This is a genomic window from Streptomyces sp. NPDC007164 (genome assembly GCF_040634135.1).
GTDB classification, from domain to species: Bacteria; Actinomycetota; Actinomycetes; order Streptomycetales; family Streptomycetaceae; genus Streptomyces; species Streptomyces sanglieri.
The window spans coordinates 111,880-214,357 of sequence record NZ_JBEYFB010000010.1; the positions used below are offsets into that span (position 1 = coordinate 111,880).

General features: G+C 70.6%; 86 protein-coding genes, 1 tRNA gene and 1 pseudogene (1 of these 88 cut by a window edge). 37 read left to right on the top strand and 51 right to left on the bottom strand.

Annotated features, from left to right (window positions below; translation table 11 throughout):
* Positions 1 to 496 carry the 5' portion of a DNA polymerase ligase N-terminal domain-containing protein gene (locus ABZ622_RS16125; protein ID WP_360543485.1) on the bottom strand. Its footprint begins 74 nt before the window's first position, so 496 of the gene's 570 nt are visible here — the first part of the coding sequence; its start codon is at positions 494 to 496; its stop codon lies beyond the left edge, outside the window.
* 193 nt (positions 497 to 689) lie between these two features.
* Between ABZ622_RS16125 and ABZ622_RS16130 the strand changes: the two genes are divergently transcribed.
* From ABZ622_RS16130 to ABZ622_RS16140, 3 genes are read left to right on the top strand one after another with little or no spacing between them, the layout of a single operon-like run.
* A complete protein-coding gene (locus ABZ622_RS16130) occupies positions 690 to 2,045 on the top strand; it encodes an MFS transporter (protein WP_360543487.1) in 1,356 nt (451 codons plus the stop codon).
* 43 nt (positions 2,046 to 2,088) lie between these two features.
* Complete coding sequence (locus ABZ622_RS16135) at positions 2,089 to 2,703, top strand: TetR/AcrR family transcriptional regulator (RefSeq protein WP_360543489.1); 615 nt, start codon at positions 2,089 to 2,091, stop codon at positions 2,701 to 2,703.
* Positions 2,700 to 3,737, top strand: coding sequence for an EamA family transporter (locus tag ABZ622_RS16140; protein ID WP_360543491.1), 1,038 nt, complete (start codon positions 2,700 to 2,702; stop codon positions 3,735 to 3,737). The genes ABZ622_RS16135 and ABZ622_RS16140 overlap by 4 nt, the downstream gene beginning before the upstream one ends.
* Positions 3,738 to 3,753: 16 nt before the next feature.
* Here the strand turns inward: ABZ622_RS16140 and ABZ622_RS16145 are convergent, their stop codons facing one another.
* Both ABZ622_RS16145 and ABZ622_RS16150 read right to left on the bottom strand, forming a co-directional pair.
* Entirely contained in the window at positions 3,754 to 4,263 is a 510-nt protein-coding gene (locus ABZ622_RS16145) for a MarR family transcriptional regulator (RefSeq protein WP_360543493.1), read from the bottom strand.
* Between the two features lie 79 nt (positions 4,264 to 4,342).
* Positions 4,343 to 5,848: a CehA/McbA family metallohydrolase gene (locus tag ABZ622_RS16150; RefSeq protein WP_360543638.1), complete on the bottom strand. Its 1,506-nt coding sequence runs from the start codon at positions 5,846 to 5,848 to the stop codon at positions 4,343 to 4,345.
* A 190-nt stretch (positions 5,849 to 6,038) separates the two neighbouring features.
* Between ABZ622_RS16150 and ABZ622_RS16155 the strand changes: the two genes are divergently transcribed.
* Positions 6,039 to 6,884, top strand: coding sequence for an LLM class F420-dependent oxidoreductase (locus ABZ622_RS16155; protein WP_360543495.1), 846 nt, complete (start codon positions 6,039 to 6,041; stop codon positions 6,882 to 6,884).
* A gap of 32 nt (positions 6,885 to 6,916) precedes the next feature.
* Here the strand turns inward: ABZ622_RS16155 and ABZ622_RS16160 are convergent, their stop codons facing one another.
* Positions 6,917 to 7,165, bottom strand: a complete 249-nt coding sequence (locus ABZ622_RS16160) for a hypothetical protein (RefSeq protein WP_360543497.1) — start codon at positions 7,163 to 7,165, stop codon at positions 6,917 to 6,919.
* Between the two features lie 392 nt (positions 7,166 to 7,557).
* Here ABZ622_RS16160 and ABZ622_RS16165 point away from each other — a divergent pair, with 392 nt between their 5' ends.
* From ABZ622_RS16165 to ABZ622_RS16185, 5 genes are all read left to right on the top strand, one after another.
* Entirely contained in the window at positions 7,558 to 9,042 is a 1,485-nt protein-coding gene (locus tag ABZ622_RS16165) for a penicillin-binding protein 2 (protein WP_360543499.1), read from the top strand.
* Positions 9,043 to 9,189: 147 nt separating this feature from the next.
* Positions 9,190 to 12,720, top strand: a complete 3,531-nt coding sequence (locus ABZ622_RS16170) for a hypothetical protein (RefSeq protein WP_360543501.1) — start codon at positions 9,190 to 9,192, stop codon at positions 12,718 to 12,720.
* Positions 12,721 to 13,059: 339 nt separating this feature from the next.
* The gene (locus ABZ622_RS16175) at positions 13,060 to 14,043 is read left to right on the top strand and encodes a helix-turn-helix domain-containing protein (protein ID WP_360543503.1); all 984 of its coding nucleotides are present in this window, start codon (positions 13,060 to 13,062) and stop codon (positions 14,041 to 14,043) included.
* Between the two features lie 154 nt (positions 14,044 to 14,197).
* The gene (locus ABZ622_RS16180) at positions 14,198 to 14,623 is read left to right on the top strand and encodes a hypothetical protein (protein ID WP_360543505.1); all 426 of its coding nucleotides are present in this window, start codon (positions 14,198 to 14,200) and stop codon (positions 14,621 to 14,623) included.
* Positions 14,624 to 14,874: 251 nt separating this feature from the next.
* Positions 14,875 to 15,567, top strand: a complete 693-nt coding sequence (locus tag ABZ622_RS16185) for a hypothetical protein (RefSeq protein WP_360543507.1) — start codon at positions 14,875 to 14,877, stop codon at positions 15,565 to 15,567.
* Between the two features lie 109 nt (positions 15,568 to 15,676).
* On the opposite strand, the gene ABZ622_RS16190 is transcribed toward ABZ622_RS16185, so the two are convergent.
* Entirely contained in the window at positions 15,677 to 16,324 is a 648-nt protein-coding gene (locus ABZ622_RS16190; protein ID WP_360543509.1) for an HAD family hydrolase, read from the bottom strand.
* A 176-nt stretch (positions 16,325 to 16,500) separates the two neighbouring features.
* On the opposite strand from ABZ622_RS16190, the gene ABZ622_RS16195 reads away from it, so the two are divergent.
* On the top strand, positions 16,501 to 17,034 hold the full coding sequence (locus tag ABZ622_RS16195) for a hypothetical protein (protein WP_360543511.1): 534 nt from the start codon (positions 16,501 to 16,503) through the stop codon (positions 17,032 to 17,034).
* Between the two features lie 57 nt (positions 17,035 to 17,091).
* Here the strand turns inward: ABZ622_RS16195 and ABZ622_RS16200 are convergent, their stop codons facing one another.
* From ABZ622_RS16200 to ABZ622_RS16210, 3 genes are all read right to left on the bottom strand, one after another.
* Positions 17,092 to 17,994, bottom strand: coding sequence for a helix-turn-helix domain-containing protein (locus tag ABZ622_RS16200; protein ID WP_360543513.1), 903 nt, complete (start codon positions 17,992 to 17,994; stop codon positions 17,092 to 17,094).
* Between the two features lie 325 nt (positions 17,995 to 18,319).
* A complete protein-coding gene (locus tag ABZ622_RS16205) occupies positions 18,320 to 18,625 on the bottom strand; it encodes a DUF397 domain-containing protein (RefSeq protein ID WP_360543515.1) in 306 nt (101 codons plus the stop codon).
* Positions 18,622 to 19,479, bottom strand: coding sequence for a helix-turn-helix transcriptional regulator (locus ABZ622_RS16210; protein ID WP_360543517.1), 858 nt, complete (start codon positions 19,477 to 19,479; stop codon positions 18,622 to 18,624). Before ABZ622_RS16210 ends, ABZ622_RS16205 begins: the two co-directional genes overlap by 4 nt.
* 134 nt (positions 19,480 to 19,613) lie before the next feature.
* On the opposite strand from ABZ622_RS16210, the gene ABZ622_RS16215 reads away from it, so the two are divergent.
* Entirely contained in the window at positions 19,614 to 20,084 is a 471-nt protein-coding gene (locus tag ABZ622_RS16215; protein ID WP_360543519.1) for an ATP-binding protein, read from the top strand.
* A 354-nt stretch (positions 20,085 to 20,438) separates the two neighbouring features.
* Here the strand turns inward: ABZ622_RS16215 and ABZ622_RS16220 are convergent, their stop codons facing one another.
* The 8 genes and pseudogenes from ABZ622_RS16220 to ABZ622_RS16255 form a co-directional block, all read right to left on the bottom strand.
* Positions 20,439 to 22,325, bottom strand: a complete 1,887-nt coding sequence (locus ABZ622_RS16220; RefSeq protein WP_360543521.1) for an ATP-binding cassette domain-containing protein — start codon at positions 22,323 to 22,325, stop codon at positions 20,439 to 20,441.
* 186 nt (positions 22,326 to 22,511) lie between these two features.
* Positions 22,512 to 22,928 carry a lasso peptide biosynthesis B2 protein gene (locus ABZ622_RS16225; protein WP_360543523.1) on the bottom strand — a complete coding sequence of 139 codons (417 nt, stop codon included), beginning with the start codon at positions 22,926 to 22,928 and terminating at the stop codon, positions 22,512 to 22,514.
* Positions 22,925 to 23,137 carry a hypothetical protein gene (locus ABZ622_RS16230; RefSeq protein WP_360543525.1) on the bottom strand — a complete coding sequence of 71 codons (213 nt, stop codon included), beginning with the start codon at positions 23,135 to 23,137 and terminating at the stop codon, positions 22,925 to 22,927. The genes ABZ622_RS16225 and ABZ622_RS16230 overlap by 4 nt, the downstream gene beginning before the upstream one ends.
* A gap of 77 nt (positions 23,138 to 23,214) precedes the next feature.
* On the bottom strand, positions 23,215 to 24,957 hold the full coding sequence (locus tag ABZ622_RS16235; protein WP_360543527.1) for an asparagine synthase-related protein: 1,743 nt from the start codon (positions 24,955 to 24,957) through the stop codon (positions 23,215 to 23,217).
* 84 nt (positions 24,958 to 25,041) lie between these two features.
* Positions 25,042 to 25,215 carry a hypothetical protein gene (locus ABZ622_RS16240; protein ID WP_360543529.1) on the bottom strand — a complete coding sequence of 58 codons (174 nt, stop codon included), beginning with the start codon at positions 25,213 to 25,215 and terminating at the stop codon, positions 25,042 to 25,044.
* 137 nt (positions 25,216 to 25,352) lie between these two features.
* Positions 25,353 to 26,546 carry a M20/M25/M40 family metallo-hydrolase gene (locus ABZ622_RS16245; RefSeq protein ID WP_360543531.1) on the bottom strand — a complete coding sequence of 398 codons (1,194 nt, stop codon included), beginning with the start codon at positions 26,544 to 26,546 and terminating at the stop codon, positions 25,353 to 25,355.
* Positions 26,547 to 26,562: 16 nt separating this feature from the next.
* Positions 26,563 to 27,330, bottom strand: coding sequence for a helix-turn-helix transcriptional regulator (locus tag ABZ622_RS16250; RefSeq protein ID WP_360543533.1), 768 nt, complete (start codon positions 27,328 to 27,330; stop codon positions 26,563 to 26,565).
* 355 nt (positions 27,331 to 27,685) lie between these two features.
* Positions 27,686 to 28,082 (bottom strand): annotated as a pseudogene (locus tag ABZ622_RS16255) (hypothetical protein); the annotation flags it as partial.
* A gap of 71 nt (positions 28,083 to 28,153) precedes the next feature.
* Here ABZ622_RS16255 and aac(6') point away from each other — a divergent pair.
* The gene (aac(6'), locus tag ABZ622_RS16260) at positions 28,154 to 28,627 is read left to right on the top strand and encodes an aminoglycoside 6'-N-acetyltransferase (protein ID WP_360543535.1); all 474 of its coding nucleotides are present in this window, start codon (positions 28,154 to 28,156) and stop codon (positions 28,625 to 28,627) included.
* A 49-nt stretch (positions 28,628 to 28,676) separates the two neighbouring features.
* Here the strand turns inward: aac(6') and ABZ622_RS16265 are convergent, their stop codons facing one another.
* Together ABZ622_RS16265 and ABZ622_RS16270 are read right to left on the bottom strand one after the other, a co-directional pair.
* Positions 28,677 to 29,480 (bottom strand): MerR family transcriptional regulator, encoded by an 804-nt coding sequence (locus ABZ622_RS16265; RefSeq protein ID WP_360543537.1) that lies wholly within the window; start codon positions 29,478 to 29,480, stop codon positions 28,677 to 28,679.
* Positions 29,473 to 30,009: a VOC family protein gene (locus ABZ622_RS16270; protein WP_360543539.1), complete on the bottom strand. Its 537-nt coding sequence runs from the start codon at positions 30,007 to 30,009 to the stop codon at positions 29,473 to 29,475. The genes ABZ622_RS16265 and ABZ622_RS16270 overlap by 8 nt, the downstream gene beginning before the upstream one ends.
* A gap of 185 nt (positions 30,010 to 30,194) precedes the next feature.
* Here ABZ622_RS16270 and ABZ622_RS16275 point away from each other — a divergent pair, with 185 nt between their 5' ends.
* Complete coding sequence (locus tag ABZ622_RS16275; RefSeq protein WP_360543541.1) at positions 30,195 to 32,777, top strand: bifunctional FO biosynthesis protein CofGH; 2,583 nt, start codon at positions 30,195 to 30,197, stop codon at positions 32,775 to 32,777.
* Between the two features lie 29 nt (positions 32,778 to 32,806).
* Here the strand turns inward: ABZ622_RS16275 and ABZ622_RS16280 are convergent, their stop codons facing one another.
* Positions 32,807 to 33,265, bottom strand: coding sequence for a hypothetical protein (locus ABZ622_RS16280; RefSeq protein ID WP_360543543.1), 459 nt, complete (start codon positions 33,263 to 33,265; stop codon positions 32,807 to 32,809).
* A 212-nt stretch (positions 33,266 to 33,477) separates the two neighbouring features.
* Positions 33,478 to 33,603 carry a hypothetical protein gene (locus ABZ622_RS16285; protein ID WP_360543545.1) on the bottom strand — a complete coding sequence of 42 codons (126 nt, stop codon included), beginning with the start codon at positions 33,601 to 33,603 and terminating at the stop codon, positions 33,478 to 33,480.
* Between the two features lie 101 nt (positions 33,604 to 33,704).
* Between ABZ622_RS16285 and ABZ622_RS16290 the strand changes: the two genes are divergently transcribed.
* On the top strand, positions 33,705 to 34,820 hold the full coding sequence (locus ABZ622_RS16290; RefSeq protein WP_360543547.1) for an ADP-ribosylglycohydrolase family protein: 1,116 nt from the start codon (positions 33,705 to 33,707) through the stop codon (positions 34,818 to 34,820).
* Positions 34,821 to 34,879: 59 nt separating this feature from the next.
* On the opposite strand, the gene ABZ622_RS16295 is transcribed toward ABZ622_RS16290, so the two are convergent.
* Positions 34,880 to 36,475 (bottom strand): sodium:solute symporter family protein, encoded by a 1,596-nt coding sequence (locus tag ABZ622_RS16295; RefSeq protein WP_360543549.1) that lies wholly within the window; start codon positions 36,473 to 36,475, stop codon positions 34,880 to 34,882.
* A 330-nt stretch (positions 36,476 to 36,805) separates the two neighbouring features.
* Positions 36,806 to 37,588, bottom strand: coding sequence for an SDR family oxidoreductase (locus ABZ622_RS16300; RefSeq protein ID WP_360543551.1), 783 nt, complete (start codon positions 37,586 to 37,588; stop codon positions 36,806 to 36,808).
* A gap of 80 nt (positions 37,589 to 37,668) precedes the next feature.
* Here ABZ622_RS16300 and ABZ622_RS16305 point away from each other — a divergent pair, with 80 nt between their 5' ends.
* Positions 37,669 to 38,508: a hypothetical protein gene (locus ABZ622_RS16305; RefSeq protein WP_360543553.1), complete on the top strand. Its 840-nt coding sequence runs from the start codon at positions 37,669 to 37,671 to the stop codon at positions 38,506 to 38,508.
* 165 nt (positions 38,509 to 38,673) lie between these two features.
* On the opposite strand, the gene ABZ622_RS16310 is transcribed toward ABZ622_RS16305, so the two are convergent.
* The 3 genes from ABZ622_RS16310 to ABZ622_RS16320 form a co-directional block, all read right to left on the bottom strand.
* Entirely contained in the window at positions 38,674 to 38,880 is a 207-nt protein-coding gene (locus tag ABZ622_RS16310) for a DUF397 domain-containing protein (RefSeq protein ID WP_259928426.1), read from the bottom strand.
* A gap of 246 nt (positions 38,881 to 39,126) precedes the next feature.
* A complete protein-coding gene (locus tag ABZ622_RS16315) occupies positions 39,127 to 39,996 on the bottom strand; it encodes a helix-turn-helix transcriptional regulator (protein ID WP_360543555.1) in 870 nt (289 codons plus the stop codon).
* A gap of 229 nt (positions 39,997 to 40,225) precedes the next feature.
* Positions 40,226 to 40,948 (bottom strand): GPP34 family phosphoprotein, encoded by a 723-nt coding sequence (locus ABZ622_RS16320; protein WP_124722746.1) that lies wholly within the window; start codon positions 40,946 to 40,948, stop codon positions 40,226 to 40,228.
* A 181-nt stretch (positions 40,949 to 41,129) separates the two neighbouring features.
* On the opposite strand from ABZ622_RS16320, the gene ABZ622_RS16325 reads away from it, so the two are divergent.
* A complete protein-coding gene (locus ABZ622_RS16325) occupies positions 41,130 to 43,637 on the top strand; it encodes a D-alanyl-D-alanine carboxypeptidase (protein WP_360543558.1) in 2,508 nt (835 codons plus the stop codon).
* A 185-nt stretch (positions 43,638 to 43,822) separates the two neighbouring features.
* Positions 43,823 to 45,691 carry an MFS transporter gene (locus tag ABZ622_RS16330; protein ID WP_360543560.1) on the top strand — a complete coding sequence of 623 codons (1,869 nt, stop codon included), beginning with the start codon at positions 43,823 to 43,825 and terminating at the stop codon, positions 45,689 to 45,691.
* A gap of 52 nt (positions 45,692 to 45,743) precedes the next feature.
* Here the strand turns inward: ABZ622_RS16330 and ABZ622_RS16335 are convergent, their stop codons facing one another.
* The 5 genes from ABZ622_RS16335 to ABZ622_RS16355 all read right to left on the bottom strand — a co-directional run bounded on the left by ABZ622_RS16335 (position 45,744) and on the right by ABZ622_RS16355 (position 53,114).
* Positions 45,744 to 46,820 carry an NlpC/P60 family protein gene (locus ABZ622_RS16335; RefSeq protein ID WP_360543562.1) on the bottom strand — a complete coding sequence of 359 codons (1,077 nt, stop codon included), beginning with the start codon at positions 46,818 to 46,820 and terminating at the stop codon, positions 45,744 to 45,746.
* Positions 46,821 to 46,847: 27 nt separating this feature from the next.
* Positions 46,848 to 47,330: a poly-gamma-glutamate biosynthesis protein PgsC/CapC gene (locus ABZ622_RS16340; RefSeq protein ID WP_093540014.1), complete on the bottom strand. Its 483-nt coding sequence runs from the start codon at positions 47,328 to 47,330 to the stop codon at positions 46,848 to 46,850.
* Positions 47,327 to 49,114 carry a poly-gamma-glutamate synthase PgsB gene (pgsB, locus tag ABZ622_RS16345; RefSeq protein WP_360543564.1) on the bottom strand — a complete coding sequence of 596 codons (1,788 nt, stop codon included), beginning with the start codon at positions 49,112 to 49,114 and terminating at the stop codon, positions 47,327 to 47,329. Before pgsB ends, ABZ622_RS16340 begins: the two co-directional genes overlap by 4 nt.
* A gap of 6 nt (positions 49,115 to 49,120) precedes the next feature.
* Positions 49,121 to 51,445: a cache and HAMP domain-containing protein gene (locus ABZ622_RS16350; protein ID WP_360543566.1), complete on the bottom strand. Its 2,325-nt coding sequence runs from the start codon at positions 51,443 to 51,445 to the stop codon at positions 49,121 to 49,123.
* A 463-nt stretch (positions 51,446 to 51,908) separates the two neighbouring features.
* Positions 51,909 to 53,114, bottom strand: coding sequence for a CapA family protein (locus tag ABZ622_RS16355; RefSeq protein WP_360543568.1), 1,206 nt, complete (start codon positions 53,112 to 53,114; stop codon positions 51,909 to 51,911).
* Positions 53,115 to 53,261: 147 nt separating this feature from the next.
* Here ABZ622_RS16355 and ABZ622_RS16360 point away from each other — a divergent pair, with 147 nt between their 5' ends.
* Together ABZ622_RS16360 and ABZ622_RS16365 are read left to right on the top strand one after the other, a co-directional pair.
* On the top strand, positions 53,262 to 54,122 hold the full coding sequence (locus tag ABZ622_RS16360) for a hypothetical protein (RefSeq protein WP_360543569.1): 861 nt from the start codon (positions 53,262 to 53,264) through the stop codon (positions 54,120 to 54,122).
* Positions 54,123 to 54,239: 117 nt separating this feature from the next.
* Positions 54,240 to 54,926, top strand: coding sequence for a hypothetical protein (locus ABZ622_RS16365; RefSeq protein WP_360543571.1), 687 nt, complete (start codon positions 54,240 to 54,242; stop codon positions 54,924 to 54,926).
* Between the two features lie 78 nt (positions 54,927 to 55,004).
* Here ABZ622_RS16365 and ABZ622_RS16370 read toward each other — a convergent pair whose 3' ends face one another.
* Complete coding sequence (locus tag ABZ622_RS16370) at positions 55,005 to 56,090, bottom strand: CocE/NonD family hydrolase (protein WP_360543573.1); 1,086 nt, start codon at positions 56,088 to 56,090, stop codon at positions 55,005 to 55,007.
* Between the two features lie 160 nt (positions 56,091 to 56,250).
* Here ABZ622_RS16370 and ABZ622_RS16375 point away from each other — a divergent pair, with 160 nt between their 5' ends.
* From ABZ622_RS16375 to ABZ622_RS16395, 5 genes are all read left to right on the top strand, one after another.
* A complete protein-coding gene (locus ABZ622_RS16375) occupies positions 56,251 to 56,892 on the top strand; it encodes a GNAT family N-acetyltransferase (RefSeq protein WP_360543640.1) in 642 nt (213 codons plus the stop codon).
* Complete coding sequence (locus ABZ622_RS16380) at positions 56,889 to 57,839, top strand: PaaX family transcriptional regulator C-terminal domain-containing protein (protein ID WP_360543575.1); 951 nt, start codon at positions 56,889 to 56,891, stop codon at positions 57,837 to 57,839. The genes ABZ622_RS16375 and ABZ622_RS16380 overlap by 4 nt, the downstream gene beginning before the upstream one ends.
* A 146-nt stretch (positions 57,840 to 57,985) precedes the next feature.
* Complete coding sequence (locus tag ABZ622_RS16385; RefSeq protein WP_360543577.1) at positions 57,986 to 58,864, top strand: DUF998 domain-containing protein; 879 nt, start codon at positions 57,986 to 57,988, stop codon at positions 58,862 to 58,864.
* Between the two features lie 183 nt (positions 58,865 to 59,047).
* Positions 59,048 to 60,286 carry a HEAT repeat domain-containing protein gene (locus ABZ622_RS16390; RefSeq protein ID WP_360543579.1) on the top strand — a complete coding sequence of 413 codons (1,239 nt, stop codon included), beginning with the start codon at positions 59,048 to 59,050 and terminating at the stop codon, positions 60,284 to 60,286.
* Between the two features lie 41 nt (positions 60,287 to 60,327).
* Positions 60,328 to 61,194 (top strand): hypothetical protein, encoded by an 867-nt coding sequence (locus ABZ622_RS16395; protein WP_360543581.1) that lies wholly within the window; start codon positions 60,328 to 60,330, stop codon positions 61,192 to 61,194.
* Positions 61,195 to 61,246: 52 nt separating this feature from the next.
* Here ABZ622_RS16395 and ABZ622_RS16400 read toward each other — a convergent pair whose 3' ends face one another.
* The 6 genes from ABZ622_RS16400 to ABZ622_RS16425 form a co-directional block, all read right to left on the bottom strand.
* Positions 61,247 to 61,624, bottom strand: coding sequence for a VOC family protein (locus tag ABZ622_RS16400; protein ID WP_360543583.1), 378 nt, complete (start codon positions 61,622 to 61,624; stop codon positions 61,247 to 61,249).
* Between the two features lie 415 nt (positions 61,625 to 62,039).
* Complete coding sequence (locus ABZ622_RS16405; protein WP_360543585.1) at positions 62,040 to 64,118, bottom strand: restriction endonuclease; 2,079 nt, start codon at positions 64,116 to 64,118, stop codon at positions 62,040 to 62,042.
* Between the two features lie 420 nt (positions 64,119 to 64,538).
* Entirely contained in the window at positions 64,539 to 65,882 is a 1,344-nt protein-coding gene (locus ABZ622_RS16410) for a hypothetical protein (protein WP_360543587.1), read from the bottom strand.
* A gap of 81 nt (positions 65,883 to 65,963) precedes the next feature.
* On the bottom strand, positions 65,964 to 66,806 hold the full coding sequence (locus ABZ622_RS16415) for a hypothetical protein (RefSeq protein WP_360543589.1): 843 nt from the start codon (positions 66,804 to 66,806) through the stop codon (positions 65,964 to 65,966).
* Positions 66,803 to 71,680 (bottom strand): AAA domain-containing protein, encoded by a 4,878-nt coding sequence (locus ABZ622_RS16420; protein ID WP_360543591.1) that lies wholly within the window; start codon positions 71,678 to 71,680, stop codon positions 66,803 to 66,805. The genes ABZ622_RS16415 and ABZ622_RS16420 overlap by 4 nt, the downstream gene beginning before the upstream one ends.
* A 290-nt stretch (positions 71,681 to 71,970) precedes the next feature.
* Positions 71,971 to 72,043, bottom strand: a tRNA-Arg gene (locus tag ABZ622_RS16425).
* 647 nt (positions 72,044 to 72,690) lie between these two features.
* Between ABZ622_RS16425 and ABZ622_RS16430 the strand changes: the two genes are divergently transcribed.
* Together ABZ622_RS16430 and ABZ622_RS16435 are read left to right on the top strand one after the other, a co-directional pair.
* Positions 72,691 to 73,266, top strand: coding sequence for a TlpA disulfide reductase family protein (locus ABZ622_RS16430; protein ID WP_360543593.1), 576 nt, complete (start codon positions 72,691 to 72,693; stop codon positions 73,264 to 73,266).
* 149 nt (positions 73,267 to 73,415) lie between these two features.
* Positions 73,416 to 75,107 (top strand): class I adenylate-forming enzyme family protein, encoded by a 1,692-nt coding sequence (locus tag ABZ622_RS16435; RefSeq protein WP_360543642.1) that lies wholly within the window; start codon positions 73,416 to 73,418, stop codon positions 75,105 to 75,107.
* A 77-nt stretch (positions 75,108 to 75,184) separates the two neighbouring features.
* Here ABZ622_RS16435 and ABZ622_RS16440 read toward each other — a convergent pair whose 3' ends face one another.
* A complete protein-coding gene (locus tag ABZ622_RS16440) occupies positions 75,185 to 76,462 on the bottom strand; it encodes a M6 family metalloprotease domain-containing protein (RefSeq protein ID WP_360543595.1) in 1,278 nt (425 codons plus the stop codon).
* A 361-nt stretch (positions 76,463 to 76,823) separates the two neighbouring features.
* Here ABZ622_RS16440 and ABZ622_RS16445 point away from each other — a divergent pair, with 361 nt between their 5' ends.
* Both ABZ622_RS16445 and ABZ622_RS16450 read left to right on the top strand, forming a co-directional pair.
* Positions 76,824 to 77,486 carry a helix-turn-helix domain-containing protein gene (locus ABZ622_RS16445; RefSeq protein ID WP_360543597.1) on the top strand — a complete coding sequence of 221 codons (663 nt, stop codon included), beginning with the start codon at positions 76,824 to 76,826 and terminating at the stop codon, positions 77,484 to 77,486.
* Between the two features lie 178 nt (positions 77,487 to 77,664).
* A complete protein-coding gene (locus tag ABZ622_RS16450) occupies positions 77,665 to 79,197 on the top strand; it encodes an MFS transporter (protein ID WP_360543599.1) in 1,533 nt (510 codons plus the stop codon).
* Between the two features lie 103 nt (positions 79,198 to 79,300).
* On the opposite strand, the gene ABZ622_RS16455 is transcribed toward ABZ622_RS16450, so the two are convergent.
* On the bottom strand, positions 79,301 to 79,813 hold the full coding sequence (locus tag ABZ622_RS16455; RefSeq protein ID WP_360543601.1) for a MarR family transcriptional regulator: 513 nt from the start codon (positions 79,811 to 79,813) through the stop codon (positions 79,301 to 79,303).
* A gap of 163 nt (positions 79,814 to 79,976) precedes the next feature.
* Between ABZ622_RS16455 and ABZ622_RS16460 the strand changes: the two genes are divergently transcribed.
* Positions 79,977 to 80,756, top strand: coding sequence for a class III extradiol ring-cleavage dioxygenase (locus ABZ622_RS16460; RefSeq protein ID WP_360543603.1), 780 nt, complete (start codon positions 79,977 to 79,979; stop codon positions 80,754 to 80,756).
* Between the two features lie 90 nt (positions 80,757 to 80,846).
* Here ABZ622_RS16460 and ABZ622_RS16465 read toward each other — a convergent pair whose 3' ends face one another.
* Positions 80,847 to 81,860 (bottom strand): questin oxidase family protein, encoded by a 1,014-nt coding sequence (locus ABZ622_RS16465; RefSeq protein WP_360543644.1) that lies wholly within the window; start codon positions 81,858 to 81,860, stop codon positions 80,847 to 80,849.
* Positions 81,861 to 82,078: 218 nt separating this feature from the next.
* Positions 82,079 to 82,618 carry an N-acetyltransferase family protein gene (locus ABZ622_RS16470; protein WP_360543605.1) on the bottom strand — a complete coding sequence of 180 codons (540 nt, stop codon included), beginning with the start codon at positions 82,616 to 82,618 and terminating at the stop codon, positions 82,079 to 82,081.
* Positions 82,619 to 82,765: 147 nt separating this feature from the next.
* Between ABZ622_RS16470 and ABZ622_RS16475 the strand changes: the two genes are divergently transcribed.
* Positions 82,766 to 83,764, top strand: a complete 999-nt coding sequence (locus ABZ622_RS16475) for a sigma-70 family RNA polymerase sigma factor (protein ID WP_360543607.1) — start codon at positions 82,766 to 82,768, stop codon at positions 83,762 to 83,764.
* A 144-nt stretch (positions 83,765 to 83,908) separates the two neighbouring features.
* On the opposite strand, the gene ABZ622_RS16480 is transcribed toward ABZ622_RS16475, so the two are convergent.
* Positions 83,909 to 84,871: a transcriptional regulator gene (locus ABZ622_RS16480; protein WP_360543609.1), complete on the bottom strand. Its 963-nt coding sequence runs from the start codon at positions 84,869 to 84,871 to the stop codon at positions 83,909 to 83,911.
* 141 nt (positions 84,872 to 85,012) lie between these two features.
* Here ABZ622_RS16480 and ABZ622_RS16485 point away from each other — a divergent pair, with 141 nt between their 5' ends.
* A complete protein-coding gene (locus tag ABZ622_RS16485; RefSeq protein WP_360543611.1) occupies positions 85,013 to 86,626 on the top strand; it encodes an MFS transporter in 1,614 nt (537 codons plus the stop codon).
* A gap of 166 nt (positions 86,627 to 86,792) precedes the next feature.
* Here ABZ622_RS16485 and ABZ622_RS16490 read toward each other — a convergent pair whose 3' ends face one another.
* The 3 genes from ABZ622_RS16490 to ABZ622_RS16500 form a co-directional block, all read right to left on the bottom strand.
* A complete protein-coding gene (locus tag ABZ622_RS16490) occupies positions 86,793 to 87,563 on the bottom strand; it encodes a DUF6227 family protein (RefSeq protein ID WP_360543613.1) in 771 nt (256 codons plus the stop codon).
* 134 nt (positions 87,564 to 87,697) lie between these two features.
* Entirely contained in the window at positions 87,698 to 88,774 is a 1,077-nt protein-coding gene (locus ABZ622_RS16495; RefSeq protein ID WP_360543646.1) for a P1 family peptidase, read from the bottom strand.
* Between the two features lie 259 nt (positions 88,775 to 89,033).
* Positions 89,034 to 90,191 carry a low temperature requirement protein A gene (locus ABZ622_RS16500; RefSeq protein ID WP_360543615.1) on the bottom strand — a complete coding sequence of 386 codons (1,158 nt, stop codon included), beginning with the start codon at positions 90,189 to 90,191 and terminating at the stop codon, positions 89,034 to 89,036.
* 125 nt (positions 90,192 to 90,316) lie between these two features.
* On the opposite strand from ABZ622_RS16500, the gene ABZ622_RS16505 reads away from it, so the two are divergent.
* From ABZ622_RS16505 to ABZ622_RS16530, 6 genes are read left to right on the top strand one after another with little or no spacing between them, the layout of a single operon-like run.
* Positions 90,317 to 91,576, top strand: a complete 1,260-nt coding sequence (locus tag ABZ622_RS16505) for an MFS transporter (protein WP_360543617.1) — start codon at positions 90,317 to 90,319, stop codon at positions 91,574 to 91,576.
* Complete coding sequence (locus ABZ622_RS16510) at positions 91,573 to 93,897, top strand: molybdopterin oxidoreductase family protein (protein ID WP_360543619.1); 2,325 nt, start codon at positions 91,573 to 91,575, stop codon at positions 93,895 to 93,897. The genes ABZ622_RS16505 and ABZ622_RS16510 overlap by 4 nt, the downstream gene beginning before the upstream one ends.
* A gap of 7 nt (positions 93,898 to 93,904) precedes the next feature.
* Positions 93,905 to 94,507, top strand: a complete 603-nt coding sequence (locus tag ABZ622_RS16515; RefSeq protein WP_266915294.1) for a 4Fe-4S dicluster domain-containing protein — start codon at positions 93,905 to 93,907, stop codon at positions 94,505 to 94,507.
* Complete coding sequence (locus tag ABZ622_RS16520; protein WP_360543621.1) at positions 94,504 to 95,217, top strand: Rieske (2Fe-2S) protein; 714 nt, start codon at positions 94,504 to 94,506, stop codon at positions 95,215 to 95,217. The genes ABZ622_RS16515 and ABZ622_RS16520 overlap by 4 nt, the downstream gene beginning before the upstream one ends.
* Positions 95,214 to 95,591, top strand: coding sequence for a hypothetical protein (locus ABZ622_RS16525; protein WP_360543623.1), 378 nt, complete (start codon positions 95,214 to 95,216; stop codon positions 95,589 to 95,591). The genes ABZ622_RS16520 and ABZ622_RS16525 overlap by 4 nt, the downstream gene beginning before the upstream one ends.
* Positions 95,592 to 95,612: 21 nt before the next feature.
* Positions 95,613 to 95,822 (top strand): hypothetical protein, encoded by a 210-nt coding sequence (locus ABZ622_RS16530; protein WP_266915297.1) that lies wholly within the window; start codon positions 95,613 to 95,615, stop codon positions 95,820 to 95,822.
* Between the two features lie 58 nt (positions 95,823 to 95,880).
* Here the strand turns inward: ABZ622_RS16530 and ABZ622_RS16535 are convergent, their stop codons facing one another.
* From ABZ622_RS16535 to ABZ622_RS16560, 6 genes are all read right to left on the bottom strand, one after another.
* Positions 95,881 to 96,387 (bottom strand): MscL family protein, encoded by a 507-nt coding sequence (locus tag ABZ622_RS16535; RefSeq protein WP_360543625.1) that lies wholly within the window; start codon positions 96,385 to 96,387, stop codon positions 95,881 to 95,883.
* A gap of 123 nt (positions 96,388 to 96,510) precedes the next feature.
* Complete coding sequence (locus tag ABZ622_RS16540; RefSeq protein ID WP_360543627.1) at positions 96,511 to 97,134, bottom strand: RcpC/CpaB family pilus assembly protein; 624 nt, start codon at positions 97,132 to 97,134, stop codon at positions 96,511 to 96,513.
* 235 nt (positions 97,135 to 97,369) lie between these two features.
* Complete coding sequence (locus ABZ622_RS16545) at positions 97,370 to 98,203, bottom strand: S-methyl-5'-thioadenosine phosphorylase (RefSeq protein WP_360543629.1); 834 nt, start codon at positions 98,201 to 98,203, stop codon at positions 97,370 to 97,372.
* A 259-nt stretch (positions 98,204 to 98,462) separates the two neighbouring features.
* Positions 98,463 to 98,825, bottom strand: a complete 363-nt coding sequence (locus ABZ622_RS16550; protein WP_259928473.1) for an FmdB family zinc ribbon protein — start codon at positions 98,823 to 98,825, stop codon at positions 98,463 to 98,465.
* A gap of 66 nt (positions 98,826 to 98,891) precedes the next feature.
* Positions 98,892 to 100,175, bottom strand: coding sequence for an MFS transporter (locus ABZ622_RS16555; protein WP_360543632.1), 1,284 nt, complete (start codon positions 100,173 to 100,175; stop codon positions 98,892 to 98,894).
* A gap of 547 nt (positions 100,176 to 100,722) precedes the next feature.
* Positions 100,723 to 102,318, bottom strand: coding sequence for a potassium/proton antiporter (locus ABZ622_RS16560; RefSeq protein ID WP_360543648.1), 1,596 nt, complete (start codon positions 102,316 to 102,318; stop codon positions 100,723 to 100,725).
* Positions 102,319 to 102,478 lie beyond the last annotated feature (160 nt).

Genomic DNA, 102,478 nt, shown 5'->3' on the forward strand with positions numbered 1-102,478 from the left:
ACGGGTCCGGTGTGTCGGGGCTTTCCCGGGTGGCCCGTCCGTCCTTGGCCTTGATCAGCAGCCACACCTCCTCGCCCGGGGCCTCGCCGCCCTTGAAGCGGGTGAGGGCGAACTCGCCGTGCAGCCTGGTCCCGTCGAGCCAGAACGTCGCGTGCCCGTCCTCCAGGGACTGCTCGAACGGCACGGGCGCGCCCCACCGGTCGTGGCTGAGCGGGCGGTAGGTGCCCTGGTCCCAGACGATCACCGTGCCGCCGCCGTACTCGCCCTTCGCGATGACACCCTCGAAGGTGCGGTACTCCAGCGGATGGTCCTCGGTGGGAACAGCCAGCCGCCGCACGCGCGGATTCTCCGAGGGGCCGCGCGGCACCGCCCATGACTTCAGTACGCCGTCGACCTCCAGCCGGAAGTCGAAGTGCATGCGCCGTGCCTGATGGATCTGTACGACGAAGCAGGGTGCCGGGCCCGTACGTTCGCCGCTGTCGCCGGTCACATCCATCCGGACACCTCCTCCGGCAGCCCCCGCCCGGTACTCCCTTCCACTGTGACGCCCCCGGCTCCGGAGCGCACCGGGACGGGTTCCGGGGCCGGGGTGCGCCAGAGGTATCTCGCCATCAAGTATCTTGACGTCGAGAGTGTTCTTGCGGCAGTCTTCGTCCCGTTCAAGATCTCCTGCCCGAGGGGGGCGCGTGATGCGGCGAGGCGAAACGCGAGGAAAAGAGCGCGGGCCGGGCCTGTCGGCCCAGCTGCGCAATCCACCGGGCGGCCGCAACGCGCGGATCATGCTGCTCGCCCTGGCCGTGGACCGGACCGGCTCGGGGCTCTGGGCCGCGTCCTCGGTCCTCTACCTCACCTTCGTCACGCATCTGAGCGCCGGGCAGATCGGCGTACTGCTGGGCGTGGCCGGAGTCGCGGGCATCGCCGGATCACCGCTGGCCGGGCGGCTGGCCGGCCGCTTCCCGGTGCGCTCGCTGCTGATCGGCTGCCATCTGCTGCGGCTGGTGACGCTCGGACTGGTCCTGGTGTGCACCGGCTTCGACGCGCTGCTCCCGGTCATCGCCGTGACCTACCTGGGCGACCGGGCCGCGAAGACGCTGGAGATGCTCTTCGCCACCCGGGCGGCGGGCGAGCGCCGCGCCGCGTACCAGGCGCTCTCGCGCAGCGCGGCCAACGCGGGCTACGGAGTCGGCGCCGGGATCGCGGCGATCGGCCTGGCGGTGGGGACCACGGGCGCCTATCGCGTCCTGATCCTGGGCAACGCGCTGTCGTTCGCCGTCGCCGCGGTGCTGGTGTGGCGTACGGGCGAGCCGGTGGGAAGCGCCGTCGAGGTGGCGCGTTCCGGGGGGACGGCGCCCGCTGCCCGGGGCGAGGGCGAGGGCGAGGGCGAGCGCGGGGGCGTGAGCGGGCGGGATTCCGTGCGCGGGGGCAGTCCGTGGCGGGACCGGGGCTATCTCGGGTTCGTCCTGCTGGACATCCCGATGAATCTCGACGACTCGATCCTCGCCGTCGGTCTGCCGCTGTGGCTGGTGAACCGCACCTCCGCGCCGCACGCCCTCGTCCCGGCCTTCCTCGTCATCAACACCGTGCTGGTCGTGGTGCTTCAGCTGAGCGTGTCGAAGCGGGCGGAAGGGCCGCGCCGGGCGGTCCGGGCGGTGCTGCTGTACGGAGTGCTGACGCTCGCCTGCTGCGGCTTCCTGGCCGTGGCCACCCGGGGCGGGGCCTGGGCGGCCGGGGCCGTCCTGCTCGCCGCGGCGCTGCTGGTCACGCTGGCGGAGCTGATGCGGTCGGTGAGTTCGTGGGAGCTCGCGGTCCTGCTCGCGCCGCAGGACGCCCGCGCCGCGTATCTGGGGGTGGCCGGGATGTCGCAGTCCATCCAGAAGTCGGCCGGGCCGCCGCTGCTGACCGGTGTGGTGATGGCCGCCGGTCCGGCGGGCTGGCTGGTGCTCGGGGCGGCGGTCGCGGGCCTGGCGGTCGTGCAGAGCCGGAGCTGCGCGCGGCGGCTCGGTCCCGGCCCGGCCCGTGCGGGGGCAGCCCTCGCCACCCAGTGAAAATTAGGTAGACTGGCCTACCTAATTAAGGAGGAGGGCGGTCATGGGCGAGGCAAGGGCCGAGGAGAAGCGGCAGCCGGTGAAGCGACGGCGCGGGGCGGCGCGCGGGCGGATCCTGGACGCCGCCGCGCGCCGGTTCTACGCCGACGGCGTGGCGGCGACCGGCATCGACACGATCACGGCCGAGGCCGGCGTCGCGAAGATGAGCCTGTACAACAACTTCGACTCCAAGGCCGACCTGGTCTGCGCCTACCTCCAGGCCCGGCACGAGGAGTGGCTCGACCTCTACCGGCGACGGCTGGCCGACGCGCGGGGACCGGCGGCGGGCGTGCTGGCGGTCTTCGACGCCTACGCCGACCACGCCGACTTCGCCTACGAGCACGGCTTCCGGGGCTGCGGCCTGCTCAACGCGGCCGCCGAACTGCCCACCGGACACGAGGGCCGGACCGTGGTCCGCCGGCACAAGGAACAGGTCGAGGGCCTGCTCGCCGGCCACCTCCGGGAGCTGCTGCCGGGCCGCGACGAGCAGGCCGGGGCCGTGGCGGAGCACCTGGCGTTCCTGCTCGAAGGGGCCATCGTGCGCGCCGGTCTCGAAGGGGACGGCACCCGCATGCGGCGCGCCCGGGACCTGGCCGCATCCCTGCTGGACACCCTGTGACCGGGCCCGCCCGCGCCGCCGGGCCCGCCGCCGGACCGGGCCTGGGTGCGCTCGCGGTCCTGCTGGCCTCGGTGCTCTGGGGCACCACGGGCACCGCCGCGACCTTCGCGCCCCAGGTGGGCCCCCTGGCGATCGGCGCCGCCGCGATGGGCCTGGGCGGACTGCTCCAGGCCCTGCTGGCCGGGCGCCGGATCGCGAGGGCCCGTACGGAGCTGAGGGCGCAGTGGCGGATCGTGCTCGTCGGGGGAGTGGGTGTGGCGCTGTATCCGCTCGCGTTCTACACCTCCATGCATCTGGCCGGGGTCGCGGTCGGAACGGTCGTCTCCATCGGCTCGGCCCCGCTGGCCTCGGCCCTGATCGAGCGGTTCGCCGACGGCCGGCGCCTGTCCCGGAGATGGCTGGCGGGGGCCGCCCTGGGGCTGGCCGGCACGGTGCTGCTCTGTGCGGCCGAGGCCGCGCAGGCCGGTACCGGAGCGGGCACCGGCTCCGCCCGGGGGACCGTCGTCGGGGTGGCGCTCGGGCTGGTCGCGGGCCTGACCTACGCCGTGTACGCATGGGCGGCGCACCGCCTCATCACCCGCTCGGTCGGCTCGCGGGCGGCCATGGGCGCGGTGTTCGGCCTCGGCGGGCTGATGCTCGTACCGGTGCTGCTGGCCACCGGCGCACCGCTGGCCGCCTCCTGGACGAACGCGGGCGTCGGGCTCTACATGGCGCTGGTGCCGATGTTCACCGGGTACGTCCTGTTCGGCTACGGCCTGTCCCGGATCCCCGTAAGCACCGCGACGACCCTGTCCCTGCTGGAACCCGCCGTGGCGGCGGTCTTCGCGGTGCTGGTCGTGGGCGAACACCTGCCGGCCCTCGGCTGGACCGGCATCGCGCTGGTCATCGCCTGCCTCGGCGTACTGACCGCCCCTTCCCGTCGCCTCCGCACCACGGAAGCACCGAAGCAGGGGCAGGGGCAGAAGCAAGGGCAGGCGCAGCACCGCGACCCGGATGCGCCGGAGCCCCGCGACGGGTTGGCCCTGAATGCCTGACGGCTGCCGCGCGGGGTCAGGCGGTCCCGGCGGTGTGGTGGTCCAGCAGGCGGATGAGCAGCTGCACGAACTGGTCGCGTTCGGCCGGGTCCAGCGGTGCGAGCAGTTCGTCGTGGAGGCCGTCCAGGATCTTGTCGAGGCGGCGCAGTTGAGCGCGGCCCCGGGCGGAGATCGTGATGATGTTGCGGCGCTGGTCGGCGGGGTCCGGTGCCCGCTCGACGAGGTGGCGCCCGGTCAGTTCGTTGAGCACGCCGACCATGTCGCTGCGGTAGATGTCGGTGCGCCTGCTCAGCGTCGCCTGGCTGGCGGGCCCGTGGTCCTGCAGCGAGGCGAGCACGGCGTAGTGCCACTTGCGGGCGTCGGCCTGCGCCAGTCCGTCGGAGACCAGCCGGTCCGAGCGCGTGGACAGCTGCGACAACAGCCGGCTCGCCCGCAGGCGCAGCCTGTCGGGCGTCCTGGACGCGCCGTCGTCGGGCAGGGCTGCGCCTTCGGGTCCGGCTGCTGCCGCGCCTTCGGGTCCGGTCATGGCGCCATTCTATCCATTGCGTTAGCTCAACTAACGATATGTGTCGTCGGCCGAGCGGTTCCAGGGAGGCGCTGAGCGCTCAGCGCCCGTCCAGGAACACCGGATTGGTGAGCGCGGCCGGTGCGCCCGGCAGCCCCGGCGCCGTCGCCGGATGCCGGACCTCGGCCCGTACATACGCGGCGTAGGCCGGCGTCGTACGCCACTGGACCGTCCCCGTGCCCGACTCGGGCAGCCCCGCCGTGAACAGCGTGCCCTGGTCGGTGACGAAGTGCGCCGTGCAGCCGGGCGCCCCGGTCACCTCCAGCCGCACGGTGACGGGGGTGTCGCCCCCGTCCACCCGCAGCCGCTCACCGATCCCGGCGTGCAGCCCGCGCCCGCCGAAGACGCCGAAGGAGAGCGTGACGGCGGACGACTCAGCGATGTACGAGTGCCCGGCCCGGATCCCGGCCACGATCGCCTCGCGCGACAGCTCGTCGGCCAGGACGACGGTCTGCGGCAGCCCCACCTCGTCCGGCTCCCGGTGCGCATCGCTGTTGCCCATCGCCGGAACCCACGGCTTGGACCAACGTGCGGCGGCTACCAGGGAGTTGTCCCACTCGGCGAGGGCGATCTCGTCATCCGGGGTGTACGCCCCGTTCCACACCTCCACCGCGTCCGCCTCGCCGAAACCGAACTTCCAGTGGCAGCCGATGCAGGTGGCGTGCGGATGGGCGGGCACGACCAGGCCGCCGGCCCGGCGCACGGCCTTCGCGTAGTGCCCGAACCGGTTGTCGCGGGCCCGGTAGCGCCAGTCCACGAACGTGCCCGGGTCGGTGGCCACCGCGAGCACATGCCCGTTGCGGGTGGTGATCTCCTCGCCGGTGAGGATCAGCAGGTCGTCGCCCCACAGCCCGCCCCACGCCCCGTGCGCGGAGTACGTGTTGTGCTCGCTGCTGTTGATGAAGTCGAGGCCGGCCGCGCGGGCGGCGGCGGCGATCTCGGCGGGGGTGCGCCTGCCGTCCGAGTGCACGGAGTGCAGATGGCAGTCCCCTCGGTACCAGGCCCGCCCGCGTCCCTTCGCGCGCTCCGGCGGATACACCGGCTCCGGCGTCGGAGCGGCGGGCCCGAACCGCAGGGTGACCGTCACCTCGTACGGCAGCCCCTCGGGGGCGACGGTGTACGGACCGAGCGCGATGTTCCACGTACCGGCCCGGACCGGCCCCGCGATGTAGCCGGGCGTCGCCTCGTCCGCCCGGATGAAGAAGCTCGCGCGTGCCCCGCCGGACCAGCCCCGGAACCCGCGCCCGCCCGGTTCGGTGCCGCGCTCGTCGAAGATGCCGATGTCGAGGGCGTTGCCCGGCGTCCCGGCCGGGACGGGCGTCTTCCTGTACGTGTACGAGACGGCGATCTCCCGTACTCCGCGCGGTACTTCGACCGGCAGGTACACGAAGTCCGGTGACCCGGTCGGCAGGGTGCCGCGCACGGTCCTGGTCCGGTCCGGGCCGCCGTCTGTGCCGCCGGTCGGGGGTGCGGCGTCGGCGAAGCTCACAGTGCCCAACGTTAGAGCGGTGGCGGCCGTCCCGACGAGAAGGCCGCGCCTGGCCATCGGGTGGCCGTGAGCGGAATGCGATACGGACATACGAGTGGCTCCCCGGGTGTCGTGAGCGGCAAGGGGTGTCGCCCCCGAACCCTGACGGCACCCGATGAACTCCGGAAGAACGCCGATGAACCGGACCGCACGGCACGCGACGGCATACGTTGGGGCCCTCACCGGATCACGACGGAGGTGTCCTCGTATGCGGATCGGCACAACGATCTTCCTCACCGACGAAACGATCACGCCGCTGCGGCTCGCCCGCGAGCTCGAACAGCGCGGCTTCGCCGGGCTCTACCTGCCCGAACACACCCACATCCCGGTGAGCAGGGACACCCCCTACCCGATGGGCGGCGAACTCCCGCCCGAGTACGCCCGCACCCTGGATCCCTTCGTCGCGCTCGCCCAGGCCGCCGCCGTCACCGAGCGCCTGACCCTGGGCACCGGCATCACACTCGTCGCCCAGCACGACCCGATCGGCCTGGCCAAGCAGATCGCCACCCTGGACCACCTCTCCGGCGGCCGCTTCACGCTGGGCGTCGGCTACGGCTGGAATGTCGAGGAGGCCGCCGACCACGGCGTGGACTGGCCGGCCCGCCGCGACCTGGTCCGCGACCGGATGGCCCAGATGCGCGCCCTGTGGGCGGACGAACCCACCGCGTACAAGGGCGAGTTCGGCTCGGTCCGGGCCAGCCACGCGTACCCGAAGCCGGTCCAGCGCCCCCGCGGTCCGGTGAACGGCCCCCGCACCCTGATCGGCGGCGCGGCCGGCCCGAAGCTGTTCGCCCACATCGCCCAGTACGCCGACGGCTGGCTCCCCATCGGCGGCCGCGGCCTGACCGAGTCCGTACCGAAGCTCCGCGAGGCATGGAAGGCGGAGGGCCGCGACCCGGAGCACCTCCGGATCGTTCCGTACGCGGTACTCCCGAGCGCGGGCAAGCTGACGCACTACGCGGAGCTGGGCATCGAGGAGGTCGTCCTGCAACTGCCCCCGGCCGGCGAGGCGGAGGTGCTGCGGACGCTGGACGCGTACGCGGACCATCTGTGACGGGCTCCGCCCCGGCCGGGGCCGCCCGAGCCTCAGTAGTCCTTTCCGAGCAGCTCCGACGTCCGGTTTCTCCCCGGGCAGCCGCGCGGGCGGTTCCGGAGCATGCCGATGCCGACAGCGAAGGCCCAGTAGACCAGCAGGGCCGCAGTCAGGGCGGTGTTGCCCCGGCCGACCGCGCTGTAGAAGTCGGCGGCGTCCGTCCCGAAGAACAGTGAGGGGACGAACGCCAGGTTGACGGCCGCAACGGCGTACGAGGTGTGTCCGGTCCAGCGCGGAAGCACCCCGGTGCGCAGGATCGCGTAGGCGGCGGACCGGGGGTTTTCGGTCCAGGGCGAAGTCCCTGTCGGCCGAGCACCTCGACGTCACCGACAACTTCGGCAACGGCCGGGCCACGGTCGCCAAGCTGTACGTCCGCGGCAGCGGAACCGCCGCCTTCACGACCGGCGGGTACAACCTGAGTTACAGCGAGAACAAGTATGTCGAGCTCACGGTCTGCACCTCGTCCTCGGCCAACGCGGTGTTGCGGGACGGAGGCCGGCGGCTCCACCTGAGCCGTTGCACCGGGCTCGCCCACTGCCGCCATCACGTACGGATACGGGTGCAACCTTTTGCCCGTGTTCGGCATCTTTCTCTACTAGGGATCGAATGTTCGTGAGCGCGGGAGTGGATCAGGATGAACAGGCCGTTGCGGCACATAGCCATATTCTGCGGGCTGCTGGTGATGGCGTTGCTGCTGCGGGCGAACTGGATCCAGTTCGTCAAGAGCGAGCCGCTGGCCAATCACGAGAACAACCGCCGGGTGAAGATCGCCCAGTTCGCGACCCCGCGCGGTGACATCATCGTCGGCAGCGACGCGATCACCGGTTCCAAGGCGGTCGAGGGGACGGACTTCAAGTACCGCCGGACCTTCAAGCAGGGCCCGATGTACGCCCCCATCACCGGCTACGCCTCCCAGTCGCAGGGCATGTCCCTGCTGGAGAAGACATACGACAGCATCCTCAGCGGCCAGGACGACCGGTTCGCGTTCCGGCACGCCAAGGACGTCATCACCGGCGAGCCGCGGCGCGGCGGTTCCGTGATCACCACGATCGACCCGAAGGCGCAGAAGGCCGGTTACAAGGGTCTGACCGACCTCAAGGCGCGGGGCGCGGTCGTCGCGCTGGAGCCGAACACGGGGAAGGTCCTGGCCCTGGTCTCCACGCCCTCGTACGATCCGTCCGTCTTCGCGGGGAACTCGTTCAAGGAGGGCGACAAGTTCCAGGCGCTCGTCAAGGACAAGAGCAAGCCGCTGGCCAACCGCCCGCTGCGGGAGACCTTCCCGCCCGGCTCGACGTTCAAGATCCTCACGGCGGCCGCGGCCCTGGAGAACGGCGTGGTCTCCGATGTCGACGCCCGGACCGACGCCGTCTCCCCGTACCCCCTGCCGCTCTCCACGAACAAGATCGGCAGCGAGGCCGGTGACGCGGTCTGCAACAAGGCGTCCATGAAGACCGCGATGCAGTACTCCTGCAACAACGTCTTCCTCGACGCGGCGTCCAAGGTCGGCGACGAGAAGATGCGTGAGACCGCGGAGAAGTTCGGCTTCAACGCCGATGTCTACTCCGAGGAGTTCGGCGACATGCTCGCCACCAAGAGCCTCTACCCGAAGAAGCTGGACAAGCCCGGTACCGCGCTGACGGGCATGGGGCAGGGCAGCCTCACCAGTACGCCGATGCAGATGGCGATGGTGACCGCCGCCCTCGCCAACGACGGCAAGCTGATGCAGCCGTACATCGTCGACGAGCTGCGCGGCCCCGACCTGTCGGTCCTGGAGAAGAACGAGCCGAAGCTCAAGAGCCAGGCCGTGTCCGAGGAGACCGCGAAGAAGGTCCAGGAAATGATGGAGTTCACGGCCAAGGAGGGCAGCGCCAAGCGCGCCCTGATCGACGGCGTCACGGTCGGCGGCAAGACCGGCACGGCGCAGCGCGGCGTCAATGTGAACGACGAGGTGCCGTACGGCTGGTTCGTCTCGTACGGCAAGAACTCCGACGGCCGATCGGTCGCGGTCGCGGTGTTCATCGACCCGACGGACATGGACATCTCCCGTTCCGACATCTCCGGCGGTCGGCTGGGCGCGCCGATCGCGAAGAGCGTGATGAAGGCGGTGCTGAGCAAGTAGCAACCCCGGACGCATGTGCGATCATCGTGTGCGATCTTCTTTACGAGTCGCACACATCTCGCTTGTGTTCCGGGCCGATCCAGCGTGCGTGCGCCGTTCGTGAGAGCCCCGGCAGAAGCACCCACTTCACCGGTCCGGGGGAACGGAATGCCCAGCTACCCACGCACGGCGGCGAGATCGCCGAGATCCGGGAGACCGGCGGCGTACGCCGCGCTGCTGCTCGCACTGTCGGTCCTGCTCCCGCTGCTGATTCCGGCAGGGGCAGCGCAGGCGTACGCCCCCGTGGCGACGGCGGCCGGCACCCCGGCCGGCACCCCGGCCGGCGCCCCGGCCGACGAGGACTGTGCCGTGCTGCCGCTCTCCGGCTTCGGAGAGGCCGCACCGGCGGAGGGCAGGCCGACGATCCCGGGCGACACCACGGCCTGCTTCACGTTCACGGCGAAGGCCGCCGGGCTGCACAAGGTCCTGGTCGTCGGCGGCGCCAACGGCAGCACGTACGCCTCCGTCCTCGACGGCGGCACGGAGATCGACTGCTACGACCCCGAGTGGGGCGCCGGCTGGTGCCGGCTGCCCCGCTCGGGCGAGTTCACGCTCCGGCTGTTCAACGACTGGTCCGAGACGAGCAGGCCCACCGTCGCCGTCGTCCCCCTCGCCACCACCGAGGGCTGCGCACCGGAGACCGGGACCTCCTGGGACACCGCGCCCGTCGTCGGCTCGGCAGCGGGTCCGACCGCCATCCAGTGCCAGCCGTTCGCTGGCCGGCCGGGTGAGCGGATCACCAACACCATCCGGACGACCTCCTACGGCCAGAGCCTGTCCTGGATCACCGACGAGACCGGTGCCCGGATCTGCCCGCACTTCAACGAGGACGACAGCTACGGCTGCGTACTGCCCGGCGACGGCCCCTACCGGGTCCTCTCGCAGGTCAGCGAGGCCGAGCACGGCTTCCCCGCCGAGTACACCCTCGCCGTCCGCCGGATCTCAGACCCGGCCGGCTGCATCCACCCCGCGCTGAACGGATTCAACTCCGGCCCCACGGCCGCCGATCCGGCCCACGGCTGCCGCACCTTCACCGCCCCGGCCGCCGGACGCTACGACGCGTACGCGGTCCACGACGGCGTACGCTCCGCGCTCCGGGTGTACGACCGGGACGGCAGGACCGCCTGCGAGACCTGGAACGTCTGCACCCTCCCGGCCGCCGGTGAGTACACCGTCTACACCGACGCCGCCACCCTCGTCGTCGACCAGTCCGCCACCACCGGCTGCGAGCCGGTTGAACTCGGCGTGCACACGTCGCAGTTCACCTCGGGCGGCGAGATCGACTGCCTGTCCCTGCCGCTGCCCGAGGGCGCCCGGCTGGCGGCGCTGGAGCCCCTCTACGGGCCCGCGCCCCACCCGGACGTGACCGTCGTCGACGCCGACGGCGTCCAGCGCTGCGACCCGTCCCGCCTCACCGACGGCACCTGCGGACTCACCGGCAGGGCCCCCTTCCGGGCGCTGGTCTCCAACACCAGCGATTCGAAGCCGACCGGCCCGTACACGCTCGTCCTGCACCGCACCGACGCGGCGGGCGACTGCCCGGCCTTCCCGGCGGGCGACTTCACCGAGACCGGCCCGACCGCCCGCGTCACCACCGGCGACGGTGTCTTTTCGCGCTGCCTGAGCATTCCGGCGGACGACCACAGCACCCAGGAGAACATCCAGCTCCGGGCCGCACCCGGCACCACGTCGCTCGCCCAGTTCACCGTCCTGGACGTCCAGGGCAAGCAGATCTGCTCGGCCCGCGCCTCCACCTCCTCCTGGACGACCTGCGCACTGACCCCGGGCGTCGCCCACACCGTGCTGGTCACCGGCCGCGACGCCCCCGCCGAATACGTCCTGGCCCGTCGCGACGTCACCACGACCGCCAAGGGCTGCGCCGCGAACCCCGCGACGAAGCCCGGCGGCCCGTCCACCGGCGGCACCATGGGCGCCCCCGGCGAGCTGCGCTGCCGCCAGGTCACCACCGCCGACGCCAAGGACACCCTGCACATCGACGTCCGCGACCCGCTCGGCGCCGCCAACGTCGTCGTGTACGGCGCCGACGGCACCGCCCTGTGCAACAAGAACCAGGCGTGCGCCGTCACCGGCTCCACCCACTACCAGGTCATGGTCACCGTCCCCGCGACGCTGAAGGCCCCCGACTCGTACCGTTTCGACGCCCTGCGCATCGCGGGCCCGGACGGACCGGCCGCCGAGTGCGAGAAGGTCGCGAGCATCGCCTACGGGTACGGCCCGGTCACCGGCACCCTCGACGAGGACCACACCGCCGTCTGCGCCGCGCTGCCCACCGCGTACAGCGACCGCTTCAAGATGGAGATCAGCGACACGACCGGCGCCACCGAAACGGCGGTGCCCGCGCTGTACGACCCGAGCCTCGACAACGGCTGCGTGTACGGCACCCCCGGCGGCTACTCGTGTTCGGTGATCGAGCGGTACTCCAGGGAGCTCACCCCGAGCATCCTGGTCCTCTCCCTGCCGGAGAACGCGTCGAAGACCTCGTACAAGGCCCAGGCGGTCTGCTCGGGGCTCTGCGGCCTGGAGCGGGTCGCCGTCACCAAGGTCGCCCCGACCACCGGCGTCTCCGGCACGAGGACGACGGTCACGGTCACCGGCACCGCCCTGCACCAGGACGACCGCGTCGTGCTGAGCGTCCTCGGCCGGCGGATCGAGGCGACCACCGTCGCGGTCTCGCCCGACCGCCGCACTCTGACCGCCGAGCTCGACCTGACCGGCGAGACCGAGGGCACCTGGGGGCTGAGCGTCATCACGCACGGCGGAACCCAGTACCTCAAGGGTGACTTCACCATCACCCCGGCCCCGCTCCGCAACAGCGCATCGCCGTCGATCGGCACCACCGCCCGCGTCGGCGACCGCCTCACCGCGTCCCCCGGCACCTGGGCCCCCACCTCGACGTCGTACACCTACCAGTGGAACGCCGACGGGCAGCCGATCACCGGCGCGACCGCATCCGCCTACACCGTCCCGCTCTCGCTGCTCGGCAAGAAGATCGGCGTCACCGTCACGGCCCGCCGCACCGGCACGGCGGACGTCCCGGCCGCCTCGGCGGCGCTCACCGTCGCCAAGGGCGCGGCGCCCAGGGTGACGACCGCCCCGAAGATCACCGGCACCGTGAAGGTCGGTGCCAAGCTGACCACCACGAGCGGCAGTTGGACGCCCTCCGCGACCTCCTACGGCTACCAGTGGAAGGCCGACGGCAAGGCGATCAAGGGCGCGACCTCGTCCACGTACACCGTCCCGGCATCGCTGCTCGGCAAGTACGTCACCATCACCGTCACGGCCCACCGCACCGGTCACGCCGACGGTTCCACGACGCCCGCCTCGGTGAAGGTCGCCACGGGCAGTGCGCCCAAGGCCACCAAGCAGCCCACGATCTCCGGCACCGCGAAGGTGGGCCGCACCCTCAAGGCGGCGAAGGGCAGCTGGACGCCCGCCCCGATCTCGTACGCCTACCAGTGGTACGCCAACGGCAAGGCGATCTCCGGCGCGACCAAGTCCTCGCTGACGCTGAAGTCCGCCCAGCGCGGCAAGAAGATCACCGTGAAGGTGACCGCCCGCCGCACGGGTCACGCCAGTGGCTCCGCCACCAGCAAGGCGACCAAGGCGGTCGCCCGCTGACAACGGCGAGCCGAACGCGACGGCCGGGCATCCCCTGACACGGGGACGCCCGGCCGTTCTGTCGTTACGTCGTCCCGCCCGCCCCGTTGTTACGCCGTCGTCCCGTCGTCCCGTCGTCCCGTCCTCCGCTCGTCCGCCCGTCCGCTCGTCCGCTCGTCCGCCCGTCCGCTCGTCCGCTCGTCCGCCCGTTCGGCCGTCCGCCCGTTCGGCCGTCCGGTCGTCCTGTGGGTCTGCTGGTCTGCTCGTCTGCGGGTCTGTCCTTCCGTCGCGCCGCCGTGGACCGGAGTCCCCCGCGTGCCAGGATTTCTGCCGATCGTCGGTGGCCAACGGGGGGAAGCCATGCTGCGTATCCACTTCACGGGCAGAGATCTGGAGAACGTCCGCATCGCGCGCCGCCCCGACCCGCTGTGGGAGATCGTGTGCAGCCTGTGCCGCCTCCAGAACCCCGAGGGGGCCCTCGCCTTCGACCCGTGGCGGCAGGCGGCGCGCGGACTGCTCCGCCGGGGCGGGCCCGCCCGGGAGGCGGCATCGGCGCTGCGCGGCCTGGTGCCGCGCGCCGCCTACTTCCCGGACTTCCTCACCCCGCCCGTGGACGACGGCCCCGACGACCTCCGCTCGGGCATCGACCGGGTGCTCGCCACCCCGAAACACCGGCTCCGCCACGAACTGGCCCTGCTGTCGGCGAGCGGCGTCCGGCCATGGGCGGGCCCGGAGCTGGCCCGGGGCGACCTCGCGGCGCTGACCGCCCTGGGCCGGAACCTGCACACCTACCACCGCGAGTTCATCGCCCCGCTGTGGAACCACATCGGCGCCGCCACGACGGCGGACACGGCCCTGCGCACCCGAGCACTGGTGGACGGCGGGACACGGGCGCTGCTGGAGAGTCTGCGGCCGATGGCGGTGTGGGAGCCGCCCGTGCTGACCGTGAGCTATCCCGTGGAGCGTGATCTGCACCTGGACGGCAGGGGCCTGCTCCTGGTCCCGTCGTTCTTCTGCTGGCGGCAGCCGATCACTCTGGCGGACGACGGGTTGTGTCCGGTGCTCATCCACCCGGTCGACCGGACCACCGCCCCGCCCGACGTCTCCCCGGCCTCGCTGGCCCGATTACTGGGCCCGGCCCGCGCCGCGCTTCTGTACGAGGCCGCCGTGCGCATCTGCGGCACCACTTCCGAACTCGCCGAAGCGACCGGGCTGTCCCTGCCGAGCGTCAGCCAGCAGCTGGCCGTGCTGCGCGAGGGCGGACTCGTCGCGAGCCGCCGGGACGGCAGACGGGTCCGGCACACGGCGACGCCGCTGGGCCGCCGCCTGCTCGACGGCTGCTGACGCCGCTGCCCCGGGCCTCTTCCGTACGGTGCGGACCAACGATTTGGCTGGGCCCAAAACGACGCGCGCACCGTTCTTGCGCCGCCACAGACTGCTGGGGAACCGCACGGGAGCCGGCCGTCGACTCGGCCGCCAACAAGAGGAGTTCACCCAGATGCGCGTCAAATACTCCGCACTCGGCGCAGCCACCGCGCTGGCCTCGGTGATCGCCATGGGCGCTGTCGCCGTGCCCGCCCAGGCCGACACACCGACGAGTCGCATCGCTGCGGTCTCGCCGTCCATCTCGCCGGCCGCGCCGTACAAGTACTACCCCGACGGAACGCCCTCGCAGTGCGCGTACGAGAACCTGTGCCTGAGCGTGTGGGACTACACGAAGAGCCAGTGGAAGGTGTACTCCCTCAAGACCTGCAACAAGTACTCCCTGTCCAACTTCGAGGGCGACGGCTTCTTCGACAACAACCAGACCAAGGGCACGGTCGCCACGTTCTACGGAAGCGGCGGCAACGTGCTGAGGAAGAGCACCGCCCGCGAGCAGAGCGCCATCGGCTGGAGCCCCGTCTGGTCGGTCCGCAACTGCTGACGCCAGGCCCGGGGCCGACAGCCCGCCCGGGGGCCGGAGTGCTCGGCTTCCGGGCAGCGGCGGCGGCTTGACCGGCGGCACGGTCACAACAGCCACAGCCGTATGGATATGCGTTGAACGCCCTCTCCCCACCCGACCGGTCCTGTGGCGTCACGCCCTGGGCCTGTCCGAAATGACAGGTATGTAACCCCTCGGTACGTTCGCCGCAGGTCGGCCGTCCGGTCGGCGTCTCTGAGACGGAGAGAAGTGCCATGCCCTCGCGTACCTTCATCGCGGCCGCCGGCGTAGTCAGTGCTGCGGTCCTTGCCACCGGCATCACCTATGCCTCGGCCGACGGATCCACCCAGGCCGCACCGGCCGCCGGGCGGGCCGAGCAGCCCGTCCACCAGGCCGCCCCGCCCGCCCGGCAGGCCGCTCCCGCACCGTCCCCCCTCAGCAGCGAAAGCGGAACGGAGGCCAAGGGGGACCGGGGGGACGAGGGAGACCGGGGGGACAAGGGCGGCGGTGACGAGGGCTCCGACCGCGGTGAGCGCGGTGACGAGGGTTCCGACCACGGCGGGCGCGGTGACGAGGGCGGCGACGAGGGCTCCGACCGGGGCGGGCGCGGTGACGAGGGCGGCGACCGGGGCGGGCGCGATCGCGGCTACGACCGGAAGAAGGGGGAGCGGATCTACTTCAACGAGCGGTCGTACTCCGGCTTTTCGGAAGGCTGCATCTCAGCGGCCAGCGGGCTGGGCTCCAGCAGCTTCAGCATCTTCAACGACAGCCGGAACGTCGTCGAGGTCTATCGGGGGTTCGCCTGTGACGGCGGTGCCCCGGTCGCCACGGTCGGCCCCCATGGCAGCACGTACGGTGTCGCGGCCCGTACCGTCGAGGGCGGCGGGTTCCTCGACAACGGCGTCGTGGGCAGCTTCCGGGTGATCGGCCACGACGACGAGTGGTGACGGTCCGGAGCGCCGCGCGGCATGGGGAGCGACGGGCCGCGACCGGACGCCTCCAGGCTTCCGGTACGCGGCGCTCCGTACCCCGTACTCCCGGGCGCGGCCGGGACTCTCAGCGCCCGGACAGCAGCGACGGCAGCTTGCGCATGTCGTCGAAGACCACGGTGTCCGGACCTTCCAGCCAGTGCGCCGGAGTCAGGCCGCCCGCGTAGCCGAATGCCCGCATTCCGGCCGAACGGGCGGCCTGCACGCCGTACTTGCTGTCCTCGACGACCACACAGGCGGCGGGGGCGACCCCCATCCGCCGGGCCGCGTGGAGAAAGAGATCGGGGGCGGGCTTTCCGTGTGCGACCTCGGTGGCGCTGAAGATGCGTCCCTCGAAGTGCGCGTATAGCCCGGTGTGGCCCAGGGTGTGGCGCATCTTCTCGTGGCTGCCGCTGGACGCCACGCAGGTGGGGAGCGCGATGGCGGCCAGCGCTTCGTGGATCCCCTCCACCGCGACGAGTTCACGGTCGACCGCCTCGCGGTGGAGGGCCTCGTAGCGCTGCTGCCAGGCGGCGGACTTGCCGGGCAGCCGGGCGTCGACCAGCTCGCCGATGGACTTGTTCGACCGGCCCACGAACTTCTCGATGACTTCGTCCGCCGTCAGCGGCCATCCCAGCTCGGCGCCGATCTGCACCTCGATGCGTACGGCGATCCGTTCGCTGTCGACGAGTACGCCGTCGCAGTCGAATATGACGAGCTCAGGGGTGGTGAACATCCGGTCAGGATACGGAGACCGGCGCAGGCCGCACCCGGTCGGGCCGACGTCACGGTGATCCGGCCCCTTTGGTAGCGTGCCCGGCACTCCGCCCCCCACCACCAGCTCACAGCGGGCCGACGCGAAGTTCTGCTCGCGGACGCTCTCCCGCTGGGAATTCTGATGAAGGAAAAGCCGTGAACACGACTTCCCGCATGATAACCGGCATAGTGGCCGCCACCGCAGTGCTCGGCGGTGCCATGGTGGCCACCGCAGGCCCGGCCGCCGCCGCGAGCTATCACTGCACCACCAGCAAGCACTCCGTCGACAACCCGGCGTACGGCGGCGTCTACGCCGACAACTTCGACTTCAGCGTGCAGCTCTGCGCCAAGCGGTCCAGCGGCAACATCTACACCTACGCCAAGATCAGCTGGGACGGGCCGGCCTGGTTCGTCGACGGCCCCAGCGAGTTCGACGCCGCCCGCTTCCACCTTCAGACCAAGAAGAGTGTGTCCGGCCCCGACAAGGTCGTGAAGTGGGCCAACTACACCGGCATCAAGTCCCGCCTTGAGCACGGTGACTACAAGGGCAACGGCAGTTACACGACCGGTGTCCTCAAGTACGCGGCCGGGTCCGGCCGTTACCTCGCCGATGGTTTCCTCCAGCTGGACTGGGACAAGGACGGCAAGGGCTACCGGAACACGACGTTCTCGGCCTCCCCGACCGTCTGATCCGGACGGCTCGCCCCGCACCGGGTCGTGGATTCCCGCGGCCCGGTGCGGGTGTGTTCAGCCCTGTGCGGAGACCGGTGGAAGTCGGTGACGATCGGCCGCGCACTCCCGGCAGTCGCCCGGCGTGGAGGAGCGGAAGGCCCGGTCGCAGCGGTCGCAGTTCTGGAGTGGGACGGTGGGGTGATCCGGGGTCGGCGGGGGCGGCAGCAGGGCCGTGAGCCGGTGCCGGAGGAGCTTCGCGGGGCGCCTGAGGGGCTGGGGGAGATCGTGGGTGAGGGCGTGCCGGAGGGCGGCGGGCGTGGCACCACGCTCGAACCAGGTCGCGGCGGCGGGGGCGAGCAGGACGACGTCCTTCTCGGTGAGGGTGATCTCGGCCGCGTGCAGGTGGAGATCGGTGAGCAGCGCGGTGGCGGCTCGCAGGTACTGGGGGAGCGGGTTGCGGGGCTGGGGGAGCGGCGGAGGCGGTGGCGCGGGCGTGGGCGTCGACGCGGGGGTTTGCAGCGGCATGGCGGCCATGGGCGCGGGTGCCTGGCGGCACGGCTTGCGGGCCGGGGCCGGGGCCGGGGCCTGGGCCGGGTGCCTTTGTGCGGTGCCGCCCGGCTGGTTGTAGGAGCAAGTACGCGTGACGACACGGCCGTTGGGCAGTCGCTCGCGGGTACGGCTCAGGTAGCCGTGGGCCTCCAGTTCGCGTAACGCGGCGGCGATACGGGCCTCGCTCTCGGGGAAGCGCTCGGCGAGCTTCTTGATGCCGATCCGCGCCCCGGCGGGCAGCGACTGGATGTATGTCGAGAGCCCGATCGCGAGCAGCGACAGCTCGCGGTGCTGGGCGAGGTGGTTGCCGATGATCGTGAACCGGCTGGTCTGGTGGGTGTTGACGTGGCGGATGCCGGACGTCGGCGACCCGCCCTCGCGAACGGAGGGCGCGGAGCGTGCGGGCACGCTAACCTGCTGTGTATCCATCGGGAAGGTTGAGTCTTCCTAGGTGGTCAGGCCCTCGTTCGGGATCTCTAGTCCCGGCCGAGGGCCGACGTACGTGTGGGGTTGTGTTGGCGTGAGCATATGCCCGCAAGCTGCCCCGAAATCCAGCTGAGTTGCCCGATGTCACCCGCGCGAGTGACGGGGGCCCGCAGGTTACAGAGACGGGTCGGGTCGGGTTTTTCGTACGTCCTCAAGACAAAGACTTAAAAGCTTTTACGTCGCGGCCCACCGCGTCCCGGTCAGCCGCGTCGCGGTCCACCGGGTCGCGGCTGTCACGACCCGGCGGACGCCGGTCGCAGCAGGGCGCTCAGCCCTGCTGCGCGTACGAGACGAATGCCGCCCAGGCGCCGGGGGCGACGTCGAGTTGGGGCCCCTGGACGTTCTTGGAGTCACGGACGTGGACGGTGGTGGGGCAGGTTGCGACCTCGACGCAGTTGCCGCCCTCGCCGCTGCTGCGGCTGGACTTGCGCCAGTGGGCAGCGACTTCGACGCACTCGCCGCCCCCGCCGCTGCTGTAGCTGCTCTTGCGCCACTCGTAGGCGACCTCGATGCAGTTGCCCCCACCGCCGCTGCTGTAGCTGCTCTTGAACCAGTTCAGTTGCCCGGTGCTCATCGCTCTCCCAGCATCTTCTCGATCGCGGCCAAGGACTCCCCCGGAGTGAGAGCCACCGACTGCATAATTCCATAGCGGATGGCCAGCACCCGGACTTCTTCCGGCTCGGTGATGAGCCTCGGATATGTATGAATCTCCAGGTACGCGAGCTGCTGCTTCCCTTTGGGGGTGATCAGGGTGAACGGGCCGTCAATGCTGGGCTGTTCGGTGCTATCGAGCGGCACCAGCTGGAGCTCCACCGTCCTGAGACGGCCGATGCGCAGGAGCGTCTGCAACTGCTCCCGATGCACGTCGCGGCCCCCGATGGGGCGCATCAGCACGCTCTCGTCCAGGATGAAGTGGAATGTCGGGGAGGGCCACGGCTCGAAGATCTTCTGCCGGTCGAGCCGGTCGGCGATCCGCTTCTCGATGGTCTCCTCGCTGAGCAGCGGCCGCCACTGCGTGAAGAGTGCTCGGGCGTACGCCTCGGTCTGGAGCAGCCCGGACACAGCCTGGTTGTTGTAGTCGTAGATCTGCGATGCAGTGGCCTCCAGATTCGCGTAGCCGCGATACCACTCCGGATGCCGCGTACGGGCCTTCGTCAGCGCCTCCCGCACCTCCCCGATTGTCGACCGGAGCAGGCCACCCGCGCCGAGCACGCCATCCGCGAGTTCCAGGAACTCCGGCTGAGGCGTCCGTACCCCCCGTTCCATCGCGGAGATCAGGTCCTCCCCGCAGTGCGTGGCGACGGCCAGCTCCCGCTGGCTCATGCCCGCGCGCTCGCGCAGCACCTTGATCATTTTGCCGAGCGCCCTGAAAAGGTGCGCCGTTCCGTCCGATTCGACCGGCCGCTCGGGCCGCACTTCCTTCTCCATGTGTCCCGCACCGCTCTCTGTCCACCCGGTCACGGCCGACGCCCCGTACAGCCGACCGGGCGTGCCCGTACAACTGCTCGGCGTCGTGGTGTCACTCCTGGTCAGCGTACGAGCAACCGGACACGCTGAGTCACATGAACGCCGAAATCACCCTTGCGGGCGCAGAGTTCGTCCAACGCTTCAGCGCCACCCGTCGAGGCGCCCGGCTGGCCCGCCGGCTCGCCGCACATCAACTGGACGAGTGGGGCGTGCCGTACGGGAGCGAGCTGTCCGACGACGCCACGGTGATCGTGTCCGAGCTGGCGGCCAACGCGGTGCTGCACGGGCTCGTGCCGGGGCGGGACTTCGAGCTGCGGCTGATCGCCCTCGCGGACACGCTCCGTATCGAGGTGTCGGACGCGCGGGGCGAACGGGGGCCGGAGGTCCGGCCCTCCCGTCCCGGCGCCGAATCGGGGTTCGGCCTGCACCTGGTCGCGGCGCTGGCGACGTCGTGGGGCGTGAAGGACCGGGTCGTCGGCAAGACAGTCTGGGCGGAGTGCGTCATGGAGGCCCAGCAAGCTCCGCAGGCCCTCGTTCTTTCCGAAACGCGCTCTACTGCCATCTGATGGACGCGAGTTGACTCAAGCCCCAGTCCGCAGCTTCGCTGCTGCGCCGAGGTCGCCCCCGCACGCCCTCCGAGGAAGTGTTGTGGAACGGCACTATGGCCGAGCGGAGAGCGATACTCAGGGCGCGGAAGAGGGAGCGTGCCGTCTCGGCCTGCTGGCTGGCGAATTTCCGGATCGTCCTCCGGGCGGCGGGATCATGGTCTCGCAGGAGGAGGGCGGGCACGGGGAAACAGGCGGTCGTGTCAGAGGCGCATGGCGATGATGGCTTCGGTGCGTACGACTCCGTCGAAGGTGCCGGGGGCGTGGTGATGGGGCGTTGAGGCCCCGCAGCGGGGAAAGCAGCCCGGAGGGTGATCAGTTTCGGTCCTCCTGCAATTTCACCATCTCGAAGAAGCCACCGGCCTGTTCGATCAGCTCCTCGTACGTGCCCATCTCGGAGACGTGGCCCTGGTCGAGGACGATGATGCGGTCGGCGAGTCGGGTGTTGGCCAGACGGTGGGTGATGAAGACCGTGGCCCGGCCGGTGGCCAGGGCCTTGAGCCGGGTGTAAATCCGGTGCTCGGCGCGGGCGTCGAGCGCGGCGGTCGGCTCGTCCATCACCAGTACAGGGGCGTCGCGGTGGAAGGCGCGGGCGACTGCGACGCGCTGCCACTCCCCGCCGGACAGGTCGTGGCCTCCCCACCAGGAGCGGGCCAGGGAGGTGTCCAGCCCATGGGGTAGTGCGGCGATGACGCTGTCGGCGCCGGCCGCCTCGGCGGCGGCGTGCACGGCGGCGTCGCCTTCGGGGCGGGGCCGGCCGAGGGTGATGTTCTCCCGGGCGGCCAGCGGCCAGCGGGTGTAGTCCTGTGGGACGAGCGCCACTTTGGACAGCACGTCGGCCGGGTCGACGTCCGCCAGGTCCACCCCGTCCCACCGGACTGAGCCCGCCGTGGGGAGGAACAGGCCGGTCAGTACCCGGGCAAGGGTGCTCTTGCCTGCGCCGTTCTCGCCCACCAGGGCGATGACCTCACCGCGCTTGAGGTCCAGGTTGATGCCGTCGAGCGCGGGCCGGTCGGCACCCGGGTAAGTGAAGGAGACGCCCGCGGCGGTGATCATCTGCGGCCCGTCCTCGGCGACCGGGGCAGAGCCGCGGCGGGTCGTCCACCGCTTGGCCACGGCCAGGAACCGGGCCCAGTCGTCGAGCGAGAGCGAGGTGCGGAACAGCTGGGCCCCGGCCCGCACCGTGGTGGCCAGAGCCACCCCGGAGGTCCGCACCGCCAGGGCGGCGGTCCCCGCGGCGGCCGGCTCCATGCGACCGGTGGCCACGAGCAGCACGAGCACGGCCCAGGTCGCGGCGGTGCCAAGGGCGGTGAGCGCGTCACCGATGCCCTGGACCACCAGAGCCTGCCGGGTGGCCTTGAGCTGTTCGGCCTCCAGGCGGCCGGAGACGATGCGGTACTGGCGGATGAGGAAGTCGGCCATGGTTCCCGCGCGGACCTCGTCGGCGGTGTTCCGCTCGGTGGTGTACGAGCGGAACACGTTCCGCAGCCGGGAGTCGGCGAGGTTGCGGTGGTGGGCGGCGTGCTCGACCCGCGCGCCCCGTACGGCACCCCAGGCGCACGGGACAACAGAGGCGACGAGCAAGGGCAGCATCATCGGATGCAGCACGGTCACGACCGTCGCCGCGGCGGCCATCTGCGCGGCGGCCGAGGTCAGCAGCTGGGCGTCGAGGATGAGGGCACCGGCCTTCTCCGCGCCGTCGGAGGCGGCGGCGCGGGAGTCCTCGAAGTCCGGGTCCTCGTACGCCACCAGCTCGGCGGCGGTCGCTGCGGTGATGACCTCCAAGTCGGCCTCGCGTACGGCCTTCGGTGCGAGTCGGGCGGCGGACGCGCGGGCCGCGGCGTCCAGTAGGTAGCGGCCGGAGGCGGCGAGCGCGAGCACCATCACGGCGGTCAGGTTCTCGCGCAGCCCAGCGGCGATGTCGGGCCCGGTGAACACGGCGGCCAGCACACGGGTCGTGGCCGCAAGAGCGGTCGCGGTGAGCGCGGCGGCGCCGATCTGGCAGGCCAGCAGGGCCAGGACGGCACGGCGGTCGGTGCGCCGGCCGAGCTGGGCGGCCTGGGCGAGGGTGGACGGCAAGCGGCGCGCAATCGCGGCGGCGGACAGGTTGACGCCTGCCTCGAAGTGTCGGCCGGAGCCGAGACGCATGACCGGCGGCTGGCCGGCCACGACGGCGGGCGGGGAGGACACGGAAGAACTCACGAGCCCCATGAGGGCGCCGAACCAGGCAGCCGGGCAACGGGATTGTTCCGCACATCCCTCGTTGCGCCTGGTCGCCCTCACCCGGCCGTCAGCGATGCCCCCAGGTTTTCACTCGTTCGAGTGAGGCCGTGGTCCGGGACGGGGAGGCTCGGGCCTGGCCCCGGACCACGGCGGGCCGGGGAGCCGTTACGGCACGGCCACGACCGGCATCCAGGGCCGGTCGACGGCGTCGCCGATGTCGCGGCCGACCGCCCCTTCGGGGACCTCCGCCCAGGCGTGCGCGGCGTCGGGGAGGAACCGGGCGCCGAGGACCCAGCGGGAGCGGCGGCCGGTGAGGGCGGTTGCGATGACGGTGGCGAGGCTGATCTCCACGCACGCGATTCGGCCCGGCCACCACGAGGGGGTCACCGCCAGTACCGCCGTGTGGAGCGCCTCCAACCGGGACAGGCGCGCGTCCGGCAGGCCGCGCAGCAGCCGGACGGCCGCGATCTGCACCCGCAGCGGCAGCCGGCTCACGGCCAGGGAGAGCGCGAGGGCGACGACGGCCACCAGCCGCTCGCGGACCGGGGCGGTGGGCCGGGCGGTGGGAACCATGACCGTCATCGACGCCACCACCTTCGCCGCACTCGCCGGGGCCTGTCGGTGTCGACGAGCACGCCGAGGGCCACGAGCTCGTCGATGAACACGGTGATCTGGCCGATGACCTGCTGCGGGTCCTGGCCGGCGGGGACGGCGATCTCGTCGGCGAGCCCGATCGTGCCACCGCGGACGGTGACAGCGTGCCAGATGCGGGAGGCGTCCGCATCGAGCATCAACCACCTCCCGCGCCGAACGTCGAGCACCGCCGTGCCATGAGGGCCAGCGGCGTGGTGGACATGAGGTGCGGGGGTCAGCATGCCGTCTCCGGTGCGGTCTTCTGGCCGGTCAGCCACGAGCACGTCACGATCAGCTGGTGCAGCTCGGCGATCACTGTGCCGCTCTGGCCCCGGGCCGCCTGCGCGAGAGCGGTACGGACGGCCGCGGGGTCGATGAGACCGCTGTTCGCGAGCGCGCTCGATGCGATCAGCTCGTCGAGCCGGTTCCGGTGCCGGGCGAGCCCGGCGATGCGCTGGGCGGTGAACGATCCCTTGGAGCGCCGGGAGGTGAGCCAGTCGGGCAGCTGAGGAAGGGCGGCCCGCAGCAGCGGCTTGTACGTGACCAGCCCGCGTCGGGCAAGGGCCGGGACGGCGAACGCGGCGCGGACGACTTGGTTGTCGAGGTAGGGGTGTACCGGGTTCACGCCGAGTGCGTGGCTGTACGGTGCACACCCGCGGGCGGAGGCGCCCACCGACCGCAGGGCAGCCCACTGGTCGAACTCGTCCGCGTCCTCCGGCTGCTGGTCGCGGGCGGCCTGCCGCAGTAGCGCGGCGACCTGGTGGCGGCCGTCCGCTGTGAGCCAGGACGCCCCGGCGCCGAGGCGGCACCATGACCAGCCGGCCACTGTGGCCTCGGGCGTGATGGGCCCGCATTCCAGAGCCTCGGCGGCACGCTCCAGGGAGCCGCTCCGGCCCAGATCGGCGGCCTGCTTGAGGGCCTTCCAGTGAGGGCCCGGCGCGGCGTTGCGCAGCCGGGCGAACGCCACAACCTGGCGGTGGGCTTCGCGCCGTCGGCCGTCCTGCAGAAGGCGGACCCAGCAGGAGCTGGAGGCGTCCAGGACGATGTCGCCGCCGTGCCCGGTCAGGTGCAGCGGCAGGGAGCGCACCGGCTGGAGGTAGCAGGCGTCCATGGCGTAATTCGCCGCCTCCAGCACCGGTTCGGTCCCGGTCGGCTGCCCGGTGGGGAAGCCGAAGGGCAGCTGCTTGTCGCCTCCGGTGGCCACCGTGTGCGCGATCCTGGTGTGCTCGGCGACGCGGGAGGCGAAGGCCATGTCCTCGCCGCTGGTGTAGCCGTCGGTGTAGGTGACCGCGTGCACGGTTCCGGCTTCGGCGGCGAGGACGACGGCTGCGGAGGAGTCCAGCCCGCCGGACAGGTCCGCCCCTACCACCCCGCCCGTGGTGCGGACCCGGTGCTGGACGGCGTCGGTGAGCACCTGCCCGAACCGGTCGGCGCCCTCGCGGAGCTCGTCCACCGGCTCGATGCCGGCGATGCCGATGAGCTGCGGCGGCGCCCCGGGCGCGAGCAGCACCCCGAACCCACCGGGCACCAGCCGGATACCCTCGTACGGGGTGCGGTGCGGCCACTGGTGTTCACCCGCCGCGAGCCGGGCCGCCAGCCACGGCAAGTCCGGCACGAGCGGGCGCCCCAGCAGGTGGGCTTCGGTTGCCCACGCCGCCTGTTCGCCGCGCAGTGTGCAATAGACGGCCCGCAAACCGGCCAGGTCTCCGCACACGAACCGCTGCCGACCGTCGTCCGCGACCACCCAGTACGAGCCCGGCCAGCGAGTCAGCGCGTCCCACCGCCCTGCCCGTACGGCCGGAAGGGCTGCATGGAGCTCCTTCTCCGTTGCGGGGCAGTCGCCCACGATCGCGAGGGCGATCGGCTCTTCGGCGGCCGCGCGCACCCGTGCGGCCGCCGCCCGGCGGACGCCGTCGAGCCCCTTGATCGTCAATCCATCCACGGCGGCGGTGCCGCCGGTCATCCACTCCTGGTCCATCTGTTCGCCTCCCTTGTGACGCGCCCGGGGGCCGACTGCCGCGCGGTCGGCCCCCGGGGTGCTCGGTCAGGTCCTGCGGGCTTGTCAGCCCTCGAAGTAGTTGGCCTTGTCCGAGTCGTTGAACGTCTGGCGGCCCAGGGTCAGGGTCGCCACCAGGTGGACGCTGATCTGCGGTGCGAAGGTGACGCGCGGCGCCGCGACGGGCTTGTCCTGGGCGGGCTGGATGATGGCGGTGGCGGTGGTGGTCTGCTCGGTCATGACCGGCTCCCTTGTCATCGGTGAATGTGGAGGTGTTGCTGACTCCATGTCACCGCGTTCGAAGATCTTCTCCCAGAGACGAAGATGGGGACTTGCTGGGAGTGGATCTGGGAGAAACCTGGGACGCGCCTGGGATGTCAGCCCGCTCGAAGGAGGCTGAGCACGGCCCGGTGATAGACCGCGTAAACCTGGGGCAGCTCCGCGAGATGGGCGCGCTCGTCGGTGCCGTGCAAACCCTCGTACGGCACGCCGAAGCCGGCGGTGGCCGGGATGCCCTCGGCCGCCAGCAGGTTGCCGATGTTCGACGGCCCCGCGGTCTTCGCCCGTAGCGTCAGCCCCACCTCGGCCGCCGCGCCCAGCAGGGCGGCGGCGGGCTCCTCGCCGTCGGTGAGGCGGAAGGGCGGCCAGGAAGCGACCGGGCTGATCTCGGTCGGCTGAGGAGCGGGCATCTCCGCGTCCAGCTCGGCGACGGCCTTGCGGATGAGGTTCTCCGCGTCGTGCGCGTCGAAGCCAGGGGTGGTGCGGACATCGACGTTGAGGTCGCACCGATCGGGGGTGACGGAGAAGCCCTGGCCGCCGTGCAAGGAGGTCACCGACAGCTTCGGCGGCAACGGGAACGCCGAAGCCCCGTCGACGCCGGGCAGTTCGGCAGCATCAAGCAGCCGCACGAGGTGGGCGGCCCGGGAGATCGCGCCGACCACGGTCTTGCTGGACCCGGAGTGCCCGGAAGGGGCGTACAGGGCGATCGACGCCCGCCACAGGCCCCTCCCCCCGATCACGAGGTCGTCCAGACCCGGGTAGCCGATCATCACCCCGGCCGGGCGGGCCGCGGCCTCATCGGCGAGGTAGGCACGGGCACCGCCGAAGCCGCCGGTGTGCTCATCCACGTCCAACAGCACGGCGAGCCCGCCATGCAGGTCAGCGGCGCGGGGCATCAGGTCGGCGGCGATGTGGCAGAACATGGCCGCGGCGAGCTTGGAGTCGGCGCTGCCACGGCCGAGAAGCCAATCGTCCACAACGTCGCCGGAAGCCGGAGGGAAGGACCAGGCGGACCGGTCGCCGTACGGGGCGGTGTCCACGCACGCATCCAGCGACCACCAGGGGCCGGGCCGGCCACCGGGGATCTCCGCAAGCAGCCCCACCAGGTGCCCGGCGTCGTCGAGTAGACGGCGGTTCGGCACACAGCGGGCGGTGAGCCAGTCTTCCAGCACACCGAGGACAGGTCCATAGTCGTCGATCCCGGCCCGGCTGGGCCGACGGACCAGTTCCTGGGCGAGCTCGACCACGGACGCCGCACGGCCCTGGGCGGCCTGCTGAAGGTTCTCGCTCATGCTTCTCCCCACCACGTCAGTTGCGCCGTACGGGCAGCGCGCGGACGGCGTCGATCGTCTCCACCGGCCGTGCGGACGCGCACGCCTCCCGGCCATGCTGTACCAAGCCCACCGCACCTTCGCGACCGAGTGAGACGCCGCAGTCGAACCCCTCGGCCCCATGGAAGGACGGCAGCGGCACTACCGCCGCGGTCTCGGAAGCGACAAAGAACCGTTCCAGCGCCTCGGTCGGCTCCACCATCCCGATATGCAGCGTCTTGACGCCGTTGCGACGCGCGGACGGGTCGCGCAGCTCCAACAGTCGCAGCAGGTGGTCGGCCAGCACCCGGTGCCGCGGCGGCCCGTAGAGCACGCGGTAGTGGACCAGGTCCGGGTGCTGAGCCACAGCCGTCTCGATCGCCGCCAGATACGCGTTCTCCCGCGACCGGCTGCCGGTGACGACCAGCTGCTCGCGCGCCCCGGCGGCGACATCCACCATCGCCTCGACCAGGTCGGTCCAGCGGGTGAGAACCTTCACGACCACGGCCGTGCCGGTGCTCTCCAGCACGCTGGTGGCCGCGCCATCCTGGTGGACGAACAGCACCTCCGGGCGTTCGCGGTACAGCCGGCACAGGCCGGCCCGGTTCCGCTTGCCCGTACGGCGCCGGCCGGACTCCCACGCGCTCATCAGGCTCGCGTCCGTCGCACCGCCGGTGATCGCGTTCAAGGCGTCGGCGGCCTCCTCCAGCGTCATGTTCAGCGCGAGCCGGGCTCGCCTGAGCGCCGAGTCCGTACTGCTGGCCACGGACACCGCCCCTCCCCATCGACCGGTGTGTACCCGCATTCTTCCCCGCCCCACCGGCGGTACGGCAGGCCCTCGCCAGCCCTTCGCGGAAGGTGCGAGCCGGCAGACGAGGCGTCTGGTCAGGGCGAGGGACGGCCCTGGACCGGAAGTGCCGTGACGTTCTCCCGGAATGTCGCAGCCGTTCGAGGAGACGGTCGTTCTCCGCTGCGCGAGCGAGTCGGTGAACAGCGCGTTGCGCTCGCCATTACGGCCGCGCCGGCTGGGGCCGGGACGGCTGTCGGACAACTCGCCGCGCAGACCGACGTTGCGCCACCGCAAGCGTCCGGTCAGGGCTGCTCGTGGGTGTCGACGTCCAGGAGGCATTCATCGCGGTCCACCACTCCTCGGACAGCTGCGGATCCTCCGCCAACACGGCGCTGCCCACCGGCGACCTGGGCAGCAGCTCCGTCTCGTCCGCCCGCCACATCACCGGCTCCGCCTCGTCCCGCCACGCGACCCCGGAGAACCAGGCCGGCTCGGCGACCCCGCGCAGGGCCCTCCGCGGACGCGATGCCGCCCCCTCCCTGAACCCCGATCCGGTCGAGCCCCCGCCGCTCGACACGCACCCACGTACCGCGGTCCGTACGCGCCCCCACAGACCGACCCTTGCGCACCGCGGTCCTGCGCTCCAGGTGCACGTCCAGCGACCGATCCACATGGTCCAGTACGGCTTCCACAGGCTCTTTACGCAGATCCACCGAACGCAGCGTCATGCGCCCGAACGTGCCGAGCCCCGGTCGCGGCGCACCGAGTCCGACACACCCCCCTCGGGGAGAATGAGGACATGGAGCTGCGTGGGGACAAGATCGTGCTGCGGCCGGTGGCCGACGGCGATGCCGAGATCCTCGAAGGAGTCGTGAGGGAACCGGAAGTCGCGGCGTGGTGGTCGCCCCCGGACGACTACGAGGACATGCTGGCCGTCGTCTTCGACGGTGAGGTCATCGGTGCCGTCCAGTTCGACGAGGAGACCGATCCGGAGTTCCGCCACGCGAGCATCGACATCTTCCTGACGGCGAGGCACCACGGGAAGGGCCTCGGCGCCGATACGGTGCGCACGATGGCCCGCTGGCTGGTGCGGGAACGCGGTCATCACCGGCTGACCATCGATCCCGCCGCGGCCAACTCCGCAGCGATCCGCTGCTACGGCAAGGTCGGGTTCAAGCCTGTGGGAATCATGCGGGCGTACGGGCGCGACCAGCGGACCGGCGCCTGGCAGGACGGCCTGCTGATGGACCTGCTCGCGGATGAGCTGGCTTGAACTCCCCCGTGATCCGGGGCCCATTGGCGGACGCCTCCGGCACCGCGCCCTACTGCCAGGTCGCGGTGTCGGGGTCGATGCCGTGGGCGCGCGCTTCGGCGTCGACGATGTGACGGAACCACGTGGCGAGGCCGGCGCGGATGCCGTCGTAATGGGCGGCGAACGCCGGATCGGCCTCATACATGCGGCCGAGACAGACCTGCATCTGTCTGGTGAGGGGAAAGTACGAGGCAAAGACTTCGCGGTGCCGCTCGACGAGCTGATGCGCTTCCGGGCTGCCAGGTGTGACACCGGCGTCCATCGCATCCCCGAGGGCGCGGTCGAGGGCGGCGACGGCGTCGGCGATGGCCTGCCATTCCTCCGGACCGCGAGCGGCCGAGCGTTCGGCGTACTGCCGCCATTGCGTCGTGTCTCCCCAGCGCTGACGGGCTCGGGCGGGCCCGTCCGGGTCCCACTGCGGGCCGAAGACCGCGGCCTGCTGCTCTGCGGTCAGCAGCAGGCCGCGCTCGTGGGCGTCGATCATCCGGTCCAGTCCGGTGCTGAGCTGCTGGAGGCGTTCGATCCGTTCCGCGACCTGGGTGCGCTGCGCGCGCAGCGCACCGGGTACGTCCGTGGTCGAGTCGTCCAGGACGGCCCGAATCCGGTCCAGGCCGAGACCGATCTCGCGGTAGACGACGATGCGGTGCAGGCGTTCCAGATCACCAGCGGTGTAGAGCCGGTATCCGGCAGCCGTGCGCAGCGACGGTCGCGCGAGACCGATCTCGTCCCAGTGGTGCAGCGCGCGGACCGTCACGCCCAGGCGCGTCGAGACCTGGCCGACGGGCAGACCATCGGCGTCAGTGGCATCAGGCATGCTCCTGATTGTCGCCGCGACCGGTGCTCGGTGGGGTGATGCCGATGGCTTCGAGATTCCGCGCCTCCTGACTGGCCGGATCGAAGGGCTTCGCCGCAGTGAGAACGATCCGTGCGTTCTCCGGGGTGATCACCTCCACATCGCGGGTGTTCCAGGGGGTGTCCCGCGGACCGTCGACCGAGCCGGGGCGCAGCGCACGGCAGGCGTCCACCAGGGAATCGACCTGGCTGAGCACGCACGAGAAACTGAGGCTCATCGCCGGTGCCTGCTCCGGAACGTCCGACGCCGTGACGAGGAGTACGTCCTGGAACGCCCATCGGCGCAGATGCACCAGCGTTCCGGGGATGGAGAACAGCTCGAAGAACCCGAGCCCACGAGTCCAGAAGTCCACCGACGCCGCCAGGTCGGTCGTGGGGATCGTCGCGAAAGCGGGCATTCCATAGATGCCACGGAACAGCTCCGGCGGAACCGCATCCGGGCCGGGAGTGGGTACGGGGCTCATTTCGAACGCGTTGTAGTAGTCGCTCATGCACCTCACCTTCCGGCCTCACGCAACGTGAGGGTCAAGCCGAATTCCGAGGTGCCCGCGTCGGCTCGATTCCCACCGTGCCGCGCCGGCCCCGAAGTGCGAGGGCCCGGACGACGAGCGGGCCGCCGTGCTCCGCCCCAGATGCCCTGGTCCGGGGCGCGGGCCCCGCTCGTATGCTCGGGTTCATGACCGATCCTCAGCGCGGACGTCCGACGACCAATTCCATGCGGCGTGCCCTCAAGCGGGCCCGTGACGGTGTCGCTCTCGATGTGGCCGAGGCCGCCGTACTGCTCCAGGCCCGGGGCGAGGACCTGACCGACCTCGCCGCCTCGGCCGCCCGGGTGCGGGACGCCGGGCTCGAAGCCGCCGGGCGGCCGGGTGTGATCACGTACTCGCGCAAGGTCTTCATCCCGCTGACCCGGCTCTGCCGCGACAAGTGCCACTACTGCACCTTCGTCACCGTCCCCGGCAAGCTCCGGCGGGCCGGGCACGGGATGTTCCTGTCGCCGGACGAGGTGCTGGACATCGCCCGCGAGGGCGCCGCCATGGGGTGCAAGGAGGCGCTGTTCACGCTCGGCGACCGGCCGGAGGACCGGTGGCCCGAGGCGCGGGAGTGGCTGGAGGCCGAGGGGTACGACGACACCCTCGCGTACGTGCGCGCCATGGCGATCCGGGTCCTTGAGGAGACCGGACTGCTGCCCCACCTCAACCCGGGCGTCATGACCTGGACCGACCTTCAGCGGCTCAAGCCCGTCGCCCCGTCCATGGGAATGATGCTGGAGACGACGGCCACCCGCCTGTGGTCCGAGCCGGGCGGCCCGCACCACGGGTCCCCGGACAAGGAGCCGGCCGTGCGGCTGCGGGTGCTGGAGGACGCGGGGCGCTCCAACGTGCCGTTCACGACCGGCATCCTGATCGGCATCGGGGAGTCGTACGAGGAGCGCGCCGACTCGCTCTTCGAGCTGCGCAGGACCGCCCGCGCCTACCACGGCATCCAGGAAGTCATCGTCCAGAACTTCCGCGCCAAGCCGGACACCGCGATGCGCGGCATGCCGGACGCCGAGCTGGAGGAGCTGGCCGCGGCCATCGCCGTGGCCCGGCACGTCCTCGGCCCGTCCGCCCGCATCCAGGCCCCGCCGAACCTCGTCGACGCCGAGTACGCGCTGGTCATCGGCGCCGGGATCGACGACTGGGGCGGGGTCTCGCCGCTCACGCCCGACCATGTGAACCCCGAGCGGCCCTGGCCCCACATCGACGAACTCGCCGCGAAGACCGCCGAGTCGGGCTTCACGCTCCGGGAACGGCTCACCATCTACCCGGAGTTCGTCCGGCGCGGCGAACCGTGGCTCGACCCCCGCCTCCTCCCGCACGTCCGCGCGCTCGCCGACCCGGAGACGGGGCTCGCCCGCGAGGACGCCGTCCCGGCCGGGCTGCCCTGGCAGGAGCCCGACGAGGGGTTCGGCGCCACCGGCCGCACCGATCTGCACCGCACCATCGACACCGAGGGCCGCACCGGCGACCGGCGCGAGGACTTCGACGAGGTGTACGGGGACTGGGAGGCGCTGCGCGAGGCCGCCGCCCCCGGCATGGTGCCGTCGCGCATCGACGGCGATGTGCGCGAGGCGCTGAGCCAGGCCGCCGACGACCCGACGAAGCTCACCGACGAGCAGGCGCTCGCCCTGCTCCACGCGGACGGCCCGGCGCTCGACGAACTGTGCCGGATCGCGGACACCCTGCGCCGCGACGTGGTCGGCGACGACGTCACCTACATCGTCACCAGGAACATCAACTTCACCAACGTCTGCTACACCGGCTGCCGGTTCTGCGCCTTCGCCCAGCGGCGCACCGACGCCGACGCCTACACCCTCTCCCTGGACCAGGTCGCCGACCGGGCCGCGCAGGCGTGGGACGTCGGCGCGGTCGAGGTCTGCATGCAGGGCGGCATCCACCCGGACCTGCCCGGCACGGCGTACTTCGACATCGCGCGGGCGGTACGCGAACGTGTGCCCGGCATGCATGTGCACGCCTTCTCGCCGATGGAGGTCGTCAACGGCGCCACCCGCACCGGCATGTCGATCCGGGACTGGCTGATCGCGGCGAAAGAGGCCGGGCTCGGCTCGATCCCCGGCACGGCGGCCGAGATCCTGGACGACGAGGTCCGCTGGGTCCTCACCAAGGGCAAGCTGCCGACGGCGACCTGGCTCGAAGTCATCAGGACCGCCCACGAGGTGGGCCTGCGCTCGTCGTCCACGATGATGTACGGGCACGTCGACCAGCCGCGCCACTGGCTCGGCCACCTGCGGACGCTGGCCCGGCTCCAGCAGGAGACCGGTGGCTTCACGGAGTTCGTGACGCTGCCGTTCATCCACACCAACGCGCCGGTCTACCTCGCGGGCATCGCCCGCCCCGGCCCGACCGACCGCGACAACCGGGCCGTCACCGCCATGGCCCGGCTGCTGCTCCACCCGCACATCACCAACATCCAGACCAGCTGGGTCAAACTCGGCACGGAGGGCGCGGCCGAGATGCTGCGCTCGGGCGCCAACGACCTGGGCGGCACGCTGATGGAGGAGACCATCTCCCGGATGGCCGGGTCGAGTTACGGCTCGTACCGCTCCATCCAGGACCTCATCGCCATCGCCGAACTCGCGGGGCGCCCGGCGAAGCCGCGCACCACGCTGTACGGGGAGGTCCCCGAGGAGCGGGTGGCGGCGGCGGTGGCGTCCGACGGGCACCTGCCGGAGCTGCTGCCGGTGCTGCCGGACTGAGCGGGGCCTGTACGCCGGGTCGCGGCCGGTCAGGCCTGCGGGAGGGTCTGCCAGCCCCGGGTGATCTCCTCGTGGATCGCTTTCGGGTCCGCTGCGGTGTGTCCGGGGCCCTCGGTGAGCAGGGCGAGCAGGGCGGTGCCGTCGGCGGGGCGGTGGGCGGGGTCGCGGTCAGGGCCCGGTGGACCACGGTGGCGAGGTGGGGGTCGGCCGCCTGGAGGGCGGCGGTCGCGGCAAGGTCCGGGGCGGTCTCGTTGTTGCGGCGGTAGACCGCGCCCAGCGAGGGCAGGACCGGCAGGCCCGGCGGGGGCGGCCGGTGCCCGGTGCCGGAAGCCGGCGGCGAAGGCGGCGGCCTGGAACACCAGGGCTGCCACGACCACCGCCATTGGCACCACCGCGACCAGCAGGACCACGGACCCGGCAGAGCCGATGACCAGCCGCTTACGGGTGTGCGAGGACGTCCACAGCCCCGGTGGCAAGCCGAGCGTCAACAGATTCCGCCGGGTGAGGAACCACAGCAGCAGGCACAGGACCAGACAGACGGAAACCGTGATGCCGACGTCCTGCCGCAGTCGGAGTATGACTCCGCACTCATCTCGACCATCTCGTCGCCGTCCCCCGCTTCCGTCGACACATGGCCGCGTGAGTATGGGGCGGCCGTGCGACGCCCGGGTGGGGAGCGGAGGTTCGTGACCGCCGGGGCTCAGTGGAAACCGAGCATGCCGGGCGAGTCGATCTCCACGGTCAGGATGCCGGGCGGATAGTCGTCCTCGCGACCCGTCCCCGACCAGTCAAAAACGACCTGCGGGACGTCCGCCCACATACCCACGCGTACTCGTTTCCGCTCTCTCTACCGACCGTCCCCGTTCGATTACAGTGCTGCGCAGTTGCAGACGGGCCGGCCTTGCCGGCCGACGGGGGAGGGGCACGGTGAGCACAGGGACCACGGCTGTGTGGGGCCGTGTCGAACAGCAGGACTTCCGGAGCCGGGTGCGTGGCGCGCTGCTGGGCGGGGCCATCGGGGACGCGCTGGGGGCGGGGGTCGACGGGCTCACGCTCGAAGAGATCCGCGAGGCCCATGGCGCCGACGCGGTCACCGACCTCGTACCCGCGTACGGCGGACGCGGCACCGTCACCGCCGTCACCCAGCTCACCCTCTTCACCGTCGACGGGCTGATCCGCGCCCAGGTCCGCCGCGACACCGGGGCATGGCACCCGCCCACCGATGTGCACCGGGCCCATCTGCGGTGGGCGGCCACCCAGCACGACTGGGGGCCCGACGAGCGCCGCGAGGACAACGGCTGGCTGGCCGGGCAGGAGTGGCTGTACGCCCGCCGCGGCCCGGCCCGGGAATGCCTGACGGGGCTCGGCGACACCACCATGGGCACCCTCGACCAGCCCAAGAACCCCCAGGCGCGGGACTCGGCCGCTCTCACCCGGTCCGTGCCGTTCGGGCTGCTCGTCGGCTGGGAGCCCCAGCTCGTCCTCCAGCTCGCCGTCGAGTGCGCCGCCCAGACCCACGGCCACCCCACCGCCCTGCTCTCCGCGGGCGCCCTCGCCGTCATGGTGCACGGCCTGGCCCGGGGCGAGACCCTGGACGGCTCCGTCCAGCACGCGCTCGCCCTGCTCGCGGAACGTCCGGGGCACGAACCGGTCACCGAGGCGCTGAAGCAGGCCCTCGGCACGGTGCGCCAGGGCATCCCGGGGCCCGCCCTGATCGAGTCGCTGGGTGCCGCGGACACGGCTGAGGAGGTCCTCGCCGTCGCCCTGTACTGCGCGCTGGTCGGCGAGGACATACGCCACGGGCTGCGGCTGGCCGTCAACCACGGCGGGCCCTCCAGGGCCACCGGGGCCCTGTGCGGGGCGTTGCTCGGCGCGCTGCACGGCGAGACGGCGCTGCCGCCCGCCTGGCTGGCCGAACTGGAGGGCAGGCCGACGGTGCTGGAGCTCGCGGACGACTTCGCCATGGAGATGACGCAGGGCCCGTCCCTGCACAGCCCGTCGGCCGCCGCGCCGGGCTGGCTGGCCCGCTACCCGCGCGTCTGAGGCGCGGGGAGCGTACGGGCGGGGTGCGGTCCACCCGCCCGTACGGCCTCGCGTGCCGGTCAGTCCTTCGCGTCCTCGGTGAGGCCGGTGTCCACGGGGCCGGGCTGCGCCGGCACACCCGCGCCGGCCGCCGCGCCACCGACGTAACCGCCCCCGCCCCCGTCGCCGTCCGAGTTGATCTGCTCGATGATCGCGTCGCGCTCGGGGGTGTCCTCCGGCTTGACGAAGCCGATCACGATGTAGAGGACCAGCGAGATCGCCAGCGGCAGGGCCACCTGGTACTGGAGCGCGACATCCGTCTTCACCGAACCGTCGAAGTTGTAGTTGGTGAAGTAGAACGCCAGCAGCCCCGCCGCCCAGCTGGTGAGCGCCGCCGTCGGGCCGGACCTGCGGAAGCCGCGCAGCAGGCCGAGCATGAAAGGGATCGCGATCGGGCCCATCAGACCGGCGACCCACTTGATGACGACCGAGATGATGTCCTTGAACGTCGGTGAGTCGATCTGGGTGGCGAGCGCCATCGACAGGGCGAGGAAGCCGAGCGTCGACAGCCGCGCCGCCAGCAGGCCCGCCCGGCTGCCCCACTCGCGTGCCGACTTGGACAGGACCGGGGCGATGTCCCGGGTGAAGACCGCCGAGATGGCGTTGGCGTCCGAGGAGCACATGGCCATCGTGTGCGAGAAGAACCCGACGACGACCAGCCCCAACAGCCCGTGCGGCAGCAGCTGTTCGGTCATCAGGGCGTAGCTGTCCGAGGCGTCCGGCTTCTGCGCGTGCACCAGCAGCGGGGCGCACCACATCGGGAAGAACAGCACCGTCGGCCAGACCAGCCACAGCACGGCGGAGAGCCGGGCCGAACGCTTCGCGGCCGCGGCGGACTCCGTGGCCATGTAGCGCTGCGCCTGGTTCCACATGCCGCCGTTGTACTCGAAGGTCTTGATGAAGAGATACGCCAGCAGGAAGGTCACGGTGTACGGGCCGGCCGTCGGGTCCGTGTGCCCCTCGGGCAGCTTGTCCCAGACCGTCCACAGGGTGCTGAAGCCGTCGAGCTCGCTCATGGCGGTGACGAGCATCGCGACACCGGCGAGGAGCTGGATGATGAACTGGCCCAGTTCCGTGAGCGCGTCCGCCCAGAGGCCGCCGACCGTGCAGTAGACGGCGGTGATGCAGCCGGTGATGAAGATGCCCTGGGTGATCGAGATACCGGTGAAGACGGAGAGCAGGGTGGCGATGGCCGCCCACTTGGCGCCGACGTCCACGATCTTCAGCAGCAGCCCGGACCAGGCGAGCGCCTGCTGCGTCTGGATGTTGTAGCGGTTCTTCAGGTATTCGAGCGGGGACGCGACCTGCAGCCGCGAGCGCAGCCGGTTGAGCCGGGGCGCGAAGAGCTGGGCGCCGATGCCGATGCCGATGGCGATCGGCAGCGACCAGGTGACGAAGGACGTCACGCCGTACTGGTAGGCGATACCGGCATAACCGGTGAACATCACCGCGCTGTAGCCGGACATGTGGTGCGAGATGCCGGAGAGCCACCACGGCATCTTGCCGCCCGCGGTGAAGAAGTCACTGACGTTGTCCACGCGCTTGTGGGACCAGAGCCCGATCGCGACCATCACACCGAAGTAACCGATGAGCACGACCCAGTCGAGACTGTTCATGTGCCCCCTCCTGGGGTCCGCCTTGTGAACGGGGAACGCACTTCGCCAGTACGGCCGTTCAGCGGGGCCCCGTGCGGGAGCGGGGACATCGGGGATTGAACCGTCTGCCCGGTACCCCGGTCAAGGTTTTCGCGGTCAGGGATGTGAACGCAGATCAGCGATTCGAACGATTTTGCTCGCTCTTGACTTACGTGGTCGTTGTCGCCGACGTGACGGCGGACACACGATGAGCGGGCACTTCGTCAGGTTGTGCATTGCGAAGAACGAGGAACGCCGCACGGGATGCGGGTCCCGTGCGGCGGAGAAGGGGAGGCTCATCGCATCAGCCGCCTACCGCATCAGCTCGCCCGCGTTGACCAGGAGCGACTGTCCGGTGATCGCCCGCGCCCGGTCCGAGACCAGGAAGGTGACGGCCTCGGCGACATCGCCGTCGGTGGCCGGTTCCGGGAGCGCCATGCGTTCGGTGAGCCTGCCCAGCACCTCGGCCTCGGGCACCCCCTCGCTGCGCGCCGTGAACCGTACGAACGCCTGCACCGGCGGCCCCCACATCCAGCCCGGCAGCACCGTGTTCACCCTGATCCGGTGCGGGCCCAGCTCCTGCGCCATGGAGTACATGGCCGAGGTGAGCGCCCCCTTCGAGGCCGCGTACGCCGCCTGCTGGACCTGGGTCGGCGCGGCCACCGAGGACTGCGTACCGATGATCACGACCGAGCCGCCACGCTCCTTGAGGGCGGGCAGACAGGCGCGGGTCATCCGCAGTGTGCCGAGCAGGTTGACGTCGATCACCGACTGCCAGGTGGCGAAGTCGGCGTCCTCGATCCCGCCGAAGTGGCTGTCCAGAGCGGCGACATGGACCACCGCGTCGATCTGCCCGAACCGCTCCAGGGCCAGCGCGGCGAGCGCCTCGCACTGTGCCTCGTCGGTGATGTCGGTGGCCAGCCGGGCGGTGTGCCGGCCGTCCGGGTCGATCTCGGCCGCCGACCTGGCGAGATTCGCGGCGGTGCGCGCCCCGAGCACCGCGTTGCCGCCGTCCCGTACGACCGCCGCCGCGACCCGGTGCCCGAGCCCGGGGCCCACCCCGGACACGATGACGGTCTTCCCCGCTGACAACATCGGCGGCCTCCCGGCTCTGGCAGATCCTCTGACGGGGCGTCAGAGTAGGACGCCGCTGCGGAGTACGGAAGGGGAACGGCATGAGCGACGAGACGCGGAGCGACAGCTACGCCGAACTGGCCGCGCTGGGGCCGTACGGCGTCCATCCCGGCCACGCGCTGATCACCATGGTGGAACCGCACCCGGGCCATGAGTACGCGTACAACCGCTGGTACGAGGACGACCACTACTACGCGGGCGCGATGGCGATGCCGTGGATGTTCGCCGGGCGCCGCTGGGTGGCCACCCGGGAGCTCCAGGAACTGCGCTACCCGGAGGAGTCGGCGGTCGCCCGGCCCGTCACGGCGGGCTGCTATCTGTCGACGTACTGGGTGACGGACGGGCGCTACGACGACCACATGAAGTGGACCGTCGGCATCAACAAGCGGCTCAACCGGGACGGCCGGGTCCACCAGGCCCGGACCCATGTGTTCACCGCGTTCCAGGACCACGAGGCGACGGTCTACCGGGACGGTGCCGCGGGGCCCCGTGACTTCCACGCCCTGGACCATCCCTACCGGGGCCTGGTCCTCGAAGTGATCGATGCCGAAGGAGCCGAGGCGCGAGGTGAGTTGCTGGAGTGGCTGCGGTCGCGGCAGCTGCCGAAGCGGCTGGCCGGCTCGCCCGCGGCGATGGTGACCGTCTTCCGGCCCACGCCGCTGCCGGGTGACCGGATGAGCTATGTGAAGCAGGTCGAGGGCGTCGACACCCGGCTGACCCTGCTGTGGTTCCTCCAGGAGGACCCGAGGGAGTGCTGGAACGAGCACTTCACCGGGCTCGACGCGGCGGTCGCGGAATCCGGCCTGGGGCGGGTGGAGCTGGTGGCGCCGTTCATCCCGACGGTGCCGGGGACCGACCTGTACGTGGATCAGCTGCGCTGAGCGGCCTCACCGGACGGCCTCACCGGCGGCCTCAGCGGGCGGTTTCGGTCGCCCGGTCACCCGTTGGACCGGGCATCGAGCCCCCTCGGCCAGGACGGCGGACCAGTCGAGAGGGCTGACGGCAGCGCCGGATCCGGCGCCGCGATGCGAACGGGAATTCATTGGTCAGGCGTCGACCGCATCCTTGCCGACATCACGCACGAATGCGTTCCAGGCGGCGGGGACGAACGTGATCGAGGGGCCCTCGGGAGCCTTCGAGTCACGCACCGCAATTGCCTGGGTGAGGGGGGACTTGACTTCGACGCAGGCGCCGTTGCCCCCGGAATACGAGGACTTCGTCCACTTGTCCGTAGCACCCTGACGAATGGCCATGTTCACTCCGGTTCAAAGAGTCGCGTGAATGACACCAACGGTGTTCCGGTTGGTGTGATCGACGCTACTCGCCAAGCTCCTTGCGCGAAGGGGGCGTTCACTCGACCGAGTGGTATATACCAGATAGATCTTCCACTCGGGGTGGGCGGCGGTGTACCTTGCCGCCGCCCACCCCGTGACATCACTTCATTTTCCGCATTCCAGACCTTACGGGCCGTCCGGTGTCCGACGCCCGGCGGCCGGCGTTCAGTCGACGCTGGGCCGGGTGTAGCCCTTCACGATCTCGGTGATGAAGTGCCGGGTCTGTTCCACATTCAGCGCCTGCGCCCGCAGATGCTCGTACATGACGCTGTACCGCTGAACGTCGTTGGCTTTCTCCAGATAGAGATCGCTGGTGACGCCCTCGATGTAGACGACGCTGGAATCGGCGGTGTCCGGGAATTCCAGAATGGCGTACTGCCCGTTGATACCGGGGTGTGCGCCCATGTCGAACGGCAGCACCTGCACGGTGACATGCGGCAGCTGGGAGAGCTCGATGAGCTGCTCCAGCTGCTCGATCATCACCTGCTTGCTGCCGACCAGCCGGCGCAGCGCGGACTCGTCGATGACCGCCCACAGCCGCAGCGGATGTTCGGGGTCGGTGATCCGGTCCTGGCGGCGGGCCCGGACGCTGACCCGCTTGTCGATGTCGTTCGGCGGGGCCTCCGGCAGCGCTCCGTTGATCAGCGCCTCGGCGTAGCTCCGCGTCTGCAACAGACCCGGGACCACCTGGGGTTCGTACACCCGCAGCGATTCGGCGTCGGTCTCCAGACCGATGTAGACGCTGTACGGGATGTCGCCGAACGCGTGCCACCAGCCCTGCTGGCGCGAATCCTTGGCCATCTGCATGAGCGACTCGACGATCCGCACGTCCTCTACCTCGTACACCCTGCAGAGGTCGCGGACATCGCGCTGGCTGATGGAACGGCGGCCGTTCTCCAGGCGGCTGATCTTCGACTGCGAGACCAGAAGTTGCTCCGCCACCTCCTCGGCCGTCATGCCCTTGAGCTCGCGAAGTCGGCGCAATTCCTGGCCCAACCGGCGCCTTCTGACGGTGGGATTGACGTTGGTCGGCACGGAAACGGCACCTCCGGCTATGTAGCTGTGCGTATCTACTGCTCAGCAGATTGCCACCCCTGGCCCCGGCCGCGCTGGGAAATGGCCACAAGAAAGCGCGCGGGGCAGCCGGAATTCCGGCTGCCCCGCGCTTGGTGCGGCTCCCGAACCGGGTCTTGGGGACGACGGTGCGGCGGTATTCGGTTGGTGCTGCCGTGCGGTGCTCAAGGCGTTGACGCGCCCGGGGCTGCTAGCCCGCCGCGGTGTGCGCCATGCTGCCGCGGCGTGACTGCGACTGCACTTGCGGTTGCAACGGAACTCCGGCCGCCTGGTTGCGGCGCGGCTGTGCGACCGCCCCGTTCTGGACGTCCATGACGGCATGCGCCACGAGTCCGCCCATGGGGTCGTGTCTGATCAGGTCCCGGAGCCTGGAGCGTGATGAACGCCCCTCGTTCCCGGGATACAGGTGCTTGCCGAGTCCGACCGCGTGGGCCAGCGCGGCGAGCGCCGCGGTCCGCGGGTCCGGCGGTACACCGGTGCGGATCGCACTGTCCAGCCTGGCTCTGATGTCCCGGCTGATTGCCGTGTCCGTCGCCTGGTAGCGAGTCGTCGGCAGAACTCCGCACATCTGGCCCGCCACGGCATGCACCATGCCGCATCGCTCCAGATGAGCGAGGTAGATCTGACGCAGCCCCAGCCGGGGCCCGCCAATCCAGTGGACCGCCCGAACCGGGCTGCCGCGTCGCCGCAGCAGTTCCAGTGCGGAGTCCAGAGTCGGATCTCCTGTCGGCCGTGGCATCACCACGGCGATACGATCCCCGTCAGGGGCTATCCGTCCTGCCAGAGCCAGCTCCACTAGCTGCGCCCCGGCGAGGCCGAGGTCGAGCGACTGCGGCTGCGCTGTGGTACCCGTGGTCGGGTCCAGAGCGAGCAGCAGAAGCTCCTCCGGAATTGTTCTGCGGCTCCTGCCCATCCATGCCTCCCCGCGTGGATGAATGACAGGGTGACCCCTCTCACATTGGTCTGTCGAGAGCGCCTGGGTGCTTTGTACGGGAACCAGTAGGTATGTCGTTCTCGTCTAGCAGCCGGGCCGGTGGTTCACACGGGACACTGGTAGATGGTTCGGACAGCGCGGGGGGTGTCCCCCGTGCCGCATGGAGGAGGCATCGGTGGCGGGCGAGTCCCCCGACAAGTCGGAGCAGCAGAAGTCGTCGGGTACGGCTCGGAGCGAAAGCGATCCGCGGCTTGCCGTCTTCCGTGAACCGTCCGCCGATGACACGGCCGCCGGGAACGGAAGCGGAACCGGAAAGACGGACACGGCCACGGCCGTCTTCCGCACGGACGCGGTCGCCGGGGCCGGCGAGGGCGCCGAGGCCGAGTCGGACACGGCTACGGCCGTCTTCCGCTCGATGCCGTCCGAGAGCGCCGAGAGCGCCGGGAGCGCCGACGGGAACGGTGACGGTGCCGATGGCGCGGCCGCCGGTCCGGATTCGGCGGCTGAGGACTCCGAGAGCGCTGACGGCGCTGTGGGCGCCGAGGAGGCCGGAGAGACCTCGGGGGCCGCGAAGCCCGCCGACGCTCCGGAGGAGGCGCCTGGGGCCTCTGAGGGCGTGGATGCGGCCGAGGCGGCGGATGCCCCGGAGACCACGGATGCGGCGGAGACGGCTGAGGCGGCCGAGGCGGCGGATGCCGCTGAGGAGCCCGAGGGTGACTCGGACGACGAGGCGAAGACCTCCGAAGGTGCCGAGGAGGGCGATGCGCGGCTGCGTGCGGCCGTCGCCGCCTGGGTGACGAAGGACGACGACGAGGCCACGGAGGGCGACGACGACGGGAAGGCCGCCACGTCGGAGGGCGAGGGCGAGGACGAGGACGAGGACGACGCGGAGGCCCCGGAGGCGGACGACGTAACCCCGGAAACGGCGACCGCCTCGGCCGATGCCGATGCCGATGCCGATGCCGAGTCCAAGGTCGATGACGACGCGCACGAGCCGTCCGGCGACGAGTCCGGCGACGACAACGCTTCCTCCGACGAGGAGAAGAAGCCCGACGCCAAGGACGCCAAGGACGCCAACGACGCCAACGACGCCGAGGACAAGGGCGGGATCGATCAGCCGACCGCCATCTTCAGGGCGCCCGCCGCACCCAAGGTCGACCAGCCGACGACCGCGCTGAAGATCCTCCCGTCCGGGTCGAAGCCCGGGTCGAAGCCCGAGTCCGCCGCCGAGCGGACCAGCAAGTTCGTACCCCTGCGCGGGGACGACGCGCGACCGACGCCGACGCCCGCGCCCCGCAGGCCGGAGGCGCCCGTCGCCCCCGCCGCGCCGGCGCCCGCCTCGCTGTCCGGCGCCGAGCGGACCACGCAGCAGCCGATGCCGCCGAAGCCGCCGCTCGACCTGCTGGCCGAGCTGACGAACACGCCGCCGCCGCCGGAGACCCCGGTCCGCACCGCCGTCCGCAGGGTCAAGATCTGGACCCCGCTGGTGCTGCTCCTGTTGATCGTCTTTGCGATCGCGCAGACGGTGCGCCCGCTGCCCACGCCCACCCTGGCGCTCTCCGCGGACCCCACGTACACCTTCGACGGCGGGAAGCTGGAGATGCCGTGGCCCGGCGAGGGACAGGGCGCGGCCGAGGTCGAGGGCGTCGGTTCCCTGGGCACGTACGGCAACCAGAAGGCCGCGCCGATCGCGAGCGTCGCGAAGATCATGACCGCGTACGTGATCCTCAAGGACCACCCGATCACCGGTAAGCAGAACGGTGCCCTGATCGAGGTCGACAAGAAGGCGGGCGAGGAAGCCAACCGCCCGGACGAGTCGACCGCACCGATCCAGGAAGGGCAGAAGTACACGGAGCGTCAGATGCTGCAGCTGCTGATGATCCCCTCCGGGAACAACGTGGCGCGGCTGCTCGCCCGCTGGGACGCCAAGACCGAGGAGGCCTTCGTCGAGCGGATGAACGCGGCGGCCAAGGACCTCGGCATGACGGACTCGACGTACACGGACCCCAGCGGTCTGGAGTCCACCACCAGGTCCACGCCCGCCGACCAGCTCAAGCTGGCGAAGGCGGTCATGCAGAACGACGTCTTCCGCGAGATCGTGAACATGCCCCAGGCCGACATCCCGGGCATCGGCAAGACCATCTACAACAACAACGTGATCCTGCTGGAGCCCGGGGTGAGCGGCATCAAGACCGGCTCCTCGACCCCGGCCGGCGGCAACCTGGTCTGGGCGGCCGACACGATCATCGACGGCAAGAGCCGCCGGATCGTCGGCGCGGTGATGGGAGCCGATCTGGACGGCACCCTGGACGCCAAGCTTCAGCGGGCCATACAGAACAGCCTGAAGCTGATCAAGGCCGCTCAGAAGGGCGTCGTCTCCGCCGCCGTCGTCAAGAAGGGCGATGTCGTCGGCTACGTCGACGACGGACTCGGCGGCCGGACCCCCGTGGTCTCCACCAAGGACCTCAAGGCGATCGGCTGGGGCGGGCTCACCGTGAGCCTCAAGATCGGAGCGGGCGACAAGCCGATCCCGCACTCCGCGAAGGCGGGCACCACCATCGGTGAGGTGACGGTCGGCACGGGCACCGGCAAGGTCTCGGCCCCGGTCACGCTCCAGTCGGAGATGACCGAACCCACCTTCGGCGACAAGCTGACCCGGATCGGCTGACCGGCCCGGTGGCCGGAACGGCCCGATGACGGAGGGGGTGCCGATCCCGGCGCCCCCTTTCGTATTGCGTACGTGTTAGCGTCCCGAGGCAACTCGATGACGCCGGGACGGCGTCCTCACAGGTGCACGGGGACGGGGTACGGGGCGCGCAGTCAGGCGGATCCGGGAAGACGGGGAGAGCCGTAGTGACCACCGCGGAGCCGGGACCCGGCCATGGGGCGGCCGAGAGCACAGGCATGAGGGGCAGCGGCAGCGGCGGGAGCACGCGGACGGCCGCGCCCGCCCGGGAGGACGCGACAGCCGCGGACGCCCCCGGGCAGCGCACCGACCCGTCGCGCCGGGCCCGTGCCGAACGACTGCTGCGGCATCCGGTGACGATCGCGACGGCCGCCGCCGCGGTCACCCACCTGCTCTGGTTCTTCTTCTGCGCCAACAGCGGCGGCGACCTCGCGGCACAGGACGCCTGGGCGGAATTCGTCGGCCGGCATCCCGGTACGGCGTACAACCTCGCCTGGTACGGGGGCATGCACCCCGTCTCGTACAGCGTCGTCTCGCCGTATCTGATGTCGGTGCTCGGTGTGCGTACGACGATGATGATCGCCGGGACCGTGTCGGCGGCGCTGACCGCGCTGATCCTGGTCCGGGTGCGGGCCGTCCGCAATCCGCTGGCCTGCTCGCTCGCCGGGGCGTTCGCGTATCTGTGCAACGCGCTGTCGGGGCGGGTGACGTTCGGGCTCGGGATGATGTTCGCGGTGGGTGCGACGGCCGCGGTGTTCTGCTGGCCGTACCGCTGGCGGTACAAAAGGTGGGCGAAGGCGGCCGTGGCCGCGCCGCTCGCCGGGCTCGCGACCGCGAGCAGCCCCGTGGCCGGGCTGTTCCTGGGCGTGATTGCCGCCGCGCTGTTCCTGAACAAACGGCGCCCCGGCGCCTACGCGCTGGGCCTGGCCCCGGTCGCGGTGGTCGCGCTGTCCGCGTGGCTGTTCCCGTTCTCCGGTACGCAGCCGATGTCGGTCGCCACGCTCTCGCTGCCGTTCATCTTCTCGGCGCTCGTCTTCGTCCTCGTACCGCGCGACTGGAAGACGGTCCGCGCCGCCGCCGCCGTGTACGGCGTCGGGACGCTGCTGACCTATTTCATCGACTCGCAGATCGGCTCGAACATCACGCGGATGGCGATGCTCTTCGCCGGAGTGGTGCTCCTCGCCGCGCTGCCGTACACCGCGCCGCGCTCCCGGCGCTGGTACGCGCTGATCATCGCGTTCGCCGGGCTGAACTTCTGGATCGGCTTCAAGAGCGTCGACGACATCGTCCGCACCGCCCCCACCGCCTCCTGGGCGCGCGAACTGGCCCCGCTGGTCAACGAGCTCCAGCAGGTCGGCGCCGAGCGGGGCCGGGTCGAGGTCGTGCCCGCGAGCAGCCACCGGGAGGCGTCCGCGCTCGCGCCGTACGTCAACCTCGCCCGGGGCTGGAACCGGCAGGCGGACATCAAGCGCAACCCGCTCTTCTACGACGACACCCTGAACAGCGCCAACTACCGCCAGTGGCTCGACCGCTGGGCGGTGCACTACGTGGTGCTGCCCACGGGGACGCCGGACTCCAACGGCGCGGTGCAGGAGGCGCAGCTGGTCGACGGCGGGCTGCCGTATCTGAAGCCGGTGTGGTCCGACGCCAACTGGCGGCTCTTCGAGGTGGACGGCCCGGTGCCGCTGGCTGATCCGCCGGCCACGGTGGACCGGGCCGAGGCGGGCGAGCTGACCATCCATGTGAAGACGCCGGGCCGGATCCTGATCCGCGTCCCGTACTCGCGCTGGCTCGCCGTGGTCGACAGCGAGGGCCGGGGCGTGGAGCGGCCGCAGGAGACCGAGGCGTCCAAGCAGCGCACGGACGAGAGCACGCCGCGGACCTTCGTCAACACCAACGGCTGTCTGTTCAAGGTCGAGGAGGACGCGGACGGCGACGAGTGGACGGAACTGCTCGCGCCGCGGCCGGGCGTGTACCGGCTGGCCGCCCCGTACCAGCTGTCACCCGGAACGCCGTGCCCGGAGGAACTGCGCTGACCCCGCGCCGCCGACGGGCGCGGCGCGGGGGTCGTGACACCGACGGGTCCCGCTACAGGCGCTTCGCGCTGCGCAGCGTCGCCGCGTAGTAGCCGTTCCCGTCGAGGCGGGACGTGCCGCCCTTGTCGCCGATGGTCGGGCCGTTGGCCTCCTCGCGGCTGGATATGAAGATCTTGTGGCCCTCGGAGTCGTGCCCGACGTACATGCCGACGTGGTCCAGGCGCTCCTTGGTGCGCTGGTCGAGCTTGAAGAAGACCAGGTCACCGGGTTGCAGGACATCGATGTTCTTCGGGCGGTCGGCAGAAGTGATGCCCTTCAGGTCGATCACGTCGGTGCCGCGGTTGGAACGGGCCATGCCGTTGGCGGTACGCGGCAGGCCGTCGCCGGACTTGTCGGTGGCCATGAGCGGGTAACGGGCCCGGTAGCCGAACACCGTACGGATGAAGCCCGAGCAGTCCATGGAGCGGGCGCGCTCGGTGCGGGGCTGCATCGTCATGCCGTTGCGGAAGGTGTACGGGATGCCGAGGTAGTCGTAGAAGTCGGACTCCTCCAGCCGCAGGTCGTTGCCCTCGCTGCCGTTGGGGTTCAGCGGACCGAAGTTGGCGTCACCGGCGTACGGGACCCCCTCGTCGTCCTTCTTGACCGGGGCCTCGGCGATGTACTGGAAGGCGGTGGCGAAGAGGTCGTCCTCCTCGCTGCCGAAGAACTCCTTGAACCAGTCCTTGAACCACTTCTCGTTCTCGGCGCCCTTCTTCCACTGGTACGGCATCAGCCGCACCCAGTCCTCGGTGACGACCTTGGTCGTGGTCGTGGTGGGCTCGGTGAAGGTACGGCTGGGACCGGTGAGGGTGGCGGTGCGGGCGCCGTCCGTGAAGGTGGCGAGGACCTCGCCATCGGTGCCGCGCAGCAGGGTGCGGTCGGGGTTGCGCAGCCGTTCCCAGCGCTGCTCACCGGACTTCAGGTTCGACGACCGCAGCGCCGGATTGTCGGTGACGGCCTGCACGGCCGGGGCCTTGGCCTGTTCGTCCTTGCGCAGTTCCACGGTGAGGTAGGCACTGCCCGCGAGCAGAGCGGTCACCGTGACGGCGTGCAGCACCTGGCGGGGGCGGCGCTTGGTCTTGGCACTCATGAGTCAGTCAGCTCCGGAAGGTTCGGGTCAGACGGTCGGCAGCGCGCCGAGCAGGATTCCTGCGGTGAGAACGACATAGGCCATGAGCGTCACCGAGCCGGTCGCCAGCAGGGTCGCGCCCTTGGGCTGGCGGACGAGCTGGTACGCGATCAGGCCGGGGACGATGAAGCCCAGGGTCTGGTTGGTGTACATCAGCGGGAACTCGATCGACAGCACGATCATCAGCGTCGCCTGGAAGATGACACCGGTGAGGACGACGGTGGAGAACAGCCGCTTGCCGTAGAGGATCACGACCTTCTGGAGACCGAGCACCGCGACGTACGTCAGCACGGTCACGCCGACCACCATGGCCGCGCGCTGGAGGTCCTCGACGAGGGTGAGCGCCAGCCAGCCCGGGGTGATCATCCCGCCGGGGGAGAGGTTGGTCGTCAGGTAGCAGACCAGCGAGAACATCAGCCCCAGGGCGATGCCTATGGCGGCAATCTCGGGGGTGAGGACGGAGGGGATCAACGGGGCTCTCCTGGGTATTCCTGCTGGGCCGGGTGTTCCTGTCGGGCCGGGTCTTCCTCAGCAGGGGCGGGCGGCAGAACGGGCTCGAACAGACCGCGTACGCGAGGCGCGGCGGGCGGCTGCTCGGCCGGGGTCTCCGGACTCCGGTGCGGTGGCTCGTGCTGGTTCTGCGGGTGGTTCAGCGGGTGGTTCTGCGGGTGACTCTGCGCGTGGCCCTGCGCGTGGCTCTGTGGCTGGTGGTACGGCTGCGGGGACTGCTGGTAGCGGGCCTCGTACGCCTCGGGGTACGGCTGGTACGGGTCGATGTGCGGGGTGTAGCGGGGGAGCGCCAGGGTCTCGTCGTGCCGCGGCTGCTGCGGGTGGGGCGGCTGCTGGGACTGGGAGTGGGGCTGGGGCTGGGGCTGAGGTGACTGCTGCCGCTGGGACGGGACCGGCGGGAAGAGGGCGACGGACGGGGTGCCGGCCGGGTTCCCGGCAGGGGCCTCGGCCGGGTCGGCGGCGTCGGCTGCTTCCGGGACCGGCGCGGTGCCGACGGGTGCGGTACCGGCGGGCCCGGGGGCGGACTGCCGGCCCGGGGCCTCGTCCAGGACCTCGTCCGGGGTCTCGTCGGCCGGCAGCTCGGCGAGGTGTTCGAGCAGCAGCTCGCCCTGGCCGTGGATGTTGCCGATCGCGACCAGCGAGGACTCCGGCCCGAGGTGCCCGAGCAGCTCGTTCATGAACTCTTCGGGGTCGCGCTTGTCGCCGCCGAGGTCGACCGCGGTGTGGCGCCACTCGGAGGGGATCGCGTCGATGGCGCTCTTCGCCGGGTGACCGATCACGAACACCTTCTCCGGCTGGAGATCGGGGATGATCTGCCCCATCTGGCCGTTGCGCTCGACCCGGTCGGGGCGGCAGTTGATCACGACGTTCAGCGGCCGGTCGATCGCGCCCAGGTCGAGCAGCTGGTTGATGTTCATCAGCGTCGACTCGGGGTCGTTGGCCGCGAAGACGTTGGCGAAGCGCAGCCGCTTGTCCTCGTGGGTGCGGTACCGCTCGACCGAGAGGACACCCGGGTCCGGCGGGGCGTCGTACATGCCCTGGAGCGCCGTCTGCCGGTCCACGCCGAGGAGTTCGGCGACGGTCAGCGCGATCGCCACGTTCTCCTTGAACGTGAACCAGCTGAAGCCGCGCAGCTCCTCGTCGCTCACCGTCTCCGGATCCGCGTAGATCAGCTTGCAGTCCCGGGCGTCCGCCTCCTCCTGAAGGATGTGGAAGCGGTCCTGCTCGGCGGTGACACAGATGCCGCCCTCCGGCATGGAGCGGCACAGCGAGCGGGCCACGTCATCGAGCGTGGGGCCCATCTCGGCCAGGTGGTCCTCACGTACGTTGCACAGCACGCCGATCGTCGACCGGATCAGCTTGGACTGGTTGATCTCCTGGAGCGCCGGCATGACCGCCATGCACTCGATGACCAGCGCGTCCGGGCTGTAGGAGGCCGCGCGCCGCACGATGCCGATCTGCTCCACGACGTTGGCGATGCCGAACTTGCGGTAGACCGGCTCCTCGGTGGCGTCCGGGTGGATGAAGCGGGCCGCGGTGCCGGTCGTCTTGGCGACGGTGACCAGGTCGCCGCCGCGCAGGGCGCCCGCGCACAGGCGGGTGATGGAGCTCTTGCCGCGGATGCCGTTGATCAGCACCCGGGTGGGTATCCGCTCCAGATTGGTGAAGTGGCGCCGCTGTTCGACGATGCCGGAGATCAGGAGGATCGCACAGCACACGACGAGCACGCCGTAGAGGAAGAGCACGGCCGTTCAGTTCCTTCCGACCAGGGGAGCGCTGTCTCGTTTGCGCTGCTCCTGGAGCTGCTGCCGGACAATTTCCAGACTGCGGGTGACCGCGCCGACCTCGTCGTGGTGGTGCGGGAAGAGCACGGTGCGGCGGTCGCCGTCGGCCAGCGACTCGGCCTGTCCGGCCAGTTCGCGCAGCGGCCGTACGACCACGATGTACAGCCAGCCGAGGCAGGCCACGGCAGCGGTGACGCCGAGCAGGCCGGCGAGAACGGTGCGGTTCTGCAGGTTGTACTCGGGGATGGCGAGGCCGGACGCGGGCTGCCAGCTGACCACCGTCCAGCGGAGCTGCTTCGCGGCGCCGCCACCGGCGAACGGCGAGGCGGCGGCGACCTGGACGCCGCCGCCGTCGCGGTAGGCGACGGCTCCCGCGGGGGCGTTCATGCCGACCCGCTGGTTGGTGCCGGAGACCAGTTCGTCCAGCCGCTCGGGCAGGGAATCGAAGGCGAGGTAGCCGGAGTTGCCGCCGATGACCCGGTGCTCGCTGTCGACCACCCGGACCTGGCCGAGCCCGGGGCGCTTGAGCAGCGCGTTGATGAAGTCGATCTTGAACTCGCCGATCACCATGGCGCCGTTGCGGCCGGGGATCTCCGCGTACCCGGCGACGGAGGGCTCCTTGCCGGACTCGTTGAGGACGCTGATGGGCTGGGAGAGCGGTTTGCCCTTGGAACCGGCGGGCAGCGCGTGCGGCTTCTCGCCGGCGCGGGCCTGGATGGTGCCGTCTGCGGAGCGTACGTAGATCGAGCGGTAGCGCTGGTGCTCGGTACGGGTGCGCTCCAGGACCTTCTCCATGTCGTCGGGCGAGGTGCGGTTGCCGATCAGCGAGGCGACGGAGACCAGGTCGGCGTGGCCCTCGTTGAGTGCGCGCCGGACCCGGTCGGAGATGGTGTGGGTGCGCTCGCGCTGGTCGCTGACGATCTGCTCCGGTACGGCGACGGTGGAGTCGGCGCGGTTGAAGAGCAGCAGCATCGGTGCGGACCAGGCCAGCAGCAGGACGCCGGAGATGATGATGAGCGCGCGGCTGCCGAGCCGGCTCCGGCGGCCGGGGCGGTTCGGGCCGGAGCCGGTGCGCCCGGCGGCCCCCGCGTCCCCGGCGGCCCCGTCCGCCGGTTCGCCGAGGAGCTGGCGGCGCAGGCGTTCCAGGGCGCGTCCGATGCGCGCCGTCTCGCCGAACCGGGGAACGGAGACCGGCCGGGTCAGATCGCCCCGGGTCAGCCGGCGGCTCTCCAGGAACAGCTTCAGCAGCGGCCGTTGCACGGTGCCGAGCAGCAGTGCCACCGCGAGTGCGCCGATGAGCAGCAGGGCGGCGGCGGAGACCAGGCCGAAGAAGGGGCCGGCGACGCGGGTCGGGTCCTCGGCGACGTCGACCATGGCGACGACGGTGAGCCCGAGCGAGGTGGCGAGGGTGCCCTCGCCGGGCTGCGGGCCGGCGAGCGCGGCGTAACCGGCGACGGCGCGGTCACCGCGGACGGAGTTGCCGCGCAGGCTGCCGCTGACACCGGGGAAGCCGCCGGAGCCGGGCTCCTTGGCCTTCAGCGGGTGCTGCTCGGTCTTGGTGGCGGCCGTCTCGGCGAAGGACGTCAGCTGCTTGGCGGAACGTTTCGCGTCCGCGCGCTGCTTCGCGGTCTTGACCTGCTCCGGCTCCGCGACACCGTCCCGGCTGAGGATGTGGCCCGTGGTGTCGACAACGGCGATCGAGCGGAACTGGCCCTTGCTGACACCGGGGAAGCGGAGGCTGTTGGAGGCGATCAGCAACTGCTGCGGCCGGTCCGGCCAGGACAGCAGGGCGAAGGCGAGCAGCCTGCTCTCGCCGTTCTGCAGCCGCACGATGCGCGGGCTGAGCCCGTCCTTCTCGGCGAGCTTGCCGGTGTCGATGGCGGTGACGGGGACGTTCTCGCCACGTGCGGCGAGCATCCGGCCGGACTCGATCTCGACGACGGCGGTGCCGGTCCACTTCTGGTAGACGCTGCCGATCTTGTCGAGGACGGCGTCGGGAGAGACCGGATCACCCGCACTGAAGAGCCCGGCGGTGCGGGTCAGGTCGGTGACGCTCTCGTCGATCGAGGCACGCATCGTGATGGCGCCGTCCTCGGCGAAGTGCTGCTGCGAGGTCAGCACCGCCTCCGGTACGGAGTCCTGGCTTGCCCGTCCCAGCCCGAGGGCGGTGATGCCGGCGAGGGAGAGCAGCAGCGCGGAGAGCACCGCGATGGGGGGCCGGATGCCACCCAGCAGCGACATATCGGCCCGTCGGCGGACCTTGTGCCGCCGCTTCGAGGACGAAGCGGCCATCGTGTTCCCCTTTGACTGTCTGCTCGGTTCCGGCGTGCTGAACGAGGCACAGCCGTTTGCTGGACATAAATGCTTTGCGGAAGGTTGTGCGGAGAGTAGCGAGTGTGAGATTTACGACGATCGTGGCCGGGATGGAACCGCGGCCGTTCCTGGCAGCGCTTCGCAGGTCGGCGAGTGTGCCGGGTGGGCGGGCGGGGTGGGCCGGTGGGCCGGGTGGGCCGGTGAGCCGGCAGCGCGGATCGGACCGGGCGGGACCAGACCGGATCGGACCGGATTGGACCGGATCGGGACCGGGCCGGTCTACGGGACCTGATCCAGGCTCATCCGGGGCTCAATCCGGGCTCGTCCCGGACCCGCTCCGGGCTCGTCCCGGATTCGCTCAGGACTCACTCCGGACTTGCTCCGAACTCACTCGGGGTTCGTTCCGGGCCCGCTCCGAACTCACTCGGGGTTCGTTCCGGGCTCACTCCGGCAGGTCCTTCAGGGGTCTCAGTCCGTCCTCGACGGCGCCCCGGTTGAGCATCGTGCCCTGGGTCCGCTGGAAGGCCATCCGGTATCTGGCCCGTTCCGCGTCCGGCAGGTCCTTGCCGTTCTGCAGCGCACCGGCCAGATCCACCAGCCGGTGGTCCTTCACCACCGCCGCGTCGGCCTCCTGCGCACCACCGGCATCGGCGTCCGGTGGAATCGTCAGCAGCGTCGGTACGTACCGGGCGTCGACGTCCCAGGTGTCACCGCGCTTGTGGAACTCGAACCAGCCGATGACGCCTTCCTCGGTCAGCCCCGACGGCACGTCGTGCCGCGCCACCTGATTGCCCAGGCCGTACGCGACCCACGTGGAGCCGATCTTCTCCATCGGCTGCACCACATGGGCGTGATGGCCGATCACCAGGTTGATCCCGGTCTCCCGGGCCAGCCTGCGGGCCAGCTTCAGCTGCCCGTTGCTCGGGTCCGGATGGTGCTCGCGGCCCCAGTGGATGCTGAGGATCACCACCTCGGCACCGGCCTTGCGGGCGGCCTTCTCGGCGGCGGCGATCCGCTTGAAGTCGGTCTGGTTGGTCAGCCACGGCTTGTCGGCCGGGACCTCGCGCCCGTTGAAGCCGAAGGCATAGGAGAGCTGGGCGACCTTCACGCCCTTCACGTCCATGATCAGCGGCTTGGCGGCCTCGGCGCTGTCGCGTGCCGACCCGGTGTGCTTGAGCCCGGCCTCGTCGAGCGCGTCGAGGGTGCGCCGTACGCCGGAGGCGCCGTGGTCGAGGGTGTGGTTCGAGGCCGTCGAGCAGGTGTCGTAGCCGACATCCTTGAGCGCCGTGGTGATCTGCGGCGGCACGGTGAAGTCGGGGAAGCCCTCGAACGGGCCGTCGGGCTTGCCCGCGACCGGCTCGAAGTGGCAGATCGCCAGGTCGGCCTTGCTGATCACGGGTTTGACCCCGGCCATCAGCGGACGGAAGTCGATCTTCTCCCCAGTACCCTTGGCGTCCTTGCGGCCCTGCTCGGTCAGCTGGGGGTGGATCAGAACGTCGCCGGCTGCGGCGACGGTGAAGGAAGGTCCCTCCTTCGCGTCCGCGGAGTCGCTGTCACCACCCGGAACCGAACAGCCGGCGAGGGCTGCGAGGAGGAGCACGGGCGCGGTGGCGCGAGCGACGGAGGCGGAAGGCGAGTAGCGGGACACTCCTAATATTTTTATATGTCTATGGTGCGGAATCCGACGAAGAAGGTAACGATCAAGCGAACACTGATCGGTATTGCCGTGACGGTCGTCACTCTGGGGGCCCTTGTGGCCCTTTTCGTACCATTCGGCGGCCGGGGGGCGGATGCCGTGAACGGAGACGGCCGCCAGGGGGGCTCCGCGTCCGGCGACCGTGATCGTGACCACGACCGGGTTGATCTCGCGCGCCGCATCACGGACTTCACCAGGGACACGGTCGCCCGCAGTGACTACCTTCCGCCGCTGCGTGCCCAGCGCCGTACCGCCGCCGAGGCCGTCGGCCTCTTCCTCGACGGCCGGCGGGCCGAGGCGGGCCGCCGCCTCGACGACATCGACTTCGGCATCAGGACGTACACCGACACGGCGACCGGCCGCCGGTTCGCGGAGATCTCCGACCGGGCGGCGGAGGGCCGCCGGGGCTGGGGCCGGGTCTACATCGACCTGAGCGCCACGTCCCGCTGGTCGGTCCAGGTCCCGCACCCGGTCGCCGATTCGGGCAGCGAACAGCTCGGCATCGGAGTCCTGCGGGCCCGGCGGGGCGGCGTACTGGTCATGGCCGGCGCCCACCGCGACGCCGACAAGAAGGGCCGCGCCGACGTGGCCCACCGCAGGGACACCGTGTTCGACGCCGTCTGCGACGAACTGGCCGCACGCCGCTTCCCCGGTCTCCAGGTCCACGGCTTCGCCGACAGCACCGAACCGGACTACGACGTGATCGCCTCCCTCGGCTCGGCGGACAAGGGCCTCCCCACCGCCCGCCGCGCCGCGACGGCACTGCGCCACGAGGGCTTCGCCGTCTGCCGCGCCTGGGCCCGGCGCTGCGCACTGGAAGGCCGCGGCAACGTGCAGGGCCGGGAGGCGGAGGACCAGGGCGTGCCGTTCCTGCACATGGAGTTCAGCCGCACCGTCCGCGACGACGCACCCCGGGTGCGCCGGGCGGCGGCGGCGATGGCGGCGGCCCTGCCTTCCTGAACCGGGGTGCGGTGCGGGGTGGTTCGGGCCGGTCCGGCCCGGGGCGGGTGGGAATGGTGCGGGGCGGGTGGGAATGGTTCGGCGAGTGCCGAAGAGTTGCCGATCTAGCGTCGAGCCATGACGGACACGAAGCACACGAAGCACACACCCGGCACCCCTGATGCCCCCGGTTCCTCTGGCGTACTCGGTACTTCCGACGGCCCCGCCGAGACCCCGGCGACGGATGGTCGCGCTCCCGGCAGTGGCGCCGCCGAGACTCCGGCGACGGACGGTCGCGCTTCCGGTGGTGGCCCCGCCGAGACCCCGGCGACCGACGATCGCGACCCCGCGCAGCTCCTGACGGCCATGGTCGACCACGTCCTGGCCCTAGCGGCGACCTGGCCGGACTGGGACGGCCGCCCCGTCCCCGCAGGTGACCGGCTCTACACCCCGCACAAGGCGATCCGGCGCGTCGCCGACCACATGGTCGACCACCTCGCGGAGATGGAGGCCCGGCTGGTCGGCGAGGAGACGCAGCCCGACCACTGGCACGCCTCGGCGACCACCACAGCGGCCGACCTCGCCCCCTTCACCGGCGCCGACCTCGACGAGGCGCGCAGCCGGCTCACCCGCTTGGCCAGGATCTGGGCGAACCGCCTGGACGCCCTGACCCCGGACGAGCTCGACCGCTCGGCCGGAACGGGCTGGACCTTCCGCCAACTCGCCTTCCACCTCGCCGAGTCGGTCTACTACGCGGATGCCGTGGGCGACCTGACGACGGGCGGGGCATCCGCGTCCACCCCCGCCCGGCCGGCGAAGCCGTGACGGCTGCGAGCTCACGCAGTGGGCCACAGAGGCGGTGACGCCCGACGCGACAGCGGGCCTCAGCCGCGGCTCGCCCTTTCAGCGGCCCGGCGTACGCGGCGCGGAAGCCGCCGCCCGGGAGTCGGGCAGTCGTTCCAGGAAGCGGCGCTGGTCGGCGAGGAAGCCGTCGGCGAACAGGGCCCGGGGCGCGAACACCGCGGTCAGGGTGAGCCCGACCTCGGAACGTTCGACGTCGTGCTTCACCAGTGAGTGAGTGGCGTCCGGGTAGCGCCTCACATCGAGGGAGTCGCGCGGGAGCAGTTCGCGGTAGGCGGTCTCCGTCTCGGCGGCGTCCACGTTGATGTCGTGACCGGCGACGACCAGCAGTACGGGAGTGCCGTGCATGGCCCGGAGGTCCGCGGTGGCGTCCGAGGTGTAGTTCTTGGCGATGAACTGCCAGCGGTCAGCCGTCATGTCGTCGTCCCCGGTCGCGTCGCGGTACTCCTCGACGGTCGCCCCGGCCTGCAGCAGACGCTGCGTCGTCTCCCGCCGGCGCAGCGCGGCCGCCCTCTCCTCGGCGGAGGCTCCGTCCCTGCGGAGCTCCGCGAGGAGGTTGAAGCGGCCCTGGCGCCCCCAGTCGATGGCGGGGGAGACCGCGATGACGAACCGCAGGCCCGCATCCCGCGCGGCCACCTTGGGCAGCACCCAGCCCGCCTGGCTGGCTCCCCAGAGGCCGATGCGCCGGCCGTCGATCTCGGGCCGTGCGCGGGCCCACGCCACCGCGGCCAGGGTCTCGTCGGCCCGGTCCTGCATGCTCTGGTCCAGCCAGTTGCCCTCGGAGCCCGATATCCCGGGCTTGCTGAAGGACAGCGAGGCGTATCCGGCCTTGGCGAAGGACTCCCAGATGGGCCGGTAGAACGTCTCGTGCGTCGCGTCCACCGGGCCGTCCCCGTGCACGAAGACGACGAGCCCGAACGGCCCGTCGCCCTTCTCCGGCAGGGCGAGAACCCCGTCGAGATCGGCACCCCGGTGCCGGAGGGTGACGTGCTCCTCCCGCAGGTCGTAGGTGTTCTGCCACAGAACCACCCCACCCAGCGAGACGGCGAGGAGCGACAGGGCGATCAGCGTTCCCGCCACCGCCCGCCACCTTCGCCGCTTCGCCGTCCTGACGCGCTTGCCGAACATCGCAGTCCCTCCGTCGCACATTGTTATCATTCTCAAAACGCTCGTTTCCATAATGAACGCATTAAGCTCGAACAGGCAAGGTGAACAGATGACCTCGGAAACGGACGGCAGACTGACGGTGGACCGACGGTGGGTCGACGACCCCGGACAAGGAGGGGCGATGACGGACTACGAGAACGGCCCCGTGGCGTACGGCGGGCCGGTGGTGTGCCGGCGGATCCCCGAAGGCGCCGAGGAGCGCGTCGCCGAGCTGTACTGGGACGCCTTCGGGCGCAAGCTCGGCCCGGCGCTCAATCCGCCCGGGACCGCGCGGAGGTTCATCGCGGCGCATCTCCACCACGACCGGGGCATCGCCGCACTCGTCGACGGCGAAGTGGTCGGCGTGGCCGGGTACCAGCTCGGCGGGCGCGCGCTGACCGGAGGCGGCACACGCGACGTACTGGCGACCTACGGATCGTTCCGCGGGCTGCCGAGGCTGCTGCTCCTGGCCCTGCTCTCGCGGACCCCGGCGGCACACGAGCTGCTGATGGACGGCATCGCCGTGAGCCCGGAGTGCCGGGGGCACGGCATCGGGAGCCTGCTGCTGACGGAGATCGCGGCGGTGGCCGCCGACCACGGCTGCCGGCGCATCCGGCTGGACGTCATCGACGTGAACCCGCGGGCCCGCGCCCTGTACGAACGGCACGGCTTCACCGCCGCACGCACCGAGCACGCGCCGTACCTGCGCGGCCTGATGGGGTTCTCGGCGGTCACGACCATGTACCGTCCGGTCACGGCAGCGGACAGCCGGGAGGAACGATGAACGGGACGAGAGTCAGGACGGAGGTCCCGACCCGCCTGCTGGTGCATGCCCTGGTGCGCGAGGACGGCACCGTGGACGCCGGGGAGCTCTACGAGGTCGCGGGCATCCTCGGCATGAGCGACCAGCAGGTGCGGCTGTGCGTCAAACGGCTCGTCGGCGAGGGCCGGTTCACCCACGAGGGGCGCGGACGCAAGGCCGTACTGCGGGCCGTCGCGGACGCCACCGGCGCCATCGCCCCGGACGCCGGCCATGTGCGCCACGCCTACCGCCAGGACCACGGACTCGCCCCGTGGGACGGCACCTGGCACCTGTTCGCCTTCGCCGTGCCCGAAGCCAGGCGAGCCGCCCGCGACACCCTCCGGGACAAGCTCCTCCGCCTCGGCGCCGCTCCCGTCCAGGGCGGCCTGTACGTGAGCGCCAACCTCATCGAGGACCTCGTCGAGGCCGAAGCCCGACACCTCGGCGTACTGTCCGCCGTCACCTTCCTCACCAGCGAGGACCTGCGCATCGGCACGCTGCGCGAGCCGCGCGAACTCGCCGCGTCGCTGTGGCCGTTGAAGGACATCGCGGCCCGGTACGACCGCCTCTCCACTTTGGCGGAGTCCTGCCTGGAGGAGATGAACGGAACGGAAGGCAGGAGAGAAGCGGAAGGCGCAAAGGGGGCAGAAGAGGCGAACGGCCCGAGCGCGCCGGAAGCCGAGCGGCTGACCATGGCCGTTGAACTCGCGGCCGAGTTCACCCGCGCCATGGAGCCGGACCCGCTGCTGCCGCCCGAGCTGCTCCCGCACCCCTGGCCCGGCAGCCGAGCCAGAGAACTGGCCGCCACCTGCTGGTCCCGCCTGGCGGCCCCCGACCCGCAGAAGCCGGCACCCGAGCCCGAACCCGGCTCCCTGCCAAGTCTGTTCAGCCTGTACGGGGATGTGCTGCGGCCCCCGACCGACACCTGAAGCACCCGCAAGCCGGCCCCTCGGAACCCGTTCGGTTCCACCTCGACCACATGCACATGTGACTTGGGGCACACCCTCCCGGGCGATGAATTCGCGTGCCGCCGCCGGTCATACAGGTACAACATCCTGAACGAGGAGGGCTCGTCATGACCCAGACGCTCGGCGCCCGTACCCACGCAGTCCGCCCCACAGACACCCCGCAGGCCCAGGGCACACAGACCCAGAGCACGCAGAGCACGCAGAGCACGCAGGGCACGCAGGGCACGCAGAGCACGCAGGGCACGCAGGGCACGCAGAGCACGCAGAGCACGCAGAGCACCCAGGGCGCGCAGGGCGCGCAGAGCACCCAGAGCACGCAGGGCACGCAGGGCGCTCAGGCCGCGCAAGTCCCGCCGCGAACGGCAAAGCGCGGCCTGCTGATCGGCGGCATGGTGGCGGGCCCGCTGTTCCTCGGGGTGGCCACTGTTCAGGGACTCGTACGCGACGGCTTCGACTTCACCCGCAACGCGTTCAGCCAGCTGGCGCTCGGCGGCCCCGGCTGGGTGCAGACGGCCAACTTCGTGCTCACCGCCGTACTGTTGCTGGCCGGCGCGTCCGGACTGCGCCGACTGCTGGGCGGGGGCGCGGGCGAGCGATGGGCGCCGGTGCTGATCGCTGTGTTCGGAGCTTCGTTCCTGGCCGCCGCGGCGTTCCACGCCGACGCCGGAGGCGGATTCCCCGCCGGTTCCCCGGAGACCGGCACGCTGAGCGGGCACGGGGCCGTCCACATGTTCAGCGGCATGATCGGCTACCTCGCGCTGTGCGCCGCGTTCGTCGTCCTGGCCCGCCCCCTCGCGGCCAGGGGCCACAAGGGCTGGGCCCTGGCCTCCCGCCTCGCCCCCGCCCTGGTCCTCGCGGGCTTCGCGGCCTCCGGCTCCCACGTCCTCGCGTTCACCGCCGGAGCGGGCTTCGGCCTCTGCTGGCTGACCGCCGTGACGGCCCGGCTGCTCGCCGATACGGTGACGGACGAGCGCCCGGGGCGGTAGGCGGGACCGACCATGACTCACGGAGCTGACGACCGGTCGATGCGCCATGGGAGCGGCACGGGAATGGACACGGGCATAGAGGTGGGCAAGAGCGAACCCACAACAGAGTCCACCTCCCCACCAACATCTGCACCGACATCCCCACCGACATCCGCACCGCCCTCCGAGCTGATGCCCGATCTGATGTCCGCAGTACGGGCCGGGGACGCGGTCGCCGTGGAAGCCCTGCTCTCGGCGGGCGCCGACCCCGACGTGCGCGACGAGCACGGAACTCCCGCTCTGTGCCAGGCGATTGATGCGCACGCCGACGAAGTCGTCCGTCTGCTCGCCACGCACGGCGCCGACCCCGGCCGGTGCGGACCGGACGGCGTACCGCCGCTGCGCAAGGCCGTCGACTCGGGCTCGCCCGCCGTGGCCGAAGCCGTTCTGCACGACACGGCCGCATGGCACCGCCACCGCGAGGCCGAACTGCTGGAGGCACGGAGCCTCGCCCGGCACTGGTACGAGGCCGGCGTCGAGGCGGAGCTGCGGCGCCGTACGGGTGCACAGGGCGCGGTCGCCCGTACCCACGTCCAGGACAACGAGTGCAAGGGCGTCGACGAGTTCTCCCTCGGCTTCTCCCTCGGCGGCGCGACCGTACGCGACGGGCACGCGGCGATCCTGACGAACCTGGAGAAGGTGCTCGGGCTCCGGGCTCCCTTCGAGGAGTTGCTGGACCGGGCGTTGACCCGCCCCGACCAGCAGCACGCCACCTGGTCCGCCTCCACCCTCCTCCTGTCCCACCGCCGCGACCGGGAGACCTGGGAGGCGGCAACAGTCCTGCGTGCCGACCCGGACCCGGTGCACCGCCTGTTCGGCGCCGAAGTGCTGCGGCTGACCCACCTGTTCGACGACAGCGAGGAAGACCGGTTCGCGGCCCCCGCGCTGGAACTGTTCCTGGACTGGTCGGCCGAGGAGACGGACGACGCGGTGCTCACCGAACTGCTGACCGGCCTCGCCGACCACGCCGACCCGCGCGGCGACGAGGCCCTGCTGCCCCATGCCGCTCATCCCGATCCGAGGGTCCGGCGCGCGGTGGCCTCCGGTTTCGACAGATGGTCACCGACCTTCTCCGCCACGGTCCGGAAGGCGTTGGTGGACCTGATGTCCGACCCGGACGCGGAGGTCCGGCGGGGCGCCTGCCGCACGGTCGCCGACGGCAGGGACCGCGCCCCCGAACTGGCCGGGGCGATGGCCGCCCTGCTGGACGACACGAGCCGCCCGGTCCGGGCCGCCGCCGTTCACGGCCTGGCGCGCCATGACGACGAACGGTGCGTGGAGGGAGCCCGCCGCCTTCCTCCCGCACCGCCGGGAACGTCGTACGAGTACGAGTACGACCTCGACGAGGTGTGGCGGTACGAACGACGCCGCGACGGCCGCTGAAACCGGACGGGACTCCCCGTACACAACCTACGCTCGCACGCGTGATCGAACACGGAGATGGGCTCGCCTGGCTTCACCGGGGCCTGGACGGCTACTACCTCACCTTCGCGGAGGGCATACCGGCCGAGGAACTGGCGGTGCGGCTGGGCGCCCCGGCGGATTCGCCGGTGCTGGACGCGGACACCGTCGCGGCGATCGAGCGGGCCGCGCCGCCGTGGGAGCAGTCCGTCCCCGACGTCGGCCGCATCGGGGACGCGGGCAACGGCTGGTCGTTCGTACTGCTGCCCTGCACCGCGTACTGGGAACACGGCCGCACCGGCCCCGACAGCCCGTACGGCCACCACCCCTCGCACGGCATCCGCACCGTGAGCGCCGTCTACACCGGCATGGACCCGGCCCAGATCGATGTCATGCACGACGGGCAGCACCTCTGGGGCTACTCCGACAGCGGGTCCAACGGCTCCCGCCCCGACCTCCTGAACACCGCCCTGGCCGACCTCGGCTGGAACGCGGACGCGGGCGAGGAGGAGGACGAGGACGGCGAAGTCCCCCCGCACACCCCCTCGTACGAGCTCCTGTACACAGCCCTCGGCAACTTCTTCGGCCTCAACGGCCTGCCCCGCGCCGCCATCGAGAACCACACCCTGCCCGCCATGTTCTGCGAACTCCGTGACCTGCCACGCCACGAGTACGCCGACGCCCCCGCCGGCCCGTACGGACCGTGCGAGCAGTGCGGCGGACCGATGGCCCTGAGCCATGTGGCGAAGGCGGTGGGGAGCTACGTCCTCTACTGCGACCGGTGCAAGGCCCTCGGCGGATACCGCGTCGAAAGCCTGACACGCACCGAGGAACGCACCGTACCCAACCCCAAGTGGGCGAACCTCAATCTCCTCGGCGACAGCGACTGACACCCCACGAAACCGAGAAGGGCCTCATGCGAGAAGGGCCCCACACGGATCGTCAGTCGCGAACCAGGCAGAAAGGATGACCCGCCGGGTCCGCGTAAATCCTCCAACCACGCCTGCCGTCACCGGCATCGAGCAGCGAAGCTCCATGTCCGAGAATCTGTTCCTGGGCCAGGTCGAGATCCGCGACGCCCAGATCTAGATGGAACTGCTGCGGATGAGCGGGATCCGGCCACCGCGGCGGCCGATGGTCCTCCACCCGCTGGAATGCGAGCACGAGCCCCGAGTCGGTATGAAGGGTCGACCAGCTGGCGTCGAGCGACCACCGAGGATCCGGCCGGTCCACCACGCCGCCGAGAAGCGCCAGGTAGAACCGGGAAAGTTCACGCACATCGGAACAGTCCAACACCACACACTGCAGCTTGGCGATCATGTGCGGCAGCGTAGACCGGCTGCACTGTCCGGACCCCAACAGCGCCGCGAGGCGCGCGCGGGTACCTGTCCACCGTTCCGCACGCGTGCCACAGCCGGGAGCCCTCCCGCCTTGGCGGGCGAAAGGGCTCCTGACCTGGTGTTTCTCTGTGCCCCCGGCAGGATTCGAACCTGCGACACCCGCTTTAGGAGTTTTCCCTGGGCGAGGCTGTGACCTGCATAAATTTCCGGCGTAGGGTGCCTCGCCTGGGAGAATTCCTCTCCCGAGTTCTCACGTGTTCGCGTGGTTTCCCGTCCTGATGTGTGCTGAATCCGTTCTGAACCGGGGCTACCCGGCAGACGGTCGGCAGCGGGTCTTCGTGACAGACACGAAGGATCGGCGGCACCCCGCTTGAGGTCTCATGTCGGCAGTGGCGCTAATCCACATTAATGCCGTACTCCTGTACCAGTTCCTCCAAGCCGCCTCGGTATCCCTTACCTCCGCTGACGAACTCCCAGTCGCCGTTCGCGCGGCGACGGAAGGACCCCAGCACGAGGGCGGTTTCGCCAGTGCGGCCATCGGACACTTCCAACTGGTCGAGTGGGGTTCTCTCGGTGTCCAGCAGCCGAATACCGGCGTCGGTGAAGCCGGACAGGTCGGCCGCGGGGTTGGCGACAGGATCGACCGCGGCGATGATGACGAGACGGTCCGCGCGCGTCGGTATCGCATCGAAGGAGACTTGGATGGCGGCTCTGTCCGGCGCGACGGGGATGAGCGCGCGGACCGTGCCGTCAGGTGTCCGGGGATTGTTGAAGAAGACGAAGTGGTCGTCGTCCAGCACCCGGTTGCCGTGGCAGACGAGCGCGCACACGTCCAAGGCGACGTTGCCCGACCAGTACATGCCCAGCACGTTGTGGTCGTCCGTGCTGGTCTCACTGTCCGGCGCTGTCCGCTGGGCGGGCACCGGGCGTTCGCCGCTGCCCAGTCGCCCGCGCAGCCCGTGGCGGTGCAGCAGGTCGACCAGCTCGGAGCCTGCCACCAGTTCCAAGGGCTTGCCGTTGGCGAAGGTGTGCGAGCCGGGGCCGAATCCGGACGTCGTGACCAGCACACCCTTGTTGGCTCCGGCGCCCTGGACGGTGCCGTACAAGTCGCGGACGGCTGTCGGTGGCACGGTGTTGCGGTAGCGCTTGACCTGTACGACGATCTTGCCGCCGCGAATCGGGGTCGGGTCCAGCGCATCGACGTCCACGCCACCGTCGTTCGAGCGCTGTGTGGTCACGGCCTGCATGCCCATGGCCCGGAACAGATCGGTGACCAGCACTTCGAAGGCGATGGGGTCCATCTCGTACAGATCCGGCTCTTCGTCGCCTCCATGGGTGACGACACCGTTACCGACGTCTTCGGGAACCCGGCCGGGCCGCACGGACGCGTACTGATCGGGGCGCGATGACAGTTGCCCCCGAAGTCCGTCCACCAGGCAGTTGACAGCGTTCACCTGTTCCAGATGCAGTTCGGCGAAGCTCGAACGCGAAGCCATGACTGTGCCGAGGAACATGGGTGCCCGTCTGCCGGTCGTCGGGTCGTGATCGTCCACGAACCCGTTCAACGCGACCGATTCCAGCGCACCGAACTCATCGGCTGCGAAAAGGTCACGCAGAACCAACAGGAGACACTGGGCGAGTACGTCCCGGTACAGGGCGCGGCGCTGCGTGACCGGTCGGGGCGACTCCTTCTCCTGATCTGCATTGATCACGTAGCGCACCGACTTCGCCTCCGGGACGACGTCGTACTTGGGCAGCTCCCAGTTCAATACCAACTGGCGCGCACCGGAGTCGTACGCTGCGGACACCTGACGGGGCAGGTCCTCCGGCCAACCGGTCGAGGCGTAGAGAGCGGCGGAGAAATACTCCACCGCGGCCTCGGGATCTCCGTTGCGAAGCCCCATTGTCATCTCTGCGATGCCGGCGTTGTGCCGACGGATTTCGCCCAGCTGGGCTTCGGCCCATTGCTGGTACTGCAGCTGGTAGGTGGCCAACTGGTGCTGACGTTGTGCTTCCGCAGCCTGCGCGGCCTGCCAGTCACGCTCGAACCTGGATCGGGCCTCCGCCTGTGCCTGAGCTCGCCTTGCGGCGGTCCAACCACCCTGCGGCTGGTACTGGTTCGGGTCCGGCATGCGGACGGGGTGCGCGAGCTGTCCCGGGGAGAATGCCTCGATCCGCTCCGCCCGAGTCAGTGCATCGGCCCTGAACACCGGAGTTCGGCACCCTGCCGCCAACAGACCCTGCAACGACTCAACCCGTGCGTCGAGTTCCTCCGTGCGCCGCCGGGCCTCCGCCTCGCGCTGCTCCCGATACGCCGCTCTCTGTTCACGGTGGCTGCGCGCCAGCTCTTGCTGGTAGGCGCGTTGTTGCCTCTCCTGATCCCGCTGGTATCTGGCTTGCGCCTCACGTTGACGTTGCTGTTGGCGCTGCGCTTCAGCCCAGACACCGACCAACCCATTGGAGCGACGGCTCATGCTCTACAGGCCCTCCCCACCAGAGACTCGGCGTGCGTGCACCAAGCCCTGGCCCCATAACCAGCAGTGATGAGGCGACTCTAGTCGGCAACCAGCCGTGCGCCCATGCCCTTGCCGCAGATGGCCTCCGATACGCCCTAGCCTGTGCATACCAAGGAGAAGCGGTGCCTGTCGACGGGACGGTGCCTCCTGCCGGGCGGTGCCATTGCTCAGTGGCGAACCGTCTGGAGTGTGCCGGCCCTTGGCTGTGGTGGATGGGGAACCTCACCTCGGCCTAGGAATAGCCCTGTGTGTGATGCGCTGCACCCCAGATACAGGCCCCGTGTCGGTGCTCGTGAGCCTGTTCCGCTTATCGGACCAGACTCATGAGCTCCGCTCATGAAAGGGCCGAGCGCCGCCTGTGCATACATGCAGCGTCGACTAATCGCGTAGTAGGCGCATGGCCAGCACGGAACCGTCAGGGTGCACGGAGACAGGACCGTTCCAGCGTGGGTCCCACGTCTCGCGTGGCCAGGTGGACCGGCGCGCGTAGATTTCGTGGCGGTACTGCTTCACCTGCCCCTCCTCAAGGTGGCGGAAGAGATCCTCCGCGACTCCGGAGAATGCCTCGACCCGCTTCCGGTTGAGCCGGAAGACGTGGTCCGTGCCAACGAAGTCGATGCCGAGGAACCGGTGGCGTGCGTCCTGGACGCTGTCCGTGGCCGCGTGTGTCAAGTCTGTAAAGTGCCGCTGCCCTTGCCGCTTCGTCAGGTACGGGGCGGTCGCCCTTCCGTCCCCAGCGAAGGCGGTGAGACCGGCTGCGGATGTGCGGGCGAGGGCATGTTGGAACCATGCGTAGAGATCCGGGCTCACGTGATAGCCGAGTTCGGGCTCCATGGGCCTGTCGCCTTGCGTGGGCGGCCGGATGCCGGGATAGACGTTCTCGTCCTCCAACGCGTGATCAAGAAAGCGGCCCGGAGCGTCCAGCCAACCGCCCTTTCCTCCCGCCTCCAGTGTGTGGACCGTCAGCGGTCCGTCGAGGGGGAGCTCAGTGCTGAACACGAGACACGGTGTCTCATCCCATGCCCCGATCTGCACCGCCTCAACGTGGGCGGAAGCCGATGCGAGCTGAGTATGCGAGGTGGAGAGCCCACTGTGGTTGCCCTTGCATGCGATCGGTAAGACGCGAGAGGGCTCGCCGGGTCTCCATACCTCGGCGAAGAACTGCGGGCGGTACCGGTAGCCCGACCTCGGGCCGGAGTCCCTGCTGGTCAGGGCCCATCCTGCACGCAGGGCCGTGTCGGCCGGCGCGATCGAGACGAAGTGATCCGGGTAGCGCATGCTCAGGAGTCGTGTGGCGAGCGCCAGCGCGAAACCGGTGCCGAGTTCTCCCGACTGAAGCGCCTTGTAGTAGTCCGCGGTCTCCCGGCCCTCGACCGAGAGGGCCATGAAGGAGTCCGGGTTCCCGGTCAGAGCCTGGTTGTACTTGAGGCAGCCCCAGTGCTCGGCGAGGCCGCGTCCCGCGCCGCGCCGGGCCAAGGTAATAGACCGTCCCAAGGTGTGCAGCACCTCCCAGGGCGTGATTTGCACGAGTCGGTTGAGATCCTTCGCCGGTATGGGCTGTAGCTCCGGCCTTCGTCGAAGCGGGTCGAGCTCCTTACTCTTTCTCTGCTTGTCGTCGTCTGCCGCCGCGGCGCGCACATCCCCGGCCAGCTCCGAGTTCGAGTGGACTGCGACGTTCGACGGCTCCGCAAGGTCTCTCAGCACCTCTGCCGTGAGCTTCAACCTGCTCCCCCTCGTGCTCTGTTGTTCCTGGTCTGACTGCGTGGCCCGGTAGCCACGCAGTGGCTTTCGTTCGTCCCCGCTCTATGCGCCGGCTTTGGGCTGGCTGGCCGCGAGGTCGTTAAGAGCACCGTTCACGACATACCAGGACACTGTGAGCGTGTCGCGGTCGGGCGTGTGCGCCTCGCGGAACTCACACCGTGGGTGGACGAAATTGCGGTACTCGCGGAGGGCCTGACTGAAGCGCTCCATGTCGACGTCGACCCAGCCCGCCTTGTGGCAGATGTCGATGAGAGGCTTGAGACCGATGAAATCGGGGTCCTTTTTGCCCAGCAGAGAGGCATCGCGCTCCTCGATCACCGTAAGGAGGACGCCTTCGAGGAGGCTGCCCAGCATGATGATGGCCGCGACGTGGGCTCCGTTGGCATAGCAGGTGCGGGCCTCGTCCAGCCGGCGCTGGAGCAGCGCGGCCATCCGCGGTTCGCGGATGATCTCGGCCATGGTGGCTTTGAGCTCGACCGATGCCTGCTGGCCCGGGTGCGTCATGGTCGGGTCGCAGACGACAACCCTGGGTCTGCCACCGGGGTTCTCCAGGCGGAAGCCTTCGTGGACCAGGAAGGTGTTGACCGCGTTTACGACGTTCGGGAGGACGCCGGGTTCTTCGAGGTACTCGCGCGCGTCCGCGAGTCTGAGGAGCACCTTTTCCAGCTCGGTAGGGCTCTCGCGACGTTCCGTGAGTAGCTGAAGTGCCCACTCGCCCCGGTACTCGCCGTCGTACTCGGGCACGTGGCGCCACCCGGCGTTCTCCAGGAACTGGGCGATCTCGAAGCCCCTGCGGTAGAAGAGGTGGTCGTCGCCGCAGATGACGCGGGCCAGCTCCTTCAAGGTGTTGCCGTCGAGCGGGCCCAGAACGGTTTCCTGCGTCATGCGGCGTCGTCCTCCATGGTGTCGTCGTCGGTCTGGTCGTCGTACCGGTCGTCGGTCTGCTCGTCCCCGGTGCCGTCGTCATCAGTGAGTGCGTCGTCCGAGGAGAGGTCGAGTGGCTTCCAGCCGGCGTTGGAGTTGACCGACTGGGTGGCCGCCGAGGACCGCGTGTAGTTCGCGGGACGGATCCCCTGCCGGTCGAGTTCTTCCCACAGGCCGTCGAGGGCCTCGACGGGATCGAAGCGGAAGTCGCTCTCCCGTAGCCGCCAGAACTTCCACCCCACGCGCTTCAGTTCACGGTCCCGCCGTTGGTCGCTCTCGATCTGCTCCCGCGTGGCGCGGTGGAAGGCGTCACCGTCGCACTCGACTGCGAGCCGACCGCGGGCCCCTACCACCACCAGGTCGATGCGCTTGCTGCCGGCCGGGAACTGCGGGACTACGTGGTAGCCCTGTTGCTTGATCTCCAGGTACACCTGCTGTTCGAAGAGCGAGTCGAAGGGAGCCCTCCGGACGTCCGGCAGCACCGGTCCGATGTCGTCGGCGGCCTCCAGCGCGGCGGGCGGGTTCTCCATGTATGTCAGGAGGTTGAGCCGCAGGTCGTGTGGCTTGAGGCGATCCGGTGGGACCGAGTAGAAGAGCCGCATCTGGTCCTGGGCCCGGCTGGCGGCGACGTTGTACGCCTGTTGCTCGCTCTTGTTCCCGCCCGCTGCGCGCGGTGGGTTCGTCACGACCATGGACAGCAGGATGACGTGGCGCTCGTCGCCCTGGAACGAGGCTGCGTTGCCGACGCGTATCTGGTGCTGTTCGCGCACGGTGGCCGGCAGCCGCTGTTCGATGAGGTTCTCCAGGAGCTTGATTTGCCCGAAGCCCTGGAGCACGATCACGCCCATGGTCTTGTCCTGGTATGCGGGGTCCTTGGCCAGGCTGGCCAGGCAGTCGACGATCGCCTCGGCCTCCTTGGGGTTGTGGACACGGCTGTCGCGGCCCGCGACCACGGCGCCTTCCACGAAATGGGTACGCAACGGGTCCAGCCGTTCGGCGCCGTACTGGCGCAGGGGCAGGAGCTTGTTGTCGTAGAAAGTGCTGGAGGACCAGTTGATGATCTCGGGCACACAGCGGAAGTGCTCTTCGAGGCGGATCACCTGCGGGAAGAAGGTGGACAGCAACTGGTAGAGGTTGGTGTGTGGCGTGTAGAGCTGGCGCAGCCGGGTGGGCATGTCCGGCAGATGGGCCGCCAGCTTGTCCTGGATGGCCTGGTGACGGCCGTTGCGCGTGACGGAGGGCGCGCACTGTTTGTCGTCACCGACGACGATCACGCGGGGAGCCAGCCACAGGAGGAACAGCGCGTCCATGCCCGCCTGGCTGGCCTCGTCCACGATGACGACGTCGAAGGCGTCCCGCTTCGCCTGCACCATCTCGGCGACCTGTGGGATGGGCATGACCCATGCGGGGACCGCGTTTTGGGCCACGGACATGGCATCGCGCGCCGCGGCTTTGAAGAGCCCCGAGTTCCGCCCCTTGCCCTTGCCGAGGGACGCCACGTGCGTCCGGTACGCCTGGAGCGCCGACCGCTGGTCCTGCGTCATCCGCTCCAGGCAGTGCAACCGACCCCAGGCCGCGGCAAGTTCACCAGTCACATGTTCCAGCCGGGTTTCGTTCTCGCTGAGATCGCCTTCGAGCTTGCGCTCCAGTCCGGGCCTGCGCTGCCTGTCCAGGAACTGAGAGGCTTTCGCCCACGCCCAAGCCTGCTCCAGGGCGCCCAGCTGTTCCTCCCAGTCGGGGTTGCCGGCGCTGTCCACGAGGCGGCCTGCCAGCAGAGGGTGAGCGGCGCGTAGGACGCCCAGCAGTTCGGCGCACCGGCGTGTGTGGTGCTCCCGCCGGTGCGCGGCGGCCAGTGCCTCCAGGGCCTCGGTATAAGCGTCCACGTCCTGATCGCGGAGGGCCTGTACGAGAGACATGGACTCTGAAGATGGCTGCGCGCCATTGACAGGGGTACGCAGGAGTTCGTCCCACGCTGCCAGCTGCGCGACCGCCTCGTCGGCGGCGCGTCGGCCATGGAGAGCGGCGACTCCGGCATTGAAGTCCTGCCACGCCCGGCGGGAGGCGACCGTCAGGCGTACGCCGTGACGTACGAGAAGCTCGTCGACGCGGTCCCGAGCCGAGCCGAATGCCTGCACGTGCTCAAGGCGCTCGGCGCGTGCGGTCAGTTCGGCCAGTTGTACCTCCACGTCCCCTGGGGGGATCGCGGCTTTCGCCTGTTGCCAGCGTGTGGCCGCGCCCACGAGCGCGGAGTGGGCCCGGAGGTACGCCAGTACTGCGTCCAGGTCATCGGTCGTCTGCGGCGCACGGCCGTCGACGGTGCAGGAGTCCAGCAACTCTCTGGCGTTCTTCTGTACCTTGCTCGGAAACCGGGATCGCAGGGTCTTGCCCGTGGCCAGGTGGGCTCGGAGCGCGGAGCCGACGGTCGCCAGATGGCCGGCCTTCTGGGGATCCAGGTCCTTGGGCATGGTGACCAGGCGAAGGCCCAGCGTGTCCACGTCCCGCGCAACCGCCTGGATGTCTTCGGTGACGGCTGTCACGCGCTGCCACAGTCCAAGGTCGGACCGGCGGAGCCGGTCCGTCAGCGCCCGGGTGATCCAGGAATCCAGATCCCAACGCGTGGCGTCGGCAGGCACCCCGAGGTGATGAAGGGCCGTCTCGCAGGCATCGAGCAGCGAGGCCAGCTCGGCGGTCACGGATGCGTCGAGAGGGGCGAGCAGGTTCCGGAACTCGACGGCTTCCGGAGAAAGACCCTCGTCGCTGAGGCGGCCCGCCGCGAAGACGTCCGCGACGCGCTGGGGCGAAGGGAGCTCGTCAGGGACGGGAAGCGCGCCGCCCGCGCGCGGCTCACCCGCGCCGTCACGCAGCAAGAGGAGGAGTTCCTGGGCTTGCTCGGAGGCCAGCGGCGGAGCGTCCACGGCGGTGTCCGGGAGGGGGCTGACCCACCCGAACTCCTCGGCACCGGCGCAAACCCGCTCCACGATCTCGGCGAGCGTTCCCGCGTATCCCGGAGCCACGCTCCGATGCCGGTACTCGGCCTCTCGGAGCGAGATCACCTGCTCTGTGAGCGTCTCGATGCGTCCCCGTACCTCATCCCGTTCGCCGGTGAGTCGGCCGATCTCGGCGCGTAGTTCGTCGCGGTCACTGGTGGCCACCTGGTCGGTTAGCGCGTTGATGGTGCGTTCCAGCTCGCCCGCCCCATCATGGCGAGTGGAGCTGAGTAGGAGGACACACAAGTCCCTCACTGCGGGAGGAAGCTTGTCCCGCAGCACCGTCAGCGCCTGGTCGCGGGCGCTGGTGACGAGCACCCGCTGGCCCTGTGCGAGCAACGCGGAGACGAGGTTGGCGATCGTGTGGGTCTTGCCCGTGCCGGGCGGGCCCTGGACCACCACGCCGGTGTCGTGCTCCAGGCGCCCTAGCACGCTGCGCTGCTGTGCATTCGTCTTGCCCGGGAAGAGAGGATCGTCACCGAAGAGCGGTGCCCTCTGGGTCCCGTCCCAGGTAGATCGGTCGTTGGTCTCGATCGTCATGGCCATTTGGGCCAAGCCGAGCGGTGCGCGGCCCTCCGAGGCCACGGCTTCCGCGATTTGGCCGTAGTACCGCAGCAGAGAATTGAGGTTGCGAGGGCGCATGACCAGGGCGGGCGCGTATGTGAGGCGCGCCCCAGGCTCAGGTGTGCGGGGTGGCTCCCACGAGGCACTGAAGCCCATGGGACGTGTGGTCGCCCGCTCCTGCCACTGCGCCAGCTGTTCCAGCGTTGCGGGCCCCAGCGGGTCCATCCCACGAGCGGTGATCTCTTCCGAGAGAGCGGCCCCGCGCTCACGTACCCATCCGTCGTCACTGTCCAGGAAGTCCTGGTCTTCGAGACGCAGGGCGCTTTCCGATGACAGCCGCACTGTCAGCTTTGCTGTGCGGCGGTCCACCGACGTTTCCACACGATGGGTGAACAGATGGCGGTGCACAGTGTCCTCGTGCGGGCCATCCCAGGTCAATAGCCCGACGCCTAGGATGAGTTCCGTCTGGTCGTCCTCCTGGGCCAGCTTCTGGTGCCATGCGTAGACCCGATCGTAGAGCTCCCGGAGCGGGCGTTCCGCGCGCTCCCGCTCCGCCCACCTGCGCCAGCGGTCCAGCCAGGCGCCGTAGGCCCGCAGCACCTCGCCGGCCTCTTCACGGCGCAGCGTACCTTCCTCCTCCAGCCGCTCCTTCTCGTCCGCGACGCGCACCAGCTCCCGCCCCGGACCCTCCTCGGCAAGAGGCGGATCACCTCCATCGGGATCCAGACAGCGTGTCGGCTCGACCCAGCCGTCGAGGGAGGCGGGCAGGTCGGGCGGCGCGCTCTGCGGCACGTGGCCGAGTGTCAGCAGCACGCCGTCATCGCGCGACGCCGGCCTGCGGATGGGCTCCGGCAGCTGGGCCAGCCAGAGGCGTTCACGACCGCGGTCGTCACGCTGTCGCTGGTGGCTGCTATGGACCACGTCGCGCAGGAAGTTGATCAGCCCTGCTGTCTGCCCGATGACGTCAGGATCACTCGCGTGGTGTCGCGAAACGTTCACCATTCTCCTTCTCGGCCGCTGACGAACGTTCCAGAATGAGGGTCGTTCAAGATCGCGGCAACGGGCTCCGGGCAGAATGACCGAATCCGCTTCACAGCCCCAGTACTGGGCACGTTGCCGGACGGGCTGGTCGTGCCCGCCCCGATCGGCCTGGTCAAGCTCGCACGATGGGGGCTTCATGAAAGTGCTTCTATGCAGGTGGGAGCCTATGTGGCGAGACCGCCGGAGATTCTCGATCGCTAGTGCCTGCAGATCAAACGACCGGGCGTGCGCTTCCGTGCTCATGTCGGGCAGCGGTTACGTTCCGCGGTGGATGGTGACTAATTGTGGCGCGATTCAGGTGTCGGGTTCGGTGAGGCGTAAGGGGGCTATGGGGAGGGGAGGTGTGCACTGTGCTCGCTGCTCTTCAGCACAGGACCACCGATCGGGACCGTGCGATCGCCGATCGACAGGCGGCGATGCTCCGCGAGCGGCAAGGAGGTGCCGCGACGCAGCGGCACGTGTGTGGCACGGACGGGATCACGCGAAAGGGCCAGTTCGAGGGGGGCAAGCCCCTGAACCGGCCCTTGGCGCTGTGCCCCCGGCAGGATTCGAACCTGCGACACCCGCTTTAGGAGAGCGGTGCTCTATCCCCTGAGCTACGAAGGCGGAGATCTGTCGGAAGACGTGTACGAAGCCCGAGCCTGGTGGGTGACGGGTCTCAGATCAGCTTGCCGACAGGTTTGCGGTGACCCGGCCCATGAAGGTTCGGCCACCGCCGACAGTGTAGCGGGTGGAGTGAGGTCGGCGCCCTCGGGTTCATGCCGCGTGCCTGTGGGGGTGGGCAGGGGTGGTGCCAGTGGGGGCGTGAGGGGGTTGGGGGCGGGGGTGAGGCATCTTGCCGAGGGGGCTTGCCCGGGAGGAACCTGATGTGTCGCGACGCTCACTGACAGCCCGGCAGATCGGGCTTGCGCAGGCCGGTCCCGCCGGAGACGTGTCACGGTCGTTCCCGTCCCGCCCCGTCCCGCCCGATGCCCTGCGGCTACGCGTTCGTCGCTTCGGGCGGGGTTGTAAGGGGGCTGTTCGTGAGGGCAGTTGGGGGCGGGCGTACCGTTCTGACTGACCAGCAAGAACCGTTGTGCAGCAGGCACGGGGGTATTTCCGCATGTCTTGTACGCACAGCAGATCTCGGGTCTTCCCCGGAGCGGCGGGTGTCGCCGTGCGGGCGGGCGGGGTGTGGCGGTGTGTTGGGGGACGGGGACTTCCGGGCCGGGTGCCGCACGGCGGGTGACCGTCGATTCGTCGAAGGACCCCCCATGAAACGCCCCTATGTTCCCTTTCTGGCCGCCCTTGCCTTTGCCGTCGCTCTTGTCGGAGTGATCGCGTTCAGTGGCAGTGATCCAGGCACTCCCGCGGGTTACCACCGCAACAAGGACGGCACGCTGACGATAGAGAAGGCGCACCGTCCGGTCTCGCCGGCCTTCATGGGGGCCGATGTCGACGGGAGGCCGGTTCAGCTCTCCGACTTCGCGGGGAAGACGGTCGTGGTCAACGTGTGGGCCTCCCGGTGCGAACCCTGCCGCAAGGAGATTCCGGTTCTGGTGCGGTACCACCGGAAGATGGAGCAGCAGGGTGTCGTCGTGCTGGGGATCAACCGGGACCGGTTCGTCGACGAGGCGCAGGGCGTCGTGCGTGAGTTCGACATGCCCTATCCCAGCGTTCTCGATCCGGGCGGCAAGCAGTTCTTCACGCTGCCCAAGGGGTTGCTGAGCACTCATGGGGTGCCCGTCACCCTTGTCATCGATGCGGGTGGGCGGATCGCCGCGACGGCGTCCGGGCCCGTCAGTGAAGGCCGGCTGGAGGGGCTTGTCGCCGCCGCTCGGGTGCCTTGACGCGGGGCGGGGGCGGGCATAACGTCGCGAATGTACTGAGCAAGCGCTTAGAGAGGTCGTTCGTGCCGCACATCGACCCGACCCCCGCCGCCGACCCGACCCGCGCCGCCCCCGCCCCGGAGGCCGCCGTAGCCGCGGCCGAGGCCGCCATCCGTATCGAAGCCGCGCTGACCGGTCCGGGCGCCCCGTTCGCCGTGGTTCGGGTGGAGGACGGGGTGCACGCCGGGTCGCTCGTGTACGCGGACGGGCCCAGGACGCTCCGGGAGTTCGTGGAGACCACCTGGGCCTTCGGGGACCGGCCGTTCCTGGTCTCGGGGGAGCGTGATTACTCGTACGCGGAGTTCTTCGCCGCCGCTTCCGCGCTGGCCTGCCGGATGGCCGAGGTGTACGGGCTCCGCCCGGGGGACCGGGCCGTCGTCGCGATGCGGAACCACCCCGAGTGGCAGATCGCCTTCTGGGCCGCCCAGCTGGCCGGCCTGGTCGCCGTACCGCTCAACGCCTGGTGGACCGAGGACGAGTTCACGTACGCGCTCGACGACTGCGGGCCCCGGGTGCTCCTGGTGGACGGGGAACGGCTGCCCAGGATCGCCGGGTGGGCGGCCGGGAACGGGGCGCGGGTGGTCGTCTTCCACGGGGAGCAGGCGGTCCCGGACGGGGGCGAGGGGGCCGGGCGGGTCGAGCGGTACGAGGATCTGCCTGCGGCCGATCCACTCGCCGCGCCCCCCGAGGTCGAGATCCGGCCCGAGGACGACGCGACGATCATCTACACCTCCGGCACCACCGGCCGGCCCAAAGGTGCGGTCGCCACCCATCTCGCCCAGGTGGGAGCGGTGCTCAACCCGCGGTTCCACGCGGCCGCCTCCGCGCTCGGGCGCGGGATCATCCCGGGGCAGGGGCCCGCCCCGGTGTCGCTGCTGACGTTCCCGTTCTTCCACGTCGCCGCGTTCACCGGCTTCTACGCGGCGATGGCGGCGGGCGGCACCCTCGTGCTGATGCGGAAGTGGGACGCCGAGGAGGCGCTGCGGCTGATCCGCGAGCACGGTGTCACCCACTACGCCGGCGTCCCGGCGACCGCGCTCCAGCTGCTCGCCGCGGCCGAGCAGGCGGGCGACGGGCTGGAGAGCCTGCAGATGCTGAACACCGGCGGGGCCGCCGCGCCGCCCGATCTGGTCGCCCGGCTGACCGCCCGGCACGGCGACCGCATCGAACCCCGCAACGGCTACGGCCTCACCGAGACCAGCGGCGGCGTCCTGGCGAACTTCGGCGCCGAGTACCGGCTCCACCCGGGCAGCGTCGGCCGCCCCACCCCCACCACCGAGGTGCGGATCGCCGGGCCCGCGGGCGAGGCGCTGCCCGAGGGCGAGGTCGGGGAGCTGTGGCTGCGCGGTCAGTCCCTGGTCCGCGGTTACTGGCGCGACGAGGCGGCGACCGCGCGCGCGTTCACCGACGGGTGGTTCCGGACCGGCGATCTCGCCGTGGTGCGGGAGGGGCGGGTCACCGTCGTCGACCGGATCAAGGACATGGTGATCCGCGGCGGGGAGAACGTGTACTGCGTCGAGGTCGAGGCCGTGCTGCACGACCACCCGGACGTCGAGGACGCGGCGGTGCTGGGGGTGCCGCACCCGGTCCTGGGGGAGGAGGTCGCCGCGGTCGTGTGCCTGCGGGCCGGTGCCGCCGTCACCGTCGAGGAGCTGCGGGCGCACGTCGGACGCAGCCTGGCCGCGTTCAAGGTCCCGGCCCATGTGCTCGTACGGGAGGAGCCGCTGCCCCGGAACCCGACCGGGAAGATCCTCAAGCGCGAGCTGCGCGGACCCGTCGAAGCGGAGCTCCGGGGTGAGTGAGGGGAAGCAGCGCGTGGTTCTGGACTGAGGGGCCTCTGGGGCCTGGGAGATCTGGGATGTTTGGGGCGTCGGGGGCGTCAGGGGCGGGTTATACGGACCCGGTAGTTTCCCTTCTTGTCCTTGTCGACCACGGATATGCGTATCCCGTTGGTCCGGTCGGTGAAGGTCTCGCCGGGCTGGAACGGGGCGTCGGACAGCTCGGCGTGCACATTGGGCAGCCGGGTGCAGCCGGTGCTGCCCTTGGTGCTGTCCGCCACGGAGACCGGGCCCTGCCCGGTGTCGATGTCCGAGCTCACCTTGTAGATCAGTACGCCCGGCCGGCAGATGGCCTGGTCGTTGCCGGCCTGGGTCCGCACCTCCACCGCGTAGCCGGACTCGCCGCTCAGCGGTATGAACGCCAGCTTGGTGCCGCCTTTGGTGGCCAGGGGGCCGAGCACGTGGTCGCTGGTGCCGGAGCGTGCGGCGCAGCTGATCTGTTTGTTGTCCAGCCAGCCGAGCTTCCACTTGTGCCAGCCCAGCAGGTCGTTGTTGGCCCCCCAGTCCTCGGACATGATGTCCCAGTGCCCGACCGAGCCGCCGCCCTCCATCGTGTAGAGGTCGGGGAGGCCGAAGACATGGCCGTTCTCGTGGGGCAGGACCCGGTAGCCGGTCTGTTTGAACGAGCCCGAGCCGTCGTCCTGGTGGCTGTAGATGAAGGACGTGTTGGCGAGGGGAACACCGTCGCCCTTCGGTGCGTCGTCGTTGCCGGAGAAGGTCACGGACAGGACGGTGTCCAGGGCGGAGGGGCCGGCGTTCGGGGTGACCAGGATGTTGACCAGGTCGTACGCGGCGAAATCCACCTTCGGCTCGGCGGCGGTGGCGATGTCCTGGACGAGGTGGCGGTAGCCCGGTTCGTACGGTGAGCCGCGGTCTATTCCGTACCCCGAGAACGGCAGTGGCATCCGCAGCCAGGACTTCAGCGGGGTGTCGGGGACGTAGGTGAGGCGGCCGTACGATCCGGTCCGGAACCAGTCGGTGGTCTGCGGGAAGAATTCGGCGTACCGGTCCATCGCCTTGCCGGCCCCCGGTGCGTCGGGGAAGTCGATCATCAGGTTGAGGGCGCGGACCCTGCCCGTGGAGCGGGCGTAGCCCTCCGGGGTCGGCATGCCCTCCGACATCTGTACGCCCATGGTCGCCGGTATCCGGCACGAGGCTATGCCTGCGGAACGGGCGGTGGCCACCGGTCCTGCCGAGGCCCGGCTGGCTATCGGAAGAGTGCTGCTGGCGGTGGCCATCGCGGCTATGACCAGGGCTGTTGCGGAGGCGAGTGCGATCGGGCGGCGGTGGCTGCGTATCCGGTGGCGGGGCTTTTGCATAGAGGCGCCTCGGGGTCCGCGGCAGTCGGCCGACCCTGACTGCGCTCTGCGGATCAGCCTGTTGCGGGTGGTGCGGTGCCGCTCGTTGGGTGCGCCGTTCGGCTGGTTTTCCCGTTCAGGAATGTGGCTCAGGTCACAGCACGATGAGGAAATAACCGGGGAGTCGTTCCCCGTTTGAATCGGTGTCCCCCGCGAACCGGGGAGATGGTCCCCGGTTGTGGGAGCTTGCATCCCGGAGACGGGAGAGCGGTGACCGGGTGACCGGAGGCCGGAGAGTGGTGACCGGAGGTCGGTGACCGGTGACCGGTGACCGTCACAGCAGGTGTGGTGGAAGAAGCGGAAACAGAAGGAGGCCGTCGTCGTGGAGACCGTCAGCCGCATTGCCGCCGGAGCGGCGCAGCCCCGGGCGCCCCGTCCGCGGGCCGACGCGCTGCGCAACCGGGGGCGGATCGTGACGGCCGCGCGCGAGATGTTCGTCGAGTTCGGGCCCGATGTGCCGCTCGACGAGGTCGCCAGGCGCGCCGGCGTCGGCAACGCCACCCTCTACCGGAACTTCCCCGACCGGGCCGCACTGGTGCACGAGGTCGTGCTCGCGGTCACCTCCCGGACCACCGACCGCGCGGAAGAGGCGGCGGCCGAGGAGGCCGACGCCTTCGCGGCGCTCAGCCGCTTCGTGCACGCGGCGGCCGACGAACGGATCGGGGCCCTGTGCCCGATGCTGTCCGGCGGCTTCGACAAGGACCATCCCGAACTGCTCGCCGAGCGCCGGCGCCTCGAAGAGGCCGTCGAGGGGCTCGTGGCGCGCGCCATGTCCGCGGGGCGGCTGCGCACCGACATCGCCGTCGGTGACGTACTCGTCGCCCTCTCCCAGCTCACCCGTCCACTGCCCGGCACCGGCTGCCTGGACATCGACCGGTTCACCCACCGCCATCTACAGCTGTTCCTGGACGGACTGCAGGCCCCGGCCCGGTCCGAACTGCCCGGAACGGCGGCGACCTTGGAGGACCTGCGGCGCCGGCCATGACATCCGCGCCGGGCTCCTGAGCCAGGGGCCGCGCGGCGCGCCCGCCACGCCTTGAACATTCCTTTCACCGACCGCCCGTCCAACGTCTTCCCTTTACCGGCGTTTCGTCCCGGTTCACGAATCTCTTCGCGCCCTCGCGTGCCTGCGTGTGCGTGCGCGTCCTTAGGTGGGTACCTCCATGCCAAAAACAGCCGATATCCGACTCCCGGACCCCAGCCGCTGGAAAGCGCTGGCGTTCATCGCCCTCGCGCAGCTGATGGTCGTGCTCGATGCCACGATCGTGAACATCGCGCTGCCGCACGCCCAGACGGCCCTGGACATATCCGATGCCAACAAGCAGTGGGTCATCACGGCGTACGCCCTCGCCTTCGGCGGGCTGCTCCTCTTCGGAGGCCGGATCGCCGACCTCTGGGGCCGTAAGCGGACCTTCGTCGTCGGCCTGATCGGCTTCGCGCTGGCCTCCGCGCTCGGTGGCGCGGCGCAGAACCAGGCGATGCTCTTCGGCTCCCGCGCGCTCCAGGGCGTCTTCGGCGCGCTGCTCGCGCCCGCGGCCCTGTCGCTGCTCGCCGTGATGTTCACCGATGCCAAGGAGCGCGCCAAGGCGTTCGGCATCTACGGCGCGATCGCCGGTGGCGGCGGCGCCGTCGGGCTGATCCTCGGCGGCTTCCTGACCCAGGCGCTGAACTGGCGCTGGACGTTCTTCGTCAACATCCCGTTCGCGATCGTCGCGGCCGCAGGCGCGTACTTCGTGATCCGTGAGCCGGCCGGCAGCCGCAACCGCGCCTCGCTCGACATCCCGGGCGTGGTCCTGTCCGCGCTGGGTCTGGTCTCGCTGGTGTACGGGTTCACCCGCGCCGAGTCCGCGGGCTGGTCGGACGGGCTGACCATCGGCATGTTCGTCGCCTCCGCGGTGCTGCTGCTCTCCTTCGTCCTGATCGAGTCCAAGGTCAAGTCGCCGCTGCTGCCGCTGCGCGTCCTGCTGGACCGCAACCGCGGTGGTGTCTACCTCTCGCTGGGTCTGGCCGTCATCGCGATGTTCGGGCTGTTCCTCTTCCTGACGTACTACCTCCAGGTCGTGAAGGGCTACTCGCCGATCAGGACCGGCTTCGCCTTCCTCCCGATGATCGCGGGCATGATCACCGGCTCGACGCAGATCGGCGCCCGACTGATGACCCGGGTTCCGGCGCGCAAGCTCATGGGCCCCGGCTTCCTGGTCGCCGCCGTCGGCATGCTGCTGCTGACGCAGCTGGAGATCGGCTCCTCCTACGTCGGTCTCATCCTGCCCGCGCAGCTGCTGCTGGGGCTGGGCATGGGTACGGCGTTCATGCCGGCCATGTCGCTGGCCACCCATGGCGTCGAGCCCCGGGACTCGGGTGTCGCGTCGGCGATGGTCAACACCTCGCAGCAGGTGGGCGGCGCGATCGGTACGGCGCTGCTGAACACCATCGCCGCGTCGGCCGCGACGGCGTACGCCTCCTCACACACCGCGCTCGGCGCCAGGAACCCGGAGCTGCTGAAGCTCCAGTCGATGGTGCACGGCTTCACCGGCGCCATCTGGTGGGCCGTCGGCATCCTGGTGGCGGCCTCCGCGATCGCGGTGACCTTCATCAACGCCGGCCGTCCTTCGGCGGGCCCGGCGACCGGAGGCTCCGGTTCGGGTGAGTCCGATGGGGTCGAGGACGAGTTCAAGGTCCCGGTCGTCGCCCACTGAACGGCCGTGCGTGACGTGTGACATGGCTGTGCCCCGGTCCCGCTTCGGCGGAACCGGGGCACAGCCATGTCGCGGTGCGGGTGTGCGCGGGCGAGCGGGCGGCTCAGCGCAGCCAGGGCAGGTCCGCGTCCGTGCCCTCCGGCTGCAGACCGGCGGCGACGACCTGCATGATCTCGCCCAGCGAGCGCACCTGCTCGGGTGTGAGCCGGTCGAACATCGCCTGGCGTACGGCGTCGACATGGCCCGGTGCGGACCGGCGCAGCATCTCGAAGCCATCGTCGGTGAGGACCGCGTTCTGGCCACGCTTGTCGGACGGGCAGTTCTCGCGGCGCACCCACCCGCTCTTCTCCAGCCGCGCGACGGCGTGCGAGAGCCGCGAGCGGGTGATCTTGGCGTCCTTGGCCAGTTCCGTCATCCGCTTCTGGTGGCGGGGGGCCTGGGAGAGCTGGACGAGCAGTCCGTAATAGATGTGCGGCATGCCGGCATCGCGCTGCAACTGGCGGTCGAGGTGGTCCTCCATGAGCGTGGTGGCGTGGAGGTACGCGCGCCACACGCTCTGCTCTTCGTCGGAGAGCCAGCGCGGCTCGCCGGTGGATGCCGTGGTCATGTACTCCACTGTACGACCTTTTCTTGAAAGTTGAACTAGATAGAGCTAAGGTCTCCGGGGGAAGGAAGCTTGAAGATTAAAGAACCCTTCCTTCTCAAAAAAGCGCCTGTAGAGGCCTCGGCAGAAGCCTCAGTAGAAGACTTACCCGGATCAGCAGCGGATGGGGAGTGCCATGACAGTCACCGCGGAGCGCATGCCCGCCCTCTACCTTTCCCACGGCGCCCCGCCGCTGGCCGACGACCCGGTCTGGCCCGGCGAACTGGCCGCCTGGTCCGCCGGCCTGCCCCGCCCCCGCGCGATCCTGATGGTCTCCGCGCACTGGGAGGAGGCTCCGCTGGCGCTCGGCGCCACGGAGACGGTCCCACTCGTTTACGACTTCTGGGGATTCCCCGAGCACTACTACCGGGTGCGGTACGACGCCCCGGGCGCACCGGAGCTGGCGGAGAGCGTACGCAAGCTGCTCCGCGGCGCCGGTACGCCGGTCCAGGACATACCGGACCGCGGGCTCGACCACGGGGCGTACGTCCCGCTCGTGGAGATGTTCCCGGGCGCGGACATTCCGGTACTCCAGATCTCCATGCCGACGCTGGACCCGCAGAAGCTCATGGACATCGGGCGCAAGCTCGCGCCGCTGCGCGACGAGGGCGTCCTGATCGTCGGCAGCGGCTTCTTCACCCACAACCTGGCCGCCCTGCGGCATGCGGGCGGCATCCCCGGCTGGTCGGCGGAGTTCGACGACTGGGGGAACCGGGCGCTCCGGGCCCAGGACATCGACGCGCTGCTCGACTTCGAGAACAAGTCCCCGGCCGGCCGGCTGGCCCACCCGCGCACCGAGCACTTCGCACCGCTCTTCGTGACGCTCGGCGCCTCGGAGGGCGAGCTGGACCGGGGGCGCAGCGTCATCGACGGGTTCTGGATGGGACTCGCGAAGCGGTCGGTGCAGTTCGGCTGAGTCCGGCGCCTGCCGCGCGCCGTGGGGCAGCGGGTGTCGCACGGCCGGTGGGGGTCGCAGGGCCGGTGGGCGCTACGGGGCCGGTGGGGGTTACAGGGCCGGTGGGTTCAATTCGATGGAGCGCAGTGCGGCGGCGAGGGCCGTCTCGTCGCCGATGTCCAGCGCGGTGTCGGTGAACTTGATGGTGTGATCGTCGCCGTGTGCCGCCGCCCGTGCGAACAGTTCGTCGGCGGAGGCGGCCGCCGGTGTGTACGGAACGGCCTCGGCCGGGCTGTACGCGGCGGTGACCGCGGCGCTCGCCGCCCACGCGGCCCCCAGGCTCGGCACCCAGAGCGCGCGGGGGAGCGCGGGCAGGGTGCGCAGTACGGCGTTGGGCGCGGTCGCGGCGTGCACCAGCATGATCGGCTCGCCGTGCCCGTGCGTGGCGAACCGGTGGGTCGCGGCCCGCACCAGCTCCGCCAGCCGGTCCCGCGCCTCGTCCGGGTCGTCGGTGAACCGCTGCGGCCACACCGGGAACTCGGTGAGCTGCGCCAGCCGGTCCCGGATCCCGCCGTCCTGCTCGGGCACCGGCGGCACGGCGTCCAGCGCTGCCGCGGCGGTGGGTGCGGGGGCGAGTGGGGCCAGCACGGGCAGCGGCTGGTGGCGGGCGGCCCAGTAACCGAGGCCGTGGGCGAGTTCGGTGATCCGGGGCGCGGTCGCCTCGCCGGTGAGCAGGGTGCGTACGGAGTGGCCGACCCGGATCACGGGGTGGGTGGCGCCCGCCGCGATGCCGGGGAGCAGTCGCGGCCACCACTCGACGAGGACGTCCCGCCAGGGGCGCTCGGCCGTCTCCCGCTCGAAGTACTCCGTCCAGTCCGCGATCCGGCGCGGGTCACCGAGGGCCTCGCGCCAGTTCTCCGCCGTCACCCGGGCCGCGGTGTCCGGCATGTCCTCCAGCTTGTGGCCGTAGTGGTCGAGCCAACGGTGGACGGCCGGTGCCTGGCCGTGCCGGACCAGCGCCTCGACGGCCATGGGGCCGTGATTGCTCAGCCAGCCGTTGCGCTCGGGGCCCGAGCCGTGGAGGCGCTCCAGCGCCTCGTCGAGCGTGCCGGTGGCGTCGTCCATGATGGCCGCGCTGTACGTGGTGGCCGTGCTGCCCGCGGTGGTGGCGGCCGTGCGGTCCGCGCCGGTCGTGCTGTCCGTGGCGGCCGTGCTGTCCGCGGCGGGGGCGTTCGTGTCCGTCGTGCCGGCCGTGTCCGTCGTGTTGTCCATACGGAACGACGCTAGGCGCGGAGCCCCTGCCGCGTAACGGACCGCGGAACCAGACCGGAGCCGGCCGGGACCTAGGGCTGCGGCCCCAGTCGCCTCTCGTACCAGGCCACGTCCCAGTACGTGCCGAACTTCCGGCCCACTTCGGCGTACGTACCGACATGGCGGAAACCGAAGCGCTCGTGCAGCCGGACGGAGGCGTCGTTGGGCCGGGTCACGCCCGCGTACGCGCGGTGCAGGCCCTCGCCGGCGAGCGCCTCGAACAAGGCCGTGTAGAGGAGCGTGCCGATGCCGAGGCCGGTGGCCCACGGGGCGCAGTACACGCTCACCTCGACGGAGGTCGAGTACGCCGCCTTGGGGCGGAAAGCGCTGCTGGTGACGTATCCCAGGATCGAGGCGGGGCCGACAACCCGGACATCCTGAGCAACCAGAAGGCGGTGCGGGCCGTCTTCAGGGTGGGAACGCAACCACGGCAGCCGCTGTTGAGGAATGAAGGGGGTCGTGTCGAATGTGACCGTGGTCTCACGCACGTAATGGTTGTAGATGTCCGTGAGTGCCACCAGATCACCCTCGATGCCCGGCCTGACCTGCACTTCTGCCCGGCTCACCGGCATGCGCACCCCCTCGTGGCGGCACAGGGTACTGCATGATCGCGAAAATGAATGCCAGGCGTGGGAATTCTGTCCGGATTCCAGTCGTTGTTTCCATCGGATGCAGGGCACCCGGAAGGGTGTCGCGACCTACTCAGCAAGGGAGCACGCATGGCAACCCGTGCCGTCGCCCGTCGTTCGTCCACCACCGGTGGGACCAGCCGGGCAAGCAGCGTTCGCGCCGCGGGCGGGGAGATCGCCGATCGCGACCTGGTCGGCATGTACCTGGACGAGATCGCGCGTACGCCGCTGCTCGACGCCGCGAAGGAGGTCGAGCTGTCGCAGACCGTCGAGGCGGGCGTCTACGCCCGGCAGATACTCGACGGCTCGGTGGACAGCGAGGCCGGCGGAGCCACGCGCGAGGAGCTGGAGGCGCTGGTCGCCGACGGCGAGCGCGCCAAGGACGTATTCATCCGCTCCAACCTCCGGCTCGTCGTTGCCGTCGCCCGCCGCTATCCGCGGGCCGGGCTGCCCCTGCTCGACCTGATCCAGGAGGGCAACGCGGGCCTGGTGCGCGCGGTCGAGAAGTTCGACTACGCCAAGGGCTTCAAGTTCTCCACGTACGCGACCTGGTGGATCCGTCAGGCCATCACCCGCTCCATAGCCGACCAGTCCCGTACGATCCGGCTCCCCGTCCACCTGGTGGAGGAGCTCGGCCGGATCCGCCGGGTGCAGCGCGAGTTCAACCGTGAGCACGGCCGTGAGCCGGAGCACGCGGAGATAGCGGCCGAGCTGGACTCCACGCCGGAGCGCGTGGGCGACGTGCTGGACTGGGCGCGTGACCCGGTCAGCCTCAACATGTCCGTGGACGACGAGGGCGAGACCCAGTTCGGCGATCTGCTGGAGGACACCTCCGCGGTGTCGCCCGAGCAGTCGGTGATGACGCTGCTGCGCAGCGAGGAGCTTGAGGACCTGATCGGCAAGCTCGACAACCGCACGGCTTCCATCATCCGTATGAGGTACGGCATCGAGGACGGCCGCGAGCGGACCCTCACCGAGGTGGGCAAGCAGCATGGCCTCACCCGCGAGCGGATCCGGCAGATCGAGAAGCACGCACTGCTGGAACTTAAGCGAATGGCCCACGACACGGGTTTTGACGCTGCGGCGTGAGCCTTCGTCCAGTAACCTCCGAAATAGGTCGCTTCGCGTGACCCCCCAGAGCTGAGTCCCGGCGCCCACCCCCCCCTGGCGCCGGGGCTCATTCTTTTGCCCCGGTGCCGGCGGGGCGCCGGGGCGAGGGCGCCGCCGCGCGGGTCAGGGCGTCGCCGCGCGGGTAAGGCGGGCGCCCAGATCGCTCAGGTACTCCACCATCTGCGGCGGGCCGTGCACGGTGAAGTCGCAGTCCACCAGCGCCAGCCGGAGCGCCACCCACTCCAGCGAGTCCGCCAGCACCGCCCGCAGCCGGCAGCTGTTCTCGCCGGTCCGCTCCAACGGGCCGATCGCGGCCGGCAGCCGCGCGGACACGAAGTCCGCCGGGGCCGCGAAGCTCACATCGACCGCCAGCTCCGGCTGCCGACGGGCGATGGAACCGGCGAGAAACCTTGCCGCGTCCCCCGTCGGCAGCGCACGCGGGGTGAACCGGGCGCCGGTGGCGAACGGCTCGCTCACCCGGTCGACCCGGAACGTACGCCAGTCCGCGCGCCCCAGGTCGTACGCGACGAGGTACCAGCGCCACCCCGTGCTCACCAGGCGGTACGGCTCGGCCTCGCGCCTCGACTCGGCGCCGTCGCCCGCCCGGTACGCGAACCGCAGCCGCTCCTGGCCGGTGACCGCGGACGCCATCACGGTCAGCGTCCGCGGATCGATGGTCGAGCCGTCGCCGCGGGTCAGCGGCATCGTCGCGTTCTGCAGCGTCGAGACCCGGTGGCGCAGCCGGGACGGCAGCACCTGCTCCAGCTTCGCCAGCGCCCGTACGGACGCCTCGTCCACCCCCTCGATGGCGTGCCCGGCCCCCGCCCGCAGGCCCACGGCGATGGCCACCGCCTCCTCGTCGTCGAGGAGCAGCGGCGGCATCGCGGTGCCCGCGACCAGCCGGTAGCCGCCGATGGAGCCGCGCGAGGCCTCGACCGGATAGCCGAGCTCGCGGAGCCGGTCGATGTCCCGGCGGATGGTGCGCGGGCTGACATCGAGCCGCTCGGCGAGCTCGCTGCCCGGCCACTCGCGGGGTGTCTGGAGGAGCGACAGCAGATTCAGCAGTCGTGCCGGGGTGTCGGTCATGGGCTCAGCCTTCTGCCTGGGTGCCGGTCCACTGCCCGGATGTGTGGGGTGTCGGTCGCCTCGTGCGGGGTGTCGGTCGTCTCATCAGGATGCCCATCCATTGGGTCATGAGCTGACCTAATGACTGTTTAGTTTCTTCATATGACTTCTTCCGCACCTCTGTCGTCCCCGGCATCCGGGCCCGCGGTGTCTTCGGACCCGTCGGACCGGCGACGCTGGTTCGCACTCGCCATCGTCATGACCGCGGCCTTCATGGACCTGGTCGACGTCACGATCGTCAACATCGCCATCCCGAGCATCCAGGAGGACACCGGCGCCACGTTCAGCTCGATCCAGTGGATCACCGCCGGCTACGCCCTGGCCTTCGCGGCCGGGCTGATCACCGGTGGCCGGCTGGGTGACATCTACGGCCGCAAGCGGCTGTTCCTCATCGGCATCGGCGGCTTCACGCTGGCCTCCGCGCTCTGCGGTTTCGCCGTGAACCCGGAGATGCTGGTCGCCTCCCGCATCCTCCAGGGCGGCACCGCCGCGCTGATGGTTCCGCAGGTGCTGTCGATCGTGCACGCCACCTTCCCGGCCCACGAGCGCGGCAAGGTCTTCGGCCTCTTCGGTGCGATCGTCGGCCTCGGCGCCGTCTCCGGCCCGCTGCTGGGCGCGCTGCTCACCGAGTGGAACATCGCCGGTCTCGAATGGCGGCCGATCTTCCTGATCAACCTGCCCGTCGGCATCGCCGGACTGCTGCTCGGCCGGAGGTTCATCACCGAGTCCAAGGCCCCGAAGGCGCTCCGGCTCGACCTGATCGGCGTCGTCCTGGTGACACTGGGCATGCTGATGCTGATTTACCCGCTGACCCGTGGGCGTGAGCTGGGCTGGCCGGTGTGGGGCTACGTGTCGATGGGCGGCAGCCTGCTGGTGTTCCTGGCCCTGGTGGTGTTCGAGCGGTCGAAGGCACGCAAGGACGGTTCGCCGCTGGTCGAGCTGTCGCTGTTCCGGGTCAAGAGCTTCGCGGCGGGCATCGCGGTGCAGCTGACCTTCGGGATCGGGCTCGGCATCTTCTTCCTGGTCTGGACGCTCTACATGCAGATGGGCCTCGGCTGGAGCGCGCTCCGGGCCGGCACGACCGGTGTGCCGTTCTCGATCGCCGTCTCGGTCGCCGCCGGGATCTCCGTGCAGAAGCTGGTGCCCCGGTTCGGCCGCAAGGTTCTCCAGGCCGGTGCGGCGCTGATGGTCGCCGGACTGCTGATCTACATCTGGGAGTCCGACCGGTACGGCATGGGCATCACGTCCTGGCAGATGATCCTGCCGCTGGTGGTCATGGGCACGGGCATGGGCCTGATCGTGGCGCCGCTGACGGACATGGTGCTCTCCGAGGTGCCGAAGGAGCACTCCGGTTCGGCCTCCGGGCTGATCAACACCGTGCAGCAGATGGGCAACGCGCTCGGCCTCGGGCTGGTCGCGGTCGTCTTCTTCGGCTCGATCGACGACCGGCTGGCGCCGCCGCAGGTGGGCCCGGCGTTCGCGGAGGCGTTCCAGCACTCGCTGTGGTGGGTGGCCGGGGTGCTCGCGGTGATCTTCCTGGTGATGTTCGCGCTGCCCGCGCGGCCGCAGCGGCAGGTGGAGGGCGGCGACGAGACCGGGGACGCGGATACGAGCGCGGCTGCGGGCGTGGGAGCTGCGGGCGTGGGAGCTGCGGGTGTGGGCGTGGCCGGGGCGAGCGGCTCCGATGTCGTGAAGGAGCCCGCGCTGACCTCCTGATCGACCCCTCCGGGTTTGCCGGGAACGCAGGTGCCCGCCACCCGAACGCAGATGCCCGCACCCCTCGGGGTGCGGGCACCTGCGCGTCCGCGTCGCTGTTCGCGTTGCTGGCTGCGATGCCGTCCGCGTCGCTGGCTGGGTTGCTGTCCGCGTCGGCCGTCCGGGGTCAGCAGATGCGGGTACGGCTCTCCATGGCCCCGCGGGCGGTGTCCTCGTCGCCGTAGACCTCGCACATGTGGCGACCGTCCGGTGTGGCCGTGTGCTCGACCTCCCACAGGCTCGTCTCGCTGCCGTCGAGAAGCAGGAAGGCGTGCTCGTAGAGGGTGAATCCGGCATCCCGCCCGTCCACCTGGCACTGCCGGCCGAAGACCTGGGTGATGTGGTGGGCGAAGGCGGCACGCAGCAGCCGGGCGGTCTCCTCGCCGGGGCCGTCGCTGTTCTCCGCGCGACGCAGGACGCGGCGGGCGTGGTCGGCGGAGTTGTCCGGGGCGTACATCCGGGGCAGTGGGGCCGGGGGAGCCGCCATCAGGACCGTGAGTATTTCCAGGTCGGCCTGCGGCCCGTCGTCCCCGAACACCGGGACCTCACCGAAACTGCCGGTCAGCCTGGCGGCGGCGACATGGGCGTCGGCCTCGTCGTCGTACAGCTCGTGGTGCCTGAGATCGGGCTCCGTGCGGGAGTGCGGGCCGACCGCGCTGCGCGGGCCTCCGTGCACCAGTTCCCAGAGGGAGAGGGCGGTGCCGTCGGACAGCAGATACGTGTGCCGGTAGGTCTCGCGGTGGAGTACGGAACTGTGGTGCGAGGAGTGCAGGGAACTGCTGTGGGCGAGCGCGGTACCGAGTCTCTCGACCGTGCTGTCGGGCAGGTCGAAAGAGTTGAGTGCCCGTCGCAGGAGTCGCTCGAGGTGCTGCTCGGTTGTCTCGTACGGATCGCTCAAGGTGCTGTCTCCAGGCCGTTGCCGCGTGTTACTTGCTGCGTGCTTAACGTAGTCCCTGGGTCCGACATCGTGACCGGGGTTCAGGAAAACGTATGGCGCACGCAGATGGTTCCTGGCGGTTCGTCCGAACTTCCTTACCCCGCAGGCGAGTCGGGCTCCGGGGTGCTGCCCGCCGAGGGCCGCGGGGCGGGCGGCGGTATGTCGTAGAGATCGCCGTACGAGAGGTAGCGGCCGCCGGGGCGGCCGTCGACGCTCCGAGCTGCGCGGACGGCCTTCACGATGGCGCGCGCGAGCACGTCCGCGCCGGCCGCCAGCAGGTCGTTGAGCGCGCTCGGATTCCGCGGATCCAGCGGCCGCTCGCCGGTGGCCAGCGCGAAAACGCTGTCCCCGTCGGTGAGCAGATGTACGGGACGGACGGCGCGCGCCAGCCCGTCGTGCGCCGTACCCGCGAGCTTCTGCGCCTGGGCCCGGGTGAGGTCGGCGTCCGTCGCGACGACGGCGAGCGTGGTGTTGAGCGGGGGCCGTGCGTTGGCGTCCCGCTCCTCGGCGAGCCGCTGCTCCGCCGCGCGGACGACCCCGGGCGCCGGGTACACCGGCGGTTCGGCGGCGCCGTACTCCCCGTACGGCACCCCGGTACGCGGATCGACCACCGAGCCCGCCGCGTTCACCACGACGAGCGCCCCCACCGTGATCCCGGAGGGCAGCAGAAGGCTCGCCGTGCCCACGCCGCCCTTGAGCTGCCCGGCGACCGCGCCCGTACCGGCGCCCACGTTTCCCTCGGAGACCGGCGCCCCCGAGGCGGTGGCCGCCGCGTCCTCCACCGCCGCACGGCCCGTCGAGGCGTCGGGGCGGGCCCGCCAGTCGCCGCCCCGTCCCAGGTCGAAGACGCACGCGGCGGGGACCACCGGCACCACCTGCGCCGGATCGGGGCCGACCCGCACCCCGCGCCCCTGCTCCTCCAGCCAGGCCATCACCCCGGACGCCGCGTCCAGGCCGTAGGCGCTGCCGCCCGTCAGGACGACGGCGTCGATGCGCTGCACCAGATTCCGCGGATCGAGCGCGTCCGTCTCCCGGGTGCCGGGACCGCCGCCCCGTACGTCGACGGCCGCGACCGCACCTCCCTCGGGGGCGAGGACGACGGTGGTGCCGCTCAGCGCGCCCTCGCCCGGCACCTGCGCATGGCCGACGCGCAGCCCCGCGACATCGGTCAGCGCGTCGAGCGGCCCGGCGGAAGGGACTGTCGGATTCTGAGGTTTCCGGGGCTTCCGGGGCTTCCCGGGTTCTTCCGTCACTGCTTGCTCCTCACCGAGTGCTCATCGCCGAGTGCTCCTCACCACGCGCTCTCACCACGTGCTCTCACCACGTGCTCTCACCACGCGCTCCGTACCGAGCGGGGCACCGGGTGGGCCACGGGCTGAGCCGTCGCCGTCCGTCGGCCCGGCAGTCCGTGGCTCCGGTCGCCCGTCGCGCTCACCCGGCCGGGGCCGGGCGCCGGGACAGCACCGCCCCCACGGTCACGGCCGCCGCGGCGACCAGACCGGCCGCGAACACCGCCCACTCGCCGGCGAACGTGCAGGCCAGGATGGCCAGCGCGGCCACGGGGAGGGTCAGTTGCTCCGCGAGGTCGCGCTTGAAGTGGCGGGCGTGCAGTGTCCACACCGCCAGCAGGAAGAGCGCGGAGGGAATGGTCACCGCGGCGGCGGCCACCGTGTCCGAGACATGCGCCTTGCCCACGGCGTGCTCCACCGCCACCTCGATACCCGCGCCGATGGCGGCCGCGGAACCGAAGATCAGGTAGTGCCCGTATCCCCAGACGAACGCTTCCCTGCTGCCGCGCAGGTAGTCATGGATCGGCACGGCGAAATAGATCCACCAGGCGGAGAAGACGATCAGCAGCCCGCCCGCGGCGATCGGCAGCAGCTCACCGAGCGCGTCGTGCTCGTCCACCGCCTCCTGGACGGCGACCGTCGCCGCCGCGATCGTCTCGCCCAGCACGATGATCGTGAACAGTCCGTACCGCTCGCTGATGTGGTGCGGATGCCAGCTCGTCGAGCGGTCGCGCTCGGCGATCGCCGGAACGGACATCTCCGCGAGGGCGAGCACGACGAAGGCGGCGGTCCGGACCGGGCCCGAGTCGGCAGGCAGGAACAGCATGGCGATCCAGCCCAGTTGCACCACCGTGATCCCGACGGCGTACCGCAGCGCGACCCGCCGCTCGGCACCCTCGGTGCAGTGCGCGGCGCGCAGCCACTGGCTGGTGAGCGCGAGCCGCATCACCACGTAACCGATGACGACGACCGTCCAGTCGCCCGCGTCGAAGGCGCGTGGCACCCCGGCGGCCAGGATGAGCACACCGGTGATCTGGACGAGCGTGACGACGCGGTACAGCGGGTCGTCCGTGTCGTAGGCCGAGGCGAACCAGCTGAAGTTGACCCAGGCCCACCAGATCGCGAAGAAAACGGCCGCATAGCTGCCGACTCCGGTGAGGGCGTGGCCTTCGGCGACGGCATGCACCAGCCGTGCGCCCGCCTGGGCCACGGCGACTACGAAACACAGGTCGAAGAAGAGTTCCAACGGGGTCGAGGCGCGATGTTCCTCGGTGCGGCTGCGAGCCATCATTACGGGCATGGAAGCCAGCACACCAGACGGGGAACGGCCACGCTGAACGGGGCATGCCCCGGATGGACGATCGGGCTCACCCGGCCGGGCCGTAAATCAGGACCAACCGTCAGATACCACCCTACGGTGACGGGGTGACCGAGCCGCCAGAGCCCTCCGACGCAGCCGCGCAGCCCGCCCCCGGTGCACGTACCGGCTCCGCCGAGGCACCCGGCCCCACTGGCCCGGCCAGTCCCACCGGCCGCGCCGGCCCCGCTGGACCCGCCTGTCCCGCAAGCCCTGCTGGGCCCGCTGGACCCACAGGTCCCGCAGGTCCCACCGGTCCCGCAGGAGCGGGGCGGGAGGCCGCCGACCCGCCGCCCGCCGGGGCCCGCTCCGTCACCGGCCGGGCGACCGCGGCCGGTGTCATCGTCTCCGCCCTCCTGATCCTCGCGATCGTGCTCGGCAGCCGGCTGCTGGAGAACTTCGACTCCGCCCTCCTCCCGTACGCCGTCGCCACCGTCTTCCTCGCCTTCGGCGTCGCCTACCGCTACACGGTCTGGGTCTCCGCCCCCGGCGCCCGACGGCTGTTCAACCAGGGGTGGCGGAGCTTCTTCTCGGTGGCCAACTTCCGCAAAGCTCCCACCGCGCTGCCCCGGATGATCGCCACGTACCTGGGCTTCCAGAAATTCCTCGGCGCCCGCTCGCACGCCCGCTGGGCCGCCCACCAGCTGATCTTCTGGGGCTGCATCCTCGCCGCGCTGATCACCTTCCCACTGACCTGGGGCTGGTTCACCTTCACCTCCGGCACCGGCTCGGGGCCCGGCTACGAGATGCGTATCTGGGGCTTCAAGATCATCGGTTTCGACTCCCTGGACGTCCTGGGCTGGCTGATGTTCCACGGTCTGGACATCGCCGCCGTGCTCGTCATCCCCGGCGCCTCGTACTTCCTGTGGCGCCGGATGAAGGACCGCGGCGCCATCACCGGCCAGCGCTTCGCCTATGACCTGGTCCCGCTGATCGCGCTCATCGTCATCTCCGTGACCGGTCTGCTGCTCACCTTCTCGTCGATCTTCCTGCACGGTGGCGGATACGAATTCCTGGCGGTCCTCCACATGGTGTCGGTGGTGTTCACCCTCATCTACATCCCGTTCGGGAAGTTCTTCCACATCGTCCAGCGCCCGGCCGCGGTCGGCATGCAGCTGTTCAAATACACCGCCCGGCAGGACCAGGAGGTCTTCGCCTGCCGCCGCTGCGAGGAGCCCATCGACACCGGGCCCTACGTCGAGAACCTCCGCGGCACCATGCGCGACCTCAGCCTCGACTTCGACGAGTGGGCCGAATACTGCCCGCGCTGCAAGCGGGTGCTGCGTGGCAGTGCCTATCTCTCCCACGTGAAGAAGGGCTTCAAGTGACTGCGGATCCGCGAGCGGCCGACCCCCGTACGGCCGTCCCGCTCGACCCCTCCCTCGCCCCGCCCGGCACCCGGGCCTTCCGGGACGCGGGCGGGATCCCCGCCGACCGGTGGCGCGCCGACCAGGACGGCGAGACGCTCGTCCCCACCCACTGCTGCTTCTGCGGGGTGCAGTGCGGGATGTATCTGCGCGTCGACCGCGGCGGCAAGGTCTTCGGCGTCGAACCCCGCAACCACGACATCAACCGGATGCGACTGTGCCCCAAGGGGATCAACGCGTACCAGCAGGTCAACCACCCCGACCGGCTCACCGCCCCGCTGATGCGCCGCTCCCGCGACGAGGACTTCCGCGAGGTCTCCTGGGACGAGGCCCTGGACTTCACCGTCGCCGAGATCAGGCGCATCCAGCAGAGCCACGGGAACGACGCCTTCGGGCTGCTCGGCGGCGCCAGTCTCTTCTCCGAGAAGACCTATCTGGTCGGCAAATTCGCCCGGGTCGCGCTCAAGTCCCGGCACGTCGACTACAACGGCCGGCTCTGCATGGTCAGCGCCGCGGGCGCCAACAAACTCGCCTTCGGCATCGACCGGGCCGGCAACCCCTTCTCCGACATCCTGCTCACCGACTGCCTGCTGATCGCGGGCTCCAACGTCGGCGAGTGCTTCCCCGTGATGACCCAGTACGTGTGGGGAGCCCGGGACCGCGGTGCGAGCCTGATCGTCGTCGACCCGAGGGAGACCGCGATCGCCCGCACGGCCGACATCCACGTCGCCCTCAAACCCGGCACCGATTCGGCCTTCTTCAATTCCGTGCTGCACGTGGTCGTCGAGGAGGGCCTGACCGACGAGGCCTATCTCGCCGCCCACACCACCGGCTGGGAGGAGGTGAAGGCCAAGGTGGCCGAGTATCCGCCGTACCGGGCCGCCGAGATCTGCGGCATCCCCGTCGAGCAGATCACCCAGGTCGCCCGCGCCTTCGCCCGCGCCCCCAAGGCCATGGCCTGGCACGCCCGTGGCATCGAGCACCACTCGCAGGGCGTCGAGAACTGCCTCAGCGTGATCAACCTCTGCACCGCCACCGGCCACATCGGCAAGCCCGGGGCCGGCTACGGCACCATCACCGGCCAGGGCAACGGGCAGGGCGGCCGTGAGCACGGGCAGAAATCCGACCTCCTGCCCGGCGGCCGCTCGATCATGAACGAGGAGCACCGCAGGCAGATCTGCGAGATCTGGGGCATCGAGGAGTCCGAACTCCCGCCCGCCGGCACCTCGATGATGGAAATGGTCTGGCAGATGCAGCGCCGCGAGATCCGCGGCCTGATCGGCATCTGCAACAACCCCTTCGTCTCCCTCCCCAACTACAGGGTGGTCAAGGAGGGGTACGACGCCACAGAATTCCACGCTCAATTCGACTTCTTCCTTTCCGAGACCGCTGCCAACGCACATGTCGTCTTTCCCGTCACCACCTGGGCCGAGGACGAAGGCGTGATGGCCAACGCGGAGGCCCGGGTGGTCAAGCACAACAAGGCCCAGGACCCGCCGCCCGGCGTACGGACCGACACCTGGGTGATGTGCGAACTCGCCAGGCGCCTCGGCGCGGGCGACAAATTCGCCTTCGCCGACTCCCGCGCCGTCTTCGACGAACTGCGGACCGCCTCCGCCGGCACCGTCAACGACTACTACGGCATCACCTACGAACGGCTGGAGGAGACCGGCGGAATCGCCTGGCCCTGCCCCACCACCGACCACCCCGGCACCCCCCGGCTCTTCGAGGACGGCAGGACCTACCACCCGGACGGCAAGATCCATCTGCAGGTCGTCGAATGGCACCCGCCGATGGACCCGTACGACGACGAGCACCCCATGTCGCTCACCACCGGGCGCACCGTCGCCCACTTCCTCTCCGGCAACCAGACCCGCCGTCTGGGCGCCCTCGTGGAACAGACCCCGCGCCCCTGGGCCGAACTCCATCCCTCCCACGGCTTCCGCAACGGCGAACCGGTCCGCGTCGTCACCCGGCGCGGCAGCGAGGTCTTCCCCGCCCTGGTCACCGAGGCGATCCGCCCCGACACCGTCTTCATCCCGTACCACTGGCCCGTCCCCACCGCGGCCAACGCCCTCACCATCGACGCCCTCGACCCCCGCTCCAAGATCCCGGAGTACAAGGTGTGCGCCTGCCGCATCGAGCACGCCGAGAAGATCGACGACGTCCCCGCACCGCCTGTCGCACCCGGCCAGGTCAGCTACCCGGAGACCCAGGTCTCGCGGACCGACCCGCTGCCGCCCACGGCCCCCCAGGGGCGTGGCACCTCGGAGAGGAGCTGACCGCCCCATGATGGGCAGAACGATTTTCATCGACCCGGGGCGCTGCATCGGCTGCCAGGCCTGCGTCTCCGCCTGCCGGGAGTGCGACTCGCACCGCGGCAAGTCGATGATCCACCTCGACTACACCGACGAGGGCCAGTCCGTGGCCTCCCTTCCCACTGTCTGCATGCACTGCGAGGACCCGGTCGCCCCGTGCGCCGAGGTCTGCCCCGCCGACGCGATCCTGGTGACCGCCGACGGTGTGGTGCAGCAGGCCGACACCACCCGCTGCATCGGCTGCGCCAACTGCGTCAACGCCTGCCCCTTCGGCGTCCCGAAGATCGACCTCCAGGCGAAGCTGCAGATGAAATGCAACCTCTGCTACGACCGCACCGCCTACGGCCTCGCCCCCATGTGCGCGACCGTCTGCCCGACCGGGGCGCTGTTCTACGGGACCGTCGAGGAGCTCCAGGCGGAGCGCCCCGGCGTCCAGGTTGCCGACACCTTCAGCTTCGGCCGGAGCGAGGTGCGCACCGGCGTGGCCATGGTCGTTCCTGCCGACCGGATGCAGTGGCCGGTGCCCGGCGGCCTTCCCGTCGTCGAGATCAACGGGAAGGACGTCCGCCGATGAGCGTCACCGACCAGCCGCCCTCCGGCGATCCGCGCGAAGCCCTGCACGACCGGATCGCCGTCGACTCCCTCACCACCCGGCGCGACTACCTCCGGATCGTGACGACCGTCTCCGGCGGGCTCGCCGTCGGCGGGCTCGGGGTGGCGGCGGGAATCCTGCCGCGCCACGGCGACCCCGACGACGACAGGACCCCCTCGCCGAAGAGGATCGCCGGCCAGCTCCTGCCCGGTGAGTCCGTCGCCTTCCACTACCCGGACGAGGAGGACAAGGCGGTCGCCGTCCGGCTCGACGACGGCACCCTCGTCGGCTACTCCGCGATCTGCACCCATCTCGCCTGTGCCGTGCTCTGGCGCAAGGACCGGGGTTCCCAGGGCGAGCTGTACTGCCCCTGCCACGAAGGCGTCTTCGACGCCCGTACCGGAGAGGTCACCGCCGGGCCGCCGCCGCGTGCGCTGCCCAAGGTGGTGCTCATCGAGCAGGCCGACGGCAGCATCTGGGCCATCGGTACGACGCGCTCGGGCGAGAGCGTCGAGCAGGGGCTGTGCCGCCGGTTCCGAGCCGACCGCCCGGACCTCGCCTCCCGCATCGGCTGTCCCGCCGTCAAGGGCGGCGGCGCGGAAGGCCCTGCGGCCGCTGAGCCGGGGACCGCCCGGACCGGGGCCCGGACCGAGGCCCGGACCGGGGCCGAGACCCCTGGCAGGCGGACATGAGCGACGCCCCGCAGTCCCGGAACCCGGAGCCCCCGGAGTACCACCCGGGAAGTGCTCGTCCCGAACTCAACCGGCCGGTCCACGAGCGCTATCCGCAGATCCGTGCCACAAGCGGCTACGGCGACCCCCGGGTCCGCCACACCGGCCCCGGGCCGGGGGCCGGTACCGACCAGGAGCCCGAGCGGTCCTCGAAACTGACGGCCCGGCTGGCCCTCGCCATGACGGTGGTCATCGGCCAGCTCTGGGGACTGACCGTCATCATCGACGCATGGATGGAGGGCAACACCGGCACGGCCTGGTGGGGTGCCGGCTTCCTGTGTCTGTCGTTCCTCGTCGTCCTCGGGCTGTGGCTGATCGACCCGAAGGACCGCTGACCGCCGCCGTACCCTTGACGTATGAGCACCGCCCCCGCCCCCGGCCCGCGCGATTCGAAGCCCTCCCGGCCGGACCGGCCGAAACCGAAACCGGCTCTGACCTTCGACGATCCGCTGGACCAGCAGTCCGCGGACGATACGGACCAGGGGTGGGGCGAGCGGGCCCCGGCCGGTGGCAGCGCCGCCGATCTGGCGCGCTTCCTCGACGAGAAGCCGCCCCACCACATCTGATTTCCCGCCCCGTGGTGGTCCGGCGGCGTTGCCGCCGGTTCTTCCGCTGCGCGTCGCGCTACTCGTCGTGACCCCGGCCAGGGGTCTCGCCGGTCTCGCCCGCCGGGCCGCCGCGCTGCGAGACAAGGGCGTCGCGGATCTCCTTCAGCACCTCCAGCTCGCTCACCTCCAGCGTCTCCTGCACCCCGTCCTTCGCAGCCTGCATCGCCGCCCGCTTGGCCAGGTACTTGGCCATGGGCAGGACCATCAGGAAGTACACGACGGCTGCCGTGATCAGGAAGCTGAGGGTGGCGCTGAGCACCGAACCCCACAGGATCCGGATGCCCTCGGTCGCCTCGCCCGTCTTCGGGTCCGTGACGCAGGGGCCCTTGAGGCAGGAGCTGTAGCTCTCCAGGTCCTTGGTGCCGAACGCACCGACCAGCGGGTTGATGACTCCCTTGACGACCGAGTTCACGATCTGGGTGAACGCGGCACCGATGACGACAGCGACCGCGAGATCGATCACGTTGCCGCGAGTCAGGAAGGCTTTGAACCCTTCCAGCAGACTGACCTTTTTCTCGCTCACAGGTGAGCCTTCCTTCGCGTGTGCTGTAGGCGGAGCAAACTCCTCCGCAACTTACGGCAGTACGCGTTGAAACCACCCAATTCTGAGGTTTGGTCAGGTGACTTGATCGTTCATCGGTGCGAATCAATGTAGGGTCACCGCCAGTCGGGACGAGATGCCCGCACCGGCCAGTGCGGTGGCCGTTTCCCGGGGGACGGCCAGCACGATCAGCGCACCGTCCTGCGTGGAGCCGTCGGAACCCTCGAAGCCCGCGGCGCCGTCCACCGAGGTGTGCGGCACCTCCGCCACCCGCGCGCCCTTCGCCAGAACCTGGGCCCCGACGCCGGTCCCGCCCCGGGACTCCCCGGCAGCGATCACGTCGACATGATCGCCCGGCCGCAATAAGCGCACCGCCCCCGCATCCGCGATCCGGACCGGCGCGGACACCAACCGGGCAGGTCGCCGCGCCCGCTCCGGCGCCGCCCCCGCCGTACCACCGGATCCCGCCCCGTACGCGGCACTGCCGCCCGCTCCCGCACCGCCACCGCCCAGCCCCGTGGCGGCGAGTGCGGCGGCCGTCAGCGCCAGCCCGGCCGCGAGGGCGCGACGCTGCCGCCACAATGCCCGCCGCAGCCGGTGCGCACCGCCTCCGCGCACCCGCAGCGGTTCGAACGCGGGCACCCCGCAGGGCGGCGGCGCCGGTGACGGGGACGGCAACGGCGGGAATGGCGTGGGGGACGGGGAAGACACTGACGACGCCGAAGACACTGACGACGCGGAAGACGCGGAAGACGCGGAAGACGCGGAAGACGCGGAAGACGCGAGCATGGTCGATACCACCTGCTGTGAGGAGTGCGTGGGAGCTTCGGACGAACACCCCTCACGATCCACCGTCCGCGAGATTCCCGCTGATGCCTGTGGACAGCCTCGGAGTTGTGGAAAACTCCGTCACCCGCTCCACGCCACCCGCCGTACAGCGCCCCGCCCCGTGGCACCCGCCCCGCTAAGGAAGCTCGATGCCCGGCTTCAGCCCATCCAGCGCGTGCGAGCACAAACAGTCCCGGTCCGCCTCCGCCGGCAGCGCGGCCACCACGTCGAAGAGGACGGAGCGCAGCCGGTCCACGTTGGCCGCGAACACCTTCAGCACGTCCCCGTGCGAGACGCCGTCGCCGGCCTCCGCTCCCGCGTCCAGGTCCGTCACCAGGGTCATCGTCGTGTAGCACAGGCCCAGCTCACGGGCCAGGACGGCCTCCGGGTGACCGGTCATCCCGACCACCGACCAGCCCATCGCCGCATGCCAGCGCGACTCCGCACGGGTCGAGAAGCGGGGCCCCTCGACGACCACCAGCGTCCCGCCGTCCACCGGATCCCAGTTCTCCGCGCGTGCCGCGGCCAGTGCGGCCCTGCGCCCCTCGGGGCAGTACGGATCGGCGAAGCCCAGGTGCAGGACGTTCGGCTCCGCCCCGTCGGCCCGGGTCTCCCCGTCGTAGTACGTCTGCGTCCGGGCCTTGGTGCGGTCCACCAGTTGGTCGGGGACGAGCAGGGTGCCCGGTCCGTACTCCGGACGCAGGCCGCCCACCGCGCACGGGCCGAGGACCTGACGTACGCCGACGGAGCGCAGCGCCCACATGTTGGCCCGGTAGTTGATGCGATGCGGCGGCAGGTGGTGGCCGCGTCCGTGGCGGGGGAGGAAGGCGACCCGGCGGCCGCCCACCTCGCCGAGGAAGAGGGAGTCGCTCGGCGGTCCGTACGGGGTGTCCACGCGCACCTCCGTGACGTCCTTCAGGAAGGAGTACAAGCCCGAGCCGCCGATGACACCGATCTCTGCGTTCACCATGCGATCACAGTAGCGGCGCGCGAAAACACCGGGATGCCCGCCCGGACGCCGACATCCCCGCATGCCCGAAAGCGCCCGGATCCCCGCACGCCTTGGGAAAGCCGGGATCCCCGTACGCCGGGAAAGCCGGGATCCCCGCACGCCTTGGGAAAGCCCGGATCCCCGTACGCCGGGAAACGCCGGGATCCCCGTACGCCCGGAAACGCCGTGAGCCCCGCCGAACGGATCGGCGGGGCTCACGGTGGAAGTGCGGTTCGGCTCAGGCGGCCGATGTGCCGCTCGTCGAAGAAGCGGACGACGAGGACGACGTGGAGGAAGAAGAGGAGGCGGAGGACTTCGAGTCGGATCCCGTCGATGCCGACGACGTCGAAGACGACGAGGAATCGGACGAAGCGGAACCGGAAGCCTTCGCCGAGGACGAAGCCGGCGTGCTGCTCGACGAGGAGCCGCGGCTGTCGTTCCGGTAGAAACCGGAACCCTTGAAGACGATGCCGACCGCCGAGAACACCTTCTTCAGGCGTCCATCGCAGCTCGGGCACACGGTGAGGGCGTCATCGGTGAACTTCTGCACCGCCTCGAGGCCCTCGCCACATTCGGTGCACTGGTACTGATAGGTCGGCACTTGCTCCTCCTGGCACTCTGACTCAATGAGTGCTAACGACGCTCCATACTGACGTATTCCGCAGCATCAGTCCACCGTGACCGGCTTCCGGTGACCGACACCACGTGCCACGGTCCGTCCCTGGGCGGCCGGCACGAGCCTGGAACGCAGCGAAACCAGGGTGATCAGCGCCAGTACGGTCCCCACGAGCGGCACCAGGAAACCGGTGGCGGCACCGTGGGCGTCCGCGAGCTGTCCGGCGACCGTCACGGCCGCCGCCTGGCCGAGTGCGACCGAGCCGGTCAGCCAGGTGAACGCCTCGGTCCGGGCGGACCCCGGCACCAGCGCCTCGACCAGCGTGTAGCCGCTGATCAGGGCCGGGGCGATGGAGAGCCCGACCAGAAGCCCGAGTCCGGCCAGCAACGGCACCGAGTGCACCGCCCACAGTCCGGACGCGGTCACGGTGAGGGCCGCGTACCCGACGATCAGCCGCCGCCGCGGCCCGCTCTTCCAGGCGATGGCGCCGCAGGCGATCCCGGCCAGCATGTTGCCGGCCGCGAAGACGCCGTACAGCAGGCCGTTCGCTCCCGGGCGGCCGATCTCCTCGGCGAAGGCGGTCAGCGAGACCTGCATGCCGCCGAAGACCGCGCCGATCCCGAGGAAGGTCACCGCGAGCACCCGCACGCCCGGCACGGACAGGGCGGAGACATGCCGCTGGGAGGTGCCGGAATCGGCGTTGCGCACCGCGGGCTGGGTGCGGCGCTGTGCGGCGAAGAGCAGCCCTCCGATCAGGGTCAGTGCGGCCTCCGTGATCAGACCGGCCGCCGGGTGCACGCCGGTGCACAGCGCGGTGGCTAGCACCGGGCCGATGACGAAGGTGAACTCGTCCGTCACCGATTCGAAGGCGGCCGCGGTGGACATCAGCGGCGAGGCCTCACGGCCCGGCGCCGCGCCGAGCACCGCCGCCCAGCGGGCCCGCACCATCGGTCCGACCTGCGGAACGGACGCACCCGTCGGCACGGCGGCGACGAACAGCGCCCACAGGGGCGCGTCCGCCAGCGCAAGCGCCGTCAGCACCGCGACGGACGCGGAGTGCACCAGCACGCCGGGCAGCAGCACGGCGCGCTGGCCGAAGCGGTCGGCGAGCTTGCCGGTCTGTGGTGCGAACAGGGCCATGGAGACACCGGTCACCGCGGCGACGGCGCCCGCGCTGCCGTACGAACCGGTGGTGTGCTGGACCAGGAGCACGATGCCGATGGTCAGCATCGCGAAGGGCTGCCGTGCGGCGAAGCCCGGAAGAAGAAATGTCCACGCACCCGGGGTGCGCAGCAACTGCCCGTATCCGGGGCGGTCGGTGACCGTGGACGCCACGGTCCATGCCTTTCTGCCGCCTGGTGGCCGAGCTCCCGTCGGGCGGCCGGCACGGATGGGTGCGGGCTCGTTCGTGCGGGTGCTGCCGAGAGCTGTCCTCTTCGCGCGGAACTGCGGTAGATGCCGGGCGCTCAGCAGAGGCGGAGGACGCCACGACCGCCATACGGTCGCGCCAGCTCTGCATCAGGCAGAGTTGGTCGTTCGGGTTGGTCGTTCGGGTCGTTCGGGTCGGTCGGTCGAGTTGGCCGATCGGGTCGACCGGCCCCGCGACGGAGGTCGATCGATCCCTTCACGATACAGGCAGGGTCCCTTGTGCACCTGTGAATGTGCGCAAGGGCTCCCATCGATGCCTCGGATCGCAAGCAGGTGCCTCGGATCTCGAACAGTCACGGGAAGCTCCCGCGCAGTCACGGCAAGCTCCGCGTAGTCACGGAAGTACCCGCGCAGTCACGGAAGCATCCGTGAAGTCGCGGGAAACCCCTGCGCAGTCACGAAAACCCCCGCACAAGTCACGGAAGCTTCCGCTCCCGCAGCGCGTGCTCTCAGTTCAGTGGTGGGTCTTCGGACCGCCCCCGCCCGTCTTCCCCAGCCGTTTCACGGCCTTCAGCGCATGTGACACGTCGTGCTGCACCGCATCGCGTGCAGCATGCGGCCCCGCATGGCCCACGTCCCCGGAGCCTCCGCTACCGCCGCCGCCTCCGCTGCCACTCCTGCCACCGGCCCCCAGCCAGCCCGCGAGCTTGCCGCCCTGGCCGACCGCGTGCAGCCGTTCCTCCGCCGCGTCGCGCACCGGATCGGTGGTGATCACCAACAGCTCGTCGCCGCGCCGCAGCACGGTGGAGGGCGCCGGTACGAAGCTCTTGCCGTCCCGTACGACGAGGGTGACGGCGGCCCCGGCGGGCAGCCGCAGCTCCCCCACCTCCACGCCGTGCATCTTCGACCGGGCCGGGATCGCGACCGAGAGCAGATGACCGCGCAGCCGCTCCAGCGGCGCCGACTCGATGCCCAGGTCGGCGGCCTCGGTCGGATCGTCGGCGATCTTCAGGGCCTTCGCCAGCCAGGGCAGGGTCGGTCCCTGGATGAGGGTGTAGACGATGACCAGCACGAAGACGATGTTGAAGACCCGGGTGGAGCCCTCGACCCCGGCGACCATCGGGATGGTCGCCAGGATGATGGGCACGGCGCCGCGCAGCCCCGCCCAGGACATGAGCGCCTTCTCCTGCCAGGGCAGCCGGAACGGCGCCAGCGAGATGAAGACCTCCAGCGGGCGCGCCACCACGGTCAGCACCAGCCCCACGATGACCGCGGGCCAGAAGTCGTCGAGCAGGTCGTGCGGCGTGACCAGGAGACCGAGCAGCACGAACATGCCGATCTGTGCCAGCCAGCCGAGCCCGTCGGCGAAGCCGCGGGTGGCGGGCCAGTGCGGCAGCTTGGCGTTGCCGAGGATCATCGCGGCCAGGTACACGGCGAGGAAGCCGCTGCCGTGGACCAGGGCGCCCGCCGCGTATGCGGACACCGCGATGGCCATGACGGCGATCGGGTAGAGGCCGGACGCGGGCAGCGCCACATGACGCAGTCCGTACGAGCCGAGCCAGCCGACGGCGATGCCCATGGCGGCGCCGATCGCGAGTTCCAGCGCTATCTCGCCGACCAGTACGTACCAGCTGTCCACCGGCCCCTTGGTGGAGAAGGCGACCACCAGGATCACCACGGGGGCGTCGTTGAAGCCGGACTCGGCCTCCAGCACGCCGGTGACCCGGGCCGGCAGCGGCACCTTGCGCAGTACGGAGAAGACCGCGGCGGCGTCCGTCGACGAGACGACCGCGCCGATGATCAGGGACTGCCGCCAGTCCAGGCCGACCAGGTAGTGCGCCCCGGCCGCCGTGACACCCACGCTGACCGCGACGCCGACCAGCGAGAGCATCACCGCGGCCGGCAGCGCCGGTTTGATCTCTTTCCACTTCGTGCCGAGGCCGCCCTCGGCGAGGATCACGACCAGTGCGGCATAGCCGATGACCTGGGTCAGTTCCGCGTTGTCGAACTTGACGTCGAAGAAGCCGTCCTGCCCCATGGCGATCCCGATGCCGAGGTACAGGAGCAGGCTGGGGAGCCCGCTGCGCGAGGAGATGCGCACCGCCGCCACCGCGACGAGCAGTACGAGTGAGCAGACGAGCAGGAGTTCGTTGAGCGTGTGGACAGACAGTGGCCGTTCCTTCCCTGCGTACGCCTGCCGAGTCGAACGTGTCGATCTGATCGGACGGTGCGATCCGATCGGGCGGCCCGATCTGATCGCACCGTCCGAT

Bases quoted from the DNA above. Each gene is read 5' to 3' on its own strand.
- ABZ622_RS16130 (WP_360543487.1), top strand. From the start codon at position 690: ATGCGGCGAGGCGAAACGCGAGGAAAAGAGCGCGGGCCGGGCCTGTCG.
- ABZ622_RS16135 (WP_360543489.1), top strand. From the start codon at position 2,089: ATGGGCGAGGCAAGGGCCGAGGAGAAGCGGCAGCCGGTGAAGCGACGG.
- ABZ622_RS16145 (WP_360543493.1), bottom strand. From the start codon at position 4,263: ATGACCGGACCCGAAGGCGCGGCAGCAGCCGGACCCGAAGGCGCAGCC.
- ABZ622_RS16150 (WP_360543638.1), bottom strand. From the start codon at position 5,848: ATGGCCAGGCGCGGCCTTCTCGTCGGGACGGCCGCCACCGCTCTAACG.
- ABZ622_RS16155 (WP_360543495.1), top strand. From the start codon at position 6,039: ATGCGGATCGGCACAACGATCTTCCTCACCGACGAAACGATCACGCCG.
- ABZ622_RS16165 (WP_360543499.1), top strand. From the start codon at position 7,558: ATGAACAGGCCGTTGCGGCACATAGCCATATTCTGCGGGCTGCTGGTG.
- ABZ622_RS16170 (WP_360543501.1), top strand. From the start codon at position 9,190: ATGCCCAGCTACCCACGCACGGCGGCGAGATCGCCGAGATCCGGGAGA.
- ABZ622_RS16175 (WP_360543503.1), top strand. From the start codon at position 13,060: ATGCTGCGTATCCACTTCACGGGCAGAGATCTGGAGAACGTCCGCATC.
- ABZ622_RS16180 (WP_360543505.1), top strand. From the start codon at position 14,198: ATGCGCGTCAAATACTCCGCACTCGGCGCAGCCACCGCGCTGGCCTCG.
- ABZ622_RS16185 (WP_360543507.1), top strand. From the start codon at position 14,875: ATGCCCTCGCGTACCTTCATCGCGGCCGCCGGCGTAGTCAGTGCTGCG.
- ABZ622_RS16190 (WP_360543509.1), bottom strand. From the start codon at position 16,324: ATGTTCACCACCCCTGAGCTCGTCATATTCGACTGCGACGGCGTACTC.
- ABZ622_RS16200 (WP_360543513.1), bottom strand. From the start codon at position 17,994: ATGGATACACAGCAGGTTAGCGTGCCCGCACGCTCCGCGCCCTCCGTT.
- ABZ622_RS16205 (WP_360543515.1), bottom strand. From the start codon at position 18,625: ATGAGCACCGGGCAACTGAACTGGTTCAAGAGCAGCTACAGCAGCGGC.
- ABZ622_RS16210 (WP_360543517.1), bottom strand. From the start codon at position 19,479: ATGGAGAAGGAAGTGCGGCCCGAGCGGCCGGTCGAATCGGACGGAACG.
- ABZ622_RS16215 (WP_360543519.1), top strand. From the start codon at position 19,614: ATGAACGCCGAAATCACCCTTGCGGGCGCAGAGTTCGTCCAACGCTTC.
- ABZ622_RS16225 (WP_360543523.1), bottom strand. From the start codon at position 22,928: ATGACGGTCATGGTTCCCACCGCCCGGCCCACCGCCCCGGTCCGCGAG.
- ABZ622_RS16230 (WP_360543525.1), bottom strand. From the start codon at position 23,137: ATGCTCGATGCGGACGCCTCCCGCATCTGGCACGCTGTCACCGTCCGC.
- ABZ622_RS16235 (WP_360543527.1), bottom strand. From the start codon at position 24,957: ATGGACCAGGAGTGGATGACCGGCGGCACCGCCGCCGTGGATGGATTG.
- ABZ622_RS16240 (WP_360543529.1), bottom strand. From the start codon at position 25,215: ATGACCGAGCAGACCACCACCGCCACCGCCATCATCCAGCCCGCCCAG.
- ABZ622_RS16245 (WP_360543531.1), bottom strand. From the start codon at position 26,546: ATGAGCGAGAACCTTCAGCAGGCCGCCCAGGGCCGTGCGGCGTCCGTG.
- ABZ622_RS16265 (WP_360543537.1), bottom strand. From the start codon at position 29,480: ATGCCTGATGCCACTGACGCCGATGGTCTGCCCGTCGGCCAGGTCTCG.
- ABZ622_RS16270 (WP_360543539.1), bottom strand. From the start codon at position 30,009: ATGAGCGACTACTACAACGCGTTCGAAATGAGCCCCGTACCCACTCCC.
- ABZ622_RS16275 (WP_360543541.1), top strand. From the start codon at position 30,195: ATGACCGATCCTCAGCGCGGACGTCCGACGACCAATTCCATGCGGCGT.
- ABZ622_RS16295 (WP_360543549.1), bottom strand. From the start codon at position 36,475: ATGAACAGTCTCGACTGGGTCGTGCTCATCGGTTACTTCGGTGTGATG.
- ABZ622_RS16300 (WP_360543551.1), bottom strand. From the start codon at position 37,588: ATGTTGTCAGCGGGGAAGACCGTCATCGTGTCCGGGGTGGGCCCCGGG.
- ABZ622_RS16305 (WP_360543553.1), top strand. From the start codon at position 37,669: ATGAGCGACGAGACGCGGAGCGACAGCTACGCCGAACTGGCCGCGCTG.
- ABZ622_RS16310 (WP_259928426.1), bottom strand. From the start codon at position 38,880: ATGGCCATTCGTCAGGGTGCTACGGACAAGTGGACGAAGTCCTCGTAT.
- ABZ622_RS16320 (WP_124722746.1), bottom strand. From the start codon at position 40,948: ATGGGCAGGAGCCGCAGAACAATTCCGGAGGAGCTTCTGCTGCTCGCT.
- ABZ622_RS16325 (WP_360543558.1), top strand. From the start codon at position 41,130: ATGGAGGAGGCATCGGTGGCGGGCGAGTCCCCCGACAAGTCGGAGCAG.
- ABZ622_RS16335 (WP_360543562.1), bottom strand. From the start codon at position 46,820: ATGAGTGCCAAGACCAAGCGCCGCCCCCGCCAGGTGCTGCACGCCGTC.
- ABZ622_RS16350 (WP_360543566.1), bottom strand. From the start codon at position 51,445: ATGGCCGCTTCGTCCTCGAAGCGGCGGCACAAGGTCCGCCGACGGGCC.
- ABZ622_RS16365 (WP_360543571.1), top strand. From the start codon at position 54,240: ATGACGGACACGAAGCACACGAAGCACACACCCGGCACCCCTGATGCC.
- ABZ622_RS16370 (WP_360543573.1), bottom strand. From the start codon at position 56,090: ATGTTCGGCAAGCGCGTCAGGACGGCGAAGCGGCGAAGGTGGCGGGCG.
- ABZ622_RS16375 (WP_360543640.1), top strand. From the start codon at position 56,251: ATGACGGACTACGAGAACGGCCCCGTGGCGTACGGCGGGCCGGTGGTG.
- ABZ622_RS16380 (WP_360543575.1), top strand. From the start codon at position 56,889: ATGAACGGGACGAGAGTCAGGACGGAGGTCCCGACCCGCCTGCTGGTG.
- ABZ622_RS16385 (WP_360543577.1), top strand. From the start codon at position 57,986: ATGACCCAGACGCTCGGCGCCCGTACCCACGCAGTCCGCCCCACAGAC.
- ABZ622_RS16390 (WP_360543579.1), top strand. From the start codon at position 59,048: ATGTCCGCAGTACGGGCCGGGGACGCGGTCGCCGTGGAAGCCCTGCTC.
- ABZ622_RS16400 (WP_360543583.1), bottom strand. From the start codon at position 61,624: ATGATCGCCAAGCTGCAGTGTGTGGTGTTGGACTGTTCCGATGTGCGT.
- ABZ622_RS16405 (WP_360543585.1), bottom strand. From the start codon at position 64,118: ATGAGCCGTCGCTCCAATGGGTTGGTCGGTGTCTGGGCTGAAGCGCAG.
- ABZ622_RS16415 (WP_360543589.1), bottom strand. From the start codon at position 66,806: ATGACGCAGGAAACCGTTCTGGGCCCGCTCGACGGCAACACCTTGAAG.
- ABZ622_RS16420 (WP_360543591.1), bottom strand. From the start codon at position 71,680: ATGAGCACGGAAGCGCACGCCCGGTCGTTTGATCTGCAGGCACTAGCG.
- ABZ622_RS16430 (WP_360543593.1), top strand. From the start codon at position 72,691: ATGAAACGCCCCTATGTTCCCTTTCTGGCCGCCCTTGCCTTTGCCGTC.
- ABZ622_RS16440 (WP_360543595.1), bottom strand. From the start codon at position 76,462: ATGCAAAAGCCCCGCCACCGGATACGCAGCCACCGCCGCCCGATCGCA.
- ABZ622_RS16450 (WP_360543599.1), top strand. From the start codon at position 77,665: ATGCCAAAAACAGCCGATATCCGACTCCCGGACCCCAGCCGCTGGAAA.
- ABZ622_RS16460 (WP_360543603.1), top strand. From the start codon at position 79,977: ATGACAGTCACCGCGGAGCGCATGCCCGCCCTCTACCTTTCCCACGGC.
- ABZ622_RS16465 (WP_360543644.1), bottom strand. From the start codon at position 81,860: ATGGACGACGCCACCGGCACGCTCGACGAGGCGCTGGAGCGCCTCCAC.
- ABZ622_RS16470 (WP_360543605.1), bottom strand. From the start codon at position 82,618: ATGCCGGTGAGCCGGGCAGAAGTGCAGGTCAGGCCGGGCATCGAGGGT.
- ABZ622_RS16475 (WP_360543607.1), top strand. From the start codon at position 82,766: ATGGCAACCCGTGCCGTCGCCCGTCGTTCGTCCACCACCGGTGGGACC.
- ABZ622_RS16480 (WP_360543609.1), bottom strand. From the start codon at position 84,871: ATGACCGACACCCCGGCACGACTGCTGAATCTGCTGTCGCTCCTCCAG.
- ABZ622_RS16485 (WP_360543611.1), top strand. From the start codon at position 85,013: ATGACTTCTTCCGCACCTCTGTCGTCCCCGGCATCCGGGCCCGCGGTG.
- ABZ622_RS16500 (WP_360543615.1), bottom strand. From the start codon at position 90,191: ATGCCCGTAATGATGGCTCGCAGCCGCACCGAGGAACATCGCGCCTCG.
- ABZ622_RS16515 (WP_266915294.1), top strand. From the start codon at position 93,905: ATGATGGGCAGAACGATTTTCATCGACCCGGGGCGCTGCATCGGCTGC.
- ABZ622_RS16520 (WP_360543621.1), top strand. From the start codon at position 94,504: ATGAGCGTCACCGACCAGCCGCCCTCCGGCGATCCGCGCGAAGCCCTG.
- ABZ622_RS16525 (WP_360543623.1), top strand. From the start codon at position 95,214: ATGAGCGACGCCCCGCAGTCCCGGAACCCGGAGCCCCCGGAGTACCAC.
- ABZ622_RS16530 (WP_266915297.1), top strand. From the start codon at position 95,613: ATGAGCACCGCCCCCGCCCCCGGCCCGCGCGATTCGAAGCCCTCCCGG.
- ABZ622_RS16545 (WP_360543629.1), bottom strand. From the start codon at position 98,203: ATGGTGAACGCAGAGATCGGTGTCATCGGCGGCTCGGGCTTGTACTCC.